Source organism: Pseudarthrobacter sp. SSS035, assembly GCF_023273875.1.
Taxonomy (GTDB): Bacteria; Actinomycetota; Actinomycetes; order Actinomycetales; family Micrococcaceae; genus Arthrobacter.
The window spans coordinates 1150799-1262986 of record NZ_CP096882.1 but is presented as its reverse complement, the minus strand read 5'-3'; the positions used below and the strand labels follow the sequence as shown (position 1 = coordinate 1262986).

The 112188-nt window shown below is 66.0% G+C and carries 104 protein-coding genes and 2 pseudogenes (2 of these 106 only partly in view); 38 read left to right on the top strand and 68 right to left on the bottom strand.

Translation table 11 applies throughout. The features are described 5' to 3' along the window. Positions 1 to 1066, top strand: partial view of an IS110 family transposase gene (locus tag MUN23_RS05680; protein WP_248758872.1) — the 3' portion only. It extends 5 nt beyond the left edge of the window; the window shows 1066 of its 1071 coding nt (coding positions 6-1071); the start codon falls outside the window, past its left edge; its stop codon occupies positions 1064 to 1066. Between the two features lie 60 nt (positions 1067 to 1126). Here MUN23_RS05680 and MUN23_RS05675 read toward each other — a convergent pair. The 5 genes and pseudogenes from MUN23_RS05675 to MUN23_RS05655 form a co-directional block, all read right to left on the bottom strand. After that, a pseudogene (locus tag MUN23_RS05675) lies at positions 1127 to 1653 on the bottom strand (GNAT family N-acetyltransferase). Positions 1654 to 1675: 22 nt separating this feature from the next. Then, the gene (locus tag MUN23_RS05670; RefSeq protein WP_058930149.1) at positions 1676 to 2677 is read right to left on the bottom strand and encodes a sugar phosphate isomerase/epimerase; all 1002 of its coding nucleotides are present in this window, start codon (positions 2675 to 2677) and stop codon (positions 1676 to 1678) included. A gap of 1 nt (position 2678) precedes the next feature. Next, positions 2679 to 3848: a Gfo/Idh/MocA family protein gene (locus MUN23_RS05665; protein WP_248762927.1), complete on the bottom strand. Its 1170-nt coding sequence runs from the start codon at positions 3846 to 3848 to the stop codon at positions 2679 to 2681. Positions 3849 to 3853: 5 nt separating this feature from the next. Further along, positions 3854 to 4981, bottom strand: a complete 1128-nt coding sequence (locus MUN23_RS05660) for a Gfo/Idh/MocA family protein (protein WP_248762925.1) — start codon at positions 4979 to 4981, stop codon at positions 3854 to 3856. Continuing rightward, a complete protein-coding gene (locus tag MUN23_RS05655; protein WP_248762923.1) occupies positions 4978 to 5736 on the bottom strand; it encodes a sugar phosphate isomerase/epimerase in 759 nt (252 codons plus the stop codon). The genes MUN23_RS05660 and MUN23_RS05655 overlap by 4 nt, the downstream gene beginning before the upstream one ends. Positions 5737 to 5910: 174 nt before the next feature. Here MUN23_RS05655 and MUN23_RS05650 point away from each other — a divergent pair, with 174 nt between their 5' ends. After that, positions 5911 to 7122, top strand: coding sequence for an ROK family transcriptional regulator (locus tag MUN23_RS05650; protein ID WP_248762922.1), 1212 nt, complete (start codon positions 5911 to 5913; stop codon positions 7120 to 7122). Between the two features lie 14 nt (positions 7123 to 7136). Here MUN23_RS05650 and MUN23_RS05645 read toward each other — a convergent pair whose 3' ends face one another. Further along, positions 7137 to 8099 (bottom strand): D-2-hydroxyacid dehydrogenase family protein, encoded by a 963-nt coding sequence (locus MUN23_RS05645; RefSeq protein ID WP_248764001.1) that lies wholly within the window; start codon positions 8097 to 8099, stop codon positions 7137 to 7139. Between the two features lie 169 nt (positions 8100 to 8268). On the opposite strand from MUN23_RS05645, the gene MUN23_RS05640 reads away from it, so the two are divergent. Continuing rightward, entirely contained in the window at positions 8269 to 9465 is a 1197-nt protein-coding gene (locus tag MUN23_RS05640) for a CynX/NimT family MFS transporter (protein ID WP_248762920.1), read from the top strand. A gap of 234 nt (positions 9466 to 9699) precedes the next feature. Here the strand turns inward: MUN23_RS05640 and aceB are convergent, their stop codons facing one another. Next, entirely contained in the window at positions 9700 to 11352 is a 1653-nt protein-coding gene (gene aceB / locus MUN23_RS05635) for a malate synthase A (protein ID WP_248762918.1), read from the bottom strand. A 92-nt stretch (positions 11353 to 11444) separates the two neighbouring features. Further along, positions 11445 to 12761 carry an isocitrate lyase gene (aceA, locus tag MUN23_RS05630; RefSeq protein WP_248762916.1) on the bottom strand — a complete coding sequence of 439 codons (1317 nt, stop codon included), beginning with the start codon at positions 12759 to 12761 and terminating at the stop codon, positions 11445 to 11447. Positions 12762 to 12915: 154 nt separating this feature from the next. Between aceA and MUN23_RS05625 the strand changes: the two genes are divergently transcribed. Beyond that, complete coding sequence (locus MUN23_RS05625; protein WP_248762914.1) at positions 12916 to 14430, top strand: XRE family transcriptional regulator; 1515 nt, start codon at positions 12916 to 12918, stop codon at positions 14428 to 14430. A gap of 159 nt (positions 14431 to 14589) precedes the next feature. On the opposite strand, the gene MUN23_RS05620 is transcribed toward MUN23_RS05625, so the two are convergent. Genes MUN23_RS05620 through MUN23_RS05610 form a run of 3 tightly spaced genes read right to left on the bottom strand, consistent with a single transcriptional unit; the run spans position 14590 to position 17766 of the window. After that, on the bottom strand, positions 14590 to 15582 hold the full coding sequence (locus tag MUN23_RS05620; RefSeq protein ID WP_248764000.1) for a TAXI family TRAP transporter solute-binding subunit: 993 nt from the start codon (positions 15580 to 15582) through the stop codon (positions 14590 to 14592). Positions 15583 to 15616: 34 nt separating this feature from the next. Then, positions 15617 to 17101 carry a HAMP domain-containing sensor histidine kinase gene (locus tag MUN23_RS05615; RefSeq protein ID WP_248762912.1) on the bottom strand — a complete coding sequence of 495 codons (1485 nt, stop codon included), beginning with the start codon at positions 17099 to 17101 and terminating at the stop codon, positions 15617 to 15619. After that, positions 17098 to 17766, bottom strand: a complete 669-nt coding sequence (locus MUN23_RS05610; RefSeq protein WP_248762910.1) for a response regulator transcription factor — start codon at positions 17764 to 17766, stop codon at positions 17098 to 17100. Before MUN23_RS05610 ends, MUN23_RS05615 begins: the two co-directional genes overlap by 4 nt. A gap of 253 nt (positions 17767 to 18019) precedes the next feature. Here MUN23_RS05610 and MUN23_RS05605 point away from each other — a divergent pair. Further along, positions 18020 to 19411: pseudogene (locus MUN23_RS05605) on the top strand (MFS transporter). A gap of 269 nt (positions 19412 to 19680) precedes the next feature. After that, positions 19681 to 20979 (top strand): serpin family protein, encoded by a 1299-nt coding sequence (locus tag MUN23_RS05600; RefSeq protein ID WP_248762908.1) that lies wholly within the window; start codon positions 19681 to 19683, stop codon positions 20977 to 20979. Positions 20980 to 21005: 26 nt separating this feature from the next. Here MUN23_RS05600 and MUN23_RS05595 read toward each other — a convergent pair whose 3' ends face one another. After that, positions 21006 to 21323, bottom strand: a complete 318-nt coding sequence (locus MUN23_RS05595) for a hypothetical protein (RefSeq protein ID WP_248762906.1) — start codon at positions 21321 to 21323, stop codon at positions 21006 to 21008. A gap of 99 nt (positions 21324 to 21422) precedes the next feature. On the opposite strand from MUN23_RS05595, the gene MUN23_RS05590 reads away from it, so the two are divergent. Continuing rightward, on the top strand, positions 21423 to 22046 hold the full coding sequence (locus MUN23_RS05590; protein WP_248762904.1) for a TetR/AcrR family transcriptional regulator: 624 nt from the start codon (positions 21423 to 21425) through the stop codon (positions 22044 to 22046). Here MUN23_RS05590 and MUN23_RS05585 read toward each other — a convergent pair. Further along, positions 22043 to 22939, bottom strand: a complete 897-nt coding sequence (locus MUN23_RS05585; RefSeq protein WP_248762902.1) for a hydroxymethylpyrimidine/phosphomethylpyrimidine kinase — start codon at positions 22937 to 22939, stop codon at positions 22043 to 22045. The genes MUN23_RS05590 and MUN23_RS05585 overlap by 4 nt on opposite strands. Positions 22940 to 23077: 138 nt before the next feature. On the opposite strand from MUN23_RS05585, the gene MUN23_RS05580 reads away from it, so the two are divergent. After that, a complete protein-coding gene (locus MUN23_RS05580) occupies positions 23078 to 23794 on the top strand; it encodes a queuosine precursor transporter (RefSeq protein WP_248762900.1) in 717 nt (238 codons plus the stop codon). Between the two features lie 144 nt (positions 23795 to 23938). On the opposite strand, the gene tgt is transcribed toward MUN23_RS05580, so the two are convergent. The 5 genes from tgt to MUN23_RS05555 form a co-directional block, all read right to left on the bottom strand. Further along, the gene (tgt, locus tag MUN23_RS05575) at positions 23939 to 25285 is read right to left on the bottom strand and encodes a tRNA guanosine(34) transglycosylase Tgt (RefSeq protein WP_248762898.1); all 1347 of its coding nucleotides are present in this window, start codon (positions 25283 to 25285) and stop codon (positions 23939 to 23941) included. 33 nt (positions 25286 to 25318) lie between these two features. Next, positions 25319 to 26044 carry an SRPBCC domain-containing protein gene (locus MUN23_RS05570; RefSeq protein WP_248762896.1) on the bottom strand — a complete coding sequence of 242 codons (726 nt, stop codon included), beginning with the start codon at positions 26042 to 26044 and terminating at the stop codon, positions 25319 to 25321. 61 nt (positions 26045 to 26105) lie between these two features. After that, entirely contained in the window at positions 26106 to 27158 is a 1053-nt protein-coding gene (locus MUN23_RS05565) for a DUF6707 family protein (protein ID WP_248762894.1), read from the bottom strand. Positions 27159 to 27244: 86 nt separating this feature from the next. Then, entirely contained in the window at positions 27245 to 27784 is a 540-nt protein-coding gene (locus tag MUN23_RS05560) for an NUDIX hydrolase family protein (RefSeq protein ID WP_056349560.1), read from the bottom strand. A gap of 148 nt (positions 27785 to 27932) precedes the next feature. Beyond that, entirely contained in the window at positions 27933 to 28697 is a 765-nt protein-coding gene (locus MUN23_RS05555; protein WP_248762892.1) for a VOC family protein, read from the bottom strand. Positions 28698 to 28774: 77 nt separating this feature from the next. Here MUN23_RS05555 and MUN23_RS05550 point away from each other — a divergent pair, with 77 nt between their 5' ends. Then, the gene (locus tag MUN23_RS05550) at positions 28775 to 29374 is read left to right on the top strand and encodes a YdeI family protein (protein ID WP_248762890.1); all 600 of its coding nucleotides are present in this window, start codon (positions 28775 to 28777) and stop codon (positions 29372 to 29374) included. An 80-nt stretch (positions 29375 to 29454) separates the two neighbouring features. Here MUN23_RS05550 and MUN23_RS05545 read toward each other — a convergent pair whose 3' ends face one another. The 4 genes from MUN23_RS05545 to MUN23_RS05530 form a co-directional block, all read right to left on the bottom strand. Then, positions 29455 to 30621: an ABC transporter ATP-binding protein gene (locus MUN23_RS05545; RefSeq protein ID WP_248762889.1), complete on the bottom strand. Its 1167-nt coding sequence runs from the start codon at positions 30619 to 30621 to the stop codon at positions 29455 to 29457. Next, complete coding sequence (locus MUN23_RS05540) at positions 30618 to 32210, bottom strand: iron ABC transporter permease (protein ID WP_248762887.1); 1593 nt, start codon at positions 32208 to 32210, stop codon at positions 30618 to 30620. The genes MUN23_RS05545 and MUN23_RS05540 overlap by 4 nt, the downstream gene beginning before the upstream one ends. 4 nt (positions 32211 to 32214) lie before the next feature. Next, positions 32215 to 33273, bottom strand: coding sequence for an iron ABC transporter substrate-binding protein (locus tag MUN23_RS05535; protein WP_248762885.1), 1059 nt, complete (start codon positions 33271 to 33273; stop codon positions 32215 to 32217). Between the two features lie 168 nt (positions 33274 to 33441). Further along, on the bottom strand, positions 33442 to 34605 hold the full coding sequence (locus MUN23_RS05530; RefSeq protein WP_248762883.1) for a glycoside hydrolase family 76 protein: 1164 nt from the start codon (positions 34603 to 34605) through the stop codon (positions 33442 to 33444). A 103-nt stretch (positions 34606 to 34708) separates the two neighbouring features. Here MUN23_RS05530 and MUN23_RS05525 point away from each other — a divergent pair, with 103 nt between their 5' ends. Beyond that, positions 34709 to 35530 carry an SDR family NAD(P)-dependent oxidoreductase gene (locus tag MUN23_RS05525; protein WP_248762881.1) on the top strand — a complete coding sequence of 274 codons (822 nt, stop codon included), beginning with the start codon at positions 34709 to 34711 and terminating at the stop codon, positions 35528 to 35530. Continuing rightward, the gene (locus tag MUN23_RS05520; protein ID WP_248762875.1) at positions 35527 to 36732 is read left to right on the top strand and encodes an acyl-CoA dehydrogenase family protein; all 1206 of its coding nucleotides are present in this window, start codon (positions 35527 to 35529) and stop codon (positions 36730 to 36732) included. The genes MUN23_RS05525 and MUN23_RS05520 overlap by 4 nt, the downstream gene beginning before the upstream one ends. 80 nt (positions 36733 to 36812) lie before the next feature. Here MUN23_RS05520 and MUN23_RS05515 read toward each other — a convergent pair whose 3' ends face one another. Next, complete coding sequence (locus MUN23_RS05515) at positions 36813 to 37637, bottom strand: DUF1684 domain-containing protein (RefSeq protein WP_248762873.1); 825 nt, start codon at positions 37635 to 37637, stop codon at positions 36813 to 36815. A gap of 126 nt (positions 37638 to 37763) precedes the next feature. Here MUN23_RS05515 and MUN23_RS05510 point away from each other — a divergent pair, with 126 nt between their 5' ends. Beyond that, entirely contained in the window at positions 37764 to 38444 is a 681-nt protein-coding gene (locus MUN23_RS05510) for an NADPH-dependent F420 reductase (RefSeq protein ID WP_248762871.1), read from the top strand. A gap of 152 nt (positions 38445 to 38596) precedes the next feature. Continuing rightward, positions 38597 to 41419, top strand: coding sequence for a phosphoenolpyruvate carboxylase (gene ppc / locus MUN23_RS05505; RefSeq protein ID WP_248762869.1), 2823 nt, complete (start codon positions 38597 to 38599; stop codon positions 41417 to 41419). A gap of 22 nt (positions 41420 to 41441) precedes the next feature. Here the strand turns inward: ppc and MUN23_RS05500 are convergent, their stop codons facing one another. Genes MUN23_RS05500 through MUN23_RS05490 form a run of 3 tightly spaced genes read right to left on the bottom strand, consistent with a single transcriptional unit; the run spans position 41442 to position 44458 of the window. Then, on the bottom strand, positions 41442 to 42185 hold the full coding sequence (locus MUN23_RS05500) for an ABC transporter ATP-binding protein (protein ID WP_248762868.1): 744 nt from the start codon (positions 42183 to 42185) through the stop codon (positions 41442 to 41444). Continuing rightward, positions 42178 to 43314 carry an iron ABC transporter permease gene (locus MUN23_RS05495; RefSeq protein WP_248762866.1) on the bottom strand — a complete coding sequence of 379 codons (1137 nt, stop codon included), beginning with the start codon at positions 43312 to 43314 and terminating at the stop codon, positions 42178 to 42180. Before MUN23_RS05495 ends, MUN23_RS05500 begins: the two co-directional genes overlap by 8 nt. After that, positions 43304 to 44458 carry an ABC transporter substrate-binding protein gene (locus MUN23_RS05490; RefSeq protein ID WP_248762860.1) on the bottom strand — a complete coding sequence of 385 codons (1155 nt, stop codon included), beginning with the start codon at positions 44456 to 44458 and terminating at the stop codon, positions 43304 to 43306. Before MUN23_RS05490 ends, MUN23_RS05495 begins: the two co-directional genes overlap by 11 nt. A gap of 152 nt (positions 44459 to 44610) precedes the next feature. Here MUN23_RS05490 and MUN23_RS05485 point away from each other — a divergent pair, with 152 nt between their 5' ends. Further along, a complete protein-coding gene (locus tag MUN23_RS05485; RefSeq protein ID WP_248762858.1) occupies positions 44611 to 45384 on the top strand; it encodes a DUF6390 family protein in 774 nt (257 codons plus the stop codon). A gap of 49 nt (positions 45385 to 45433) precedes the next feature. On the opposite strand, the gene MUN23_RS05480 is transcribed toward MUN23_RS05485, so the two are convergent. The 11 genes from MUN23_RS05480 to MUN23_RS05435 form a co-directional block, all read right to left on the bottom strand. Continuing rightward, positions 45434 to 45697 carry a HypC/HybG/HupF family hydrogenase formation chaperone gene (locus MUN23_RS05480; RefSeq protein ID WP_248762856.1) on the bottom strand — a complete coding sequence of 88 codons (264 nt, stop codon included), beginning with the start codon at positions 45695 to 45697 and terminating at the stop codon, positions 45434 to 45436. A gap of 12 nt (positions 45698 to 45709) precedes the next feature. Then, positions 45710 to 46210: a hydrogenase maturation protease gene (locus tag MUN23_RS05475; protein WP_248762854.1), complete on the bottom strand. Its 501-nt coding sequence runs from the start codon at positions 46208 to 46210 to the stop codon at positions 45710 to 45712. A 7-nt stretch (positions 46211 to 46217) separates the two neighbouring features. After that, entirely contained in the window at positions 46218 to 46337 is a 120-nt protein-coding gene (locus MUN23_RS23595) for a hypothetical protein (RefSeq protein WP_371875982.1), read from the bottom strand. Continuing rightward, positions 46334 to 47755 carry a hypothetical protein gene (locus MUN23_RS05470; protein WP_248762853.1) on the bottom strand — a complete coding sequence of 474 codons (1422 nt, stop codon included), beginning with the start codon at positions 47753 to 47755 and terminating at the stop codon, positions 46334 to 46336. Before MUN23_RS05470 ends, MUN23_RS23595 begins: the two co-directional genes overlap by 4 nt. Beyond that, positions 47752 to 48495: a DUF6084 family protein gene (locus MUN23_RS05465; protein WP_248762851.1), complete on the bottom strand. Its 744-nt coding sequence runs from the start codon at positions 48493 to 48495 to the stop codon at positions 47752 to 47754. The genes MUN23_RS05470 and MUN23_RS05465 overlap by 4 nt, the downstream gene beginning before the upstream one ends. Next, positions 48492 to 49163, bottom strand: a complete 672-nt coding sequence (locus MUN23_RS05460) for a DUF5947 family protein (RefSeq protein ID WP_248762849.1) — start codon at positions 49161 to 49163, stop codon at positions 48492 to 48494. Before MUN23_RS05460 ends, MUN23_RS05465 begins: the two co-directional genes overlap by 4 nt. 1 nt (position 49164) lies before the next feature. After that, entirely contained in the window at positions 49165 to 50097 is a 933-nt protein-coding gene (locus MUN23_RS05455; RefSeq protein ID WP_248762847.1) for a NifU family protein, read from the bottom strand. 6 nt (positions 50098 to 50103) lie between these two features. Then, positions 50104 to 51897 (bottom strand): nickel-dependent hydrogenase large subunit, encoded by a 1794-nt coding sequence (locus MUN23_RS05450; RefSeq protein WP_248762845.1) that lies wholly within the window; start codon positions 51895 to 51897, stop codon positions 50104 to 50106. Positions 51898 to 51924: 27 nt separating this feature from the next. Further along, on the bottom strand, positions 51925 to 52983 hold the full coding sequence (locus MUN23_RS05445) for a hydrogenase expression protein HypE (RefSeq protein WP_248762843.1): 1059 nt from the start codon (positions 52981 to 52983) through the stop codon (positions 51925 to 51927). Positions 52984 to 53014: 31 nt separating this feature from the next. Further along, positions 53015 to 53839 (bottom strand): hydrogenase nickel incorporation protein HypB, encoded by an 825-nt coding sequence (gene hypB, locus MUN23_RS05440; protein ID WP_305886580.1) that lies wholly within the window; start codon positions 53837 to 53839, stop codon positions 53015 to 53017. A gap of 106 nt (positions 53840 to 53945) precedes the next feature. Next, the gene (locus tag MUN23_RS05435; protein WP_248762839.1) at positions 53946 to 54275 is read right to left on the bottom strand and encodes a hydrogenase maturation nickel metallochaperone HypA; all 330 of its coding nucleotides are present in this window, start codon (positions 54273 to 54275) and stop codon (positions 53946 to 53948) included. A gap of 138 nt (positions 54276 to 54413) precedes the next feature. Here MUN23_RS05435 and MUN23_RS05430 point away from each other — a divergent pair, with 138 nt between their 5' ends. Next, entirely contained in the window at positions 54414 to 55595 is a 1182-nt protein-coding gene (locus tag MUN23_RS05430) for a HoxN/HupN/NixA family nickel/cobalt transporter (protein ID WP_248762838.1), read from the top strand. Positions 55596 to 55665: 70 nt separating this feature from the next. Then, on the top strand, positions 55666 to 55971 hold the full coding sequence (locus MUN23_RS05425; RefSeq protein ID WP_058930109.1) for a hypothetical protein: 306 nt from the start codon (positions 55666 to 55668) through the stop codon (positions 55969 to 55971). A gap of 16 nt (positions 55972 to 55987) precedes the next feature. Here MUN23_RS05425 and MUN23_RS05420 read toward each other — a convergent pair whose 3' ends face one another. The 3 genes from MUN23_RS05420 to MUN23_RS05410 all read right to left on the bottom strand — a co-directional run bounded on the left by MUN23_RS05420 (position 55988) and on the right by MUN23_RS05410 (position 58132). Further along, on the bottom strand, positions 55988 to 56605 hold the full coding sequence (locus MUN23_RS05420; RefSeq protein WP_248762836.1) for a DedA family protein: 618 nt from the start codon (positions 56603 to 56605) through the stop codon (positions 55988 to 55990). A gap of 88 nt (positions 56606 to 56693) precedes the next feature. After that, positions 56694 to 57371, bottom strand: coding sequence for a hypothetical protein (locus tag MUN23_RS05415; RefSeq protein WP_248762834.1), 678 nt, complete (start codon positions 57369 to 57371; stop codon positions 56694 to 56696). 47 nt (positions 57372 to 57418) lie between these two features. Then, a complete protein-coding gene (locus tag MUN23_RS05410; protein ID WP_248762832.1) occupies positions 57419 to 58132 on the bottom strand; it encodes a BTAD domain-containing putative transcriptional regulator in 714 nt (237 codons plus the stop codon). 98 nt (positions 58133 to 58230) lie between these two features. On the opposite strand from MUN23_RS05410, the gene MUN23_RS05405 reads away from it, so the two are divergent. Continuing rightward, positions 58231 to 58437 carry a hypothetical protein gene (locus MUN23_RS05405; RefSeq protein ID WP_248762830.1) on the top strand — a complete coding sequence of 69 codons (207 nt, stop codon included), beginning with the start codon at positions 58231 to 58233 and terminating at the stop codon, positions 58435 to 58437. Positions 58438 to 58467: 30 nt separating this feature from the next. Continuing rightward, on the top strand, positions 58468 to 59001 hold the full coding sequence (locus MUN23_RS05400; protein WP_248762822.1) for an O-acetyl-ADP-ribose deacetylase: 534 nt from the start codon (positions 58468 to 58470) through the stop codon (positions 58999 to 59001). On the opposite strand, the gene MUN23_RS05395 is transcribed toward MUN23_RS05400, so the two are convergent. Further along, positions 58986 to 59993, bottom strand: a complete 1008-nt coding sequence (locus MUN23_RS05395) for an RluA family pseudouridine synthase (RefSeq protein WP_248763999.1) — start codon at positions 59991 to 59993, stop codon at positions 58986 to 58988. The two genes, MUN23_RS05400 and MUN23_RS05395, sit on opposite strands and share 16 nt — an antisense overlap. Positions 59994 to 60161: 168 nt before the next feature. Between MUN23_RS05395 and MUN23_RS05390 the strand changes: the two genes are divergently transcribed. Both MUN23_RS05390 and MUN23_RS05385 read left to right on the top strand, forming a co-directional pair. Then, positions 60162 to 60812 (top strand): helix-turn-helix domain-containing protein, encoded by a 651-nt coding sequence (locus MUN23_RS05390; RefSeq protein ID WP_248762821.1) that lies wholly within the window; start codon positions 60162 to 60164, stop codon positions 60810 to 60812. Further along, entirely contained in the window at positions 60805 to 61497 is a 693-nt protein-coding gene (locus tag MUN23_RS05385; protein WP_248762819.1) for an SRPBCC domain-containing protein, read from the top strand. The genes MUN23_RS05390 and MUN23_RS05385 overlap by 8 nt, the downstream gene beginning before the upstream one ends. 148 nt (positions 61498 to 61645) lie before the next feature. Here the strand turns inward: MUN23_RS05385 and MUN23_RS05380 are convergent, their stop codons facing one another. After that, positions 61646 to 62221, bottom strand: coding sequence for a TetR-like C-terminal domain-containing protein (locus MUN23_RS05380; protein ID WP_248762813.1), 576 nt, complete (start codon positions 62219 to 62221; stop codon positions 61646 to 61648). A gap of 79 nt (positions 62222 to 62300) precedes the next feature. Here MUN23_RS05380 and MUN23_RS05375 point away from each other — a divergent pair, with 79 nt between their 5' ends. Then, the gene (locus MUN23_RS05375) at positions 62301 to 62804 is read left to right on the top strand and encodes a DUF4188 domain-containing protein (protein WP_248762811.1); all 504 of its coding nucleotides are present in this window, start codon (positions 62301 to 62303) and stop codon (positions 62802 to 62804) included. Between the two features lie 18 nt (positions 62805 to 62822). Here MUN23_RS05375 and MUN23_RS05370 read toward each other — a convergent pair whose 3' ends face one another. Then, the gene (locus MUN23_RS05370) at positions 62823 to 64358 is read right to left on the bottom strand and encodes a PLP-dependent aminotransferase family protein (protein WP_248762809.1); all 1536 of its coding nucleotides are present in this window, start codon (positions 64356 to 64358) and stop codon (positions 62823 to 62825) included. Between the two features lie 61 nt (positions 64359 to 64419). Between MUN23_RS05370 and MUN23_RS05365 the strand changes: the two genes are divergently transcribed. After that, positions 64420 to 65136, top strand: coding sequence for a YitT family protein (locus MUN23_RS05365; RefSeq protein WP_248762808.1), 717 nt, complete (start codon positions 64420 to 64422; stop codon positions 65134 to 65136). Between the two features lie 40 nt (positions 65137 to 65176). Here MUN23_RS05365 and MUN23_RS05360 read toward each other — a convergent pair whose 3' ends face one another. The 3 genes from MUN23_RS05360 to MUN23_RS05350 all read right to left on the bottom strand — a co-directional run bounded on the left by MUN23_RS05360 (position 65177) and on the right by MUN23_RS05350 (position 72766). Next, the gene (locus tag MUN23_RS05360) at positions 65177 to 66022 is read right to left on the bottom strand and encodes an Fpg/Nei family DNA glycosylase (protein ID WP_248762802.1); all 846 of its coding nucleotides are present in this window, start codon (positions 66020 to 66022) and stop codon (positions 65177 to 65179) included. Continuing rightward, on the bottom strand, positions 66015 to 71141 hold the full coding sequence (locus tag MUN23_RS05355; protein WP_248762800.1) for a DNA glycosylase AlkZ-like family protein: 5127 nt from the start codon (positions 71139 to 71141) through the stop codon (positions 66015 to 66017). Before MUN23_RS05355 ends, MUN23_RS05360 begins: the two co-directional genes overlap by 8 nt. Positions 71142 to 71206: 65 nt before the next feature. After that, positions 71207 to 72766 carry an FAD-dependent oxidoreductase gene (locus tag MUN23_RS05350; protein WP_248762791.1) on the bottom strand — a complete coding sequence of 520 codons (1560 nt, stop codon included), beginning with the start codon at positions 72764 to 72766 and terminating at the stop codon, positions 71207 to 71209. A gap of 183 nt (positions 72767 to 72949) precedes the next feature. On the opposite strand from MUN23_RS05350, the gene MUN23_RS05345 reads away from it, so the two are divergent. The 5 genes from MUN23_RS05345 to MUN23_RS05325 all read left to right on the top strand — a co-directional run bounded on the left by MUN23_RS05345 (position 72950) and on the right by MUN23_RS05325 (position 79197). Then, complete coding sequence (locus tag MUN23_RS05345; RefSeq protein ID WP_248762789.1) at positions 72950 to 73960, top strand: LacI family DNA-binding transcriptional regulator; 1011 nt, start codon at positions 72950 to 72952, stop codon at positions 73958 to 73960. Further along, positions 73957 to 74931, top strand: coding sequence for a sugar ABC transporter permease (locus tag MUN23_RS05340; RefSeq protein WP_248762781.1), 975 nt, complete (start codon positions 73957 to 73959; stop codon positions 74929 to 74931). The genes MUN23_RS05345 and MUN23_RS05340 overlap by 4 nt, the downstream gene beginning before the upstream one ends. A 7-nt stretch (positions 74932 to 74938) precedes the next feature. Continuing rightward, a complete protein-coding gene (locus MUN23_RS05335) occupies positions 74939 to 75898 on the top strand; it encodes a carbohydrate ABC transporter permease (RefSeq protein WP_248762779.1) in 960 nt (319 codons plus the stop codon). A gap of 86 nt (positions 75899 to 75984) precedes the next feature. After that, positions 75985 to 77592 carry an ABC transporter substrate-binding protein gene (locus tag MUN23_RS05330; RefSeq protein WP_248762777.1) on the top strand — a complete coding sequence of 536 codons (1608 nt, stop codon included), beginning with the start codon at positions 75985 to 75987 and terminating at the stop codon, positions 77590 to 77592. A gap of 99 nt (positions 77593 to 77691) precedes the next feature. Beyond that, positions 77692 to 79197, top strand: coding sequence for a glycoside hydrolase family 32 protein (locus MUN23_RS05325; RefSeq protein ID WP_248762775.1), 1506 nt, complete (start codon positions 77692 to 77694; stop codon positions 79195 to 79197). Between the two features lie 102 nt (positions 79198 to 79299). Here MUN23_RS05325 and MUN23_RS05320 read toward each other — a convergent pair whose 3' ends face one another. The 6 genes from MUN23_RS05320 to MUN23_RS05295 all read right to left on the bottom strand — a co-directional run bounded on the left by MUN23_RS05320 (position 79300) and on the right by MUN23_RS05295 (position 84398). Next, a complete protein-coding gene (locus MUN23_RS05320; protein ID WP_248762773.1) occupies positions 79300 to 79923 on the bottom strand; it encodes a DUF4232 domain-containing protein in 624 nt (207 codons plus the stop codon). A 104-nt stretch (positions 79924 to 80027) separates the two neighbouring features. Further along, positions 80028 to 80774, bottom strand: a complete 747-nt coding sequence (locus tag MUN23_RS05315) for a YcnI family protein (RefSeq protein ID WP_248762765.1) — start codon at positions 80772 to 80774, stop codon at positions 80028 to 80030. An 87-nt stretch (positions 80775 to 80861) separates the two neighbouring features. Then, positions 80862 to 81485, bottom strand: a complete 624-nt coding sequence (locus MUN23_RS05310; RefSeq protein ID WP_248762764.1) for a hypothetical protein — start codon at positions 81483 to 81485, stop codon at positions 80862 to 80864. A gap of 75 nt (positions 81486 to 81560) precedes the next feature. After that, a complete protein-coding gene (locus MUN23_RS05305; protein WP_248762762.1) occupies positions 81561 to 82907 on the bottom strand; it encodes a hypothetical protein in 1347 nt (448 codons plus the stop codon). Between the two features lie 70 nt (positions 82908 to 82977). After that, positions 82978 to 84054: a nitronate monooxygenase family protein gene (locus MUN23_RS05300; RefSeq protein WP_248762761.1), complete on the bottom strand. Its 1077-nt coding sequence runs from the start codon at positions 84052 to 84054 to the stop codon at positions 82978 to 82980. Positions 84055 to 84188: 134 nt separating this feature from the next. Then, the gene (locus MUN23_RS05295) at positions 84189 to 84398 is read right to left on the bottom strand and encodes a hypothetical protein (RefSeq protein ID WP_058930086.1); all 210 of its coding nucleotides are present in this window, start codon (positions 84396 to 84398) and stop codon (positions 84189 to 84191) included. Between the two features lie 209 nt (positions 84399 to 84607). On the opposite strand from MUN23_RS05295, the gene MUN23_RS05290 reads away from it, so the two are divergent. Continuing rightward, on the top strand, positions 84608 to 84949 hold the full coding sequence (locus MUN23_RS05290) for a hypothetical protein (RefSeq protein ID WP_248763998.1): 342 nt from the start codon (positions 84608 to 84610) through the stop codon (positions 84947 to 84949). 100 nt (positions 84950 to 85049) lie between these two features. On the opposite strand, the gene MUN23_RS05285 is transcribed toward MUN23_RS05290, so the two are convergent. The 8 genes from MUN23_RS05285 to MUN23_RS05250 form a co-directional block, all read right to left on the bottom strand. Next, the gene (locus tag MUN23_RS05285; RefSeq protein ID WP_248762759.1) at positions 85050 to 85268 is read right to left on the bottom strand and encodes a hypothetical protein; all 219 of its coding nucleotides are present in this window, start codon (positions 85266 to 85268) and stop codon (positions 85050 to 85052) included. Positions 85269 to 85445: 177 nt separating this feature from the next. Next, entirely contained in the window at positions 85446 to 87170 is a 1725-nt protein-coding gene (locus MUN23_RS05280; RefSeq protein WP_248762757.1) for an amidase, read from the bottom strand. Further along, positions 87167 to 88240 (bottom strand): agmatine/peptidylarginine deiminase, encoded by a 1074-nt coding sequence (locus tag MUN23_RS05275; protein WP_248762755.1) that lies wholly within the window; start codon positions 88238 to 88240, stop codon positions 87167 to 87169. Before MUN23_RS05275 ends, MUN23_RS05280 begins: the two co-directional genes overlap by 4 nt. 53 nt (positions 88241 to 88293) lie before the next feature. Further along, a complete protein-coding gene (locus MUN23_RS05270; protein ID WP_248762753.1) occupies positions 88294 to 89934 on the bottom strand; it encodes an amidohydrolase in 1641 nt (546 codons plus the stop codon). A gap of 38 nt (positions 89935 to 89972) precedes the next feature. Further along, entirely contained in the window at positions 89973 to 91214 is a 1242-nt protein-coding gene (locus MUN23_RS05265) for an MFS transporter (RefSeq protein WP_248762751.1), read from the bottom strand. Between the two features lie 117 nt (positions 91215 to 91331). After that, entirely contained in the window at positions 91332 to 91940 is a 609-nt protein-coding gene (locus tag MUN23_RS05260; RefSeq protein ID WP_248762749.1) for a TetR/AcrR family transcriptional regulator, read from the bottom strand. A gap of 285 nt (positions 91941 to 92225) precedes the next feature. After that, positions 92226 to 93008 carry a glucosamine-6-phosphate deaminase gene (gene nagB / locus MUN23_RS05255; RefSeq protein ID WP_248762747.1) on the bottom strand — a complete coding sequence of 261 codons (783 nt, stop codon included), beginning with the start codon at positions 93006 to 93008 and terminating at the stop codon, positions 92226 to 92228. Positions 93009 to 93100: 92 nt separating this feature from the next. Beyond that, complete coding sequence (locus tag MUN23_RS05250) at positions 93101 to 94045, bottom strand: ROK family protein (protein ID WP_248762745.1); 945 nt, start codon at positions 94043 to 94045, stop codon at positions 93101 to 93103. A gap of 276 nt (positions 94046 to 94321) precedes the next feature. Here MUN23_RS05250 and MUN23_RS05245 point away from each other — a divergent pair, with 276 nt between their 5' ends. From MUN23_RS05245 to MUN23_RS05210, 8 genes are all read left to right on the top strand, one after another. Then, positions 94322 to 95113, top strand: a complete 792-nt coding sequence (locus tag MUN23_RS05245) for a sugar phosphate isomerase/epimerase (protein ID WP_248762743.1) — start codon at positions 94322 to 94324, stop codon at positions 95111 to 95113. Positions 95114 to 95217: 104 nt separating this feature from the next. Then, a complete protein-coding gene (locus MUN23_RS05240) occupies positions 95218 to 96303 on the top strand; it encodes a substrate-binding domain-containing protein (RefSeq protein ID WP_248762740.1) in 1086 nt (361 codons plus the stop codon). Positions 96304 to 96442: 139 nt separating this feature from the next. Continuing rightward, a complete protein-coding gene (locus MUN23_RS05235; RefSeq protein WP_248762725.1) occupies positions 96443 to 97756 on the top strand; it encodes a sugar ABC transporter substrate-binding protein in 1314 nt (437 codons plus the stop codon). Positions 97757 to 97810: 54 nt separating this feature from the next. Next, a complete protein-coding gene (locus tag MUN23_RS05230; RefSeq protein WP_248762723.1) occupies positions 97811 to 98743 on the top strand; it encodes a carbohydrate ABC transporter permease in 933 nt (310 codons plus the stop codon). After that, on the top strand, positions 98740 to 99666 hold the full coding sequence (locus tag MUN23_RS05225; protein WP_248762715.1) for a carbohydrate ABC transporter permease: 927 nt from the start codon (positions 98740 to 98742) through the stop codon (positions 99664 to 99666). Before MUN23_RS05230 ends, MUN23_RS05225 begins: the two co-directional genes overlap by 4 nt. Beyond that, on the top strand, positions 99663 to 100676 hold the full coding sequence (locus MUN23_RS05220; RefSeq protein ID WP_248762713.1) for a hydroxyacid dehydrogenase: 1014 nt from the start codon (positions 99663 to 99665) through the stop codon (positions 100674 to 100676). Before MUN23_RS05225 ends, MUN23_RS05220 begins: the two co-directional genes overlap by 4 nt. A 137-nt stretch (positions 100677 to 100813) precedes the next feature. Beyond that, entirely contained in the window at positions 100814 to 102841 is a 2028-nt protein-coding gene (locus MUN23_RS05215) for a PQQ-binding-like beta-propeller repeat protein (RefSeq protein WP_248762711.1), read from the top strand. Between the two features lie 110 nt (positions 102842 to 102951). Continuing rightward, the gene (locus tag MUN23_RS05210; protein ID WP_248762698.1) at positions 102952 to 103731 is read left to right on the top strand and encodes a type 1 glutamine amidotransferase domain-containing protein; all 780 of its coding nucleotides are present in this window, start codon (positions 102952 to 102954) and stop codon (positions 103729 to 103731) included. A gap of 565 nt (positions 103732 to 104296) precedes the next feature. On the opposite strand, the gene MUN23_RS05205 is transcribed toward MUN23_RS05210, so the two are convergent. The 8 genes from MUN23_RS05205 to MUN23_RS05170 all read right to left on the bottom strand — a co-directional run bounded on the left by MUN23_RS05205 (position 104297) and on the right by MUN23_RS05170 (position 110280). Next, entirely contained in the window at positions 104297 to 104596 is a 300-nt protein-coding gene (locus tag MUN23_RS05205; RefSeq protein ID WP_248762690.1) for a hypothetical protein, read from the bottom strand. Continuing rightward, the gene (locus tag MUN23_RS05200; RefSeq protein ID WP_248762684.1) at positions 104593 to 105933 is read right to left on the bottom strand and encodes a phage major capsid protein; all 1341 of its coding nucleotides are present in this window, start codon (positions 105931 to 105933) and stop codon (positions 104593 to 104595) included. The genes MUN23_RS05205 and MUN23_RS05200 overlap by 4 nt, the downstream gene beginning before the upstream one ends. Before the next feature lie 150 nt (positions 105934 to 106083). After that, positions 106084 to 106434 (bottom strand): hypothetical protein, encoded by a 351-nt coding sequence (locus MUN23_RS05195; protein ID WP_248762682.1) that lies wholly within the window; start codon positions 106432 to 106434, stop codon positions 106084 to 106086. A gap of 2 nt (positions 106435 to 106436) precedes the next feature. Further along, on the bottom strand, positions 106437 to 107027 hold the full coding sequence (locus MUN23_RS05190) for a hypothetical protein (protein ID WP_248762680.1): 591 nt from the start codon (positions 107025 to 107027) through the stop codon (positions 106437 to 106439). A 187-nt stretch (positions 107028 to 107214) separates the two neighbouring features. Continuing rightward, positions 107215 to 107445: a hypothetical protein gene (locus MUN23_RS05185; protein WP_248762679.1), complete on the bottom strand. Its 231-nt coding sequence runs from the start codon at positions 107443 to 107445 to the stop codon at positions 107215 to 107217. Between the two features lie 1215 nt (positions 107446 to 108660). After that, the gene (locus tag MUN23_RS05180; protein ID WP_248762677.1) at positions 108661 to 109596 is read right to left on the bottom strand and encodes a tyrosine-type recombinase/integrase; all 936 of its coding nucleotides are present in this window, start codon (positions 109594 to 109596) and stop codon (positions 108661 to 108663) included. After that, positions 109593 to 109961, bottom strand: coding sequence for a hypothetical protein (locus MUN23_RS05175; protein WP_248762631.1), 369 nt, complete (start codon positions 109959 to 109961; stop codon positions 109593 to 109595). Before MUN23_RS05175 ends, MUN23_RS05180 begins: the two co-directional genes overlap by 4 nt. Positions 109962 to 110076: 115 nt before the next feature. Next, the gene (locus MUN23_RS05170; protein ID WP_248762610.1) at positions 110077 to 110280 is read right to left on the bottom strand and encodes an AlpA family transcriptional regulator; all 204 of its coding nucleotides are present in this window, start codon (positions 110278 to 110280) and stop codon (positions 110077 to 110079) included. A 112-nt stretch (positions 110281 to 110392) separates the two neighbouring features. On the opposite strand from MUN23_RS05170, the gene MUN23_RS05165 reads away from it, so the two are divergent. Further along, positions 110393 to 111097, top strand: a complete 705-nt coding sequence (locus tag MUN23_RS05165; RefSeq protein WP_248762598.1) for a helix-turn-helix domain-containing protein — start codon at positions 110393 to 110395, stop codon at positions 111095 to 111097. Next, positions 111084 to 112188 carry the 5' portion of a tyrosine-type recombinase/integrase gene (locus MUN23_RS05160; RefSeq protein ID WP_248762592.1) on the top strand. Its footprint extends 29 nt past the window's final position, so the window shows 1105 of its 1134 coding nt (coding positions 1-1105); the start codon lies at positions 111084 to 111086; its stop codon lies beyond the right edge, outside the window. Before MUN23_RS05165 ends, MUN23_RS05160 begins: the two co-directional genes overlap by 14 nt.

Genomic DNA, 112188 nt, shown 5'->3' with positions numbered 1-112188 from the left:
TATCGTTGCTCATTCCCGCCCTTTTGTCGTCGGCGTCGATACGCACGCCAAGAACCATGTCTACGCCATCATCACCGGCAACACCGGTGAGCTGACCGCCACCCGGGACTTCCCCACCACCGGGGCCGGCATTACCCGCGCAATCGCCTGGGTCGCGCGCCGCACCGGCGCTGATCTGGCGACCTTGTGGGTGATCGAGGGTGCTGCTTCCTACGGCGCTCTGCTGGCCGGTTCCGTCGGCGCCGCCGGCTACACGGTCGCCGAAGCCGCACGCATGGATGCCCGAGCCCATCACGGGGTCGGCAAATCAGATCCGCTCGACGCGCACCGGATCGCCGCAGCCGTCCTGCCCCTGGATGAGCAGCAACTGCGCCAGCCACGGCTGAACGAAGGAGTCCGAGCTGCCCTGCGGATCCTGGTCACCGCACGGGAATCCATGACCACCGACCGTACCCGGGGCGTGAACGCGTTGACCGCCCTGCTCCGGGTCAACGACCTTGGCCTGGATGCGCGCAAACCCTTGACCGGAACCCAGATCACCGAAGCCTCCCGCTGGCGGGCCCGGGAAGAACCGCTGGCTCAGTCCGTTGCCCGCGCCGAAGCAGTCCGGCTGGCCAAACACATCACCGAACTCGACGCGGACATCAAAACCAACAACGACCAAATCACCGGACTGGTCGAAATCAGCGAAGCCGCACCCCTCCTCAAGGAGACCGGGATCGGTCCCGTCACGGCCGCCATCTGCCTGAGCGTCTGGTCCCACCGGGGACGCGTCCATTCCGAGGCCGCCTTCGCGTCCCTGGCCGGAGCCAGCCCTATCCACGCCTCGTCAGGGAACACCGTCCGGCACAGACTCAACCGCGGCGGCGACAGAACCCTGAACAAAGCCCTGCACATCATCGCCCTGAGCCGGATGACCTTCGAGCCCGCCACCATCGACTACGTCCAGAAACGCCAAGCCGAAGGACGAACAAAAAAGGAGATCCGCCGGTGCCTGAAACGCTATCTCGCCCGACGGATCTACCGAATACTCAACGCCGCAAACCCAGACCCCGGCCACGCTTGACAACCATAGAAGGATCCCTTCGCGCTGGGTGTGGGCGGTGGGTGTGTCGCGTTGGGTGTGTCAGACGGCGCGTTCGAGGACGAAGTCGTGCTCCACGGTGGTTCCCAGCCGGAAGGACTTGCTGCCCACTTTGTGGAAGCCGGACTTTTCGTAGAACCGGATGGCCCGGGCGTTCTGGCTGTTGACCCCCAGCCATACTCCGGCCGCGCCCGCTTCTGCCGCCGCCTGGAGGCTGGCGTGCATCAGTTCGCCGGCCGCGCCCAGGCCGTGGTGTTCGGGGTGGACGTAGCATTTGCTGAGCTCCATGGAGGGCAGGACTTTCAGCGCCGCCGCGACATCCGGATCCTCTGCGGGCCGGTTCACCAGCAGGCTGTAGCCGCGGAGCGCCCCGTCCGCGTCAATGACCAGGATGGTGACATCGGGATCCGCCAGGTACTCCCGGAAGTGCCGTTCGCTGAGCGTGTTGGCCACGTGCGCGGCAATGTCCTCCGGTGACGACGACGGCGGGCACGCGGGAAGGTGACGGCCGCCAGGTCGGCGAGCGGGCCGGCGTCGTCCGTTGTTGCCTTTCGAGTCGTGTGGGTCATGCAGGGATTCTACGTGCGCTTCCTAGGGCTTCGTGCTGAAGGCGGCGTCGAAGCTGGTCTGGGAGGCGGGGAAGTCGAACTTCTTCAGCGCTGCCAGGGCTTCGGGCGCGCCGTGGAGCCGGTCCATGCCGGCGTCTTCCCATTCGACCGAGATGGGCCCGGTGTAGCCGATCGCGGTGAGGGCGCGGAAAGAGGATTCCCAGGGGACGTCGCCGCGGCCGGCGGAGACGAAGTCCCACCCACGCCGGGGGTCGCCCCAGGGCAGGTGGGAGCCCATGACAGTATTCCGGCCGGTGGGGCGGAGCTTCGTGTCCTTGCAGTCCACGTGATAGATCCGGTCCTTGAAGTCCCAGATGAACGAGACGGGGTCGATGCCCTGCCACATGAAGTGGGACGGGTCCCAGTTCAGGCCGAACGCCTTCCGGTGGCCGATCGCTTCGAGGGTGCGGACGGTGGTCCAGTAGTCGTAGGCGATCTCGGAGGGGTGGACCTCGTGGGCGAACCGGACACCGCATTCGTCGAAGACGTCCAGGATGGGGTTCCAGCGGTCCGCGAAGTCCTGGTAGCCGGCCTCGATCACGGCGGCGGGGACGGGCGGGAACATGGCCACGTACTGCCAGATGGAAGAGCCGGTGAAGCCGACGACGGTGTCCACGCCGAGTGCCTTGGCCAGGCGGGCGGTGTGCTTCATTTCCTCGGCGGCGCGTTGGCGGACGCCCTCGGGATCCCCGTCGCCCCAGACCTTCGCGCCCACGATCGCTTCGTGGCGGAAGTCGATGGGGTCATCGCACACGGCCTGGCCCTTCAGGTGGTTGGAGATGGCCCAGACCTTCAGGTTGTACTTCTCCAGCACGGCGAGTTTGGACTCGACGTACCCGGGTTCGTCCCAGCGCCAGGCGTCCAGATGGTCGCCGGAGACGGCGATTTCCAGGCCGTCGTAACCCCAGCCGGAGGCCAGGCGTGCGACTTCCTCGAACGGGAGGTCGGCCCACTGGCCGGTGAACAGGGTATAGGGGCGGGGCATGTCAGGCTCCTTCGGAAGCGGTGGTGCGGGCCAGCGGGATAGTGGAGCTTTTCGCTGCGGCGGACTCTTCGATGGCGTTCAGGATCCGCTGCACCTCAAGGCCGTCCTCGAACGACGGCGACGGCGGTGTTCCGTCTTGGATGGCAAGCAGGAAGTCGCAGATTTCGTGGGTGAACGTGTGCTCCCAGCCGATGATGTGGCCTTGCGGCCACCACGCTCCGAGGTACGGGTGCTCGGGTTCGTTCACCAGGATCCGCCGGAAGCCCTGCTCGCGGACGGGCACGGTGGCGTCCAGGAACCGGAGTTCGTTGAGGTTTTCCAGATCGAAGCTGATGGCGCCCTTGTCGCCATAGACCTCCAGCTTCAGGGAGTTCTTCTGGCCGGTGGCCACCCGGGAGACCTCCACTGAGGCGATCGCGCCGGAGGCGAGGGACAGCGTGGCCCAGGCGGCGTCGTCGACCGTTACGTCCTCCAAGCCGTCCACGCCGGGGCGGCGATCCACGAAGGTGTGCAGGCGGCCGGAAACCTCGGTGACCCGGTCCCCGAGCAGGAACAGGACCTGGTCGATGGCGTGGGAGGCGATATCCCCGAGTGCCCCGGAACCGGCGGTTTCCTTGTTCAGCCGCCAGCTCATGGGCGCCGTTTCGTCCGCCAGCCAGTCCTGCAAATAGGCGGCCCGGACCTGCCGGACAGTGCCCACCCGGCCCTCGGCGATGAGCTCCTTCGCCAGGGCCAACGCGGGCACCCGCCGGTAGTTGAAGCCGATCATCGACTGCACGCCCTGGACCCGGGCTGCCCGGGCGGCCGCTGCCATGGTCTCGGCTTCGGCAAGGGTGTTGGCGAGGGGCTTTTCCACCAGGACATGCTTGCCTGCCTCGAGCGCCGCGATGGCGATCTCGGCGTGCATCCAGCCCGGCGCGCAGATGTCCACGATGTCGATGTCATCGCGGTCCAGGACGGCCCGCCAGTCCGTCGCGGTCTCGGCCCAGCCGTACTTGGCGGCGGCTTCCTCCACTCCGGCGGCGTCCCGGCCCACGAGGACTTTCTGGTCGAAGGCCGGGACGTCGAAGAAGCTGGCCACGTTGCGCCAGGCGTTGGAGTGGGCTTTGCCCATAAACGCGTAGCCGATCATCGCGACGCCGAGCGGGCGCTTCGCAGGTGAGGTCATCATCGTTCCTAGAGCGTTGCGGTTTCCGGGGCCCAGTCCTCGGGGAGGGCAGGGGACGCGGGAGCGGAGCTTTCAACGTCAACAAACGTGCCGGTTTCCATGGACTCGGTAATCGAGACCATGGTGTCCAGGACGTGGTAGGCCAGGTTGCCGGTGGCGCGGTGGGGGACGCCTGCACGGATGGACCTGGCCATGTCCAGGACGCCCATGCCGCGGCCGCGGCCGCTGGCGGGGCCGGTTGCCGGGACCGTGGTCCAGTCCTCGTCCCCGGCGCGCCAGAGCCGGATGTCGCCGTCGAAATTATTGGGGTCCGGCAGGGACAGCGTGGCCTCGGTGCCGGTGATTTCAACGAATCCCATGTGAACGCGCGGGGACTCAAAGGAGAAGACGCTGTGCGAGGATGCTCCGCTTTCGAACTGGGCCATGGCGCTCACATGCGTGGGCACCTCCACGGTGAACTCCTCGCCGGCCTTGGGCCCGGAGCCGATGACGCGGAGGTCCCTGGACCTGGATCCGACGGCGGCGACCTTGCGGACGGAGCCGAACGTCTGGACCAACAGGGTGAGGTAATACGGGCCCATGTCGAAGAGCGGCCCGGCCCCGGCCTGGAACAGGAACGCCGGGTTGGGGTGCCAGGATTCCGGGCCGGGGGTCTGGAACGTGGTCATTGCCGTCAGCGGGGTGCCGATGTCGCCGCGTTCGATCAGCCGGCGTGCGGTCTGCAGGCCGGCGCCGAGGAAGGTGTCGGGGGCGCAGCCGAGGCGGATGCCGGCGGCGTCGGCGGTTTTGAGCAGGCCGAGCCCGGAGGCGCGGTCCAGGGAGAAGGGCTTCTCGGTCCAGACATGCTTGCCGGCATTGACGGCGGCGGTGGCCACCTCAACGTGCGCCGCGGGGATGGTCAGGTTCACGATGATTTCGACGTCGGGATGGTTCAGTGCCGCGTCCACGCCGCCCCACTCCGCGATGCCGTATTCCTTGGCCCGGGCCTCGGCGGCCTCTTCAAAGAGGTCGGCGACTACGAGGACTTTCAGGTCCGGGAAGCCTGTGAGGTTGTCCAGGTATTCCTTGGAAATGTTGCCGGCGCCGATGACGGCGACTCCCACCGGACCGCGGCGGGTCGATGCTGCGTGGCTCATGCGCGTGCTCCGGCCGTGCCGGTGCCCTGGGCGGCGGTGAGATAGGCGAGGCTCTCGGCGATGCCTACGAAGATGTCTCCGGCGTAGTCATCGAATTCCACCACGCCCACCTCGAGGGACCTGGCGGCGGCGATGACGTCCAGTACGGCGACCTTGCCTTGGCCTGCGGGGAGCTGCGCCTTGGTATCGGTGTTCAGCGGTCCGTCCTTGATGTGGATGAACTTGACGCGGTCGCCGAGGCGCTCCAGCACAGCCACCGGGTCCTGGCCGCCCACGGCAACCCAGTACGTGTCCACTTCGAGGACAACTTCGGGATCAAGGAGGTCAGCGAAATACTCCAGGGCGGTGGGGCCCTCGATGGTGGACTCCAGCTCCCAAGCATGGTTGTGGTAGCCCACCCGGATGCCGTATCCGGCGCCCTTCCTGGCTGCATCGTTGAGGCCGGCGGCGGTGGCCTGGATGTCTTCGGCGGACTGCCAGCGTTCGGCCGGGATGAAGGGGTCGATGACGGTGGTGATGCCCAGCTCTTTGGCCGCAGCGAAAATTTCGTCCTGATCCTGGCTCAGCAGCGGTGCGTGCCCGGACGGAGCCGTCAGGCCGTTCTCCCGCAGTGCAGCCCCGAGCTCCTTGGCCGTGGCTACGAAGTTGTACGGCTCGACCTTCGTGAAGCCGATCTCCGCGACCTTGCGGATGGTGCCGGGAAGGTCCGCCTGGATCTGGTCCCGGAGTGTGTAGAGCTGGATCGAGTAGTTCATTGGTTCTCCTGATTGCAGACGAATCCACGTTGATTGGGTGCTGCGGTGCTGAGGGCGATGCCACTGCCACTAAAGCTAGAATGACTTTTGCCGATCGTCAAGCAAAAGTTGCGCGGAAGCCGATATTCTTTGTTCCGCGTGACAGGCAGAAGTTACATGTGTTATTCATAATCCATGAGCCTCAGCCCCGGAACCGAGCACACCGCCCCAGACCACGGCGTGAGCCTGGCGCGCGCCGGCGATCTCTTCCAGCTCCTCCGGGACGGCCAGGCGCGGACACGGGCAGAGCTGGCCCTGACCACCGGACTGGCACGTTCAACTGTCGCCGCGCGCATCGACGCCCTGATCGCCTCCGGCCTGGTGGGCGCAGCAGGTGAAGCGAACTCCAGCGGCGGCAGGCCGCCGTCGCGCTTTGCCTTCAACCCGGCGGCACGCGCCGTTCTGGCCGTCGACGTCGGCGCCACCCACGTGATTGTTGCCGTCACCGATCTCAGCGGCCGGGTCCTGGCGGAGCGGCGGCTGGCCCAGGATGTGGCCGCCGGCCCGGAGGCGGTGCTCGGCCGGGTGATCAAGGAGGGACGGGCGTTGCTTGAGCAGGCCGGGCGAGATCCGCGCGATCTTGCCGGCATCGGGATCGGCCTGCCGGGGCCCGTGGAGCACGCCACCGGAAAGCCCGTCAAGCCGCCCATCATGCCGGGGTGGGACGGGTTCGACGTCGTCCCTTACGTCCAGCGCTCGCTGCCGGTACCCGTGCTGGTGGACAACGACGTGAACATTATGGCGCTGGGGGAGCGGTCGGCGCACTGGGCGGACCACGGGAATTTCCTGTTCATCAAGGTTGCCACCGGCATCGGATCCGGGATCATCAGCAACGGTGAACTGCAGCGCGGAGCCAACGGAACGGCTGGCGATCTGGGCCACGTCCGCGTGCCGCGCGGCGATAACGTGCTGTGTCGCTGCGGAAACCATGGCTGCCTGGAGGCCCTCGCGTCCGGACCGGCCCTGGCCGCAGAACTGGAGCGGCAAGGTGTTCCTGCGCGCAAGGGCAGTGATGTGCTGCGGCTGGTCGGCGAGGGCAACCCGCAGGCTATACACGCCCTGCGCCAGGCCGGCCGGGATGTGGGCGATGTGCTGGCCACTGTGGTCAACCTGCTGAACCCGTCCGTCATTGTCATCGGCGGGAGCCTGGGCCAGGCCGGGGAGCACCTGATGGCCGGCGTCCGCGAAGTGGTCTACCGGCGGTCCTTGCCGCTGGCAACCAGCCACCTGCGGATCGCCCTTTCCGTGGCCGGGGACCAGGCGGCGATTCTGGGAGCCAGCCAGATGGTCACGCAGTATGTGTTGTCGCCTGCAGCCATTGAGGCGACGCTCCAGGCGGCCGGTTAGCCGCTCGGCCGCGATCACTCTGCCGTGATCACGCGGACCGGCGTTCCCTCCAGCCAGGCCTTGACGTCCTCGAACGCGCCACCGTAGAACTGCCGGTAGCTCTCGGCCGTCACGTAGCCGAGGTGCGGGGACAGGACAGTGTTGGGGGCGCTGAGCAGCGGGTGGCCCGCGGGAAGTGGTTCCTGGTCAAAAACGTCCAGGGCCGCGCCGCGGATCCAGCCCTCGTTCAAAGCCCGTACCAGGGAATCCTGGTTCACCAGCGGACCCCGGGACGTGTTCACCAGGATGCCTTCCGGCCCCAGGAGCCGCAGTTCCTGCTCACCCACGATGTCCTCGGAACGGGGAGACAGCCGCAGGTGGAGGGACACGACGTCGGAATTCTCGAAAAGGTCCTCCTTGCTGACCTTCTGAACGCCTGCCTCGGCGGCGGCCTCATCGGTGAGATTCTGGCTCCAGGCGAGCACTTCCATGCCGAAAGCCCGCCCGTAGGCCGCGATCCGCCGCCCGATCTTGCCCAGACCCACGACGCCCAGAGTCTTGCCGGAAAGCTCCATCCCCACCGAGGACTGCCATGTGCCCGCGCGCAGCGAGTTCTCCTCGGCCGGGAGGTTGCGGGCGATCGCGAGCAGCAAAGCCCAGGTCAGCTCGGGCGCGGCCGTGGGGGACCCGGGCGTGCCGCACACGGTGATGCCGAGTTCCGTTGCTGCGGCCACGTCGATGGAGGCATTGGCCATGCCCGTGGTCACCAGCAGCTTCAGCCCCGGGAGACGTTCCAGCACGGTGCGGGGGAACGGGGTCCGCTCACGCATCGCTATGACGATCTGGTAGCCGGCAAGCGCCGCGGCCAGTGCGTCCTCGGACTGGAAGGGCTCGCGGAAGACGGACGTTGTAACGCCGACCTGTTCCAGGGCGGCCCAGTCGGCGAAACCGTGCGCCACGTCCTGGTAGTCGTCGAGGATGGCAAGCCGTTGCTGCATGTCTGTTCCTTCGTCCGAGGTGAGCGGCTTTTGTACCCGCACGTTGGTGCCCGCCGGTGTGAGCTTCATCGTATGCCAGGGCGCCATGACGTGGCCTGTGGCGTCCGGGGCAATACGCCGTGATAGCAATGGAAGTGATGAAATCCTATTTAGTCACCGCCGAATCCTCATGAGCGGACAGTTCCTGGCCAAAGTTCCCAAGGGCTGGATCCTCCTGGCCTGCATCGGACTGCTGGCGCTGAACCTGCGTGGGCCCTTCGTTGCCGTTGCCCCGGTGGTTGACCTGATGCAGGCCGACCTCGGATTTACCCCCGTGATGTTGGGCCTGCTGACGAGCATCCCGGTGCTGTGCTTCGCGCTCGCCGCGTCGCTGGCGTCACTGACCACGAGGAAACTCGGCGCGGAGTTCGCCGTTTCGCTGACTATCCTTGGCGTCCTGGCTGGCGTGATTGTGCGCTCGGCGGGCGGCCCGGGACCGGTGGTGGTGGGCACGGTGATGATCGGCCTGGCCATCACGGTGGGCAACATCGCGGTGCCGTTGATTATCCGCCGCGACTTCTCCCCGATGCGCCAAGGGACCGCCATGGGTGTGTACACGGCGGCTCTAAACATCGGATCATTCCTGACATCGATGGTCATGGCGCCCCTGGCCGAGCTGGCCGGTTGGCGGGTGGCCCTGGCCGCCGTGGGCATTCTGGCCGTGATTGCCATCGTTTTCTGGACCCTCGCCGTGGGCGCCCGCACCGCGTTTGTGCCCTCCCGCACCCTGGTGGCCGGCGGGCAGGAACACCCGGCCGTCAAGGGTTCCGGCTGGATTACCGCCGGGCTCACCGCAGGCTTCGCCGGGCAGGCGTTTTCCTACTACGCGGTGACGGCCTGGCTGCCGAGCTACCTCAACGACGAACTCGGCATGTCCGCCGCAGCCGCCGGGGCAGGTTCATCGCTGTTCCAGATCTTCGCCATTGTTGGCGGCCTGGGAGTGCCGTTCGCGGCCAAATATTTCAGTACGACGACGACGGCAGTCACCATTGGCGTGCTGTGGACGGCCGTGCCGGCCGGGCTGCTGCTGGCGCCGGAACTGTGGTGGCTGTGGTCCACGTTCGGCGGCATCGCGCAGGGCGGCGGGATCACGCTGATCTTCATCGCCATCATCAAACTGGCCCGGGACCAGGTGTCCGCGGGCCGGATGTCCGCCACGGTCCAAGGATTGGGGTATTGCTTCGGTGCGGTGGCCCCGCCGCTGGTGGGGTTTGTTCACGACACCTCGGGCTCCTGGACCCCGGCGCTGCTGGTGATCCTGGGCTCGGTGCTGATGTTCTTCGTCTGCACAACCCTGGCCGTGCGGCTGGTGCCGAAAGGACGCTGACGCGTCCCGCCGTCGTACGTTCTCCCCCTCCACCCGCAGGCACCCCCCAAACAAACACCAGCGCGAACCGGCAGCTTAATACCCTCAAACCTTTGGTTTGGGTCATCAGCTGCCGGTTCGCGCTGTCTCGCTGGTGTTCCGTCGCCGGGCCGGCGCCCCGGATCTCGGGGGTGCCTGTTGCGAAGGGCGTGCCTGCCCGGCGGACGGAAATCTATTCAGTAGCCTGCTGCAGCCTTAGGCCGCGGCGAGCTCCTCTTTGGTTGCCTTTTCGCGGGCCTCGGTGAGGTAGCGGGCGTAGGCGGGGAGGGTCAGGAAGGACGGGAAGTCCTGGCTGAGGGTGACTTCCTCGAAGATGTCGCGCGAGTCTTCGAAGCGGTCGCCGTCGAAGCGTTCCAGGCGGGCGAACTCTTCGTCGAGCAGTTCCTCGATCCACTGGTGGGTGATGATTTCACCGCGGTCGGTGATGGCGGACGCGAACATCCACTGCCAGATCTGGGAGCGGGAGATTTCCGCGGTGGCGGCGTCTTCCATGAGGTTGTGGATGGCAACGGCGCCGTTCCCCCGGAGCCAGGACTCGATGTAGCGGATGCCTACCTCGATGTTGTTCCGGATGCCCTGCTCCGTGATGGTGCCTTCGGTGGCGGCCACGTTGATGAGTGCGCGGTCGTCTGGGATGACGTCCTCGCGGAGCTTCTCGAGCTGGTTCGGACGGTCACCGAGGGTGGCATCGAACACTTCGCGGCACACCGGGACGAGGTCCGGGTGGGCCACCCAGGAGCCGTCGAAGCCATCGTTAGCCTCGCGGGTCTTGTCGGCACGCACCTTCTCGAACGCGTTCGTGTTGGCAGCCTCGTCCTTGCGGTTGGGGACGGCGGCGGCCATTCCGCCGATGGCCATGGCGCCGCGCTTGTGGCAGGCACGGACCAACTGTTCGGTGTAGGCGCGCATGAACGGCTGCGTCATGGTCACCTGGGCGCGGTCCGGCAGGACAAACCGGGGGCCGCGGGTACGGAAGTTCTTGATCAGGGAGAAGATGTAGTCCCAGCGGCCGGCGTTCAGGCCTGAGGCGTGATCACGCAGTTCGTAGAGGATCTCCTCCATTTCGAACGCCGCGGTGATGGTCTCGATCAGCACGGTGGCGCGGATGGTGCCCTGCGGGATGCCCAACAGGTCCTGGGCGAGGATGAAGATGTCATTCCACAGCCGTGCCTCGAGGTGGTTCTCGATCTTGGGCAGGTAGAAGTACGGTCCCTTGCCCTGGGCCAGGAGGCGCCGGGCGTTGTGGAAGAAGTACAGGCCGAAGTCCACGATGCCGCCGGCCACGGGGGCGCCGTCGATGATCATGTGCTTCTCGGGCAGGTGCCAACCGCGGGGGCGTACCACGATGGTGGGCAGCTCACCGGCCGGGCGGAGCTTGTATTCCTTGCCCTCGGGCGAGGTGAAATCGATGCGGCGTTCCAGCGCGTCGGTGAGGTTCAGCTGGCCCTTGATGACGTTCCGCCACGTGGGGGTGGAGGAGTCCTCCATGTCAGCGAGCCACACCTTCGCGCCGGAGTTCAGCGCGTTGATGGTCATTTTCTTGTCCACCGGTCCGGTGATCTCCACCCTGCGGTCCTCCAGGCCCGGGGCCGGGGGAGCGACGCGCCACGACGGGTCGTTGCGGATGTCCTCGGTTTCGCGGAGGAACCTGGGGTCCTGGCCGCCGGCGATGTCCGCCCGGCGGGTCCGGCGTGCCTGCAGCAGTTCCTGCCGGCGCTCAGCCGTGGCCCGGTGCAGCTTGGCGACAAACTCCAGTGCATCCGGAGTAAGAACCTCGTCCTGCCGGCAAATGGGCTGCGCGGTCAGTGTGATCCCGTTGATGGTGAAGCTGTCAGTGAAGGTGTTCATTTCAGTCTCCTGGTGCAGGGCCCAACTGGGTAGCAGTAAGTGTCGTTTTGAGCCTCCAAAACGACACTTAGTGCTACTTACTTGGGGAAAATTTAGTGGAACTGGCCTTCTTCGGTGGATCCCACCAGTGCCAGGGTCGATGCGTTCGGGTTGAGCGCAGTTGCAATGTCGTCGAAGTAGCCGGTGCCGACTTCGCGCTGGTGCTTGGTCGCGGTGTAGCCGCGGGACTCGGAGGCGAATTCCTTCTCCTGCAGCTCGACGTAGGCGCTCATGCCTTCACGGGCGTAACCGTGGGCGAGATCGAACATCGAGTAGTTCAGGGCGTGGAAGCCGGCCAGGGTGATGAACTGGAACGTAAAGCCCATGGCGCCGAGTTCACGCTGGAACTTGGCGATGGTGGCGTCGTCCAGGTGCTTGCGCCAGTTGAACGAGGGCGAGCAGTTGTAGGAGAGCATCTGGTCCGGGAAGTCGGCCTTGACCGCTTCGGCGAACTTGCGGGCAAGCTCCAGGTCCGGGGTGCCCGTCTCCATCCAGATGAGGTCGGAGTACGGGGCGTAGGCCTTGGCACGGGCGATGCAGGGTTCGATGCCGTTGCGGACCTTGTAGAAACCTTCCGGGGTGCGTTCGCCGGTGACGAATTCCTGGTCGCGGGGATCGACGTCGGAGGTGATCAGGGTGGCTGCCTCGGCGTCGGTGCGGGCGATGACCACCGAGGGGGTGCCGGCGACGTCGGCGGCCAGGCGGGCGGCGTTCAGTGTGCGGACGTGCTGCCGGGTGGGGATGAGGACCTTGCCGCCGAGGTGGCCGCACTTCTTCTCCGAGGCGAGCTGGTCTTCCCAGTGCACGCCTGACGCGCCGGCCTGGATCATGGATTTCATGAGCTCGTAGGCGTTCAGCGGGCCGCCGAAGCCGGCCTCGGCGTCGGCAACGATCGGGACCATCCAGTCCTCAACGGTCTGGATGCCTTCGGAGAATTCGATCTGGTCCGCACGCAGGAGGGCGTTGTTGATGCGGCGCACCACGGTCGGAACCGAGTTGGCCGGGTAGAGGGACTGGTCCGGGTAGGTGTGGCCGGAGTTGTTGGCGTCGGCGGCGACCTGCCAGCCCGAGAGGTAGATGGCGCGGAGGCCGGCCTTGACCTGCTGCACGGCCTGGTTGCCGGTCAGGGCGCCCAGGGCGTTGGTGTACCCGCCGGTCTTGTGCTCTTCGGTGAGCTGCTTCCACAGTTTCTCGGATCCGCGTCGGGCCAGCGTGTGCTCTTCGGAGACACGGCCGCGGAGCTTGACGACGTCCGTTGCCTTGTAGTCACGGGTCACACCTTCCCAGCGGGGGTTGGCGGCCCACTCAAGCTCCAGGGCGGCGGCCTGCTCTTCGGGCGTCTGCTGGGTGGGCTCAAATGCTGCAGTCATCGTTGTCTCCTTGATTGAGCTCCGGGTGCTTAATCCGCCGGCCGGAGCTGCTTCCTTGCAACTCCGGCCGGCTACCCCGGTGCGGTGTTTCTTTCCGTGATTACTACTTTTCAGCACTTCGCAACACTTCTCTAGGGGAAAAGTGTGGAAAGAAATGCACTTCTTCGCGTATCCTCAAGAAATGACGCCTGGAAGCTGGAACCGCGAAGTCGCCCTACCGCCGTCGTCCGCCGCCTCTCCGGAACTGGACGTCATCAGCCTGGGCCGCCGCGTGCGGCATCTGCGCAAGCAGGCCGGGTACACACTCGATGACCTGGGCGCCGCCGTCGGGACCGCCCCCAGCCAGTTGAGCCTGATCGAAAACGGCAAGCGGGAGCCCAAACTTTCCCTGCTGCAGGGGCTGGCCACGGCCCTGAACGTGAGCATCGACCAGTTGCTTGGCTCCGAGCCGCAGAGCCGCCGCGCGGCCCTGGAAATTGAGCTGGAACGCTACCAGCGCGGGCCCCTGTACGAGTCCCTTAATCTGCCCAAAATCCGCATCAGCTCGCGGCTTCCGGTCGATGTGTTGGAGGCGCAGGTGGGGCTGCTGCACGAGCTTGAACGCAAGCTTAACGAGCAGGTGGCGACGCCGGAGGAAGCCCGCCGCGCGAACGGTGAGCTGCGTGCCATGATGCGTGAGCGCGGCAACTACTTCCCGGAGTATGAGGCCGAGGCCCAGAAGGTCCTGGGACTGGTGGGTTACACGGCCGGGCCGCTGAGCCAGCACGTCATCGCCGACATCGCCGAGAAGCTCGGATTCACCCTCCATCACGTGAGCGACCTGCCGCATTCCACCCGTTCAGTGACGGATTTGAAGAATCACAGAATTTACCTGACGCAGAGCCAGCGGCAGGACCACGACCCCCGCTCGGTGCTGTTGCAGGCGCTGGGGCACTACGTCCTGGGGCACGAGACGCCGAAGAACTACGGCGACTTCCTCGGCCAGCGGGTGGCCACGAACTACTTCGCGGCCGCGCTCCTGCTGCCCGAGCAGGCCACCGTGGACTTCCTGCAGAAGGCCAAGGCTGCCAAGGAAATCGCGGTTGAGGACATCCGTGACGCCTTTGCCGTCTCCTACGAGACCGCCGCGCACCGCTTCACCAACCTGGCCACGAAGCACCTGGGCATCACTACCCATTTCCAGAAGACCCACAAGAGCGGCATCATCTACAAGGCCTACGAGAACGACGGCGTGACGTTCCCGATGGACCATACAGGCGCCATTGAAGGCCAGCCGTCGTGCAAGGCCTGGACCTCGCGGGCGGTGTTTGATGTGCCGGACAAGTTCAGCGCGTACAGCCAGTACACGGATACTCCGTCCGGCACGTATTGGTGCACGGCCCGGACGGAGCGATCGGCCAGCGGCGAGTTCTCCCTGAGCATCGGGGTGCCGTACCAGCACGTGAAATGGTTCCGCGGCCGGGAAACCACGGCGCGCGAAAAGTCCACGTGCCCCGACCCGAACTGCTGCAAGCGGCCCCCGGCAGCACTGGCCTCCGAGTGGGCCGGAAACGCCTGGCCGGCGGCTCGCGCTAACACGCACCTGCTGGCCGCGATGCCGCCCGGCGCGTTCCCCGGCGTGGACGAGACCGAGGTCTACTCGTTCCTGGCTGCGCACTCGGGGAGCTGACCCGTAGGCGTCACGCAGAACGTTCCCCGCCATAGAGCTGAGGGCTTTAAATCCTCGGAAATCCGCGAAAAGCAGTCACGTGCCGTGGACCAGGCCTGCCAAAAGCCTGCTGTCCGTGAAGCGGCAGGGGCCACGGGGACGCCAGCGCAGCCAGCGCACTTACCCGTGGAGCTCCCGGTACGCCGCGACGGCGCCGGGGTGCAGGGGCAAACCCGCGGTGTTGATCAAGGATTCCGGGCTCAGAAACTGGACCCCCAGGCTGGAGCGCGGGATCAGTTCCTCGGCATGGCCCACCAGCAGTTCGACGGTCCGCTTGACGGTTCGGTCATCAAGATCGCTCCGGCACAGCAGCAGGTTCGCCACGCCCACGGTCCACACGGCCGGAATGCCCGCGTAGGCGCCCGCCGGGATCAGCACCCGGTCGTAGAAGACGCCGTATTTGGCCCGCAGGGCCGGCAGCAGCGGCGACAGATCCAGGAAACCCAGCCCGACGTCGTCGTTCGCGGCGGCAATGGCCGCGGTAGGCACGCCACCTGACCAGAACAGCGCGTCCACCGTTCCGTCCCGCAGTGCCGCGAGGCCCTCGTTGAGGCCGAGGTTCAGCACCGTGACGCCGCCGGCGGTGCCCGCAGTGCTGCTCAGTCCGGCAGCCTCGAGCAGCCGCGGAGTGGTCAGCGACGTCCCTGAGCCGGGCTCGCCGACAGCCACGGTGCGGCCAGCAAGCCCGCCGATGTCCCGGATTTCGCTGTTGTGCCGGATGACGCAGTGGACGTAGTTCTCGTACACCTTTCCGACGGCGGAAAGTCCGACGGCGGGCCGCTCACCCGCCGCTGTGCTCTGGGCAGCTGAATCCGCGAGCGCGACGGCGAATGTGGCTTTGCCGGTCCGCAGATGTTCGAGGTTGTCCAGGCTGCCGCCGGTAGTCAGGGCCGTGGCTTGGCCGGCCACGCCGTGACGTTGGAGGGACGCCGCCAGCAGCTCGGCGAACTCAAGGTAGAAGCCTCCGGGCTCGCCGCCCGCCACAGTGACGGTGCCCGGACGGTCCGTGGGCGTGCATGCACTCAGGGCCGGCAGAAGCAGTCCGGACAACCCGGCCGCGACGCCGGCCTTGAGGACGGTCCGCCGCGGGGGAAGAGGGGGACTCGTGGGCAGGGTCCGCGCTCCGGTCAGGCGCCCCCCGGTCAGGTCAGCCACGCGGAGCCGCCTGCCCCGGCCCGGCCTGCCCGGGCCCGGCCTGCTCCGGCCCGGCAAAAAGTCCTGGCACATCCGCGGCGCGAGGAAACTCGAGGCGCGCGATCAGGCCATGCGGCGAGGCCTCGGCAAGCACCAGCCGGCCACCGTTGGCGGCTGCCAGCTTGTCCACGATGGTCATGCCCAGCCCGGTGCCGCGGATCGTCCGGTGCGCCGGGGACCGCCAGAAACGGCTGATGGCCGCTGTCCGTTCGTCCGCGGACAGCCCCGGGCCGTCGTCGGACACCTCGATGGCCACCATGCCTTGGCGAATGCGGGCAGCTACCGAGATGTGGGCGCCGGGAGCGTACTTGATGGCGTTGTTGACGAGTTCGCCCACCATCTGGGCCAGTTCCGCGGCGTTGCACGCGATGTGCACGGCGGGTGCCGGTGGGCTTTCCAGCATGATCGATGCTCCGCTGCGCTGGGCGGCAGGGCCGGCCCGTTCGGCTTCTTCCTGCAGGATCGGGTAGGGATCAACGGGAGCTTGAACGTCACGCGTCGGGGTTCCAAGCGGACCCCGGGCGGAGTCCTCGGAGGCCCGGTGCTCGGCGGCTGCCAACCGAAGTACCCCGTCCAGAATCTCCTCCACACGTTCGAGCTCGGCCAGCACCCCTGCCGCGGCGTCGTGCTCCCGGGCGGTCTTCAGCTCCAGCTGCAGCAAATCGATCCTGAGCCGCAGCGCCCCCACCGGATTGCGCAGTTCGTGCGACGTGTCAGCTATCAGTTGCCGCTGGGAGTCGAGGCTGCTGCTGACTGTCTGCGCCATGGTGGTGAATGAACGGCTCAGTTCCCGAAGTTCCGGCGGCCCGGCCTCGGGAAGCTGACCGGTCCGGCCTGTTGCCTCAAGCTCCGTGACGGCGGCGTTCAGCCGATGTACGGGGCGCAGCACCCACTCGGTCACGCGGGCCGCACCAAGCAGGAGCACCGCAGCCAGGACCGCGGCTGCCAATGCGACGATGAGCCACCGCTCCCGAAGTTTCTGCCGGGCCGCGTCCAGGTTGACCTCGAGGACCGCCTCGCCCAGGACCTGGCTGGCGCTGCCGAAGGACCGGGAGATCACCTCGGACGAGGGCCCGAACGGCTGCAGCGGAGTGAGCGTGGTGTCGTTGAGGTTCAGGCTCGCCCTGGCCACCGCGTCCCGGACGTCAGGCCGGTCCTCGCTCAGGCCGCCGGAGCGCAGGGTTCCCTGCTGAAGACGGATCAGGATTCCCTCCCCGTAGAGTTCGGAATACCGGTCCATCTCGGTCTGCAATTGAGCGGTTTCGCCTGCGGAAGCTGCGTCGAACGCCACTTGTGCCAGGCGGTTGAGCGACGCGGCACGGTTGATCTGGAGTTCCTGGGTCACTTCCCGCCCGGCCGAGGTCAGGATGGCGTTGGAGGCGATGATGACCATGAGTACCGCCAGGACACTCAGGATGCCCAGGACGCGCAGTTTCACGCCGGGTCCGCCTCGACCCGGTAGCCGACGCCGCGGACGTTGATGATGAAGCCCGGCAACTGGAGTTTTGCCCGCAGCCCTGTCAGGTGCACGTCAAGGGACCGGGACGAGGCCACGAAGGCGTCGCCCCACAGCGCGTCCAGGATCTGTTCGCGGGTGACCACGGAGCCGGCGTGGCTGGCCAACAGTGCCAGCAGGTCAAACTCGGTGGCCGTCAGCGGCAGCACTTCGGAGCGGAGGGCCGCCACGCGCCGCTCCAGGTCGATCTCAAGATCACCCAGCACCACACTCTGCTGCCGTGTGCCGCGATAGCGGCCGGCACGCCGCGTGACGGCTTCGATGCGGGCAAGAAGTTCCACAAGCTTCACAGGTTTGACGAGGTAGTCGTCAGCTCCGGACCGCAGGCCGAGCACCACGCTGCGTTCGTCGTCGCGCGCGGTGAGAATCAGGATGGGCACCGGCGTGACCTGGCGCAGTTTCCGCAGTAACTCCAGCCCGTCCATATCGGGAAGGCCGAGGTCCAGCAGGATCACTTCGAACTTCCGGTGGACCAGCAGGGCGTCTGCTCCGCGGGCAACCCGGGTGGGGTTGTGCCCCGCGGTCGCGACGGCGGCGGCGAGGGCGGACGCCATGGCGTCGTCGTCCTCGACGATGAGCAACTCCATGGTCTGGTTCCCTTATTCGCTGAGCGGGCAACGCAATCTGCCCGCCTTGGAGATTACCCCGTCTCCCGCCGAAACCTAAGGAAGTGTTAGGAAATGCCCTCCCACGTTGGATGTGCCTTGCATCACGCATAACTTGGATGAGGCCCTCGGCGTTTGAGGGGGACCGTCAACGTCGAGGAGGAACCATGGGCAACGTAGCCATGGACAGCATAAAAGCAAGCCAGGAATCGCCGCAGTCCGGGGAGGTTCAACGATGAGCGCCCAGCACACAGTCCAGAGCGAGGCCGCACAGACCCGCCGGGCCGTGAGCAACATCCTCAAGGGTTCAGCGGGCAACCTCGTGGAGTGGTAGGACCTCTACGTTTACACAGTCTTCGCGGCGTACTTCCAGTCGCACTTCTTCAATTCCCAAGACGACCTGCAGGCCGGGCTCGAGGCCATGGCCGTCTTCTCGACGTCGTTCCTGATGCGTCCGGTGGGCGCCTGGTTCTTCGGCCGCTATGCCGACCGCAAGGGCCGAAAGGCGGCCCTGACGCTCAGCGTGACGATCATGTCCGCCGGTTCCTTCGCCATCGCCATCCTGCCGACGACCCAGCAGATAGGCGTCTGGGCGCTGATTCTGCTGATCCTTGTGCGGTTGGTCCAGGGCTTCTCCGTGGGCGGCGAATACGGCACCAGCGCCACCTACATGTCCGAGGCCGCCACATCCAAACGCCGTGGCTTCTTCTCAAGCTTCCAGTACGTCACGCTGATCGGCGGCCAGATGCTGGCCCTGCTGGTGCTCGTCATCCTGCAGAACACCATGGACAAGGGCGCCTTGACTGAGTGGGGCTGGCGCATCCCCTTCGCGATCGGCGGCGTCGCCGCGCTCGTGGTCCTGTGGCTGCGGCGCTCGATGGAAGAAACCGTGTCCGCCGAGCAGGTCGAGGCCGCCAAGGTTCCGGCCGTGGCCGGCGTTGCCCAACCCGGCACCATGAGGTTGCTGTTCACCCAGCACTGGAAGCCGTTGCTGATCTGCATCGGCGTCACCCTCGGCGGCACCGTGGCGTTCTATACGTACACCAACTTCATTCTGAAGTTCATGAACGATACCTCCGGGATCGCCAAGACCGACACCTCCGTGATCAACTTCTGGGCGCTGTTCATCTTCATGCTGCTCCAGCCGGTCTACGGGATCATCTCGGACAAGGTCGGGCGCCGGCCGCTGCTGCTTTGGTTCGGCATCACGGGTGTGTTGTTCACCTGGCCGCTGCTATCCACCCTGTCCAACACGAAGGACCCGTTCACGGCGTTCCTGCTGATGCTGGGTGGCCTGCTGATCGTCGGCGGCTACACCTCGATCAACGCCCTCGTGAAGGCCGAGCTGTTCCCGGCCTCCATCCGCGCCCTCGGCGTCGGCCTGGGCTACGCGATCGCGAACTCGCTCTTCGGCGGCACGGTCCCGCTGCTCGGCGCCGCGTTCCAGAAGGCCGAGCGCGTGGACCTGTTCTTCACCTACGTCACGGTTGCCATCGCTATTTCGCTGCTGGTCTACATCTTCGCCCTGAAGAACAAGAAGACCACCCACCTGGACCGCGAACAGGGCGACGCCTGGAACCGCCCGGCCAAGGACGACGACAAGGACAAGGACCTCATCAACGCCTAGCGCTGTCGGCAGCTCCAGTGAGCGTACGACGGCGGGTGGCCGCCCGCCGTCGTACGCCCACCGCACCGCCCCCGCGCCCCGGACGCTCTCTCACTTTCTTGTGGAAAGTGAGAGGGAGCGTCCGGGGTTTTCTTGCGTTAGGTGAGAGAGCGTTTGGATGAGACCAAAATGAGTGCAAAGCGTGACCGTTCAGGCATCGTTTCGCGCCGCCGTCGCTGGTTCACTGGGAGCAGGCGGATTCCCGCCCTTGTGTGCCGGGGGAGGCGACAGTGGTGTTTCGTTTTCAGCGGGCGGTGGCCTTGGGTGCGGTGCTGGGACTGGCAGCATGTGCGGCCCCGGCCCCTGCGCCTCCGGAGCTCCTGACAGCCGACGGCGTCGAGCGCGTTTCGGTGGACCGCGCGGCGTATGACGCCGAACTGCGCTCCTTCCGGGCTTCCGCTTTCGGGCTCGGCGAGGCCCTGCTGGCGGACGGCGGCGACGGCGCCAACGGGAACGTCGTGTCCTCGCCCGGGAGCCTGCTGATTGCCCTCGCGATGCTTCGCTCCGGCGCGTCGGGCGAGACCGCGGCGGAGATGGACAGCGTCCTGGGACTCCCCGCAGAGAATCGCGACGAGGCCATGAACGCGGTCCTCAGTTCGCTGGGGAAGTTCGACGGCGACCCCGGCGCAGTGGATGAGGACAACCCGCCGCGGAAACCGGTCATGCACGCCGCCAACGGTCTGTTTGTGGACAAGGGTGTGCCCACCGGCGAGTCCTTCCTGGACACTCTTGCCCGGCACTACGGAACCGGTGTGTATCCCGTGGACTTCAGCGATGAGGGTGCAACGAAGCCCGCCATCGATGCGTGGGTCAACAGGAACACAGGCGGCCGGATCAAGGAGGCCCCCGCAGAGTACGACCGCCGGAACACCTTCAGCCTCCTCAACTCCCTGTATTTTGCCTCCGCCTGGAGCGCACCGTTTGACCCGAATGCCACCTCGGACCTGCCGTTCACCACAGCCGCCGGTGAGGAAATCGACACGCCTTCCATGCATAACGAGCTCAAGATGAAGTACGCGGAAGGCGCAGGTTGGCAGGGCGTGGACCTGCCCTACGCCGACGGTTTTGTTATGCGGGTGGTCCTGCCGGCGGCCGGAGCCGACGCCGGTTCGCGGCCAGCCTCCACGGCCTTCGGTGCAGCCACGCTAGCGGAAATCGCGGACGCCTTCGACACCGCAGCGCTGGAGACAGTGCAGGTCCAGCTGCCCCGCTGGGACCACAAGAGCAGTTTCGACCTGCGGAAGGTGTTTGAGTCACTGGGGCTCCAGAAGATGCTCGACACCACGGAGGACTTCAATAACATCCAGCCCGAGATGATGATCACCCAGGCCGCGCAGGCCGCCAACATCACGGTGGCCGAAAAGGGCACGATTGCCGCCGCGGTGACCCAGATCAACGGCATGGCGACCAGCGCTCCGCCACCGCCCGAGCGGGTCATTAGCTTCGACCGGCCGTTCCACTACCAGATCGTGCATGTGGAATCGGGCCTGCCGCTGTTTATGGGGAAGGTCGCCGACCCGCGCTCGTGACCGTGGGTTCCCCGGGCTGAGCCTAACTACCTGGTCTTGCAGGAATTGCGGCGGCGCAGCAGGGCGCCGTAGCCGGCAAAAAGGCGCGGCAGTACGAGGTAGACGGCAACCGGAACCACCACGAGTGTCAGGACTAGGGCACGGAGCACCAGGTGCCAGCCCTCGGTCAGGGGTGCCACCACCATCATGCCCACGGCCACCAGCGGAAAGATGGCCAGCCACGTGATGACGGCGCGGACGTGGATGGACGGCGCCTGCGGCACCGGTCCGTGAGAAGTGACCGGAGTCTGAATAGGGGTGGCTGGCGCGGGAGCAGTTGTTGTGGGGCTGAGGGTGTTGTTCATGTGCTAACTCCAACTAGTTAGTTGCTTTTGATAAAAGCGAGATTAGTACGGGCTCCACAAAACTGCAACTACTTAGTTGGAAACGGGTAGAATCGGCGTATGGCCTGGAATACTGAGCGCACGAAAGCACTGCTGCTGACTGCCGCCACGGAGGAGTTCAGTGAGAAGGGCCTTGCCGGGGCCCGGGTGGACCGCATTGCGGCCGCAGCGGGTGTGAACAAGGAACGCATCTACCAGTACTTCGGCAAGAAGGATGAGCTGTTCGACGCCGTCCTGGCCGCTGAACTGGTGCGGGTGATGTCCGAGGTCCCCATCGAAGGTTATGGCGCGGCGTCCATCGGGGATTACGCCGGAAGGCTTTTTGACCGTCACACGAACGACGGCGCCTTGGCCCGGCTCCTGTTCTGGGAAGGCCTGGAGCGCGGGAGAAACACCGTGGACCGGGCAGCACGCGCGGACCACTGCGCCGCGAAAGTGGACCAGATCCAGAAGGTTCTGCCCGGAATCCACCGCACCGATGCCGCCGACCTGGTCCTCACCATCGTGACCCTGTGCGACGGCTGGACGGTGCTGCCCCAGATCGACGCACTTTTGGCGGGCTCTGCTCCGGACCGCGCGGACCGCCGTCGGGCCTTCATCGTGCGGACGGCGACTCTGGTAGCCGACGACTTGCTTGCAGAGGCCCGGCTGGAAAAGGCGCGGCGGGAAGGCGTCAGAAGCTAACGCGGGCCACCCTGCCAGAGGGCGTCGAACGGCGCGCCGGAGGCCACGCGGTTGCGGATGCCCGCGGTGACAAAGTCCTTGGCGGCCCGGGCAGCCCCCAGTGGCGTGGCGCCCTTGGCCAGCTCGGCCGTTACCGCCGCGGCGAGGGAGCAGCCGGCACCGGACACGGCCACCTCGCCCACCTTGGGAGCGCTGAGGACTTCGAGGGTCTCGCCGTCGTAGTAAACGTCGACGGCGTCCGGGCCTGCCAGCCGCACGCCGCCCTTGGCGAGAACCGCGGCGCCGCTGAGCTCGTGGATGCGGACTGCTGCGGCTTTCAGGGATTCGAGGTCGGTGATCGCCAGGCCGGACAGTGATTCGGCTTCGAAGTGGTTGGGGGTGACAAATGTGGCCAGCGGCAGGATCTGCGCCTTCAGGGCCTGGTCCGTGTCCAGTGCGTGGCCCGGCTCTTGGCCTTTGCAGATCAGCACCGGATCCAGCACGACATTGCGGAACCGGCCCGTTTCCAGTGCTGCCGCAACTGTGCTGATGGTGGCGGGGCTGCCCAGCATGCCGATCTTTACGGTGTCCAGGACCGGCCGGCCCGGCGTCAGGGAATCGGCCGACGCGCCGCCGGCGGTGACGTCTGACGCCGGACCGTAGGCCGCCGTCGTGGCTTCCAACTGGTCCGCAATGACCTGCTGGTCCATCGGCACAAAGCGGTGGTTCCAGTTGTCGCTCGGGTCGAAGGACACAATGCAGGTCAGGTTGGCGATGCCAAACACGCCCAGCTCCTGGAACGTCTTCAGGTCGGCCTGGGCCCCGGCGCCACCCGTGGCTTCGGATCCCGCGATGGTCAGGACGACGGCGGGAGCGGACACGGGGGACTGGAGGGCAGCTGAAGCTAAAGTCATGGCACTATCCTGCCATCCGGCGTCGGGCCCTATTGTTCAGTGGGAGAATGTCGTGACAGTGCTAATACAGCCGGCGTCCCGCACAACTTTCGTTGCGCGAACCGTACGCCGAGCGAACCACTACGAATGGAATCCCCCATGCCTTCCCCCTCAGGCCCTGACGCCCAGCCCATCGCCGACTCCGCCCGGACGGCGCCGAAATTCGCATCAATCGGTTCGCCGTACTTCGGCATCATGCTGGCGTTTATGGCCGTGGTGCTGATCCTGTCCAACATCGGGGCGTCCAAGGGCGTCGCGATCGGTCCGATCATCACGGACGGCGGGTTTTTCCTGTTCCCGCTCGCCTACATCCTGGGCGACGTCATCAGCGAGGTCTACGGTTTCAAGGTGGCGCGCAAGGCCATTTTCACCACCTTCGCACTGTCCGTCTTCGCCTCTGTTTGCTACTGGGTGATCATCGCCCTGCCCGGCTTTGATGACGAGTTCGGCACGTCCAAGCAGGCCGCCCTTGAGGGGGCCCTTGGTCCGGTGCCGCAGATTGTGCTCGCCTCGCTGTTGGCATTCCTGGCCGGCCAGACCATTAACTCGTGGATCCTGGTGAAGATGAAGGCCCGCTCCGGGGAGAAGTCCCTCTGGGCGCGGCTGATGGGTTCCTCCGGCGCCGGCGAGTTCGTGGACACCCTGATTTTCTGCAGCATCGCCGCCTCCGTCATCGGCATCACGGACTTCGGCACGTTCCTGAACTACGTGGTGGTGGGCTTTGTTTACAAGACGCTGGTGGAGTTCCTGTTTGTGCCGGTGACGTCCCTCGTGATCGGCTGGATCAAGAAGCGCGAACCGAGCTACGGGGTCTGAGCGGCCATCCCCGGGCCGCCATTTCGACGGTTCCCTGCGCAGACGATGTTCGCAGTCATCGAGTGGGCAGGGAACCCTCGAAACGGCGCGGAGGACGACGGCGGGACGCAGGGAAGGCGAGCGGGCAGCGAGCCGGGCCGGCGCTTAGCGGTAGTACTGCGCCAGGGTCTCGGCCTTGAACTCGAAGAAACGGCCAGACTCGATGGCCAGCCGGGCATCGTCCACCATCTTCACTACGAAGCGCTCGTTGTGGATGGAGATTAGGGTGGCCGAGACCATCTCCTTGGCCTTGAACAGGTGGTGGATGTAGGCCCGCGAGTAGTTGGCGCAGGCGTAGCAGTCGCAGCCGTCCTGGAGCGGGCCGAAGTCGCGCTTGTACTTGGCGCCGGAGAGGTTGAAGCGGCCGGCTGGCGTGTAGAACGCGGAGTTGCGGGCAACGCGGGTGGGGGACACACAGTCGAAGGTATCCGCGCCGTTCTCGATCGCGGTGAAGATATCGTCCGGCTCGGAGATGCCCAGCAGGTGCCGCGGCTTGTCCTCCGGCAGCTCCTCGTTGCACCAGCGCACAATCGTGCCCAGGTTTTCCTTCTCCAGCGCCCCGCCGATGCCGTAGCCGTCGAAGTCCATGGCGCCAAGGTCCCGGCAGGCTTTCCGGCGCAGGTCCTCATACTGGGCACCCTGGATCACGCCAAAGAGGGCCTGGTACGGCTTCCCCACTCGGGACGTGGTCAGCCGGAAATGCTCCTCCAGGCAGCGCAGGGCCCACAGCCGCGTGCGCTCGAGCGATTCCTCCTGGTAGCCGCGGGAGTTCTGCAGCGTGGTCAGCTCGTCGAACGCGAACGTGATGTCCGCGCCGATCTGGTGCTGGACCTGCATCGAAATTTCGGGGGAGAACCGGTGGCGGTCGCCGTTGAGATGCGATTTGAACCAGACACCGTCGTCGTCAATATGCGCCAGGCGTTCCTTGCCCGGAGCCACGGCGTCGTCCGGTCCGGAGGTGTCCACCGACTTCATGTCGATGACCTTCTTGAACCCGGACCCCAGGCTCATCACCTGGAACCCGCCGGAATCCGTGAACGTCGGCCCGGACCAGTTCATAAACGCGCCCAGCCCGCCGGCCTCGTCCAGGATGTCCGCCCCGGGCTGGAGGTATAGGTGGTAGGCGTTGGCCAGGAGCGCCTGCGCACCGAGGTCCGCCATGGATTCCGGCAGGACGGACTTCACCGTGGCCTTGGTCCCGACGGCGATGAACGCCGGGGTGCGGATCTCGCCATGCGGAGTGGTGATGGTCCCCGTGCGGCCCAGGAATTCGCCGCCGTTGGCAGCTGCCTGCGCAGCCGACGGCGCACAGCTGTCAGCAAACCGGGTGCCAACGGTGAAGGAGAACTGCGACTGGTCGGCTGCAGCGGCGGAGCCGGCCGCCGGTGCGACGGGATCAGCTGTGGCGGCCGAAACGGAGACGGATGGCGCGGGGGCGGGGTTGGCTGGCACGGTTCCAGTGTGCCAGCAAACGCCGCCGATCCCTCAGTGGGCCGCTTCCGATGTGGGGTAGTTCTCAGCCCGCCAACTGTCCCAGAGCGAATGGATGGAGTCCTTTTTGTGGGCACCCAGATCGAACGTCGAGGCGATCGCCATGGCGCCGCCGTGGGGCCTCACACCTTCAATGACTGGCTGGTCCGCCACGATCAGCAGGCCGTCGCCGTGCTCTGCATAGCTGTGGACGGTGAGCCCTACCTGGTGGTTGCTGCGGAACCAGACCTTCCCGGTGATCTCCTCCCCTGTGGACAGCTTCAGCCCGTACGTCTCACCCGGCGCAGGCACGTCCGACAAGCCCAGCTTTTCGATGGCGGAAGCCGGCTCGTTGGGAAATTCGAAGAACAACGTGTGCCGCTTGCCGTGCGGGTGGTGTTCCAGCGCGAAGCGGAGTTGCTGCAGGAACGTCAGCCAGCCCTGGGTGATGTCCTCGTCCCAGGCCGCCCACTCGGAGTTGTGGTCCAGGGCTGCCCGCGTGACACTGACCAGCGTCCCGGCGGACACCGGTTTCAAGTCGAAAACGTCGCCGCCGTTGGTGGTCAGGCTGGTGTGGTCCGGGGCTTCAACGACGTTGCTGCTGAAGTAGATCCCGTCAATCTCATCCGCCAGTTCGTCAGCCTCCCAGCCGTGCCACTGGGCAACTTTGGCCGGTTCACGCAGCATGGTCCAGACCTGCGGCGCATCAGCATTTATCACCACGCTCAGATTGTTCGTCATAGCCCGAATCTACAACCCCGGCGCAGCCCCGGGTAGGGGGCAATTCCCCCACCCCGACGGCTTAGGCCCGGACGGCCTCGAGTTCGTTGCTGATCCGGCGCTGGAGTTCGCCGACGCCGATCGTCTCGGACCCGCCGTGTGCGCGCAGGAACAGCAGGGATTCGAGGCGCAGCAGCCGCCACTCCCGCTCGGCCTCGTGGTTGGAGTTGTCGATCGAGCGGAAGATCTCTTTGTCGTACAGGTTGGGTTCGTTCAGCGAACGCTGGCGCACCTTGGCGTTCATCCGCGCCTTGAACGGGTCCGTTTCCTGGTTTTCCGGCAAACGCAGCAGCTTTTCATAGACGTCGGCGCGCTCCTCCTGCCGGTCCTGGCGGCAGATGAAGCTGGACAACGCCAGCGACGCCTCCACGGACGCCCAGCGGCCCGGGTTGCCGTCGAACGGGAGGACGTTGAGCAGGTCCGCCACGGTGAGCGCCCCGTCCGGATCCTTGAGCGTGATGAACAGCTCGTGGGCGAGGTCGCTGAGGTCCTTGAGGCAGCTGCCGGACTTGAAGTTGATGCCCTTGGCCAGCTTGTCCGCCAGCAGCAGCACCCCAACGGCGTCCGGGTGGGCTTCCGCGGCAGCCTCCACCACCGCTTCGGGTGTGCCCTGCGGCGCCGGAATCAGCGCCAGTTCTTCCGCGGACGGGCCGCTCACCGCGGGCGGGATGGCCGGCGGGGGAGGTACGACGACGGCGGGAGCCGCCGGGGCTGCCCCCGCTTCGCCGGTGTGCTGGGGTTGTTCGGCAGGGGGTTGCGCCGCGACCGTAAGCTGCGTGACGGCGTCGGGCGTTGTGTCCTGAACGGGGGTGTCCTGAACTGTGGTGTCCGGAACCGTGATGACCCGGACTGTTGTGTCCAGGATCTTTACGGTGGAGCCGGCTGCGATGCGGAGGGTGCCGCCGCCGGTGAGGTTTGCCAGGACCACCGCAGGGGTCCCGAAATCATCCGGTTCAAACTCCACGTGCTGGATTTCGGCGGTGCGTTCACCGTCGGGGAGGAGGAGCTGATCGCCGGTGGTCAGAGATCCAGCCTGCTGTTCGCTGTAGTGCCTGGCGGCTGGGGTTTCGGTCATGGGAGTCCTTAAGTTCTCTTGCGGTCCGCCCTACAGTCTACAAAGCGGGGCCCCGGAAGTCGGGGACGCCGGGGAACCCGCGGGCGTCAGTGACCCACGCCCGCAAAGGCCAGCGCCTGGCGGACCAGGGCGCCGCGGCCGCCGCTGAATTCGAGCTGGACGTCGGGGCTTAGCACTTCCGCCGGGGTCATCCAGGTCAGTTCCAGGGCGTCCTGGCGGGGTTCGCATTCGCCGGTCACGGGAATGACATACGCCAGGGACACGGCGTGTTGGCGGTCATCGGTGAAGCCGGTCTGGGACGGGGCCGGGAAGTACTCGGCCACCGTGAAGGGGACCGGGCTGATGGGGAGCTGCGGAAAGGCGAGCGGCCCCAGGTCCTTTTCCATATGGCGCAGGAGTGCGGCGCGGATGGTCTCGCGGTAGATCACGCGGCCCGATACCAGCGACCGGATCATGTTCCCGTCCTCGTCGGCCTGGAGCAGCGTGCCGACCTCGTTCACAAAACCCAGCGGATCCAGCCTCACCGGCACGGCCTCCACATAGATCATGGGGAGCCTCCCGCGGGCCTCAAAGAGGTCTTCTTCGGAGAGCCAGCCGGGATTGGGGTCAGGAGTGCGAACGTTCATGGTTAAGTTCTACCCCATCGGACGGCTGAGGACCGCTGGGAGGTGAGCTATCAGCGTAAAGCCTCGTCCAAAGCGCCGGAATCTCACCCCTCGGCCGGCCCATATTCGGGCCAGTTCACGCCCGGACCGGGCTCGCCTTAAGAGCGGATCACGGCGCGGCGCGGCGCTGTGAGATCCACAGGGTGGGCGGGACATGCGGTGCTGCGGTGTCTTCCGGGGCGGGGCTTGCGGCTCCTGAGGCGGCGTCGGGGTTGGCCACGTGCAGGGTCCGGCCGAAGGCTTCCTCGGTTTCGCTGACGTCCAGCCCGGCGGCGGTGAGCCGGTCGCGCAAGGCGCCCAGATCGCCGTCGTACTCAAATCCCAGGCCGGACCGCGGCGGCCCCGATGCCGGCCGCACCATCAGCACCCCGCCGTTCTTGGCGGTAAAGTCGGCGGTTTCGTCGGCGTCCGGGACGGGGCGGAACCTGGCGCCGATGTCCTGCAGCGTCACGGCGGCGGCGCCGGGATCCTCCGTAAACCAGACCCCGACGACGGTCAGCGCCGGATCAGCGTCAGCCGCGTTCGCCTCCCGGGCGCCTTTGTCCGCCAGGAAGCTGAAGCCGTCCCGGCCGGTGATGCGGCACGACTCGCCGTGGTCGGCGGCGATGAGCTCGGCGACCGTGTTCCCGGATTCCTCCGCGGCCAGGGCGGTGCGCCGGGCGAATTCCGCCAGATCGCCCACCTCCACGCCCAAGGCAGTGGTGCCGTCGTCCGTGGCGCCGGCGTCGGCCACATGCAGGGCCAGCCGGCCGGAACCGGCGTCGAACTCCCGCCACGGGCCGTCATCGACGGTCTTGGCCAGGCCCAGGGCAGTCAGGAGCTGTTCCCAACTGTCCGGCAGGGAGGTGAAATGGACGGGTCTGACACGCAGCATTGGTTCCTCCTCGAAACCAGGACAGGTCGGCTACCGCCATCATGCCACTTCCTGCAGAAGGCGGGCAGAATAGTGCCATGGCCATCGAACTCGAGGAACTGCTGGTAGCGGACGCGGCGGAGTGGCGGCTATGGCTGGAACAGCACCATGCCACGAGCCCCGGCGTGTGGCTGGTGCTGCATAAGAAGGGCGGCAACACCACTGAACTGGACTACGAAGCCGCGCTGCAGGAGGCGCTGTGCTTTGGCTGGATCGACGGGCAGGGCAAACGGCGCGACGACGACAGCTCCTTCCAGCGGATGACCCGCCGCGGCCCGAAGAGCGTCTGGTCGGCGCGGAATGTGGACCGCATCGGGAAGCTCGAGTCTGCCGGCCGGATGACTGCAGCCGGCCGCGCGGCGGTCGACGCCGCCAAGGCGGACGGGCGCTGGGAAGCGGCCTATGTGGGGCAGGCGACGGCGGAAGTCCCGCCGGATCTGGCCGCCGCCATCGCTGCCGTCCCCGCTGCCCAGGCCATGTTCGACGTCCTTACCTCCGTGAACCGGTATGCCCTGATTTACCGGACGAATTCCGTGAAGCAGGCGTCCACGAGGGAACGGAAAATCGCCGGCTTTGTGGAGATGCTGGCCCGGGGCGAGGCACCGTATCCGCAGAAGAAGAAGCCCGCCGGAGGCTAATAGGGTCGGATTTCGACAGGCTCAATCACCGGGAACTGCCGGCGGATTTCGACGGGCTCAATCACCGGTGCGGGACGGGCTCAATCACAGGCGGGGTCCACCGGGAAGGCGACGGCTTCGCCCACCACCCGCAGGCAGAGTTCCATGCCCGGCCGGGCAATGGAGGCGTTCCAGTGGCGGATGGTGATGACTTCGCCGCCGCCGGGGTAGCGGTGGTCGGTGCGGTCGGCCAGTTCTGGTGGCACAGAGAGTTTGAGGCGCACGGTGGTTTCCGGCCCGAAGTAGTCGGTGTCCACCACCACGCCGCGGATGGGGCCATCCTCGGCAATGCGGATCTGTTCCGGACGCAGCATCAGCTGGACCCGGCCCTGGGCAGGCGGGCGGCGCACCGGAATTCCGCCCAGTGAGCACGTGGCCAGCGAGCCTTCCATCCAGGCGTCCAGGATGACGGCGTCGCCCAGGAATTCCGCTGTGGCGCGGTCGGCGGGGCGGGTGTAAACCACAAACGGGTTGCCGATCTGGGCCAGCTTGCCGCCGCGCATCACGGCCACCTGGTCCGCGAAGGACAGGGCCTCGGCCTGGTCGTGGGTGACCAGGATGGTGGTGACGCCGGCTTTGTTGAGAACCTTGGCCACGGCCCTCCGGGTGGCCACGCGCAGGCCAGCGTCCAAGGCGGAAAAGGGCTCGTCCAGCAGCATCAGTTCAGGCTCGCGGGCCAGGGCGCGGGCCAGGGCCACACGTTGCTGTTGACCGCCGGAGAGCTGGTGTGGCCGCCGCTTGGCCATGGCGGCGTCCAGCGAGACCATGTCCAGCAGCTCGCTGATCCGGCCCGCCGCCCCGCGGCGGCCACCCGCCAGCTTGGCCGTGTCCAGGCCGAACGCGATGTTCTGGCCCACCGTCAGATGCGGGAAAAGCGCCCCGTCCTGGGCCACGTACCCCACCTGGCGCCTGTGCGCAGGCAACCATACGCCGTCGCCCGCCACCTTGGTGCCGTTGAGCGAGATGCTGCCGGTGGCTGGGTGTTCAAAGCCCGCGATCAGCCGCAGCAGGGTGGTTTTGCCCGAGCCGGAGGGCCCCACAATGGCGGTGGTGCCCCCCTTGGCCACGGACAGGTTGACGCCTCTGAGGACGGCCTGGGACGCAAAGTTCTTGGTGACGTCTGCAATCTGCAGGTGGCTGTTGGTGGAGGGAGCCACGGACGGCGCGATCCGCGGTTCCGGAAGCCTGGAGGGGGATTGTTCGGTCACTGTCCGGCCACTTTCTTGGACTGCTGGAAGAGAAGATAAGTCATGGGTGCAGAGAGCAGGATCATCAGCAAGGCGTAGGGGGCGGCGCCGGCGTAGTCGATCTCGCTGCTCTTGCTCCAGAACTCGGTGGCAAGCGTGCGGGTCCCGTTCGGGGAGAGCAGGAGCGTGGCGGTGAGCTCGTTGGCTATGGCCAGGAACACCAGGGCCGCGCCACCCGCCGCCGCCGGAGCGGTCAGCCGCAGCGTGACGCGGATGAAGGCCAGCAACGGCGGTTTGCCCAGGGACTGTGCAGCTTCGTCGAGTTCCTTGGGGGCTTGGGACAGGCCGGCGCGGAGGGTGACCAGCGCCCGCGGCAGGAACAGCAGGACGTAGGCGGCCACCAGGACTCCGGCTGTTTGATAGACACCGGGGACCAGCCGGATGCTGACGGTGACGAACGCGAGGCCCACCACAATCCCGGGCAGGGAACTGGTGACGTAGTTGGAGAGTTCCAGGGACTTGCTGAACCAGCTGGGGTGCCGCACGGCAAGGAATGCCATGGGGAATGCGACGGCGGTTGTCACCACCGCGCCGGCCAGGCCGTAGCCGAGCGTGGTCAGGAGGGCCGGAGCGAACTCGTCAGCCGCCCAGATTGCAGAACCGCCCGCGACGATCCAGCGCAGGACGAAGAACACCGGCAACCCGAAGGCCAGTCCCGTCAGGACCAGCAGGGACAGCTGCGCCGGGACCTGGTACGCGTGCAGCGGCAGGCGCAGGGCCCTGGCCTGGGCGCCGGATCCAACGCGGGCATAGCGGGCCGTGCCCCGGCCGCGGACCTCCACCACCAGCAGGATCAGACAGAAAAACACCAGAACACTGGCCAGCATGTTGCCGGCGGTGCCGTTGAACGTGGACTGGTACTGGACCATGATCGCGGTGGTGAACGTGTCGAACCGGATCATCGCGAACGCACCGTATTCAGCGAGCAGGTGCAGGGACACCAGGAGGGCGCCGCCGGTCATGGCGACCCTGAGCTGGGGGAGAACAACCCGGAAAAAGACCCGCCAGTTGCCGAGGCCCAGTGAGGCAGCCGACTGTTCGATGGCAGGGTCCAGGCGGCCGAGGGTTGCCGCGGCGGGGATGTACACCAGCGGGAAATACGAAAGCGTGGCGATGAGGACCCCGGAGCCCAGCCCGGCCAGGGACGGGACCGCCGAGACCCACGCGTAACTGTTCACAAACGCGGGGATGGCCAGCGGTGCCGCCAGCAGCACTGCCCAGATTTTGTGGCCGCGGAGTTTGGTCCGCTCCACCAGCCAAGCACCGCCCACGCCCAGGACGAGGCTCAGCGGAACAGTGAACACCACCAGCAGCACGGTGTTGAGCAGGAGCTCGCCCACCCGCGGCCGGAAGATCAGTTCGACGGCGGCGTCCCACCCGGTTGTCGCCGTCATGTACACGACGTAGCCCAGGGGTACCAGGGAAAACAAGGCGATCAGCACTGCCAGGATGGACACCGCAGGAACGCCGAAAGGCGGGCGGGGGCTGGTGCCCCGGCCCGCCGTCGTCGTGCCCCCCGCTGCCGGGGGAGCCGATAGATCAGTGGTCACTGAATTACAGGAGTCCTGCCTTGGTCATCAGCTCGCTGACCGTCGTGGAGTTCAGCTTGGCCGGGTCAACGGTGGGCGCCTGGAGTTCCTTGAGCGGAACCAGCTTGTCGTTGGCCGGGACGTCGGAAGCTATGGCGTATTCGAAGGAGGTGCCGTCCTTGAGGACTTCCTGACCCTGCTTGCCGGTGATGAACTTCAGGAAGGCCTGCGCATCTGCTGCCTTCTTGGAGGACTTCAGCACGCCACCGCCGGATACGGAGACAAACGCGCCCGGATCCTGGTTCTTGAAGTAGTGGCTGGCCACGTTCTTGGAGTTCTCGCCGGTCTTGGCCTGGTCGCCGTAGTAGTAGTAGTGGTAGATCAGCGCGGCGTCGATTTCACCGGCGTTGACTGCCTTCATGGCGGTGCTGTTGCCTTTGTAAGCCTTGAAGTTTTCCTTCATGCCCTTGAGCCATTCCTCGGTAGCTGCCTCGCCCTTGAGCTCGAGCAGCGCGGCGACGATGGCCTGGAAGTCGGCACCGGACGGCGATGCAGCCCACTTGCCCTTCCACTCCGGCGTGGCCAGGTCCAGCATGGACTTGGGCAGCTTGTCTTCGCTGATCTTGTTCTTGTCGTACACCAAGACGGTGGAGCGGGCGGCGATGCCCGTCCACTTGTTGGTGCTCGGGCGGAACTCGGCCGGAACCTGCTCGACGGTGGCCTTGTCGACGTCGGCAAACAGGCCGGCGTTCTCAACCTGCGCCATTGCAGGGGAGTTTTCGGTGAGGAAAACGTCAGCCGGGGAGGCTGCGCCTTCCTGGACGATCTGGTTGGACAGTTCGGTGTCCGATCCCTGGCGCATGGTGACCTTGATGCCGGTCTCCTTGGTGAAGGCCTCGATCCATTCTTTGGTCAGGCTCTCGTGCTGCGCGTTGTAGACCGTGATGCCATCGCCGGAAACCTGGCCGTCTGCGGACGGGGAGACGGTGGCTGCAGGGGACGTGCTGCCGCCACAGGCGGTCAGTCCGAGGGCTGCGGTGGCGGCGAGTGCGATGCCGGCCAGGGCGCTGTTGCGGATCTTCATCGGGGCTACTTTCTGGGAAAAAGTCTGGCGGACCGTCGGTCCCGGCGAGCCCGGAGTTAGGGTTGGCTCACTCGTGAAACTGTAGGTTAGCCAAACCTAAGACACCAAGCGGCACGGCCCTTAAGTGATCAGGATCACATGCATTACGGAACTGTTGCGTGCCCTAATTCATTCGTGGCTTTTGTGGATGGCCGCTGCGGCCTCCAGCGCCATCCAGGCCTGCAGCTGGGTGGAAAGTTCGACGGCGGCACCTGGCGGGTAGGTTGTGTCCGCCGGTTGTGCCGCGTGGATGGAGAACAGGACGCTCTCAGCCGTGGCTGATGCCGCTCCGCGGCCGGCCGGCCGGCGGCCCGCCCAGAAGGCTTCGGCAGTAGCTGTCACGAGCTCCTTCGCGGTGTTCCGGGCGGACTCCGGGAGCCGGGCATCGACGGCCGCGAGTGCCAGGTACCGGCAGAGAATCCCGGTGAAGAGTCCGCCGTCGCCCGTTCCATCGCAGCGGAGGATGCGCTGCCCCGGTACGGTGAGCCGGTTGGCGACCGCGTCCACCAGTGCCGCGGCCCTGGCGAAGTTGGCGTCGCCGCCGAGCTCCAGGAAGGCTCCCAGTACGGGGCCTTGGTTGTAGGTGTAGAGGGTGTTCTCCACCATCAATTCGCCGGCCGGGCTGAGCCGCGCCCCGTCAACATAGAGGCCCCGGGCCTCGTCAAACAGCACGGCATTGAGCCAGTCCACCAACCGCTGCGCCTTGGCTTGCTGGCCTGTCCGGGCGTAGTAGAGCGCCACGGGGGCGGTGGCCGGCGTGTTCTTGAAGTCGCGGTTTTTGCTCCAGAAGGTCCCGCCGCCCAGGTCATCGGTGGAGGCGGAATCGAACTGCAGGGTCAGCGTCTTGCGGACTCTGGCGTTGCGGCGGTGTCCGGGTTTGCGCGTCTCCTCGGCAAGGCTTTGCAGGCGGTGCGTCGCAAGCGCCAGCCAGGCCATGTCGTCGTAGTAGTTGTTGACGAGGGTGAAGGCGTTGCGCAGCCGGATGCCCGTGACCAGCCTGGACGCGAGCCTGCCGGCGCTGGGGTGGTGCGGGCTGTTGAACCTTGCGGCGGGGGTGGCTCCGTTGCCCAGTTCGCGGCGTCCGGCATCCACCAGGCAGTCCACGTAGTGCGCCTGCCACCAGTAGTGCCACGGGTGGAGGAGGTTCTTCACGTGGTGTGACGGCCATTGCACGGCGGCCAGGTGTGTTCCCGGCAGGAACAGCAGCCGCCGGCCGAAGAGTCCGGTGACGGAGCGGGCTGCCACGTTGGCCCGGTCCTGCCAGTGGGCAGGTTCTGCATCCGGCATGGTCATCCGTTCAGCCTAGTGGGTGCGGCCCGCAGGATTTTCAGTTAACATGCACTAACTAATGTTCCGCGCCGGTCTTATGGTGTTGGGGCCGCATCAAGGAGGATGTATGGACGTCTTGGGTACTGTCGCGCTGATTACGGGTGGGGCTTCCGGGCTGGGCGCTGCCACAGCGAAGCGCCTGTTCGACGCCGGCGCCTCGGTGGTGCTGATCGACCTGCCGTCCTCTGCCGGGGAGGCCTACGCCGCCGAGCTCAACGCCTCGGCGCTGAACGCCGCCGGCGGTTCGGGCGGCGGGTCGGGGGCACAAGCGGCCTTTGTCCCCGCAGACGTCACCAACGAAGCTGAGGTGCAGGCCGCCGTCGACACCGCTGTGGCGCTGGGACCCCTGCGCATTGTTGTGAACTGCGCCGGCGTCGCCACCCCGGGCAAGGTCCTGGGCCGGGACGGCGTCCTTCCGCTGGACACGTTCAACCGCGTCATACAGGTCAACCTCATCGGGACTTTCAACGTGCTGCGCCTGGCCGCCGCGGCCATGGTTGCCACCGAACCGGTCAGCACTGAGTTGGGCGGCCCCGAGCGCGGCGTCATTATCAACACCGCCTCCGTGGCAGCTTTCGACGGGCAGATCGGCCAGCCCGCCTACGCCGCTTCCAAGGGCGCCGTCGCCGCCATGACGCTGCCGCTGGCTCGTGAGCTGGCCCGCTCCTTGGTGCGGGTGGTGACCATCGCCCCGGGCATCTTCGAAACACCCATGATGGCAACCCTCCCGCAGGACGCGCAGGATTCGCTGGGCCGGCAGGTCCCGCACCCGTCGCGCCTTGGCCGGCCCGCCGAATACGCCAGTCTGGTGGCCCACATCGTGGAAAATGCGATGATCAACGGCGAAACCATCCGGCTCGACGGTGCCATCCGAATGGGGCCGAAATGACGGAGTTGCCCACCGCCGATTTTTTCGCGTTCGAGTCCCTCCTCAGCTCGAAGGAGCGGGCCAAACTGGCCGAGCTGCGGGAGTTCCTGGCCACGGAGATCGCCCCCTACGCGTCGGACTGGTGGAACAAGGCGGAGTTCCCGGCGCACATCCTGCCCAAGCTCGCCGCGCTGGAGCTGAGCACGCCGGCGCAGCGCGGCTACAGCAACCTCTTCGCCGGACTGGTCATCGCAGAGATGACGCGCGTGGACACCTCGATCGCCACATTTTTCCTGGTCCACCACGACCTTTTTGTGGAGTCGCTCTACGGTTTCGGTTCGGCCGGCCAGAAAGAGCGGCTGCTTGCGGACGCCTCAAGCCTGCGCATCACGGGCGCCTTCGCGCTCACCGAACCCGGCCACGGTTCCGACGTTGCCGGCGGGATGGAAACGAGTGCCCGGCGCATCTCCAGCGCAACGGGAGAGCCCGACGACGACGGCGACGCGTGGGTGCTCAACGGCGCCAAGCGCTGGATCGGGAACGGGACGTTCTGCGACTACATGCTCGTCTGGGCCAAGGACGAGGCCGTGGCTGCCAACGGGCAGGGCACGGTCCGAGGGTTCATCGTTGATGCTTCCTTGCCGGGCGTGAGCCGGAGCCGGATCGAGAACAAGATTGCGCTCCGGACCGTGCAGAACGCGGACATTGTGCTTAAGGATGTCCAGGTCGCCGAGGCCGACCGATTCGCCGGCATCAGCAGTTTCGAGGACACCAACCAGCTCCTGCGCGGCTCGCGGATCATGGTGGGGTGGCAGGCGGTTGGGCAGCAGCTGGCGGCGTTCGACGTCGCCCGGCAGTACGCCGTCGAACGCCACCAGTTCGGCCGGCCGCTGGCGAAATTCCAGCTCATCCAGCAGCAGCTGGTCACCATGCTGGGCAACGCCGTAGCCAGCATGGCCATGATGGCGCGCATTGCCCAGCTGCAGGACGACGGCGTGGCGGACATGCCGCAGGTGGCCCTCGCCAAGTCCTACACCAGCGCCCGGATGCGCGAGACAGTGGCGCTGGGCCGGTCCCTCCTGGGCGGCAACGGCATCGTGACCGACTACAGGATGGCCAAGATCTTCGCCGACGCCGAGGCCATCTACACCTACGAGGGCTCGTTCGAAATCAACACGCTCATTGTGGGCCGGGCGGTCACCGGCGTCTCCGCGATCGTCTGACCCCGGCCCCGCAGGCAGCGCGAACTGGCAGGTAATACCCTCAAAACGCGACTTTGAGGGTATTACTTGCCAGTTCGCGCTCAGTCGGTGAGCATCGGGTCCTTCTCGCCGGCTTCGATCCGGTAGTCCATGCTGTTGTTCTTCACGGGCATAGGGCAGGTCCCGAACGGGGAGAAGGCGCTGGGGTAGTTGATGGCGCGGTTGAAGTCCAGAACCACGGAGCCATCCGGCCTGGGCCGTGCCGTGGAAACCTTCCGCCAGTCGTCAGTCGAGTCGCCATTGGTCTCGTCGTGGAACGTGACGGTGAGCGCGCCGAGCTTCTCCTCCTCCGCCTGCAGGTGGAACTCGTGGTCGATGCCCGGCAGCCGGAAAACGACCTCGCCCACCGAATAATGGACGCCGTCCACCAACGGATTGGCCGTTCCGATCGGGACGGCCACCGGTTCCGGATACGCCTCGTAGGCGGCCTCAATCACGAGGTCCGGGTTGTAATCGAAGGTCGGCACGCCGTCGAACTCCGTCAGCACCGGCGAGCCGGAATCGCGGGTCCGGATGGCGTACCGGTCCGCGCGCATGGCGAGTTCCACCACTACCTGCTGCCCGTCCGCGCCGCCGAACTGCACCCACATCAGGGATTCCTCGTTGGCGAGGGCGGCGGTAATGGTCCCGTCAACGGGCTCGCCCGTTTCCACCAGCGTCAGGCCGTCCTGCGCCGCAGCGGTGAGCGCCGCCGTCGTGCCGTCCGTTGACCAGAGGCCGGGGGCGAGGTCGACGGCCGTGGGTCGGGATTCCAGCCACTGGAAGGAGGTGAGCGTCAGCCAGCCGTGGCGGGTGGCGAGGGCCTTGTTCCGGTTCGTGCGGAAACGCTGCCAGCGTTCCAGCTGCGCGGTTGCGGTGGTGTCCATGTGTCCATTCCACCACGGACCTCGCGCCGCGTTGCTGCAGCAGACCTTGTCTTGCAGGCGGCGGAGAGTAACGTCGGAGGCGACGGAACCTCGTTCCGGACTCCCACGGCTGACCTTGGAGGAACCATGAAAATCGCGGTCCTGGGCACGGGTTTCGCAGGCCGGACCCTCGCGGGCGCGTTGTCCGCGCTGGGACACGACGTGGTGGTGGGCACCCGCGACCCGGGAGGGACTCTCGCCCGCAGCGCGCCGGACGCCATGGGCACGCCACCTTTCAGCGAATGGCACGTAGCCAACCAGCACATAGCCCTGGAAACGTTTGCGGAGGCCGCAGCCGGGGCGGAACTGGTACTCAATGCAACGAACGGAGCGGGCGCACTCAGCGCCCTCGGTGCCGCGGGTTCGGCCAACCTGTCGGGGAAAGTTGTGGTGGACGTTTCCAACCCGCTCGACTTCTCCCAGGGCATGCCGCCGGTCCTGAACCCGGTCAACACGGACAGCAATGCCGAACGGATCCAGCACGCGTTCCCGGAGGCGCGGGTGGTCAAAACCCTCAACACCATGAACGCCGGGCTGATGGTTGACCCCGGACGGCTGAGCGGCGGGGACCACTCGGTGTTTGTCTCCGGCGACGACGCCGGTGCCAAGAACACCGTGACGGCGCTCCTGCAGGAGCTGGGCCACCGCGATATTATTGACCTCGGAGACATCACCACCGCCCGCGGAGCGGAGATGATGCTCCCGGTGTGGCTGCGCCTGTGGTCGGTGTTGGGGACTCCGGATTTCAATTTCAAGATCGTCCGCTGAAGTCCAGCGCGGCAGGGGCGGCGACCGGCGCAATATCTGAGACGGATTCCGCCTTCGCCATCCCGTGCAGGTAGCATCGATAGCTAGTAACGTGGCTCACAGTATCCAGCGCAGTGTACGAGCCAAGTCCGAACCCTCGAAAGACAGTTTCCATGGCTAACACTGCAATGAACTCCTCAACCGACCTTGCCTCTGAACTGAGGGCCGACGTCCGGCGCGTCTCCACGCTGCTGGGTGAGTCCCTGGTCCGCCAGCACGGCCCCGAACTCCTTGCCCTGGTGGAGCAGGTCCGCCTCCTCACCAAGGAGTCCAAGGAAGCCGCACGCGGCGGTGCCGATGCCACCGGACCATGGAGCGCGCACGACGTCGTCGAACAGGTCCGCGAACTGCTCGGCTCCCTGCCGATCGAGCAGGCCACCGACCTGGTGCGTGCGTTCGCGTTCTACTTCCACCTTGCCAACGCGGCCGAGCAGGTCCATCGGGTCCGCGGCCTGCGGACCCGGCAGGAGAAGGACGGGTGGCTGGCCAAGGCCGTCACCGAAATCGCCGCTAAGGCGGGGCCCGAAGTCCTGCAGGAAGTGGTCAACGGGCTGGACGTCCGCCCCATCTTCACCGCCCACCCCACCGAAGCCTCGCGCCGTTCCGTGCTGGACAAGATCCGCAAGCTCTCCGATGTCCTGGCCGAGCCCACGAAAGAAGGCACCACCGCGCGCCGCCGCCAGGACCGCCAGCTTTCGGAGGTCATCGACCAGATGTGGCAGACCGACGAACTGCGCCAGGTACGCCCCACCCCTGTGGACGAGGCCCGCAACGCGATCTACTACCTCGGCGGCATCCTGACGGACGCCATGCCCGAGATGCTCTCGGATTTCTCGGAACTGCTCGGCGAGCACGGGGTCAGCCTTTCGTCCCAGGACGCACCCATCCGGTTTGGGTCCTGGATCGGCGGCGACCGGGACGGCAATCCCAACGTCACTGCGGCGGTCACCCGGGAAATTCTGCAGATCCAGAACCAGCACGCCGTCCGCATCAGCATCGCGATGATGGACGAGCTGATCTCCATCCTGTCCAACTCCACCGCCTTGTCCGGCGCGGACCAGACCCTGCTGGACTCCATCGACGCGGACCTGAAGAAGCTGCCGGGCCTGGACCGGCGTGTCCTGGAGCTCAACGCCCAGGAGCCGTACCGCCTGAAGCTCACGTGCATCAAGGCCAAGCTCATCAACACGGGCAAGCGGGTTGCCGCGGACTCCACCCATGAGCACGGCCGTGACTACAGCTCCACCGAGGAACTCCTCAACGACCTCGAACTGCTGGAGCTGTCCCTCCGCAACCACTCCGCGTCGCTCGCTGCCGACGGCGCCCTGGCCCGTGTCCGCCGCGCCGTCGCGTCCTTCGGCCTGCACCTGGCCACCCTGGACATCCGTGAGCACGCCGACCACCACCACGACGCCGTTGGCCAGCTGATGGACCGGCTGGGCGGCCCCGGCATCCGCTATGCCGAACTGAGCCGCGAGGAACGCTTCGAGGTGCTCGGCTTGGAGCTCGCCTCACGCCGGCCGCTGTCCGGTCACCCGATTAAGCTCGACGGCGTCGCTGACGGCACGTACGACGTCTTCCGTGAGATCCGCCGTGCCCTGCGCACGTACGGTCCGGACGTCATCGAGACCTACATCATTTCCATGACCCGCGGCGCGGACGACGTCCTGGCCGCGGCCGTGCTGGCCCGCGAGGCAGGCCTGATCAACCTGTTCGGCGACGCCCCCTACGCCAAGATCGGGTTCGCGCCCTTGCTGGAGACCGTGGAGGAACTGCGTGCCTCGGCGGAGATCGTGGACCAGCTGCTGTCTGTTCCGTCCTACCGCGACTTGGTCCGGTTGCGCGGCGACGTCCAGGAAATCATGCTGGGCTACTCGGACTCCAACAAGGAATCCGGCGTGATGACAAGCCAGTGGGAGATCCACAAGACCCAGCGCAACCTGCGCGACGTTGCGGCCAAGCATGGCGTCCGTGTCCGGTTGTTCCACGGCCGCGGCGGTTCCGTGGGCCGCGGCGGCGGACCCACCTACGACGCCATCATGGCCCAGCCCAACGGCGTGCTGGAAGGCGAGATTAAGTTCACTGAGCAGGGCGAGGTCATCTCGGACAAGTACTCGCTGCCGGAGCTGGCCCGGGAAAACCTGGAGCTGTCCCTCGCGGCAGTGCTCCAGGGCTCGGCCCTGCACAGGGATCCGCGCACGTCGGACGACCAGCGCGAACGGTACGGGCACGTTATGGAAATCATCTCCGACGGCGCCTTCGACCGGTACCGGAATCTGATCGACCATCCTGACCTGCCCGCGTACTTCCTGGCCTCCACACCGGTGGAGCAGTTGGGCTCGCTGAACATCGGCTCACGCCCGTCCAAACGCCCGGATTCCGGGGCGGGGCTTGGCGGCCTGCGTGCCATCCCCTGGGTGTTCGGCTGGACCCAGTCCCGGCAGATCGTCCCGGGCTGGTTCGGTGTGGGCTCGGGCCTGAAGGCTGCCCGCGAGGCCGGAAACTCCGCGCAGCTGGTGGAGATGATGGAGAACTGGCACTTCTTCCGGTCGGTCATCTCCAACGTGGAGATGACGCTGGCCAAGACGGACATGGACATCGCCGGGTACTACGTGGCCACCCTGGTTCCCGAGGACCTGCACCACATTTTCCGGGCCATCCGTGAAGAGTACGAACTCACGGTCACCGAGATCCAGAACCTGACGGGCGAGAACGTGCTCCTGGACGCGCAGCCGACGCTCAAGCGGTCGCTGGAGATCCGGGACCAGTACCTGGACCCCATCAGCTACCTGCAGGTGGAGTTGCTTCGCCGCGTGCGGGCTGCCCAGAACGCCGAAAGCGGGAGCATCAGCGGAGCCGAGATCGACGAACGCCTCCAGCGGGCCATGCTGATCACGGTCAACGGGGTGGCGGCCGGCCTGCGCAACACGGGCTAACCCCACCCCCTCGGACGCTCACTCACTCGCCGCCGTAGTGCACTACTACGCTCCGGCGGGTGTTGCGGCCGTCGGCGTATGCCATTGTGCTGACGCCCACGCCGTACAGAGCAGTGAGTTCCTTCTCGCTCAGGAGCTGCAAAGCATCACCGGTCCGCGGTCCGCTGGCAGTGAGCAGAACGGCCCGGTCGGCAAGATACAGGGCGTGGTCCGGATGGTGCGTGCTAAGGAGCACCGCCATGCCGTCCGTCATGAGTTCGCGCAGCAGCCGCAGGACGCGGACCTGGTTCTTCAGGTCCAGGCCGGTGGCGGGCTCGTCCAGCACCAGGACGGGGCAGCCGGCGGCGATGGCACGGGCGATCAGGACAAGCTGTTGCTCGCCGCCGCTGAGGGTGGGGAAGAACCTGCTGCTGAGGCCGGCGATGCCCACCCTGTCCATGGCCTCCAGGGAAGCAGCCCGGTCCGCGGCGCCGGGCGACCGGAAGAGACCGATCTGCCGGGCTCGTCCCATCAGCACCATATCGAGGGCCCGGTAGGCGAAGGTACTGCCATGGGCCTGCGGGACGTAGCCGGCCCTGGCCGCCCGGGTGACGCTTCCCTCCACGGGGTTCAGCAGCCCGGCGGCGCAGCGCACCAGCGTGGTCTTGCCGCTGCCGTTGGGACCCAGGACTGCGGTGGCGGTTCCCGGCAGGACCTGGAAGCTGACGTCCCGGAAGACCCAGCCCGCCCGGCCGTAGCCGAAGCCCACACCGTTGAGCTCAAGCACTTTCCCAGATCCTGTCCCGGTTCCGGCGCAGCAGCACAAAAAACACGGGCGCGCCGATCAGCGCCGTCAGCACACCGAGCGGGATCTCGCCCGCCGTCGCGGTGCGTGCCACGGTGTCCACGAGCATGATGTACGCGCCGCCCAGGAGGAAGGACACCGGCAGCAGGACCCGATGGTCCGGTCCCACCCACATCCTTGCCAGGTGCGGGACCACCAGGCCCACCCAGCTGACTGCTCCGCTGACGGCAACCGCCCCGGCCACGATCAGTGCCACCGAAACGAGGACCACCCACCGCAGCGGCCGCGGCCGGATCCCCAGCGCGGCGGCGTCGTCGTCGCCCAGCGAGAGCACGTTGATGCGCCACCGCAATGCCAGGAGCACCAAGGCGCCCCCGACCACGGGAATCAGCGCCACTCCCACCTTGGCGAAGGTGGCGGTGGCTACGCTCCCCAGAAGCCAGAACACGATGGCCGGCAACGTGGTGTTGGGATCCGCGATGTAGGTGACCAGGGCTACCAGCGCGGAGAAGAACGATCCCGTGACCACGCCGCCCAGCACGATCATCAGCAGGGGAGTCCCGCCGCGCCCCGAGGTGATGAGGAACAGCATGGCCAGGGCAACCAGTCCGAAAGTGAAGGAACTGGTGATCAGCGCGAACGTCCCCAGCCCCAGGAGTATGGCCAGCGAGCCGCCGAAGGATGCGCCCGCGGAAACACCGATGATGTCCGGGCTGACCAGCGGATTGTGGAAGATGGCCTGCAGCGCGGCGCCGCCGATCGCCAGTCCGCCGCCCACCAGCAGCGCCAGCAGCACGCGCGGCAACCTGACCAGGAGCACCACATTCTCCTCCGTGGCGGTGGCCTCGGAGGGGATCGGGACAACTTGCCCCACCAGGATCTGCACCACGTGCCAGAGCGGAACGTTGTAGCGGCCCACGGCCAGGGCCACCAAGGTCACGGCGACCAGGAACATGGTGCTGATGGCGATGGGCTTCAGGGCCGATGGTCCAGGCGGCCCGTCCCGCGCACGGTCCCGGTCGTCGTAAGACCCGGCGGATTCGGTGTCCGGCTCTCCGGGCGCACGGGCGCGGCTGGCCTCAAGCCGTTCGTCGCTGGCGTCATGCAGCATTGAACTGCCGGTAGTGGTCAGAGTCGGCGTTGGCCGCAGTCCACAGGACCTTGTCCAGTTCCGCCGCCGTCGGCTTGTGGCTGTACAGGAAATCGAAGTACTCGGTGACTTTGTTCCGGAGAAGGGAGCGCTGCTGCGGGAAGGCGATGTCGCTGAGCCAGTGCCACATCAGCGGTGATTCCTGCCCGGGGGGATCCCACCGGTATCCACCCAGCGGCACCTTGTACACGCGCCGGTTCTTTACCGCGGACACGGTCTGCCAGACGGGGTCGGAGTAGAGATCCTGGGGCATAGCGGCGTCGAAATTTCCCAGCAGGATGATCTCGGGATCCCACCGCAGCACCTGCTCCACGTCCAGGCCCACCATCCCCGAGCCCTGCAGCGGGTCAGGCCCGGTGGCGGGATTTGTGCCGCCCACAAGCTTGATGTAGAAATCGTTGTAGCTATTGGCGGCAGCCACCTTCAGGCCGCCGGTGAACCGGTTGAAGTACAGGATGCTGGGCCCGGCGGAATTGCGGCCGGCCGCCAGCTTCTTGACGGCGGCAAGTTCCAGGTCGCTGCGGGTCTTGATATCCGCGGCGCGTTCGGGCTTCCCCAGCATCGCGGCGAACATGGCCACCCACGCATCTACGTCCTCCTGCTTGCCGTTGTTGGTCAGCCCGATGACGTTCAGGCCGGCCTTTTCCAGCGGGTCGATGAGCTGGGCGTCGGACCACTGGATCACCACGTCCGGGTCCAGGGCCCGCACGCTCTCCACGTTGGCCGTGAAGTCCTGGGTGGCGATCTCGTGCGGCAGCTCCAGGGCCTTGGGAAAGATGGTGCCCATGATGCCGTCGCGCATGGCCACCCAAGAGGCGTTGTGCATGGCGGCGAGATGGTCAGCCGTGCGGTCCACCGCCACCAGCAGAGACGCCGCCGGCATGGGGATGGTCACCACCCGGGTCACGGGCCGGGCGAAGGTAAGGGTTTTGCCGCGCTGATCGGTGATGCTGATCGCGCCGCTGCCACCGTTCCCGCCGTTCGTTGCAGGGCCCGACGACGGCGGGGAACCAGCGGTGCCGGCGCATCCGGCCAGCAGGGCGGCAGAGCCTCCCGCCACCAGAAGTTGAAGGGCAGCGCGGCGGTTCAGATCAGTGGTTGCCATGGTGCGTGACCCCTGCTTTCGGTTGGCGCAGCGTCCGTACGTGGGCGGAGGCTGCCGATGGATTCTTGTGGTTCCGCGGCCGCTAACCCACTCTTGTCCGGGGCCGACTGCGGTGCTACGTTCAAAAGACCTGCGGAGAAGGTGGCCACGCCATGGTTGTCGATGGTGCCCAGTTGTTTGTCCGGTACGCGTACCCGCCCAATTCCCGAGGCAGTTGCGGCCCTCCCGACAGTGACGCCCTCCTGCACTACGGCCAGTCCGGAGTCACGGACCAAGGCCTGCGGGAACTCGCGAAGGGCTTTGCCGGCGCCTTTCCCTACCTGGAACTGATTGCCGGTTCCCACGGCATCCACGATCCGCTCGACGCCCGCGTGGTGGAGGCGTACTGGGTGGGCAACAGCCTCCTGGACACCGTGGGCATCAGCACCATGGGCAACTCGATGGAAGACCGGTTCCGGGCACGCACCGGCCGGCAGTTTCCGCACCTCGTGGAAGGCGTCCTCGCCGGCGGCGTCCCGCACCACAGCTTCCACGTCTTCGAAATCTATCCCTGGCTGGGCCTGCTGCGAGATGACCGCCGGTATGCCACCGCACTGAACGTCCTGGACCGCTGCCGGATCCGGTGGGGTGAGGTCCTCGCCATCACCGGGGACGAAGCCGTGGTGAAATCGCGGCCCCTGACCTGGGATGGCATATCCCTGGCGGTGGGGGAGCCCGTGGTGGAGACCGCCAAGTATGCCGTGAACGGAACCGGCTTCATTGCCGGGCTGGCGGCCGGTGACGTGGTTTCGCTCCACTGGGACTGGGTCTGTGACCGGCTGACACCCCACCAGCTGCAGCAACTCAAGCTCTTCACCGGCAGGCACCTCAAGATCGCCAACAGCGGCGTGGAGCATCGCGGCGCCGCCATCGCCCTCGAACGCTAAGTCGCCTTCGAACGATAAAGAGCGGCGCTCTGGACGCCGGCCCATCCGCCTAACCGCCTTGGCTGTCGTCGCCGGGTTGCCGTGGCTGGCCCATCAGTTCCAGGCCGCTCATGGCCCGTTCGGCGCCCGCAGGATCCACCCGCTCGAGCGCGAAGCCCATGTGGATCAGGACCCAGCTGCCCGGAGGCAGTGGTCCTTCGTCCAGGAGTCCGATGTTGATCTTGCGCTGTACGCCGGCCACGTCCACCAGGGCCAGCTGGTCGCCGTAGCCGTCGATCGGGCCGATGACCTGGCCGGGGATTCCGAGGCACATGGTTGGTCCGCCTTAGGTCTGCTTGGGGGGCTGCTGGGAGGTGTGCTGGGTGAGGAGATCGACGACGGCGACCATCGCCGCCGGGACGGCGGCGGACACGGACGGTGTCAGGCCGATGCCCTCGGTGACGTCGGCCGGAACGCAGCCCACCACGTAGGTCACGGGGACTTCGCCGCCCAGCGATCGGAGCTTCCCCAGGACGGCTGCAGGGTCCATGCCGTGCGGGTCCAGGGCGGCGCCGGCGTCGAGATCCTCGCTGCGGATCCGGAGCACGCGGAGGTTGCCGGGGGCCCCGTCTTGCTCGGTCCGCTCGGGCGGGACGGCATCCACGAGGATCAGCAGGTCCACTCCGGTCAGGAGGTCGTACGCCAGGTGCATGCCGCGGATGCCGTAGTCAGCCACCTCGACGCCGGGCGGCAGTCCCCCCTCCGACGCCAGCCGGCGGGCGACTTCCGGGCCGAAGCCGTCGTCGCGCATGAACATGTTGCCCACGCCGGCCACCAGCACAGTCATTCCGGGCTCACATGCGCCGCGCTTTTAGGTAGCGCTGGACATCCGGGACCGAGCGGATCCCCACGTACACGGCGCCGAGTGCCAACGCCGCCAGCAACGCTACGGTGGCCATTCCTATGATTCTCATGGCGGGCTTTCCTTTCCATCCTGCCCCAGGGGTTCGAGCTCTTCCGGTGAGTAATAGAAGGACCGGCCGTAGCCCTCGTGGAGGTCCGCGGCGGGGTCCTGGTCGAGGACCAGGCCCACATGGGTGCTGCCGTCAACATCGAAGTGGACGTTGGTGACGCGTCCCGTCTGCCCCGCGAAGAACAGGTCCTGGGCATCGGCGCGCCGGCTTGGATTCACCCTGACCCTGCTGCCCCGGGCCACCGGAACCCCGTTGATCAGGACGGCATCCAGGTGCGGCTGGACCAGGGCTTCGGCTTCGGGTGTCCACCACGCGGCTTCCTCTCCGGGGCGTCCGGATTGGAGTTCCCCAACGCGGGGGACCTCGTCCAACGCGGCATCCAATTCAGCCCCGTCCATGGCACGCGGGTTGCGCAGGATGCCGTGCAGCTGCTGCAGCTCCGCCGGGGACATGGCCTCGCACCGGTCGATGATGGCTGCGGCCCGTGGATCCGTGGCGCGGGCTTCGGCCTTCTCCTCCTCGGTGAGGGTCAGCACGCGCAGTGTGAGGATCTCGTCGATTTCGGTGGAGTCGTACAGCGCCACCGAACTTTCCTGGGCCACCGCCGGATGGTCGTAGAGGATGATCGGGGATACCAGCAGCACGTCCGACTGCCCGTCCGGACCGGCCAGGACGGGCCAGCACCGGTGCTGCGTGCAGGTGGCCGCAGCGGCCTGGGCGCTCGGTGGCGGCTCAAGCAGGGAAACAAAGTCCGCGTCTTGGAGGCTCAGCAGCAGGTGCGTGCCGATGAAGGATTCCGCGATGGCGTGCTGTCTGGTCCAGCTATCCGTCCAGCCATTCGCAGCCCCATTGGCGGCCCCGACGCGCAGCCTGACCAGTGGCCCGCCGGCAGGCGAAGCTGCCAGCCTCACCTCACCCTGCAGCGGACGACGACGGCGGACCAGTCTCCCAGCCAGCCGCCCCGAGGCGTCACGGAGTTCCTCGATGTCCTCGCCGCCGGGCACCTCCACGGGCAGAACGGTCCCAGGCTCGCTGAGCCCTGCGACGGGGAACGGTCCCAGCGTGACTTCCCGTTCGGCTGCCTCGTCCCAGCTCAGCCAGCGGGAGGCGCCGACCGTAAGTTCATCAACCGCCGTGAACCCGCCGTCGTCGTCCATTTTCTCGGCGGACCGGCTCTGGAGCTGCAGGAAGCGCAGATGGATTTCGATGGCGGCGTGCTGGCCCGGGGTGAGCAGGCAGTCCGCGAACATATCCGGTTCCTCGCCGGTGCCGGCCGCGGCAGCGCCTGGCGGGCCGAGGATGCCGAACTGCCAGCGGGCCTGGTTCTTCTGCGAGGACGCGCGGTACGGGTAGAGCAGGTAGCCCTCGTAAAGGACGGCATCGGCCACGGCGCGGGCCAGGCTCAGGCTCATGTTCATGGCAGAGCGTCTCCTGACAGGGCTGGCTGGGACGCCGCTGCCCGGGCTGCCGCCGCCGGGACTGCCGCCGCCGGGACTGCCGCTGCCCGGGATACCGCGGCGGGGGACACAGCTGCGGCGTCCGCCAGCAGGCTCTCCACCGTGGCGTCCCACGACGTCAGGCCGCGGGCCGCCTTGTAGTGCGACAGGGCGGCCAGTACGTCCCGGTCCAGGCGGAGCCAACCGGTGTTGGGGAAGTACTGGTCCATCAGCCGGCGCCAGGCGTCCACGGGAAGCCGGTACGGAGCTTCGAGGTCCCAGGGCACCTGTTCCACGCCGAAGCCGGCCTCGCCCCGGGTAAAGACCGTGCCGGAGAACAGCAGCTCCAGCGGGACAATTCCGTCACGCAGGGACTGCAGGTATTTGGCCGCGGACACGTCGAAATCAAAGGTGCAGGGCAGCGGCAGCCGCACCTCGGTTTCCCCGGTGAAGCCCTGGACCATGGTGCTGCATTGCAGCCAGAGGAAGGACTTCAGCGTGGTGGGCCACCGCCTGCGCTCGCCGAAGAGGTCCAGCAGGCCGGCCTCTTCACCAGGCGAGTAGCCGCGGCGCTGGGGCAGGATCCGGACCTGGCAGCGCAGGGCGATCGCGTGCACAGCGGCGCCGGTGGACTCGGTCACCCGCAAGGTCGCCGTGAGCTGGGGTGCCGCCGCGTACGGTTCGGGCTGGATGTCCAGGACCTCGAACGCCAGCGCAATCACTGCGGGCCTCCGGACGCTGACTTGCGCGTGGTTTCGTGGACCGGCTTGCTGCGGCCGCTGACCTTGTCGAAGAACGCGGTGAGCTGGTTGCGGGCCTCCTGGCCGCCGTCGAACCCCCGCCACAGCCGCCGCAGGTGGCCTACCAGTTCATAGCAGGCGTCCACGGGGACCAAGTGGCAATCGGCCTCGGGACGGTCGTTGCCTGGTCCACGGATCAGGAGCGCCTCGGTGTCCGGAGCTGCAAGGGACAGGGCGGGATTCTGCACCATAACGGCATCCCACGCGTCCAGGGGCAGCTCGGATTCGGTGGCGCCGGCGGGGCCGGGATAAAACGCAACCGTCCGCTCCATCCTGGAACTGCGGAAGAAGAATGCCAGTCCCACGGGTATCTCCAGCTCGTCCCATTGGCCGGGGCCAAGCTCAAAATCGGGGAAGGACAGGTACCGGTCCGGCACCGAGCGGTACCGGAGGTGGGCGTTGCTGTCCGTGAAAAGCAGGTAGCACGGCCGGCACGTGCACATCATGGCGTGGCTGTCCAGGTCCACCACGTGCTGGTGTTCGGCCGCGATGGGCTCCCCGCACATTTCGCAGCGCTCGCCGGCGGGCGCCGCCGGCCGTGCGGCGGCGATCCGGCGCAGCAGCGCAACGGGCAGGCCGGGCCCCTCCACGTCAGCCGCCCTTTCCGGCCGCAACCGGCACGGCCACGGACATCACGCCGCTCCGCACGAGCAGCGGGAGCGGGTCCAGGTGCAGGCTCCGGTCTTCAAGGCAGGAGCCGGCCTGGCGGACGTCGAAGTGTGCGCGGCACGTGGGGCAGCGGAGCAGACCGCCGCCGGTGGGGGCGGCGAGGGCGCGCTGCAGGGCGGCGCCCGCCATGGACCCGTCGCAGCGCGGGCAGTGGTCCCGGTAGGCGTAGACGTCCTGCCCGGTCCGGCAGGCCAGCAGCGAATAGCCGCCCACCTGGAACCCGGCCACCTCGCCGGGTTCCAGGTCGGCCACGCCGGGGACCGGCTCCCAAGACCCTTCCGGCTGGTCTCTGCTGTCCAGCCGGACCAGCAGGGAGTCCAGGGGGATGAAGGCAGGGGTGGCGGCGTGCTTTTCCGCTTCCACCACTTCGATGGCCGTCACCTCCGGGGCCGCTGTTTCAATCGCCTCTTCGACGGCGAACTTCAAGGTGACGGACGACGACGGGCAGCCCTGGCAGGTGCCGAGGAGCTTCAACCGCACCACGCCCTCCGGGCTGATGCCCAGCAGTTCCACGTCCCCGCCGTGGGAGCCCAGGTACGGCCGGACGCTGTCCAGGGCGCCGGCCACCCTCGTCTCCATCGACTCGGGATGCAGGCCGTGGATGATCAGCAGACCGGACACCAGCTCGTCGGAGGCGAGCGCCGCCAGCGTCCCGTCGTCGAGCTTTCCCTGCTCATCGAGGATTTCCAGGATGCGTTCCAGCCCCGAGCCGTACATGTCGGTGACCTGGCGTACCAGGTCTTCGGCACGGCCGCGGGCCACCGCCCCGCCGGCGCCGAGGGCGTCGAGGAGCGTGCCGATCCGTTCGCCGGGCTGCAGTTCGCCGGTCTGCAGCGGCCGGTCCGCGCCGGGCATGGCAGGTTACTCGCCGGTTAGGGTCTGGGTGGGTGAGTGCAGCATTTCCAGGGTCTGGCCGTTGCCCAGATACATGTGGACACCGCACGGCAGGCACGGGTCGAAGCTCCGGACAGTCCGCATGATGTCGATCCCCTTGAAGTGCTCGCGGTCGTTCTCTTCGAAGATCGGCTGGCCCTGCACCGCATCCTCGTAGGGGCCGGGGGTCCCGGACGAGTCTGTGGGGCTGGCGTTCCAGGGTGTCGGAGGGTACGGGTGGTAGTTGGCGATCTTGCCGTCCCGGATCACCATGTGGTGCGACAGGACGCCGCGGACCGCTTCGGTGAAGCCGCAGCCGATGGCCTCGTCCGGAACGGTGAACGACTCCCAGGTCTTGGTCCGGCCGGCCCGGATTTCCTCCAGCGCCTTCTCGGCGAAGTGCAGCGCCGCCGCAGCCGCATAGGCCTGGAAGTACGTACGGGCGCGGTTGCGTTCCAGGGTGTTGCTCCACTGCGGGATGTTCCATTCAAAGGAAACAGGACCTTTGAGGGCGGTCTTGGGGAGGTTGATCTGGACGCTCTTGCCGGTTGCCTTGATGTAGCCGATGTCCACCAGCCCGGCCAGTGACGTGGCCCAGAGCCGCGCCAGCGGGCCGCCGCCGGTGTCCAGCGCCAGGTTGTTCTCGCCGTCGAACCAGCGCGGGGACATCACCCAGCTGTACTTCTCCTTCAGGTCCCTCTTCTGCGGCCGCGGATTGGTGTGCTGGTTCCAGGGATGGCGGCGGTCCACCGGGTTGCCCAGCGGATCGCGGGTCACAAACATCTCCTGGTCTTCCCAGTCCTCGTAGTAGGAGGAACCCAGCATGATCCGGATGCCCAGGTTGATGCGGACCAGGTCCGTGGTGACGAGCTTGCCGTCCACCACCACGCCCGGGGTGACGAACATCTTCCGGCCCCACTGGGTCATGTCCTTGTACTCGAAGTTGCAGTAGTCAGGGTCCTGGAGGGAACCCCAGCAGCCAAGCAGGGTCCGGCGCAGGCCTACCTGTTCGTAGCCAGGGAGCGCCTCGTAGAAGAAATCGAAGAGGTCGTCATGCATCGGCACGACCTTCTTCATGAACTCCACGTACCGCATGAGCCGGGTGATGTAGTCCGTCATGAGCTGGATGGTAGCCACGGTCCCCACGCCGCCGGGGTAGAGCGTGGACGGGTGCACGTGGCGGCCTTCCATCAGGCAGAACATCTCGCGGGTGGCCCGGCTGACCTGCAGGGCCTCGCGGTAGAACTCGCCAGTGAACGGATTCAGCGAGCGCATGATGTCCGCGATGGTTCGGTAGCCGTGGTCGCCTTCATGCGGGGCCCGGGTATTTTCTGCCTTGGCCAGGACGCCGGGGTTGGTCTCGGAGACCATCCTTTCGCAGTAGTCCACGCCCACCAGGTTTTCCTGGAAGATGTTGTGATCAAACATGTACTCGGCGGCCTCGCCCAGGTTGACGATCCATTCGCCCAGGTTCGGTGGCTTCACGCCGTAGGCCATGTTCTGCGTGTAGCAGGAACAGGTGGCGTGGTTGTCGCCGCAGATTCCGCAGATGCGGCTGGTGATGAAGTGGGCGTCCCGCGGGTCCTTGCCCTTCATAAAGATGGAGTATCCGCGGAAGATCGAGGACGTGCTCTTGCACTCCACCACCTGGTTGTTCGCAAAATCGATTTTGGTATAGATGCCCAGGCTGCCCACAATCCTGGTGATGGGATCCCAGGCCATCTCCACCAGGTTGCTGTTGTCCGTCCCGCTCCCGGACGGCATAGGAATCGTTGAAGTCATGTTCTTCACCTGTCTGGAAAGAGGGGATTACCACGTGCGCCGTGCGCCGGTCAGCAGTTCGGTGCCGGGCCGGCGCCACTTGGGCTCCTGGTCCAGCGTGTGGGTCGTGATGCCGCGCAGCGCCCTGATGGCGGCGCCGTAAGGGCGGATGGTGCTGGTTGAGAGCTTGCCGCCGGGTGGCTCGTCCATAAACGGCATGAACTTGTCCGGGAAGCCCGGCATGGTGCAGCCGATGCAGATGCCGCCAACGTTGGGGCAGCCGCCGATCCCGTTCATCCAGCCGCGCTTGGGCACGTTGCACTTGACCACCGGGCCCCAGCATCCGAGCTTGACGATGCACTTGGGGGAGCCGTACTCGGTGGCGAAGTCTCCCTGCTCGTAATAGCCTGCCCGGTCACAGCCTTCATGGACCGTCTTGCCGAACAGCCAGGTGGGCCGCAGCGCATCATCCAGCGGGATCATCGGGGCCTGTCCGGTGGCCTGGTACAGCAGGTAGGTCATGGTTTCGGAGAGGTTGTCCGGCTGGATGGGGCACCCGGGCACGCAGACGATCGGAATGCCGGCCTTGGACTTCCAGTCATAGCCCAGGTAGTCGGGGACGCCCATGGCGCCGGTGGGGTTTCCCGCCATTGCATGGATGCCGCCGTACGTTGCGCACGTGCCTGCGGCGATGATGGCCGTGGCCTTGGGTGCCAGCCGGTCCAGCCACTCGCTTGTGGTGATCGGCTGGCCGGTAGCCAGATCGTTGCCGAAGCCGCACCAGTAGCCGCCGGGATCATGGAGTTTCTCGTTGGGGATGGAGCCCTCCACCACGAGTACGAACGGCTCCAGCTCGCCGCGGTCCGCCTTGCGGAACCACTCGAGGAAGTCGTCCGCGCCTTCCTGGGGGCCGCATTCGAAATCGATCAGGGGCCAGTGCATGGCAATGCGGGGCAGGCCGGGCAGGGCACCGAGCGCGATCTCCTCCACGCTGGGCTGGGTAGCCGCTGTCAGGGCGACGGAATCGCCGTCGCAGCTCAGCCCTGCGTTGATCCAGAGCACGTGAATCAGGGTTTCTTCGGCCCTGAGGGAAGTTTCGGTAGGCATCGGTGCCTCTTTCCGCGGCCCGTGAGGGGGCTCAGTGTGCGTCTGTCAGGGACTCTTCGAGAGGCCCTGCCAAAGACCCTGCGCGGGTCTCTGTCCGGGAGGGGCGGCCGTCCAGCCAGTCATACCAGGCGGCAAGGCCGTCGCCGGTAGTGGCCGAGAGGACCAGGAATTGCGCGTGGGCATTCAGGCGACGGATGCGGCGAACGCAGGCGTCGACGTCGAACTCGACGTAGGGGAGCAGGTCCGACTTGTTGATGATCACCAGGTCAGCTGCCATGAACATGTGCGGGTATTTCTGCGGTTTGTCATCACCTTCCGTTACTGAGACAACTACTACTTTCGCTGCTTCGCCCAGATCAAACAGGGCCGGGCAGACGAGGTTTCCCACGTTCTCGATAAAAACGGTGGAACCCATCTGGGGATCGAGCGCGTCGAGTCCGCGGCGGAGCATATCGGCGTCCAGGTGGCAGCCCGCTCCCGTATTGATCTGCACCACGGGCCGGCCGGCTTTGCGGATGCGTTCGGCGTCGAGGGAGGTTTCCTGGTCCCCCTCGATGACGCCGGCCTGCAGCCGGTCTCCCAATTCCGTGAGTGTCCGCACCAGGAGCGTGGTCTTCCCGGCGCCGGGGGAGCTCATCATGTTCAGCGCCCGGACCTTCCGTCCGGCGAGCCAGCCGCGGTTACGTTCGGCGAGGAGGTCGTTCTTGGCCAGCAGGTTCTGCTCCAGGGGGATGAGTTCCGGCCCGTGCATCTGACCGTCGGTGCGGGGCTGGGCGTGGTCATGCGGGTGGGAGTGCGTGTGGTCGTGGGAATGGTCGTGGTCATGGCTGTGCGTGTGCCCGTCATGCGTGTGCACGTGTCCAGGTTCGTGGGAATGCTCATACGCTTGTGCACCCGGCACCTCAAGGGAGTACACCCGGGGGGTGGCGTCCTCGCCGCAGCCGCACGTTGCGCACATTTCGCTACGCCACTTCCACCGAAACGAGGTTGAGTTCCCGCCCGCTGAGCACTGCGACGTCGGCGCTGCCGCAGGGACACAGCAGGAAAATATCGGTCATCGCGAAGTCGGCACCGCACTCGCGGCAATGCCCACGGGCCTGCGGCTCGTCGATCTGCAGCCTCGCCCCTGCCAGGGTGGTGCCCGCTGAAACCACGTCAAAACAGAAACGGAGGGCGTCCGGAAGCACACCTGACAGCGGCCCTATCCGAAGGTTGACGCCCGTGACTGCCTGGCCGCCGGTCCTGTCCAAAACCGCGTTAATGAGGCTTTGTGCGATCGAGAGTTCGTGCATGGGTACTGCCCCCTCCCTGCCAAGATAGGCTCGTCGAGGCCATAAATCAACCTAATATTTGACAGCTGCGAAGTCATCGGGTAGAGGCGTATAGTCATCCCAGTATTCTGCAATGACGCGGAAGCCGGAGGCTCAACAATGCAGCAACCGGAAGCTGGAGGCAACACGCCGATGCAGCCCAGGACCGGACGGTTCGGGAACGCGCTGACCGGCCGGGAACGGGCATCGATCGGTGGAATGGCGGCCGTTGTGTTGCTCCTGCATGCCGTGGGCTGGGGCGTGCTGCTGGCTGTTGTGGCAGCGGAAAACCTTCCGGCAGGCTCCTCCGGCGTTTTCGGAGTTGGCCTCGGCGTTGCCGCCTATACTCTGGGTCTCCGCCACGCGTTCGATGCGGACCACATCGCCGCCATCGACAACACCACCCGGAAACTCGCAGGCGACGGACACTCTCGCGGCGGGCAGCCAGGCAGTCCGCAGCCAGGCAACCGGCACCGGCCCATGACCGTGGGCTTCTGGTTCTCCCTGGGCCACTCGAGCATTGTCTTTGGCCTGTGCGCTTTGCTGGCGGCTGGAATCCGGAGCATGTCGGACCAGGGCGGGGTGGTTTCGGGCGAAACCGAGGCGGGCCTGCAGATCTTCGGGACGGCAGTCTCGGGCGTTTTTCTGTACCTCATCGGCGTCCTGAACCTGGTCATCCTCCTGGAGGTGCTCCGGTCGGCGCGGCGGCTGCGGTCCAGCCAGGACAACGGCGCCGGACTGGAAAACCAGCCGGCCGCCGGTGGCCTGATGACCCGGCTCTTCGGCCGGCTGACCGGACTGATCACCAAGCCCTGGCAGATGTATGGCGTGGGACTGCTGTTCGGGTTGGGGTTCGACACTGCGACGGAGGTGAGCCTGCTGATCCTGGCCGCGGGTGCCGCCGCTTCGGCGCTTCCCTGGTACGCGATCCTCACGCTGCCGGTCCTCTTCGCGGCGGGCATGAGCCTGCTGGACTCGCTCGATGGCTGCTTTATGACGTTCGCCTACCGCTGGGCGCTTTCCAGGCCGGTCCGCAGGATCTACTACAACGTAGTGGTGACCGGACTGTCCGTCGCCGTTGCGCTGGGCGTCGGCTCCGTGCAGCTGATTTCCCTCCTGGTGGACAGCGCGGGGATCCGGTCCGGGCCGCTGGCTGTGATCGGCGGACTCGACCTGGCCGCCGTCGGATACACCACGGTGGCGCTGTTCATCTTCACCTGGCTCCTTGCCCTGGGCGTGTGGCGGTTCGGCCATATCGAAGAGCGCTGGTCCATGCCCGTCCCGGAGGGCGGCCCCGAGTAACTGGACCGGCAGCGGGACCAGCCTGATTGGACTATCCGGGCAAGCGGACGGCCGGGATAAGGTTGACGGCATGCCTTCGTTCCAGACCCGCCTGAAAATCACCGGACTGAAGCCTGGGAACCCGCCGGAAGCCGTGATGGCCGCAGCGGTCGAGGCGTTGGAGACCCGTCACCATGTGGAATCAAACCAGATCGAACTTGCCGCCGGCGTCCCCCAACTGAACCTCCGCTTCCTCGTGGAGGCGACCGAATACAGCGGTGAGAACCAGCAGGCGCGCGAATCGGCAGCGATGATGCGCGACGCCGTCGAACGCGTTGCACTCACCGGCTCACTGACGGTGCTCCGCCGCAACCGCGGCCGCTGGGCGCCCGTTTAAGCTCAGTCGTCCTGGCTCACTCGCCGGGGGCGGGCTCGTCCACCGGTGAGCGGGTGCCGCGCCGGCGGGTGACAATGACGCCGACGGCGGCCCCGATCACCAGGCCCAGCAACACGCCGATCAGCGAACTCGCCCAAAACGGCAGGTTGGTTGCCGATCCCGTGAAGTAGCCCAGGCCCACCAGCCAGCTGGCCCAGAGGACTGCGCCGAGGCCGGCGCACAGGCTGAAACCCCGTGCCGAAACGTCGGCGATGCCCGAGGCCGCCGACGTCGCCAGCCGCCCGCCGGGGATGAAGCGGGCGCCGATGATGGTTCCGTAGGTGGAGGAGCGGCCGGCCTTGGCTATGGCCGCGTGGATGCCCGTATGGACCTTGCGGCCCCAGCGCCAGCGGTCCAGGACATGGCTCAGCCGGCGTTTGAAGAGCTGGAACACCACCATGTCGCCGACCCAGGACGCCACTGCGGACAGTGCCCCCACAAGGAAGACGTTGGCCCGGCCGTCGGCCGAGAGGGCGCCGCCGGTAATCACCACCATCTCTGAGGGGATGGGCGGGAAGATGGCATCGCCGAGGACCACGGGGATGATCCAGAAGTAGATCGCCGCCCCCCAGCTGTCGGCGTTGCCAAAGTCCATGGCCACAAAGTACCGCACTTTTGCGCGGCAGCACGGCCTGAGCCGGCCGGCGGCACGGACTTGCCAGGCATTAGGTTCAGCGAGTGCCTCAGTACCCGGTGCCGATGTTCCGACGGCGTGGACCTGGGGCTCCGCCGGGAACTTCCCTGGGGACGTGGCTGAGGTGCCGGGCCGCGAGGAAATACCAGTACGGCCAGGCGACCCACGCTGTGGCGCCAAAGGCCAGTCCCGCCCCGCCGATGCCCCAGCGGATCCAGGCAGGCGCCTGTTCCACCGCGGTCAGCGCCGCCAGGGGCAACGCCACCACCAAGGCGCCGCCAATGAACTGTCCCAGCCTCCCGAGATCCCGGGGAAAGCTGCCCCTCTTGAGCAGTGCCCGGTTGGCCAGCAGGAACCAGCCGGCCTGGACCACCATGGCCCCCACCGAGATGCCAGTGGACACCGTGAAATCGAGCTTCTTCGCGACCAGGAGGAACGAGCTTGCTGATCCTGCGCCGCTGGCCGCGATCACCAGCCATTTGGCGGCCTCGGAGCCGGGTGTGCGGCGCAGGCGCCGGTGAACCTGGACGATCACCGGGATGATCACCAACTGGAAGACGCCGCCGGTGGCATCGTTGATGGTGCCGAAGACGTAGGGTCCGTTCTTTGGCACCTCAATGGCGTACATGGCTCCCAGGGTTGCCACGCCTACCACGCCCAGGCCCCCGGCCGCGTAGGCGAACTTGGCCGCCGTGCGGTCGCCGGGGATTTCGATGAGGGTATCCATGATGATTCCTCGCTCAGTGCAGATGCTCGAGCAGTGCAGATGCTCGCTCAGTGCGGATGGAACGCCGAGACAAGCTCGCTCAACTGGCTTGAGGGCAGGACACCGAGTTCGCCCTCCAGCCGGCTGGCAAACATCGTGTAGGCGCGGACCGCGGCGGCCCGGTTACCGGCGGCCAGGTGGGCCTGGACCAGCAGCAGATGGGCCGATTCCCTCAGTGGTTCGATGCTTGCCGCGGACAACGCCGCGATGACAGCTCCGCCGGGTTCGCCGGCCGCCAGATGCTGCCGGGCCATGAGTTCCAGCGCGCTGAGGCGCAACTGCCGCAGCCGCTCCTGTTCGAAGACCACCCAGTCGTCGTACCAGCCGGGAAGCAGGTCGGCGCGGCTCAAGTCGTCCAGGTAGCTGTCAGGAATCCGGGCTTCAGGCTGCGACTGCAGCGTGGCGACGTGGTGCTGCAATGCCGTGACATCGACCCTGACCCCCTCGTGAAGCTCCAGCGTGTCCGCGCCGGTCAGGAGAAGGTGCGGGAAGGCGTGGGAGATGCACCAGACGGTGGTGCGCAGGTTCCCGGCAGCCTGCGTTTCGCTGCTTTTGGGCCACAGCAGGCCAGCCAGGAAACTCCGGTGCCTGCAGCCAAGGAGTCTCACACACGCGATGAGCCGCTGTTCCCGGCTGGCCACCGTCACGGTATTGCTGCCGCGGCGCAACCGCCAGGCCCCCAGCAGGCTTAAATGCCAATCCTGTGCGAGAGCCACCGTCATGCCTATCCCCTTCAAGCGACCGGACAACACGCGATACCCCAGATAACCATCGTGGCACTGGGGCGCATCAAGTCAAGCCAATTTAGAAAGAGGGGTTTTTGGGTTATATACCGGGAATAGGTCCACATGCCCGTCAGCTTCATACCAGGACCCGGACCCACTTCGAGACGCTGACAAGGGAAGTCCTCGACGTTCCCTATGACAAGTCCCTCGTCTCCGGCGGACCGCTCAACTACCAGGCGCTGCTGCCGGCCACACGCGAGGCCTGGTTGCGTGCCTCGGCTGCGGTGATGCGGGGCCTATGAGCCGCACCGCGTAGGTGGGAAACTGGCGGCATGCGGATCACCATCCTCCAAGGCGACATCACCACCCGCACGGTTGACGCGATCGTGAACGCGGCTAACTCCTCCCTTCTGGGCGGCGGAGGCGTCGACGGGGCCATCCACAGGGCTGCCGGGCCGGAACTGCTGGCCGCCTGCCGCGAACTGCGCGAAACGGACCTGCCGCACGGGCTGGCGCCCGGAGCCGCCGTCGCCACTCCTGGATTCCGGCTGCCGGCACGCTGGGTCATCCATACTGTTGGGCCCAACCGGCACGTGGGGCAGACCAACCCGGCGCTGCTGGTCTCCTGCTTCAGCGAAAGCCTGCGGCTGGCGGACTCGCTGGGCGCGGCTTCCATCGCCTTCCCGGCGGTGGGCGGGGGAGTGTACGGCTGGCACGGGCGCCAGGTGGCGGAGGCCGCGTACGACGCCGTCACAGGGTTTGGTGCCTCACATCCGTCCATCGCGCTCGAGTTGGCGGAGTTTGTGCTGTTCGGCCCCGAGATGGAGCAGGCCTTCAAGGCGGTGTTCGATCAGCGCAAGGTTTGAGTAGCCTCGCTGAGGTGGAGCCCGCTGCGGTATTCCACGGGCTTTTTGCTGATGGGGTCCACAAAACGGATGCCGCGGGCCAGGAGCTGGAGCGGTTTGGAGTAGTCGTCCGGCGCCTTGTTCAGCAGGTCCGGATAAAACGAGTCATTCACGATGCCCAGGCCCAGCGAGGCCATGTGGACCCGGAGCTGGTGCGTTTTTCCGGAGTGCGGCTCCAGCCGGTACCGCGCCAGGCGGGCTGGGTGGGTTTCGGCTGCGGTGCCAGCGGCGGGGATGCCAGGCGCGCGGGTGCCGGCGGCACCTGCTGAAGTGCCGCCGTCGAACGTTTCCAGCCGTTCGATCCGGGTCTCCGCGTTCGGCTCGCCCTCGATCACTTCGGCCAGCAGGTAGCTGCGCGACTTGGTCATCCGGTTCCGGACCACCACGGGGAAGTCGACGGCGGGGCGTCCGGCGGCGGGCTCCGCGGCGGACACACACTCGTATTCCTTCTGCACCTGCCGCTTCTCGAACAGCACCTGGTAATTTCCGCGGGTTTCCGGGTTTGTGGACAGCAGCAGCACTCCCGCGGTCATCCGGTCCAGGCGGTGCATGGGGATCAGGTCCGGCAGGTTGAGCTGGTTCCGGAGCCGGACCAGGGCCGATTCCTGGATGTAGGTGCCGCCGGGGGTGGTGGGCAGGAAGTGCGGTTTGTCCACCACGAGGAGGTGGTCGTCCTGGTGCAGGATGCTGATTTCCACGGGGATGCGGGTCTCCGGCGGCAGTGAGCGGTAGTACCAGATGAAGGTGTGGTCCTCGAGCCTGGTGGCCCTGTCCAGGGCGACGCCGCCCTCGCCGACGATCTCGCCGGCGTCGAACCTGTCCTCGATGCCCTGCGGATCGATGTGGCCCCAGCGGTGCATCATGTAGTCCATGGCGGTGGTCCACGGCCCCTCGTCCGGGAGGCGCAGGCGGGTGGCGTTGACGCCTTCGCGCACGGGGAGGGGGGATTGCATCACCGGTCCATTCTACCCGCGCCCATTTAGACGGTTCCCTGCGCAGACGATGGTTCGAATCATCGTCTGCGCAGGGAACCATCGAATCGGAGCACGGATCCGGCGATCTCGGCACCGACGGAAAAAAAGTTCTTGACAATAAAAGTTGTCGGTTGGCATGATGGAAGCATGTTGGACATCGAAGTGATCGAGGACCCGGCCGCGGCGGAAGCGTCGTTGGACCCGATCCGGACGCGCATCCTCCGGGAGCTCGCGGAGCCAGGGTCGGCCACGCAGCTTGCCGCCAAGGTGGGCCTGCCGCGGCAGAAGGTTAACTACCACCTCAAAGCCCTTGAGCGGCACGGGCTGGTGGAACTCGTGGAGGAGCGGCGCAAGGGGAATGTCACCGAGCGCGTCCTCCAGGCGACGGCGGCTTCGTACCTGATTTCGCCCGTGGCCCTCGCATCGGTGGCACCGGATCCGCACCGGTTCTCCGACCGGTTCTCGGCCTTCTGGCTGCTGGCGCTCGCCGGGCGGATGGTCCAGGAAGTGGGCAAGCTGATCGCTGGCGCGGCCGCCGCCAGGCAGAAGCTGGCAACGTTCGCGATCGACGGCGAGATTACTTTCCGGACGGCCGCGGACCGGGCCGCGTTTGCCGAGGAACTCGGCGTCGCCGTAACCCGCCTGGTGGACAAATATCACGACGGCGGCAGCTCATCCGCGACGCCGGGCGGCACTTCCGCGGGTGGCGGACGGAAGCACCGGCTCGTCGTCGCTCTTCACCCCGTTCTCAAAACCCCCATCAAACCCCTCTCAGCGAAGGAGCAGGACAATGACTGACAACCGCGAATTTGAGATCGTGTACGACACCGAACTGCCCGGTACGCCCGAGCGTGCCTGGGAAGCCGTGACAAGTGGAACGCCGGCGTGGATGTTCCCCACGGACCAGTGGCCGGACGTCAAGACCGTGCAGGAGCATCCCACGCATCTCGTATCCCGGATGGACGGCCCGGATGGCTGGTTCAACCAGCTGGAGCACATCCTGGAACCGCTCGAAGGCGGCCGCGCCCGGCTGCACTATGTCCACAGCGGGATCTTCGCCGACAACTGGGACGAGCAGTACGACGGCGCCAGCAAGCACACGGCGTTCTATCTGCACACGCTGGGCCAGTACCTGCAGCACTTCGACGGCAAGCCGGTGGTGTTTACGGACATCCAGTCTCCGGTGGCGTCGCAGACCCCGGACGGGTTCGACCGCCTGAAGAAGGCTCTGGGCGTGGACTCCGCTGCGCAAGGTTCCGCTGTTGAGCTGGAGCTCGACGGCGTGGGGCGGCTGTCCGGGGAAGTGGACTTCTCCAACGAGCACTTCCTGGGCCTGCGGACGTCGGATGCGATGTACCGGTTCTTCGGCCGCAACGCATTCGGCGCGCCGGTGGGGATGACTGTGCACGACTTCAGCGGCAGCGGTGACTCATCAGCCACCGCCGAGGCCTGGGGCGGCTTCCTCGAAAAGGTCTACGCGTAAGGGCTCCTGAGCCCGGCACCCGAATATCGACTCGCACATTATCTGGCGCACCGGGAAATCCACCTGCGTCAGATAATTTGCGCGTCGCGGGCGGATCGGCGCGTCGGGAAAGTCCGCACGGGCGCGCACAAAGCGGCGTCAGGTCGCGTCAGGCGGCCCAGCCGCGGGCGACGGCGTCGAGGGCGGCGCTGTAGGCCGCGGCCCAGTCTGCATCCGGCGGCCCCACCTGGGCCAGTTCCAGGCTCACGAGGCCGTGGACCTGGCCCCAGATTGCGACGGCGACCATCTCCACGGGTGCCTGCAGTACAGTGCCCGCGGACTGGGCGGAGGCCACTGCTTCCATCAGGGGCTCCATGGCATCGGCGGCAGCGTCGGGGCTTGGCTGGCAATCGACGTAGGCGGCCAGCGCGCCGCCGAACATCAGCCGGTAGAGCGCCCGATGCTCCAGCGCCCAGGTCCGGTAGGCCACGCCGAGTCCCTGCAGGCCGCCCGGGGCCGCAGTCACCTGTGAGTCGCGGAAGGACCAAAACCCGTCGTCCACGACGGCCGTCAAGAGCTGGGATTTTCCGCCGAATAGCGAGTAGACGGCCGTAGTGGACGTTCCGGCGGCCGCTGCCACGTCCCGCAGATTCACGCGTGCGGGACCGTCGCGGTCCACCAGGTCAGCCGTGACGGCCAGCAGGTCCTGCCTGAGGGAATCGTTATGCACTACGGGTCTTGCCATGGAGTCCATTGTTTCATAACCTTGTTTCGTAACCGTGTTATGAAACAAGGTTATGAAACCGCGAACCGAAGGAGTTCCCATGGCGCAGAAGGTATTTCCGGGCCGGTATACCGCTGACCCGGGCCGCGAATCGGTGACGGTCTTCCTGATCGGCATGCGGGCGAACCGATGGTGGAAGGTCGGGACCGTCGGCAAGGTGGCTGCCGCCATGCCGCGGATGCTCCAGCACCTGGCCGCCGACCCCGCGGCAGGAATGCTCGGCTGTGAGCAGTGGTTCGGGCGCACCACCATCCTGCTCAGCTACTGGGAGAGCCCCGAGCACCTGCGGAAGTTCGCCGCGGACCGGGAGTCCCCGCACCTGGAACCGTGGCGACGATTCATGAAGGAACTCTCTGGGACCGGCGACGTCGGCGTCTGGCATGAGACGTACCAGGTGCCGGCCGGCGGGATCGAGGTTGTCTACAACGGGATGCCGGAGTTTGGGCTGGCCAAGGCGACGGCGCACGTCCCGGTCGGGGCCGGGACCAATACGGCCAAGCAGCGGATGGGCCGGGCCGCAGGCCGCGGTGCCAGCGGCACCTGATCCCGAAAGCCCGGCGCGTCACGCAATAGCCAAGGCCGGCGCGTTCTTCAGGGTCCGGCGGAGCTGCGGGGCGGCGTCGAGCCGGTCCTGGGCTGAGCGCAGGGCCAGGACGGCGGTCTCCAGCTGGTCCGGCGGCAGGGTGAAAGGCACCCGGAGGTAGCGTTCGAACGCGCCGCCGATGCCAAACCGCGGCCCGGCGGCCAGCCGGATGCCAAAATCCGGAGCGATGACCGTCAGTGCAGTGCTGACCGGTGCGGGCAGCCTGCACCAGACGGACAGACCGCCGGCCGGGCGTCCCGTTTCCCATTCCGGGAGGTGTCCGGCAAGGAGCTCCAGAAGTGCGGTGCGGTTGTCCCGGAGGGCGCTGAGCCGTGCGGGGAGCGGCTCGTCGAGGGCGCGGACCAAGTGGGCCGCCGCCAGCTGTTCCATAAGCGGTCCGCCCAGATCCAGGGACGTCCGTGCCGCCGCAAAGCGCTGGATCATGGCTTCGGAGGCGCGGATCCAGCCTGTCCGAAGTCCGGCCCAGTGGGATTTGCTGAGCGAGCCGATGGTGACCACTGCGGGACTGAAGGCTGCCACGGGACTGGTTTCGACGCCGTCGAGGTTCAGCGCGCGGAGGGTCTCGTCCACCACCAGGACCGTCCCCGCAACCGCGGCCGCCCGGACCAGTTGGCGGCGCTGGACATCGGGCATCAGCTGCCCGGTTGGGTTGTGGAAGTCCGGCACGACGTACGCCATCCTGGGACGCTGCTGTGTCATGGCGGCCTGCAGGGCGTGCATGTCCCACGCCAGGGAGGGACCGCCGTCGGCCCTGTCAGTGCCGGCGCCGTGGGCTGCGGTGAACGCCACCGGAATGGCCCGGCACCCGGCCGCGCGGATCGCATCCAGGGCATTTGGGTAGCTGGGGTGTTCCACCAGCACCCTGTCCTGCCGGCCAACCAAGGCGCGGATGATGATGTTCAGGGCGTGCTGCGCGCCCGATGTCACCAGGATCTGTTCGGCGGTGGTCGGCACGCCGGCCGCCGTATAACGCGCCGCCACCGTCTCGCGCAGGGGGAGCAGACCCATGGCGTCGTAGCCGAATCCCGGCAGCAGGGCGGGAAGTTCGGTGAGGGCTGCGGCGAACGCGCGATGCACCACCTCGCCGCAGGCGGGCAGCGACGCGTAGGCGAGGTCGATCAGACCCTCCGGTGCCGCGAGTCCGGGAGACGTTGTGCCGGGCGTCCGCCCCGCGGTTGTAAGGCCCGGGTCCGTGAGCACCGTGGTACCCAACGCCGTCAGGCGCGGAATCCGGGTCCGGCCCCTGCTGCCCTGCCCGCTGCTGAGGAAACCCTGCTCGCGGAGGTGGCCGTAGGCGGCTGTCACGGTGGTGCGGCTGACGCCCAGCGCCTCAGACAGTGCCCGCTCGCTGGGCAGGGCCGTGTCCAGGGCCACTCGGCCGTCCAGGACCAGGAGGCGGACGACGTCGGCCAGCTCGCGGTACGCGGGCGCGACGCCGAGGTTCCACTCGCCCAGGAGACGGGCCAGCGCGGGCGGGTTCAGCGAAGGGGACATGAAGCCAGTATCTCAGACTGGCTATGTAATTCAATGCCAGTTATCTGTCAGAGTGGTCGTTATGTTGACTCGCAGACTACTCCAGCTCTTTACCGGCCTCGCCATGTACGGCATCTCCCTGGCCATGTTCATCCGTGCCGGACTTGGACTGGATCCGTGGGATGTTTTCCATCAGGGAGTTTCCGGCCGGACGGGACTGAGCATCGGGGTGGTGGTCATCATTGTGAGTTTCCTGGTGCTGCTCCTCTGGATCCCGCTCCGGCAGTGGCCAGGGTTCGGCACGCTCTGCAACGCCGTGCTGGTGGGCGTCTTCGCGGACATCGGCCTGGCCTTGATCCCCGCGTTCTCGCATCTGGGCGGCCAGATCGGCATGCTCGCAGGCGCCGTGCTGCTGAACGGCATCGCGTCCGCCTGCTACATCGGCGCACGGTTCGGTCCGGGTGCCAGGGACGGGCTGATGACCGGACTGGCTCGGCGCACAGGCTGGTCCGTGCGGATCTCGCGCACCCTGATCGAAGTGGTGGTGCTGGGAGTGGGCTGGCTGCTGGGCGGTTCCGTGGGCGTGGGCACGGTGGTCTACGCCCTCGCCATCGGGCCGCTGGTGCAGCTGCTGCTCCCGCGGTTCATGGTGCCCGCAGCGCTTCCAGCCGAACCTGCAGTCCTTGAGCCGAATGCCGTTAAGTTGGACGCCGGTGAGTTCGATGCCGCCGAGTTGGACGCTGCAGGGTCAGACACCGGCGAGCCGGTCGCCGTCGAACGCGTGGCCAGGACTCCCTAGGACGCCCTAGGACCGCCTGGGACTTCTCAGGACACGACGCCTAGGGCAGCATTGGCTGGCACTGGGGGCAGAAGTAGATGTCCCGTTCCTCTTCGCCGTTGGGTTTGCCCAGCGCGCCGCGGCGGATGGGGGTCCGGCATTTCAGGCACGGCTGGTGTTCCCGCCGGTAAACCCAGTAGCCCGGACGGCCCGCCATCCGCCCGACGGGCATGCCTCGCGGATTAAGGATGGTCACCCGGCGTCCCGGGCCCAGGTTGGCTTCCAGCAGCTGCTTGGCATCCGTCATCAGGGTCCTGAGGTCGTGGACAGCTGAGACCGGTGTCGCCGGATGCACACCGGACAGGAAGCAGGCCTCGCAGCGGTAGATGTTGCCGATGCCCGCCAGGTTGCGCTGGTCCAGCAGGGCGACGCCGATGGGCACGTCGGGTGCCGCACGGATCCGCTGCTCCGCTTCGGCCGGGTCCCAGTCCGGACCCAGCAGGTCCGGACCCAGGTGGCCGACGATGGTGTCCTCGTCCGCGGTGCGGACCACTTCCACGATGCCCAGGGAGAATCCGACGGCGTCCGCTGCCGCCGTGCGCAGAACGCACCGGGCGGTGAATCCAGGCTTCCGCCAGCGCCCTCCGGGCGGATAGACCTGCCAGGTGCCTTCCATCTTCAGGTGCGAATGGATGGTGAGTTTCCGCTCCTCCGGTCCATTCCCGTCCGGTCCCAGCACGCGCATCAGGAGGTGCTTGCCGCGGGGGACCACCTCCTCCACGGTCCAGCCGGCCAGGTTGAGCGTGGCGAACCTCGGCACGCGGAAGTCCGAGGCGGTGAGCGTCTGCCCAGCCAAGGCCTTGTGCAGTTCGGCGGCCGCCCGCCAGACGGAGTCGCCCTCAGGCACGGATCCTCAGACCCTTGGGCGTTGAGTATGCCCCGGCGGCGGTGAGTGCGGCCGCCACCGGGGTGTCCAGGATGCCGTGGCCGTTGACCTTCTCCATGATGAGCTTGTCCACCGCTCCCCGGGTGACCACACCTACCAAGGCCGCGCCGGCGGCGGACAGCACGGCCGCGTCCTCGCTGAAGGCCAGCAGCGTTTTCCCGCCCCGTTCCACGTAGAGGACCAGGGCGCCGTCCACCAAGACCACCAGCGCCCCGGCTTTCCGTCCAGGTCGGTGGCCCGTTCCTGCCTCCACGTCGAGGGCAGGCCAGGACAAAGCAGCCCCATAGGGGTTGGCGGGATCCGTGGCTGCAAGGGCCAGTGCCATTGGCTCGGGCTTGGCCAGCTGGGTGTCCTCGGAATAGGAGCGCAGCCGGTCCACGGTTGCGGGGACAGCGAACTGGGCGGCCCCGAGGTGCTCGATGAAGTATCCGCGGCGGCAGCGTCCGGCCTCTTCCAGCCGGGCCAGCACCTTGTACATCAGGCCGAACCCGCCCAGGATCTGCTCCGCCATGACGGATCCCCGGGTCACCACGCCATACCGGTCCAGCAACAGTTCAGCCGTGGCGCGGGCGTGGATGGTGGCGTCCAGCTCGGGCGAGGGCAGGGCAGACCAACGCCCCGCGGCCAGCGGGGGAGTTGCCGCAGTGCCCGACAATGAGCCGTACCGTCCGCCGCCCAGCGCAGGGGAGCCCAGTCCAGGGGAGCCCAGCCCGGGCGATCCCAGGAGGCCGGTGCCGTGCGAGCGGCCGAGCCTGCTCAGCCTGGGGGCGCGGGCGCGGGGTGAACGCGCTACTTGGCGGTGCGCCGTGTGGCCGCCGGCGATGAGGGCGCGGACCGGGGCGAAGGTGTCGCCGGTGATGCGGCCCGCCCACGCCAGATCCCACAGCGCGGACACCACTTCCTGGTCGCTGGGCACCGCGTCCATGCCGCCTGCCACGTCCTTCAGTTGGCGGAAGAAGTAGCCGCCGCCGTTGTTCCTCAGGTGGTCGAGCAGGCGTTGCTGCGCGTCTCCGGGTTCGTATTCGACGGCGGGATTCAGCGTCAGTTCGGCGGAATCGGCCAGGTGGAGGCTGACCCAGCCGTCGTTTCCAGGCAACGCTCCGGCCCCGGACCAGAGGAGCTCGCCGGCGGCCATAAGCTCGTCGAGCATGGCGGGCTGGTAGTTCGAAACCCTGCTGGCCAGGACCAGCGGCTCCCACGCCGAAGCCGGTACCGGCACGCCGGAAAGCTGGTCGATCGCGGTGACAATGCCGTCCAGTCCCCGCAGGGACGGCTGCCCGCGCCCGGCGCCCGGCGTGCGGACATTCTGCCAGGCCGGCAGGAAGCGCCCATAGGCGGCGGCGTCCACCGGTTCCACTTCGGCGCGCAGTGCTGCGAGCGAACGACGCCGGAGCTTGCGGAGCACTTCGGCATCGCACCATTCGCTGGTGGTGGGGGCGGGAAGATGCGTCTGCGTGGGCTCTGTCGGGAGCGGCCGACCCGTTTGGACATCCTCAACTGGTGTTTCGTCCGATGGCCCATAGCGGGCAGCCTGTTCCGCTGGAGCGGCGTGCGGCCGGAACTCGCCTTCCACCACCCGGCCGTCCGCGGCGAGCCGTTTCAGCGCGGTGCCCACCACGGCGACGCCGAGCCCCAACCGGGCTGCCGCTTCCGCCGACGTGAAGGGTCCGTGCGTGCGCGCGTACCGGGAAACCAGGTCGCCCAGGGGGTCTGCCACCGGTTCGATGAAGGCAAGGGGAACGCCCATGGGAAGCGGAACGCCGATGGCATCACGAAGCCGGGCGGCATCCTCGACTGCGGCGTAGCGCTCGGCACCGCCGATGTTGACTCTGATGGCCCGGTTGGCCCGCAGCAGTGCGCTCAGGTGCGTCGTGGCCAGCGGAGTGTCGGCATGTGGGGTTTCGACAGGCTCAACCACCGGGGTTTCGGTGGGCTGCGGGGTTTCGGCAGGCTCAACCGCCGGCAGCGGCTCCAGCACCGGCGCAGCCTCCAGGCGGGCGGCGACCTCTTCCGGGGTCAGCGGACCCAGCAACCTGAGCAGGTCGGCGACGCCTTCCATGCCCCGGGCCCGGCGGTCCGGCGCAACGCGCTGGAGTTCAAGCTCGGTGGCCTCGATGACCTTCGCGTCCAGCAGTTCACGGAGCTCAACGCGGCCGAGCAGCTCGTTCAGGAGCGTCGAGTCCAGGGCCAGGGCTGCGGCCCGGCGTTCGGCCAGGGGCGAGTCCCCTTCATACAGGAACTGGGCCACGTACCCGAACAGCAGGGACTTGGCGAACGGCGACGGCTGCTGCGTGGTGGTCTGCACGATCCTGAGTTCGCGGCGTTCCACCGAGGCCGCAATGTCCTTCAGGGCCGGGAGATCGTACACGTCCTGCAGGCATTCACGGACGGTTTCCAGCACGATGGGGAACGTGGGGTATTTCCGGGCGACGTCGAGCAGCTGCGCCGACCGCTGGCGCTGTTGCCAGAGCGGCTGCCGCTTGCCGGGGGTTTGCCGGGGAAGCAGCAGGGCACGCGCGGCACACTCCCGAAAACGCGAGGCGAACAGCGCGCTCCCGCCCACCTCGGCGGTGACAATCTGTTCCAGCTCGTCGGGATCAAACAGGAACAGCTCGGCGCCGGGCGGCTCGTCCTCCATCATGGGGACCCGCAGCACGATGCCGTCGTCCGCCGCCATGGCCGACCCGTCCAGGCCGTACCGCTGATGAAGGCGCTGCCCGACGGCGAGTGCCCAGGGAGCGTGCACCGGCATCCCGAACGGGCTGTGCAGGATCACTCGCCAATCGCCCAGTTCGTCGTGGAAGCGCTCCACCACCAGCGTGGTGTCGCAGGGGACAACATCGGTGGCGAGCTTCTGTTCACTGAGGTACTGGATCAGGTTGTTGGCGGCGAATTCATCCAGCCCGCTGGCCTTGCAGCGTTCGGTGGCAGGGCCGACGTCGGACGCGGACAGTTCACGCACGAAGGCGCCCAGCGCGCGGCCCAGGTCAACGGGCCGACCCAGTGAATCCCCCTTCCAGAAGGGGAGTTTGCCCGGCTGGCCGAAGGCGGGGGAGACCAGGACGCGGTCGTGGGTGATGTCCTCGATTTTCCAGCTGGTGGCGCCCAGCGCAAAAATGTCGCCCACCCGGGACTCGTAGACCATTTCCTCGTCCAGTTCGCCCACGCGGCGGCCGCCTTTTGCCGGTGACGCGGCAGGTTTGCCGTCCGCTCCCGGCGCACCGGAGCCTTCCACCTCGGTGCCGATGATGTACACACCGAAGAGGCCGCGGTCCGGGATGGTTCCGCCGGACGTCACGGCAAGCCGCTGGGCGCCGGGCCTGCCTTCGATGGTGCCGGCGTTCCGGTCCCAGATGATCCGGGGCCGCAGTTCCGCGAATTCGTCCGACGGGTACCGGCCGGCCAACAGGTCAAGGGTGGCCTCGTAGGCGGACCGGGGGAGGGACGCGAACGGGGCGGACCGGCGGACGGTGGCGAACCATTCCTCCACATCGATGCTGCCCAGGGCGGTGGCCGCGACGGTCTGCTGGGCCAGGATGTCCAGCGGATTGGCCGGGACAAAAAGCCGCTCGATCTTTCCTTCGAGCATCCGCTCCACGGTGATGGCCGTGTGCACCAGATCTGCCCGGTGCTTGGGAAACAGCACTCCCTGCGAAATTTCCCCCACCTGGTGGCCGGCGCGGCCCACACGTTGGAGCCCGCTGGCCACCGACGGCGGTGATTCCACCTGCACCACGAGGTCCACGGCGCCCATGTCGATGCCGAGTTCCAGGGACGAAGTGGCCACGACGCAGCGCAGCCGGCCGGACTTGAGATCGTCCTCAATCAGTGCCCGTTGGTCCTTGGAAACGGAGCCGTGGTGGGCGCGGGCCAACAAAGGATCGGCTCCCGCCGTGCTGCCGGCCTGCGCCATCATGTGGGCCGGAGTCGCCGTGGAAGCGGGGACACCCGGGGTGCCTGATTCAACAGCATCCGAGTCAGGTGGGTCCCAGCCACCACCGACCGCGATCAGTTGCCGTTCGGCGTAGATCTCGTTGAGCCGCGCCGTGAGCCGTTCAGCCAGCCGACGGGAGTTGGCGAAGACGATGGTGGACTGGTTGGCCAGCACCAGGTCAACGATCTTTTCCTCCACATGGGGCCAGATCGAGGCCTGGGGCTGCAGGCCTGATGCCGGACCGGAGTCAAAGGCGCCGGCGGCGCCCGGGAGGTCGGACATGTCCTCCACCGGGACGGATACGGTGAGGTCCCAGTTTTTCCGTGACGGCGGGGCCACTATTTCCACCGGCGCAGCACCGGCCAGGAACTGGGCCACCAACTCGCGGGGCTCCACCGTTGCGGAGAGCCCGATCCGCTGGGCGGGCTTGGGAAGCAGTGCATCCAGCCGTTCCAGCGAGACCGCCAGGTGCGCGCCACGTTTGGTTCCGGCGACGGCGTGGACCTCGTCAACGATGATGGTGTCCACCTCGGTGAGGGTCTCGCGCGCCCTGGAGGTGAGCATCAGGAACAGCGATTCCGGCGTGGTGATGAGGATGTCCGGCGGGTTGCTGAGCAGCGCGCGACGGTCCGCCGTCGTGGTGTCACCGGACCGGACCCCCACGGTGATCAGGGGCGCTGGAAGTCCCAGCCGCTTGGCAGTCTGGGTGATTCCGATCAGCGGCGAGCGGAGGTTGCGTTCCACATCCACGCCGAGGGCCTTAAGCGGCGAGATGTACAGGACGCGGGTCCTGCGTTTGGGCGGGCGGGGGCGTCGTCCTTTGGCCTGCCCTTTCACCCCCCCTTTGACCGATATAGCATCCACGCCCGGCAATACAGCGTCACCCAGTTCCGGATCAGGGGCCGGCGCCTCAACGAGCAAACGATCCAGGGCCCAGAGGAACGCCGCGAGCGTCTTGCCCGATCCGGTGGGCGCCACCACCAGTGCATGCGAGCCGGACGAGATCGCGTTCCAGGCGCCGGTCTGGGCAGGGGTGGGCTCCGCAAATGCACCCAGGAACCAGTCCCGGGTGGGCCGGCTGAAACGGCCCATGGGAGTGCCAGGAAGGGCGTCCGGCTCCGCTCCCGGCGGTTGCTGCTCCTGCATTCCTCCATCATGCCCTACCCCACCGACAGTATTGCCGGCACCGCTGGAGGCGCGGATCAACCCTGCTAGAGCCTCGGAAGATCCCTGGTGGCGGGTCCTTCGAGGAGCTTGCCGTCGCGGCTGAAGCGCGAGCCGTGGAGCGGGCAGTCCCAGGTCAGTTCGCTGTCGTTCCAGTGGACGATCCCGCCCAGATGCGTGCAGACCGCGGAGAGCCTGCACGTGGTGCCGTCCACTGTGGAGACCGCCGCGGGCCGCGCGCCATCGCGGTAGACCCTGCCGCCGTCGTCGGCCGGTACGGGACCTCCGGTGGGTGGGCCTGTCGGCACCCCGTTTTCGGCAGGCTCAACCACCGGCCTGCCAATCACCGACTTGCCAACCGCCAGCTTCCCCCAGTCGGTGGCCAGCCGCGCAGCCACTCCCGCGTTGACGGCGACGGCGGTCATTGCCCCGCCCGGAGACGTCACGCGGTGATGGATCGTGTTGGCCCAGCGGAGGTGGCCGCCGAGGATGTCCGCGGAGATGCCCAGGGCGGCGGCCACCGCGTTGGTCATGCCCCACTTGTTGTATCCGGTGCCGAAGAAGATGTGGCCCCGGCCCCGTGGCAGTTTGCCAAAGAAGGGCATGAGGTTGGTGGCCTGGTAGTCCTGGGCCGACCACGTGTGGGTGGTTACCGCACCCGGGAAGTGTCCGGTAGCCCAGTCCAAGAGGCCCGACAGATGGGATTTCTCCGATCCGGTCCGCCCCACCTGATGCCCGTGCCCGCCCACCAACAGGAAGTGACGGCCGTCAGCCGCATAATCCCGCAAGGAGTGGGTGGGTTCCTCGGCCGAGAGGTACATTCCGGGCGGCGCGGTGACTCCGGCAGGCAGCTCCAGGGCCGCGGCGTAGGAGCGCAGGGGCTTGAGTTTTGTGAAGTAGAGCCCGCGGTCCAGGATGGGGATTCCGGTGGCGAGAACAACGTTGTTGGCGGTGACTGTGCCCTGGTCCGTGTGGACAGTCAGCGGCCCGCTTCCGGAGACATTTCGCAGCCGGGTCCCGCCCACCACGCTCCCGCCGCGGGCCCGAACGTCCTTCAGCAGCGTGTCCAGGACGTCCATCGGGTTGATTTGGGCCTGATTGGTCAGGAGCAGGGCGCCTTGGATGGGGAAGGGGAGGCGTGCATCGCGGACGTACTCGACGTCCAGGCCGGCGGTGGTCGCTGCGCCGAGTTCCTCAAGCAGCCGCTCGGTCCCTTGGGCGGTGGTGGCGTACGTGTAGGCATCCCGGCGCTGATACGGCACGTGGTGTTCGTCGAGATAGCGGAGCAGCCACGACTGCCCCTCCCGGTTGGCTTCTACATAGGCCCCAACCTGCTTCTGCGCATACTGCCTGGCCAGGGCAGCCAGGACGGTCCCCTGCAGCAGACTCACTTTCGCCGTTGTGTTTCCGGTGGTCACGGCCCCGGGAAACCGGGCCTCCAGGACGAGGACCCGCTGCCCCGACCGCGCGAGCAATAGCGCGGTGACCAGCCCCGTCAGCCCGGCTCCTGCCACCACGGTGTCGTAGCTGTTGCCTGCTTCGAATGGGTCAGTCTCGAACGCGTCAGTACTGAAGGATTGCCCGCGGTCCAACCAGAGCGACGTCATGGAAGCCAAGTGTACTTATCATGACGTGTCGGGCCCAGAGCCCGCGCTGGGGATGCGGGCACACTGTTGACGCCGGATGTGAGGCAGGATACAGTTTACGAAGTTATACGAATAACCCACGAAAGCAACTGGCCCGAGGAGGTGCCCATTATGGCTGGATCGCGGCCAAAGTCAGGACCGACAATGCACGACGTCGCTGCTGCTGCCGGTGTTTCACAGGCCACCGTGTCGCTGGTGCTGAATTCAGCCTCCGGGTCGCGTTTCTCCGAGGAGACGCGCAAGCGCGTTCGGGACGCCGTGAATCGGCTGGGCTACCGCACCAACGCCCACGCCAAAGTCCTTCGAGAGGGCGTGGCCGGCATGATCGGTTTCATCGGAGATTCCGTGGCCACCACTCCTTTTGCGGGCGCCATCATCGAAGGCGCGCAGCAGCGGGCCTGGGAGGACGGACTCCTCCTGCTCTCGGTAAACACCGGTGGTGATAGGGAGCTCGAGGCCGCGTCTTTGGACACCATGCTCTCCTATAAGGTCGCCGGCGTGGTCTACGCCGCCATGTACCACCGCTGGCTGGAGGTTCCTGAGGCCCTGGCGGGCGTCAGGTCCGTGGTGCTGAATTCTCAGGACCGGGCCGGCCTCGTCCCGAGTGTCGCCCCGGACGAGGTCAAAGGCGGCTACGCGGCCACCAGTCGATTGCTCGAGGCGGGCCACGCCCGGGTGGGGATGATCAATATCGAAACCCTTGAAAGCGGACTTCCTGCCGCCGTCGGCCGCTACGAGGGCTACTGCGCGGCACTTGAGGAAGCGGGGCTGGACGTTGATCCGTCGCTGGTCCGCTTCGGTACAGGCGGTGAGGAGGACGGCTACAAGTACACGCTGGAGCTGATGACCTCCGGCAACCCGCCCACCGCAATTTTCTGCGCGAACGACCGCGGCGCCTGGGGTGCTTACCAAGCAGTCTCGGACCTGCGCCTCTCGATCCCCGGGGACGTCTCGATCGTGGGGTTTGATAATCAGGCGACTCTGGCGCCGTTTCTTCGCCCGGGATTGACCACTTTCGAATTGCCGTTCGTCGCCATGGGCCGGCGCGCGGTTGAGCTGATCCTCCAGGACGCGGAACCCGATGGCCGGGTCGAGCTCATGGACTGCCCCCTGATTGAACGGAATTCAGTGACTCATCCTAAGGAGATGCCATGAGCCGCACCATCCCGGCCCGACGCGGGCGTCCTGCTGCGGCGCCGTTGCCGCAGCGGAAAATTTCTCTTTCGCTCCGCATGAAGAGAATTTCCCGCGCCTGGCAGTTATACGTATTACTAGCCCCGGCGATCATCTACGTTCTGGTCTTCAAGTACTGGCCGATGTACGGCGTTCAGATCGCTTTCAAGAACTACAACCCGGTGGACGGGTTTACGGACAGCCCCTGGGTGGGCCTGACCCACTTCATCAGGTTTGTGAACTCTTACCAGTTCGGCCAGGTGGTCGGTAACACCTTGTGGATCGCCGTCCTAGGCCTGCTGCTGGCCTTCCCCATTCCGATCATCCTGGCGTTGCTGGTCAACCAGCTCCAGAGCGAGAGGTTCAAGAAGTTCACGCAGACGGTGCTGTATTCGCCCGCATTCATCTCCACCGTGGTGGTGGTGGGCATCATGTTCGTAGTTCTGTCCCCGAGGTCGGGGCTGGTGAACAACGCCATCCAGCTGGGCGGCGGTGAGCCGATCTTCTTCATGGGTTCGGCGGATTGGTTCCGTCCTATCTATGTGATCTCGGATGTCTGGCAGAACGCCGGCTTCTCGATGATCGTGTACCTGGCGGCCCTGGCGGCCATCGACCCGGCGCTCCACGATGCGGCCAAGGTCGACGGTGCCTCGAAGCTGCAGCGCATCCGGCACATCGACCTGCCGGGCATCATGCCGGTGGTGACCATCCTGTTCATCCTGGCTATCGGCAACCTGCTCAACGTCGGTTTCGAGAAGGCGCTGCTGATGCAGACGCCGCTGAACCTCTCAAGCTCGGAGATCATCCAGACCTACGTCTACCACGCGGGCCTGCAGCAGGCGCAGTTCAGCTACTCGGCCGCCATCGGCCTGTTCAACTCCCTCCTCAACCTGGCACTGCTGCTCGTCTTCAACACGATTGCGCGCCGGGCCAACCAAGCGACCCTGTGGTGATGCCGAAATGTCCCTGACAACCAACCCCCGCACAACCGTGAACCCGAACCGGCCCCTCAGCCAGGTCCTCCCCAAGCCGTCGCTGCGCGACAAATACGGCGACCGTGCCTTCAACATCGCCGCCACCACTGTCCTGTTGCTGTCCATTCTGGCCGTGGTCTATCCGCTGTACTTCATCGTCATCGCTTCCATCAGCGACCCGAATGCCGTGTACGAAGGTAAGGTCTGGCTGTTTCCTTCCGGGGTGACTACAGAGGGTTACGAACGGATCTTCGCCGACAGCCGCATCTGGAATGGCCTGGGCAACACCGTCATCTACACCGTGCTCGGCACCGCCGTGAGCGTCAGCACCATCCTGTGCGGCGCCTACGCACTGTCCCGCAAGGACATGCCCGGCCGGAAGATCCTGATGCTCCTGTTCGTGATCACCATGTTCTTCGACGGCGGACTCATCACCAAGTACCTGGTGGTCCGCGACCTGGGCATGCTGGACACCGTCTGGGCAGTGGTCCTTCCCGGCGCGGTGGGCGTGTGGAACCTGATCATCGCCAGGTCCTTCTTTGAACACACCATCCCCAACGAGTTGCGCGAAGCCGCGCAGATGGACGGGGCAACCGACTTCAAATTCTTCTTCAAAATGGTGCTCCCACTGTCCAAACCGCTGATCATGCTCATGATCATGGTCCACGTCGTGGCTCAGTGGAACTCGTTCTTTGACGCACTGATCTTCCTCAACGACGACTCCAAATACCCGCTGCAGCTCGTCCTGCGCAACATCCTCATCCAGTCAGACGTCTCCTCCACCGGAACCACCGGCGGAGACATCGAATCCTATGCCGCCGCGCAAAGGATCGCAGAGCTCACCAAGTACGCCATGATCGTCGTCTCGAGCCTGCCCCTCATGATTGCCCTGCCATTCATGCAGAAGCACTTCACTAAGGGCGCCATGATCGGCGCCGTCAAATAGCTCCTTCCCGTATGGAGACCGCCCGGGCAATCGCCGTCGGACGGCACCATCCCCACCTCAGTAACCCCCTCAGAATAGGAATGACCATGGCATTCAGCCGCAAATTCACCGCCCTCGGCGCCGTCCTGGCCGGAACATTGATGTTCACCGCCTGCTCCGGCGGCGGCTCAGGCACCACGGAGATCAAAGACGCCTCCGCGGACTTCGGCTTCCAGGAAACAGGCTTCCCGATCGTCAGCAAGCAGCTCGACCTGACCTTCTCTGGCACCAAGGCGGCTCTCGCACCGGACTACAACACCATGACCGTGGTCAAGGAATGGGAAAAAGCCACCAACGTCCACATCAACTGGGAGAACCTGCCCGAAACGGTCTTCCAGGAAAAGAAGAACCTCATCCTGGCCAGCGGTGACCTGCCCGACGCGTTCTTCAACACCGGCCTGACCGACGCCGAGATCGCCACCTACTCCGCCAGTGGCACGCTCATCCCGCTCGAGGGTCTGATCGAGAAGAACGCCCCGAACCTCTCCAAGATGCTCTCGGAACGACCTGACATCAAGGCAGCCATCACCTCGTCGGACGGGCACATCTACTCCCTGCCGTCGGTGGAGGAGCTCGGCCTGGTCCAGTTCCCCAACGAACTGGCCATCAACACTTCCTGGCTGAAGAAGCTCAACATCCCGATGCCGAAAACCATCGATGAGTTCCACGATGCACTGCTGGCCTTCAAGACCCAGGACGCCTCCGGGACCGGCAAAACTATCCCGCTGAGCTTCATGCCCGGCTCCTGGTGCGGGGACATCGTTGACCTGATCGCCGCCCTCGGCGGAGTGCCGGACAACATGGACCACCGCATCGTCCAGGACGACAAAGTCATCTTCACCCCCACCCAGGACGGCTACAAAAAAGCCATCCAGACCCTGCACGAGTGGTACCGGGAAGGCCTGATCGACCCCGAATCCTTCTCCCAGGATGACAAGGCGTACCTGGCCAAGGGCAAAGCCGCCACGGAAAACCTCGGCTCATTCGTCTGGTGGGAAGTCCCCGAAATGGTCGGCGCTGACCGCGCCAACAACTACGCCCTGGTCCCGGTCCTGGAAGGCGTGAACGGCAAACGGATCGCCAGCCAGTCCAACAACCAGGAAATCGCCCGCGGCGCCTTCGCCATCACCCGGGCCAACAAATATCCGGCCGCGACCATGCGCTGGGCCGACAACCTCTATGACCCCATCCAGTCCGCCCAGGCCAACTGGGGACCCATCGGTGAAACCCTGCAAAAGGACGCCAGCGGACTGCTGACGCAGATCCCGGCCCCGGCCGGGACCAGCGAAGGCGAACGCCGCCAAAAGGTCGCCCCGGGCGGCCCGAAGGCCAACACCGCCGAGAACTTCACCACCGTCGTCGCGCCAGAACCACGCGCCGCCGAACGCCAGAAGACCGTCAACGAACTCTACAAGCCCTTCGCCGGCAACGACGGCTACCCGCCGGTCGCCCTCTCCAACGAAGAACTGCAGCAGATCAGCACCATCCAGACGGACATCACCTCCCTGGTGAAGCAGAACATGGCCAAGTGGATCGTCTCCGGCGGCATCGAGCAGGAATGGGACGGCTACGTCTCCCAGCTCAAAAATGTCGGCGTCGACAAAATGATTGAGGTCTACCAGCAGGCCTACGACCGCTACAAGAGCAACTCCTAGCTCCGACAAACCGGGTGGGCCGGCGCAAACCGGCCCACCCGCCCACGAAACCCTTTACAGGGGCTCCCCAGACTTGCAAAGAAACGAGACCTGACCTTCATGACTGCCGCGACCGCCACGACAGCCGACACTTTCCGGCCGGCCCTGCATTACACGGCCCGGAACACCTGGCTAAATGACCCCAACGGCCTGATTTTTCATGAAGGCGTCTACCACCTCTATTACCAGAACAACCCGCTGGACAACGTGTGGGGAAACATGTCCTGGGGACACGCCACCTCCCCGGACCTGGTTACCTGGACCGAACACCCCGTCGCCATCTCCTGTGATGAGGAAGAGGACATCTTCTCCGGCAGTATCGTCTTCGACCGGGACAACACCAGCGGATTCGGCACCGACTCGGCTCCACCGTTGGTCGCGGTCTACACCAGCGCCTTCAAACCCGGCTCCGCACATGAGGGCGTCCAGGCCCAGTCCCTCGCCTACAGCCGCGACGGCTACACGTGGAGCAAACACACCGCCAACCCCGTCCTGAACCGCGGATCAGCTGAGTTCCGCGACCCCAAAGTCATAAGGTATGACGGCGGCGCCGGCAGTTACTGGGTCATGGTCGCCGTCGAAGCCACGGACTTCCATGTGGTGCTCTACAAGTCCGAGGACCTGAAGAGCTGGGAGTTGCTGAGCACGTTCGGCCCGGCCAACGCCACCGGAGGTGTCTGGGAGTGCCCCGACCTGTTCCCCCTCCCGGTCGATGGCGACCCGGAGAACCTTCAGTGGGTCCTCACCGTCAACCTCAACCCGGGCGGACCCAACAACGGCTCCGCCGGGCAGTACTTCGTCGGAGAATTCGACGGGACCGCGTTCACTTCGGCCACCACCGTGACCGAAGGCGTCCAGGACCCGGACCGGCTGGGCGAGTACCAGTGGCTGGACTGGGGCCGGGACTACTACGCCGCGGTCTCTTTCAGCGACGTCCCCGATAACCGGCGCCTCATGATCGCCTGGATGAACAATTGGGAATACGCCAACCAGATCCCCACCTCGCCCTGGCGCAGCCCCATGACGCTGGGCCGCGAAGTATCCCTCCGCACCTTTGACGGAAAGGTGCGACTGATTCAAGAGGCCACCGGAGATTTCGCCTCAATTTCCGACCCGGCCCGGGCGTTCAGCCTCGCGCACACGGAAATCGCTGAGGGTACACACATCCTGGACGGTGCAGCGGGCAGCGTCCAACGCATAGATATCACCCTGACGCCCGGAAGCGCCACGGAATTCGGGCTTGTGGTCCGCGGCGACGGCGACGAGGGAACCCGCATCGGCGTCAGGCCCGTTGAAGGCACCCTCGTTGTTGACCGGCGCGATTCCGGACAGTCAGGTTTCCACGAAGCTTTCGCCTCCATCGACACCGCCCCTATCCGCGGGATCGAAGGCTCCTACAAGCTCACCATCTTCGTGGACCGCTGCTCCGTTGAGGTCTTCGCCCAGGACGGCCAGGTCACCATGACCGAACTGATCTTCCCGGCACCCACCAGTACCGACCTCGCGCTCTATTCCATCGGTGGCACGGCCACGGTCACCAACCTGGACGTCATTCATTACGCCTGAACCGGCACCCCAACCGAACAAAGACATCACTGCACTGGAGCTCCGGACCCATGTGCAGCCGGCGAATTAGCCCGGGCAGAGGACCGAATCCTTCCCGCCTTTTCAAGCGGGCTGGAACGCCCCGACGCTCAGGAGCGTGATGTTCGCGTTGCTGCACGCGCTGGTGGGCTGCGGCAGGAACAACGACGCCGTGTCTTCCGGCGGGTAGATGCGGTAACCGGCCGCGTCCGTCAGTGTGCAGTCGCTGTAGTTCGCGGCCTGGGTGTAGCGGAGAACGGCGGTTCCGGTCTGGCCCGGCGCCAGCAGTACGTCCGCTACGGGGGTGGTTTCGTCGCGGGTCGCGGCCGCACCAATCGGTGCACCGTCGGCGTTGGCGGTCAGCGATACCCCCGGGTAGCCCTTGAGCAGGCAGGGCGCCGTGCCCGTATTCGTGAGGTTCAGCTTCATGTAGACGCTGCCCGCCGCGCCGCCGCCGGACGCATCGGTAGCCGCCGACAGTGTGGCCGCTTTGCAGAGCGCGGGACCGGCCGGAGTGGTGGCAGACGACGACGGCGAGTGGGACGCGCCCGGAGACGCCGGCGTGGTGGACGGGCTGGCGGAGTTAGTCCCCGGCGTCGTCGTCCCCTGCGTCTGCGGCTGGCTCGGTCCGCAGGCGGTGAGCATCAGTGCCGCCGCCGCGACCGCCGTCGTAAAAACAAACACCCGTGACATCCGCTGAAAGCTCATGCCATAACAGTTGCGGCCTGTGTGGCTGGAGTCAACGATGCCACGGGCAGGCAGGCCGATTTGATGCCCGGATTGTGATCATCCGGGCATCAAATCCCGCGATGTTACGCGGCGGAGTCCTGCCGGCGCTTTGAGCCGCTGCGCGCGAAGGCCACCCCGCCCAGGGCGAGGCCGCCGAGGCCGGCGGCAAGCCCCGCCCAGCTGCGGGCGTCCGCACCGCTGTCAGTCACGGCGGCTGCCTGCTCGGTGGCCGGGGTTTCGGTGGTGTGCGCCGCGGAAGCAGCGCCGTGGCCGTCCGCGCTGGCCGGCTCGGTGATGGTGATGGACGGCGCCGGCGCCTTCAGGGAATGCGGGTCCTGGCCGTCCTTGGCGATCTCCGACCAGTCAGTCTGCCCCGTTTCGCACGACTGCAGCGTGGGGAAGTAGAGCGTGGAGCCTGCCGCGTCGGGCAGCTTGACCGACAGCACCAGGGCATCGCGCAGGTCGTGCTCGAGGGGTGCCTTGGCGGTGTAGACGATCTGGCTGGTGCGTTTGGTGATGGAGGTGCCGTCGGCCAGTTTCTTGGGCTCGGCGAGCTGCTCCGTCACCCTTTCCACGCTCCAGTTGGGGTTCACTGTGGGCTGGGCGTCGGTGAGTTCGGCCGGCAGGGTGATGGTCACCTTGGTGGTGCCGGACTCCTCGCAGCCGTGCGGGATACCGAAGGTCAGCAGGGCATACGAGTTGGCGTCAGTCTTGTCCGGCTTGACGCCGACGTGGGCGGACGCCCCTGCTGCTGCGGTCAGGATCAGGACGGCTGCGCCGCCGGTGGCTGCCGCTGCGGTGAGGGTGCGGCGAAGGAAGGTGGTGGTCATGGGGTTGCCTTTCGGACGCACGCCGGATGGGGCGTGCGGAAGTACGGGATGGGGCCCGCGGCCTGCGGAAGTGCGGTGCGGGCGGAGTCAGGAAAGCACGACGGCGGAAGGCGGGCCGCGTCGGCTGTGTTGCCTGAGGTTCCGCCAGGGGCGGAGGGGGAGAACCGCCGGTGGGCCGGGCACCGCGCGCGGCGTGCCGGCGTCGGGCGTTACTGCTTCGGGGAGCCGGACAAGGGGCCTCAGCCACGCGGCCAGTGCCCATAGCGCGGCCTCACCCCTGGCCAGCAGGAGGGCGCACGCGCCGGTGGCGAGTGCGTGGGTCAGGAGCATCAGGAAGCCAGCGGATCCGGGATCGTGGACGTGTCCGGTGGCCACGAAGACAGGCGCGGCAGCGCCGGCGCGGTGGGCGTTATGGAGCCCGGAGGCAGCCGTGCCCACAGCCGTTCCCGCCGAACTGAAGACCGTGAAGGCTTCGTGCAGGATGAACTGTCCGGCCCCGAGGACGCCGAGCATGGCCGGAAAATTGAGCCGCAGCCTCGTGGCCGTGGTGGCTGCCAGGACTGTCAGTGCGAGCACGGCCAGCAGGATGCCTGGGGCGGGAAGGTCGCCGCCGCCGGCCACGTGGGCGCCTGCGGCAAGTGTCAGGATTCCCGCGGACAGGGAGGCGGCGCGAAGGAAATGGAAGGGTGGCCGGGCGTGGTTGGTGCGCACGGATCCTCCTTATTTCGGTCGCCGGTGACGGGCTTCAGTCGCGTTCTTCCAGTGTTCTTCGGCGACGTTCAGATTCTACCGGCCTTTGGGCGGGCCACCGGTGTGTGACGGGCGGTGCAGCGCGATCACGTTCGACGGAGATTCTGTCGTTTCGGATGGCTCGGCTGGCAACTTCAAGAAACCCATGGCCAGGTCGAGGCACTGGATGGCGACCGGGGGAACGCGGTAATCGGTCGCCGCCTCCACCAATCCGAGTTCGGCGAGAAGGGTCAGCTTCTGCTGTGCCTGCAGGGCCGCGAACGACGCGTAGATCTCTTCGAGGCCCGTTTCTTCGAGTTCCGTGTCTTCAAGTTCTACGTCCTGAAGCAAGGCGCCCTCAAGGTCCGGCGACGCCATCCGTTCGAGTTCCGCCACGGGCATCGGTTCATCCGTGGTGCCATAGGTGAGGACGGCCAGCAGTGTCCCGGCTACCGCTTCCTGGTCCCACACCTGGTCCTCGTCGGTGAGCACCCCGACCAAAAGGACCACCGACAGCATCCGGCGGATGTCCAGCCGTTCCTCGATCCTCGTGCTGTTCCAGGCGGCCACTTCCGGGCCGGGAACGGCTTTGGTGGATCCGAGCCTGATCAGGTTTGCCCCCACCAGGGCTGACCAGATCTCGCGGAGCACCGGTACGTCGTGCATGGTTCCGACTTCCAGCAACGTTTTTGGCCGGCTCTCGGCAGTTTCCAGATCGAAAAGTGGGAGGGTCCGACTCGCGGCCCGCTTTCCACGGGCATGTACTCCTACGGCTGCGGCTGCCGGCTCGATGTCCTTGAGCCGCAAAGCACCCGTGCTGGTGATTTCCTTGCCGGTTCCGATCCAGTCCAGAAGGGAGGTGGCATGCTGGATCAGCGGCATGGCATTGAACGCAGCCTCCTGGTGCTCGTCGCTGAGGTCAGGTACCTGGATAGCCGGCAATTGCGGGACAGCCGCGGCGATACCGTTTCCCAGCGCTGCATGGAGTTCCTCGAAGTCGGCGTCCGTGCCGCTCCATCGGCCGGTCCCTTTCAGGAAATGGATGTACGAGTGAAGGGCGAAATAGATGTCGTCGAAGGCCTCATCCATGTCCTCGGGGTCCAACGACGCCGCGATTGCTCCGGCCGCCTGCTCCACGCCTTCACTGTCGATAGCGGTGGCCGAACTCGAACCGTTGTTGGCGTGCTGCGCCCTGAGGAACAGTTTGACCAGTTCGAGGCACTCGAAGGCATCGGCCGGGTCCGGAGCTTCCGCCGCGTTCCATTGAATGAAGTCAACAGCCATTGAGTCAATTGCCCGATGGTTCAGGACCAGCTGCAGCGGCATCTTGGGGGCCGGGGGAACAGCCTTGAGGTGCCGCCGGTCCTTGTTCCTGCTCTTGGATTTTCCGGTCTTCTTGGTCAAGGATTGCCTCCGGTGTCAACGGGCGATGGTCCCACATTCGATGGCTGGGATAACCGCGGATGTATCGAGCTTACAAAGCCGGACTGCCGGCGAGCAGTTCCGCCAGGACATCAGCGGCGGAGTCATGCCGGATCAGCGGTGTGGCCTGCCCCGCCCACAGCGACATAAGCTCCGTGTTTCCCAGGGCGGCTGCCTGTGGGCGGAAGCGGCCGGTGAGCCAGTTCTGGACAGGGAAAGGAGCTGTGTTCCGTTCTGACAGTTCCGCGATGATGCGGTTGGGGATGCCGCGTGCAAGCCGTCCGCTGAGGGCCCTCGTCAGTACTGTTTCTTGCGCGGCCGGACTGTGGAGGATGGCCCGGTATGCAGGCACGGCCGCGGATTCGCGGGTGGCCAGGAACGCCGAGCCCACCTGGACCGCGTCGGCGCCGAGGGCTCGTGCAGCAGCGTAGCCGCGGCGGTCCGCAATGCCGCCGGCGGCGATGACCGGAATGCCCACTGCGTCAACCACCTGCGGAACCAGTGCAAAGGTTCCGATCAGGGACTCCTCCGCGGGCTTCAGGAACGAGACCCGATGGCCGCCGGATTCCATGCCGCTGGCAACCACGGCATCCACGCCGCCTGCTTCCAGGGCAACGGCTTCCCCGACCGTGGTGGCGGTTCCCACCACCACGATTCCACGCCGGTGCGCCTCCTCCACCAGTTCCGGCGCGGGCACACCGAACACAAAGCTGACGACGGCGGGACCCGCCTCCAGGGTTGCCTCCACCTGCTCGTCGTAGTCGGGCAGGTAACGGTCCGGCATTAGCGGAACCGGCAGGCCCAGTTCGTCAAAGTACGGCTTCAGGGTCCCGACGTAGTGGTCGAAATCCGGCTGGGGGAGCGACGTGGTTTCGTCGCCGGTGGGAATCCAGAGGTTGAGGGCGAACGGCTTCGCCGTTGCCTTCTTGAGCTCGGCAGCTGTGCTCCGAATGGCGTCAGCACCGTAACCGTAGAGGCCATAGGAACCCAGCCCGCCGCCGTCGCTCACGGCGGCTGCCAGCTCCACGGAAGAGACGCCACCGAAGGGGCCCAGCACCACCGGAACGTCCGTGCCGAACAGTTTGGTGATGCGGTTTAAGCTGGCTGAGGTGCTGTTCTCGAGAGTCATGCGGTGGCTCCTGGCAGATCGACGTCGGCTTCAGGACCAGTCTCGCAGGGCTGGTGTCCGCTGCCCAACCTGTGGCTGGGTTCAGTCCGTTTCCGGGCCTGAGCAGTAATGGCAGTCGTCGGGGCAGGTGTCGGTCACGGCTGGCTCCAGGTGAGTTCGAAGCCGTCGCTGACATGGAAGAGCCTGCGGCCGCCCACCGGCGTCCTGACCCAGACGGTCTCGCCGTCCGTTGTCCTGTTGTCCACGGCGCCGGCGTACTCGGTGTGGCCGTTCCGGGTCAGCAGAACGGTGTCGCCCACTTGGACGTCGTCCCATTGGCCGGGGGCATTAACGCGATTCGTCATCGAAGTCACGGTTCTTCCTTTAAGGATCGGGTGCCGGGCAGGTGTGCCGGGTCCACTTCATACAACCCGAAGGGCCCTGGTCTGCTCAATGGAGGATGTGCCACTCTTGCTGCGGCCGTTTGTGCAGGCATCCAGTAGGGCCATGTACCGCGGCATGGGGCCGGGCTAGACTGCTGGCGTAAGTGGCCAACTACCTCAGGGAGCACATGATGAACTACTCAGGGACTGGCAACGAGAAAGCGATTCCGGCCAGTGAACTTAACAGGACCCACGTGGGCCAGACCGTCAGTTTTGAGCCAGACGAATTCACGCTGGTGTTCGGAAAAATCGCGGCCATTGCGCGCAAGGAAGGCGGCGTGACCATCGCCCTGCAGGGTGTCGAAGGAAGCGGCGGCCTGCAGTCCAATTACAGCCTTCCGGGCAGTCAACACGTTTACCTTCAGCCGGACATGCTGACGAATACCGAATCCACCATCAAGGATCTCTTCGGCAAGGTCCAGGAAAACCTGCGCGGCGGCCACAAGGGAGATGACAGGACGGACAAGCTTTAGTACTACAGTCCCGTTTGTTTTCTTCTTGCCGGCGTTCTATTTAGCCGGACTTCCGACCTAACCTGAGGCGAGACCCGGTACAGCCACAGGATAAGAGGGCTCACTTCCACGCCATTCTTTCGCGCGTGGTGCCGTAGGGGACATCCTGGTCCAGGCTGACGGTGAAAGTGTGCGGGCCGCTCCGCGTGACCATGAGGCCGTATCGTCGGGCCATTGCCTGGGGCCTGAGGATTCGCACGGCGTCGTCCAGTGTGCTTTCCATCGATGCCCTTTCGCGGATGGTCAGGGTGATCGAATCAAGGGTCCACGTGTTTGTCATGGTCCGTCCTTTACATGGGTATGTCGGAGAGGGCGACGGGAGATGAGGACTGATGCCGCAACGCACAGGACGGCACCTGCCGCCCGAGTCGCCAGGATCATGACCTGCCGGTGAGCGTCGGCCAGCGGACCCGGCAACCAGGCATCAGGGGCGTTGGCCTCTTCTTGCGGCTACAGGTCACCCGCCCAGCGGCGGTGTGCGCACGGGTGCGGTACGGCGGTCTCCGGTGGCCTCGACGGCGGCTGCCAGGTGCAGGAGCGCAGTATCGTCGTAGGCCCGGCCAGCGATAGTGACCCCGACGGGCATGCCAGTGTCGGCCATGGTGCCCATCGGCACGGTCACGGTCGGTATGCCGAGGTGCCGGGGCACGAGGTTGCCGTTGGCCACCCACACGCCGTTGCGCCAGGCAACGGTGGCGGATGCCTCATTCACGTCAGCGTCCGCCGGGCCGACGTCGGCGACGGCCGGGAAGACGACGGCGTCCAGGCCGCGCTCGTCCATCCATTCCTCGAGGTCCACGCGGCGGGTCTCCTCGAGCCCCCTCAGGCCGTCGGCCAAGTGCGGAATGCCCTCCAGAGGCGGGACGCCCTCTTCGCGCGCTCGGTCGGCGTACTGGGCGAGGTCGAAATCCAGTTCGCTGTAGCGGTCAGGCAGTGCTCCCGCGGGCTGCGGGAAGATCCGGGACCCGTCGGCGTCGGCGAGCCTGTGCAGGGCCGGATCGCCGTTGGCCTTGAGGAAGTCGTCCCAGGCCCACATCGACAGGTCCCACAGCTCACGCTCCAGGTACTCGGCGCTGACCAGGCCGCGGGTGGCGACGGTGGGGGCACCGGGGCGGTCGCCCTCGTAGTTGGTCACGACGGGGAAATCTACCTCGACCACCTCGGCGCCGGCGGCCTCCAGGTCTCTGCGTGTGGCATCCCAGAGGGCGAGGACTGAGGCGCGCGTCTGGATGCGTTGGCCCGTTGGCCCGCCTATGCCGGGGGAGTCGCCCGTGCCGGCGTGGGAGTCGGCGTTGATGTACATACGTGGAACTCCGAGCCGGGTGCCGGCCAAGACCTGCATGGCGGCCTTGGCGTCCGGTACTTCGAGGGTTCGATAGGAGCCGGGGCGCAGGCTCAATGCCGCCGGGATCTTGACCCATGGCTGCATGCGCCAGAAGTCGCCGCGGGTTTCTGTGTCGTCGGTGACGACTACGTCGAGTACCTCGAGGAGATCGGCCATGCTGCGCGTATGCGGGACAACGACGTCCATCGTCGGCACCAGCGGCCAGTTACCGCGCACGGAGATGATCCCGCGTGAGGGAGTGTAGGCGCAGAGTGCGTTATTGGAGGCGGGGGCCCGGCCCGAGGACCAGGTCTCTTCGTCGAGCCCGAATGCGGCGAAGCTCGCCGCCGTCGCTGTCCCGGATCCGTTGGAGGAACCTGACCCGAAGGCAGCGGTGAGGTAGTCCGCGTTGTAGGGGCTTTCGGCCCTGCCGTACACGCCGCGCTGCATGCCGCCGTTTGCCATCGGGGGCATGTTGGTGAGGCCGATGAGCACCGCCCCGGCGGCGCGGAGTCGTTCGATCGTGAAGGCGTCGCGCTGGGCGATGAGATGCTCGAACGCGGGGGATCCGGCCGCCACGGTGAGGCCTCTGACTTGGAAGCTGTCCTTGGCGGTGTAGGGGATGCCATCCAGTGGTCCCAGCGTTTCGCCCCGGGCGCGCCGCTGGTCGGAGGCGGCGGCCTCGGCGGCGGCATCGGGGTTCATTACGACGAGGGCGTTCAGACAGATGCCGCCCCGGTCGTAGGCGGCGATCCGGTCGAGGTAGAGGTGGACCAGTTCTTCACTCGTCACGCGGCCGGACTCAAGTGCGGCCCGGAGTTCGGAGATCGTTGCCTCGACGACGTTGAAGGTGCTCATCGCCAGGCCTCCCCGTCCGTTGCTGTCCGGTGGGGAGCGGGCTGCTGCTGCGTGATGCAGTGGATGCCCCCGCCGAAGGCGAAGATGTCCCGGGCGTCAACGAGTTCAATCCGCCGGCCGGGGTAAGCCTGCGCCAGGATCCCGGCGGCGATTACGTCGTTCGGGTCGTTGAACGCGCACAGGACCACCACATCGTTGGCGACGTAGTGGTTGATGTAGGACCAGTCGACGAAGCCGTCGCCGGCGTCGAGGACGGTGGGGGCGGGGACGTCGACGATGCGGAGGCGGCGCCCGGCTGCGTCGACGGCCTGCTCAAGAGCCGCACGGATCTGCCGGCAGACGTCGAAGTCGGGATGGCGCGGGTCATCCTGCCGGTGCACCAGGACCGTGCCCGGACCCGCGAACGCGGCGACAATGTCCACGTGGCCGCGGGTGCCGAACGCGTCATAGTCGCGACTCAGCCCGCGCGGCAGCCAGATCGCGGTGGTGGTGCCGAGTCGGGCGTGGATCTCTGCCTCCACCTCGGCCTTGGTCGCCCCAGGGTTGCGGCCGGGGTCCAGTTGCACGGTCTCGGTCAGCAGTACGGTGCCCTCGCCGTCGACATGGAAGCCACCCCCCTCGTTGACGAGGGTGCTGGACCGCAGGCCGGCGCCGGCCTCGGAGGCGACGAACCCGCCGAGGTGCTGGTCGTTTTCCCAGGCTGCCCAATCCTGGGCGCCCCAGCCGTTGAACACCCAGTCCACGGCCCCCACGGCGCCGTCGGGTCCGTGGATGAAGGTGGGCCCGGAGTCGCGCAGCCATGCGTCGTCCAGCGGCGCCTCCACGACCGTGATCCCCTCGCCCAGCGCGGCGCGGGCCGCTTCGGCGTCGGCGGGGTCCGACACCATGGTCACGGGTTCGTGGCGGGCAATGGTCCGGGCGACGGCCGTCCATGCGCGCCGGGCCCGCTCCAGGGTGTCGCTGCCGGCGGCGCCGAAGGTGTCGTTGGGCGTCGGGAAGGCCATCCAGGTCCTGTCGTGGGGGTACCACTCGGCGGGCATTACCGTGTCCGTTGCGGCGGCAGGATTCATGGCGGGGCAGTTCTTTCGTTTCGTGGGGGATAGGGAGGCGGGCGGAAACGTCGTCATGGTGCGACCGCCGCGACGGCGGCGTCGAAGGCGACGTGCCCGCCCACAACGGTCAGGCGCGTCCGGTTCGTCAGCAGTTGCTCGGCTTCGGAGAGGAAGGGGTCGGTGTCCAGGACGGTGAAGTCGGCGAGGTGGCCGGCGATGATGCGGCCCTCGCTGTCTTCGGCACGGCAGGAGTAGGCGGCGTCGCGGGTTGCGTGGCAAAGGGCGTCGGCCAGGTCAAGGGCATAGTCCGGCCGGTTTGGTGGCAGTGAGGGGTCCAGGGCGGACTTCCGGGTGGTGGCGACGTACATGTTGGGCAAAGGCTCGTGCGGCGCGGTGGGCGCGTCCGTGCTCAGGGCCAGGGTTGCTCCGGCTGCGAGGAATTCGGTCCAGGGGTAGGCCCGCTCGACGCGGTCGTCGCCCAGCACGGACTTCCAGTTGTCCTGGATCGCCGGGTCGGCATGGACCGGTTGCATGGAGGCCACCACACCAAGGTCAGCCAGCCGCAGCACGTTGGCCCTGGTGACGGTCTCGAGGTGTTCGATGCGGTGCCGGCGGTCCTTCGGGCCGTTGATCCGGTGCGCCTCTTCGAGGGCGTCCAGGGCGATGTCGGACGCTTCGTCGCCGATGGCGTGCAGGGCGATCTGCATCCCGGCGGCGTCGGCGGCGACCACCACCGGGATCAGGGACTCCCGGTCCCAGATGGGTTCGCACCGGCTGCCGTCGGCGTAGGGCTCCTTCATGGCCGCGGTGCAGCTGTCGATGACGCCGTCGATGACGATCTTGATTCCGCAGATTCGCAGCCATGGGCCGGAGAGCTCGGCCACCAGGCCGGCCGCCGTGGCGACCTGGGCGAGGTTGTCTTTCTTGGTGGCCCGGCGGGTGACGAGCCAGTGGCCCTTCACACGCAGGGGCAGGGAGCCGCCGCGGCGGCGCAGGGCACGCCGGAAGGCGTCCACGTCGTCTTGCTGGACGGCCATGTCCACGGCGCCGGTGACACCGACGGCAAGGTAGTGCTCGAATGCGGACTCGAGGTGGGCGTCGCGGTCGGCGTCGCTGGCGGCGCGGGCGAGGGTGGGCCAGACGATCTGCTGCGCCGCGGTTTCGTAAAGCATCCCGTCGGCAGCCCCGGTGTCCGGGTCCCTGCCTATGCGACCACCGATCGGGTCCGGCGTCGCGTCGTCAATGCCCAGTTCGACCAGGGCCGCGCTGTTGACCCACACCGAATGCAGGTCGTTGGCGTCAAGGTAGACGGGACGGTCGGACACGGCTTCGTCGAGCATCTGTCGGGTCGGGGCCTCACCTGCGAGTGCACTGTAAAGCCAACCAGCGCCGAGGATCCGAGGAGACTTCGAGTTCTCCGCGGCCGCCTCCCGCAGACGCCGCTGGATGTCGGAAAGGTCCGAGGCGTCGCGCAGGGCGACCCTTTGCAGGGCCTGTCCCATCATCAGGAGGTGCGTGTGGGCGTCGACGAACCCGGGTAGGACGAAGCCCCCGGCCAGATCGACCTCCGCAGCATCGTTACCGGCGGCCCGGCGCGCTTCGGCCTCCGTCCCGACGTAGTGGAAGCGTGAGCCCTCGACGACGAAGGCGTCGGCGCCGGTGCCGTCGGCGGTAAAGATCGTGGCATTTGTGTAGAGAATGCGGTGTGTCATGGGAAGGCTTTCGGATGTTGGGAAACTGGCGGGGAGCATCAGACGATCGCTGTCTGGGGGAAGTCGGTCTCCGGCGCAGATCGGGGGGCCGAGTCGGTCTCGCCCCGGACGGAGACGCGGGCGATGACGAGGAAGGGAACCAGCAGGGCAAAGGTCATCCCGGCAAGGACCATGCCCATCCCGGCATAGCCGATCGCGGCCGACAGGGAGGTGCCGAAGACGGGGGCGAAGGAGGAGCCGATGAGGTAGACGCCGAGCAGCGGCGCCGACCACCGCCCCGATGCGTCCAGTGCGGCGGCGACAGCGATGATGTAGACGAACGCGGCCGCGTAAAGCGTATTCCAGGCGATGATGACCACCAGGTACCAGCCCGGGTCGGTCACCGCCCCGGCGAGAAGTTTAAGCAGGCCGCCGGCCACCAGGGCGACCGCAAGGGCGATGGTGCGTCCCAGGCGCCGCCCGAACAAGCTCACGACGGCTGTGGCGAGCAAACCCCCCAAGGTGGACAGGCTGAGCGCCAGTCCCATGCCGGTTTCATCGAGACCTGCCTGCTCAGCCCCCATGGTGCCCGCCACGGCCCACAGCGAGTCTTCGCTCAGCGCCCACAGGGCAAAGCAGATCAACAGCCCGACCCCGGCCGTTGTCGGAGTTCGCAAAGGCTTTTTGGCTGCGGCCGGCGATGACGCAGCAGAGGCGTATGTTGCCGGACGGTCCGGCAGCCACCCCGTTGTGAGCAGGGCCGCCAGGGCCAGGCCGGCTAGCAACCCGAATGCGCTGCCCATCCCGGCTCCAAGCGCCGGGATCGTGAACAGGACAACCGACACGATCGTGCGGTTAGTGAACCCGTTGATGCCCGAGGCGCGGTCCGGATTACGCAGGGCCCCCAAGGCCGCGCCACCGGCGGAGACAGCCCCGCCCGCACCCAAGCCGCCCAGCACGACTCCTGCGACGACCACCGGCACGGAGGGGACGAACGCGGCGGCTCCGAAGCCCAGAGCCGCAAGGGCAAGGCCGGCGCGGGCGACGACGTACCGCCCGCCGTGCGCGGACCAGCGAGAGGTCGCCAGGCAGGAGGCAGCGCAGGCAAGCAGGGAGGCCGTCATCAGGGTGCCCGCCTCAGTGACGGAAAATCCCAACTCCCCGGTCAGGGCAACGATCATGACCGGAACCAGGTTGGCGGTCATAAAACCCACCACGCTGATCCCAAAGACAGAGACGGCGCGCTTCGCCGTCAGCGGCACTCGGCCGGAACCCTCCGGCTCCACAGTGTTTTCAGACATGGCTACCTCCGGGGGATGGTCTGGATGTGAATGCCGTCACTAAATGAAAGGCATTCATTTAGTGTGACGCATGTCCCGGTCGGGCACAAGAGGTTAGTGAAAGGCTTTCACTAAACCTTATTTAATCGCCTGGGCATGTACGCCGGCGATGAGCAGTTCGACGCCGAACACGAAGGCCGCTTCGGCCCGCTCCTCCACGGAGCCGGAATTTGCGACCGCACGATGCAGCGCTGGGAATTGACCCTCGGGCGGGGACCAGACGACATCCGGGGCTGTCAGGTCGAGGGCCGCACCCAGGGCAAGGTAGTCAATCGTGGCAATCGCCGGGCCGATCTGGCCCTGGTCAAGGCCGGCACTCTCGAGCGTGACGGCAATTTCCTCGTAGAAGCCCACGACGCCGAGGTCCTGCACCGTTTGCGTGATCAGCAGGGGTACGAGCCGAGGGTGGGCGGCGAATCGGTCACGGTAGGCGCGCACGAGGGCGCGCAGGGCATCCGCCCAAGAGAGATTCTCAATCCGTGGCGGAACTTGGACGGCGAAAAGCCGGCCCCGCATCAGCTCAATGATGTGCTCACGGTTGTCGATGTGGTTATACAGGGCGGACTGGCTGACGCCGAGCCGGCGCGCCATCTTGGGGAAGCTGAAGTCCCCCGCCTCATCTACGAGCGTCATCGCCGCGGTGACGATCGCATCGACGGACAAAAGCGGTGATTGGGGGCGAGGCATCAGAGACTCCTTGGGTAGCGCAACTCCGTTGAATCTACTCAATAAGTCTCGAATGCATCTGTTCGGACTGGTCGAGACATCGAACAGCCGACGTGGTCCGCATTCATCAGGGTTGGACTCTGACCACTCGAGGGTAGCCCCCAACTGTAGTGGCCAGGTTGATCGGGCTCCTCCTGGCGTGGCAAGAAGACGTGGCAAGAACCAGGGAAGGAATCCTACTGTGTCAGCGATTCGGCCGCCGTCGAAGTGATCATCACGCATCTTCCGAACGTAATCTCGGCGCTTTCAGAGCCGTTGCCATGCCGGTTTGTTCTCGTAGGTGTACCGGTAATAGTCAGCAAGCGCGAGTTTCGACGCCGCCGACTCATCGAGAATGACCACGGTATTCGAGTGCAGTTGCAGGACGGAACCGGGGCACATGGCCGATATTGGCCCTTCCACGAGCCGGGCAATCGCATCGGCTTTCTGCTCTCCGGTAGCCATCAGGACAATACGTCGGGCTTCCATGATGGTGCCGATGCCTTGGGTGATGACGTGGTGAGGGACATCGTTCGGATCGCCAAAAAAGCGCGCATTGTCCCGCCGGGTCTTGGGAAGGAGAGTTTTCACCCGCGTCCGCGAACCTAAAGACGATCCTGGTTCATTGAAACCAATGTGGCCGTTCGATCCGACGCCGAGGACTTGGACGTCGATGCCGCCGGCGTCCGTGATCGCTCTCTCAAAGTCCGCAGCTTCTATCTCCAGATCGGGGGCGTTCCCGTTGGGCCCGCGCACTCCCGCTGGATCGATATCCACACGAGTGGTGAACTCCCTGTTGACCACCTCGCGGTAGGTTTCGGGGTGCTCTGCCGGCAGGCCGATATATTCATCCAGGCTGAAAGCGCGCACCTCGCGGAAGCTCAACTGTCCGTGACGGCTCCGACGCTCCAGCTCGTTATAGAGGGGGAGCGGGGATGAGCCGGTCGCCAGGCCCAGGACGGCCGCCGGCTTGCGTTGGATAGTTCGTTCGAATGAGTCTGCGGCGGTCCGGCCCACACCGTTAACATCGGGGCAAATGACAATTTCCATATTGATCTCCTGCTAGGTCTTCTGAGTTTCGAGGCGGATCCTCAAGAGGGGGATCCTTGGCGATGGTGGCCGGCACAGCGGGTCACAGCGGCTCACAGCCTCGCCAGTCCGCTGTCCAGGAGCTCCCGGGCGTTCAGCCCTGAGCCGACCAGTCCAGCATTCTGACCCAGTTCCGCCGGAACGATCCGCGGCCGCGGCTGGAAGGTCAGCAGCTGATCCACACGGGCGATAACCGGGGCAAAGAGTGCTTCCCGCGCCTCAGCCAGGCCGCCGCCAAGCACGACGGTCTCCGTGCCCAGGATGGCCACGCACTGGGCGATGTTGAAGGCAATGGCGTCCACTGCCTCCGACCAGATCCGCCCGGCTGCCGTATCCCCGTCCTGCGCCATCCTGAGCACACTTCGGGCGCCATCGGCGGCAGAGCCAGTGGCCTCGGTATAACGCCGGGCAATGGCCCCGGCCGCCCCGATGCATTCCAGTCTTTGCACTGAACCGTCCGACCCGGGGACCGGCGCGTGGCCTAGCTCTCCGGCATACGAGCCCCCGACCACCCGGCGGCCGTCGCTGAAGATGGCCCCGGATATTCCCGTGCCGATCACCATGACAATTGCGTCGCTGCACCCACGTGCTGCGCCGAGCCGAAACTCTGCCTCGCCGGCCATTTTGGCGTCGTGGCCCAATGCCACGGGCACTGCGAGCCGCTCACGCAAGCGATGAACGAACGGATAGTCCTGCCAGCCCAGATTGACGGATAGAACACCGGTACCGGTCTTCTCGTCCACAAGTCCGGGCACGCCCACGCCGATGGCCGCGATGTCAACATCCGGGTGTGTCTGTCGGTATTGCTCAGTCAGTTCCACAATCCGGTCCACCACGGCGTCTCCAGGCAATGCTGCGTCACGAGGGGTCCTAGTCCGCCGCACATCCCGCATCGGCGAGGACCCTGTTGCGATTGACCCATCAGGCAGGAGGCCTACCTTCATATCGGTCCCGCCGACATCGAAAGCCAGCACGGCGGAGCTCTCCTGCGGGTTCATGCCGGCTCCTGCTCGATGAAGCGGCCTGGAACAGTCCCGGCGGCCGTTCCTTCAACGATCATCAATACATCTCCTTTGTCTTTTGGCAGGCACGCTGCTGCCCGAACGCTGTAAAACGACGGCTCGGCGGCCAACTTTGGCGCGGCCTTGGCATGGAGCGAGATTCAGAGTGGCCCTTCACGGGGCAGCTTTCCTGCGTTCAAAGGATTGCATGGAAAGCGCATTCCCGCTAGTGTGAACAGCAACCCACCTCCTGAACAGACTGTGAGTACCCTCATGACCTTTGTCGCCGGTTCCGATCCGAGGAAGCAGCCGGCTACCCTCACCTCCGGCATCTGTTCGGTGACGCTTCGCTCCCACAGCATCGACGAGGTGATCGCGGTGGCCGCCGGGGCCGGGCTGTCCGGGATCGAGTGGGGCGCCGACGTCCACGTCGTCGACGCCGCCTCCGCGGACCATGCCCGGCAGGCTTGCGCCGCTGCCGGACTGAAGGTCCTCTCGCTGGGCTCGTATTACAGGGCAGGCGACTTCGGCGACTTCGACGACATTGTGTCACTGGCCGTCCGAGTGGGCGCACCGCGGGTGCGCATCTGGGCCGGCACGGTAGAACCGGACCAGGCGGATCAGCAGCTGTGGGAGGCGGTAGTGGCGGACACCCAGCGGATCGCGGCGTCAGCCGCGGAACACGGAATGCAGCTCGCCTTCGAATACCACGGGGGCACCCTCACCAGCACGCTCCAGGGCACCTTGGAGCTTCTCGATCGGGTAGACCGGCCCAATGTGGGAACCTACTGGCAGCCGGCCGTCGGGCTCAGCGAGCAAGACGCCCTGGCCTCGTTGCGCCAGGCGATTGGGCGCGTGGCCGGCGTGCACTGCTTCTCCTGGTGGCCCGGGACGGAGCGGCTCCCACTCGAGGGCCGCAAGCACCTTTGGCAGGCCGTGGCCGACGTCGTCCGGGAACACGGCCGGGATATGGACCTGATGCTTGAATTCGTCGAGGGGGACCTGCCGGAAAACGTCGTCCGTGACGCCGGCTTCCTGCACAGCATCGCAGCGAACGCCGGCTGAGGCGCCAAAGCAACACGCTTGCGGGTCTTGACTCCCCGCATTTTGTTCGTTTTAGTTCAAGTTGAATCATTTGAACAACTTGAACTCTATTGGGGAGCGCGGTCATGATGTCCAATAAGCGGAAAGAGCTGATCCTGAAGCAATTGGCCAGCAGCGGATCGCTGAATGTCACGGAATTCGCGGCCAAGGTCGGCATCACGGGAATGACGGTGCGGCGGGATCTGGCGGTGCTGGAAGCCGAAGGGCTGCTGAGCCGGGTACACGGCGGCGCCGTTCCGGCGGCCGCGCCCGCCCGGGCTGATCGCCGCGGCCGCAGCGTCGCCCGCCCGCCGCTGGCAACAATCGGGATGGTGGCGCCTTCTGCGGCATACTACTTCCCGGGAATCATCCGAGGGGCTGAGGCTGCGGCGCAGGAAATGGGAGTTCGCCTGGTCCTGGGCGTTTCGAAGTACTCGCCGACGGAGGAGTGCCTGCAAATCCAGCGGTTACTGGCGAGCGGTGTGGATGGACTCCTGGTCACACCCAGCCATGAATCGCTGGCCGGGACGCCCACACTTGACCTGCTGACCGCCGCGGACGTGCCCATCGTCGTCGTCGAACGCCTAATTGACGATGTCCTCGACTCCGGCAGGCTGGAATCGGTGCGCAGCGACCATGCGCGGGGGGCAGAGATCGCGGTCAACCACCTGCTGGCGCTCGGCCACCGCAACATTGCCTTGTGCGCCCGTGACAGCAGCCCCACAACTACGCCGATCGTCGAAGGCTACCGCCTCGCGCTGCAGAAGGCCGGACTGGCCCACGATGCCGGCAGGATACGCACCATCTCCCCGTCCCCGGATGACCCCGAGGCCCTCCGGGGGCAGATAGGCGCCATCCTGGACTGGTTCGCCGATGAGGGCGTGACGGCCGCCATCATCCACAACGACGAGGACGCCCTGACGTTCGCTGACTCGTGCACGGCACGAGGCATCCGCATCCCGGGGGACCTTGCGTTGGTGGCGTACGACGACGAGATCGCGTCCCTGGGGTCCGTGTCCCTTAGCGCTGTGGCTCCGCCGAAGTTCGACGTCGGGTACCAAGCGCTGCAAATGTGCCTGAACAGGATCGGTTCCCGGCGCGGAACCTCTCCTGCCCTGCAGAGGCTCAACCTGTCTCCCACATTGGTTGTTCGGGAATCTACCGCCGGCTAGTACCAGGGTCTCCCATTGGTTCAAATGTTCAATTCATGTTCATTTTGTTGTTTTAGCTTGATGCTGCGTGTTTCATTGAAATACACCATGTGGCGTTGACCACATCCCACCTTCGCATCGTGGATTTCAAGGGAGCATAATGAAGCGTCGCAATCTACTTATCGGGGCCGCCAGCCTGGCCACCAGCGCATTACTGCTGGCAGCCTGCGGAACGGGCCCCACCCCGTCCGCGGCCCCCACGCCCACCGAGGATCCCTCGGGCACCATTACCTTCTGGTCGGCACTGGCAGGCATGGACAAAGTGGCAGCCGCGTTCAACGCGAGCCAAAGCAAAATCAAGGTCACCTTCGAGACTATCCCCAACGCCGACAGCGGCGGTTACGCCAAGCTGTCCACGGCCATCACCGCAGGTAACGGCCCCGACGTCTCCACCATCGAGTACCCGCAGTTGCCGCAGTTCGTCAGCAACGGCCAGCTGCAGCCGCTGGATGGACTGATCGACAAATCCGCCACCGTGGATAAGCTTGGCGGCGAAATCCGGGGCATGGTCCAGTTCGGCGACAAGACCTATGGCCTGCCGTATGACGCGGCTCCCATGGTCATGTACTACCGCAAGGACATGCTGGCCAAGGCCGGCGTCGAAGTCCCCAAGACCTGGCAGGAATTCGAAGAGGCGGCACGGAAGCTCAAGTCGGTGGCACCTGACGCCTATCTGGCAAGCTTCAACCCCAACCAAGTACCGGCCACCGCCGCACTTGCCTGGCAGGCGGGGGCCAAATGGTTCGGCACGTCGGGCGACAGCTGGCAGGTCGGCGTGAACGATGACGCCACCAAGAAGGTGGCCGGCTACTGGCAGAAGCTGATCGACAACAAGCTCGTCAAGGTGACGCAGGCCTACAGCGATGAGTGGAGCCTTGACCTGGCGAACGGCACCGTCGTTGGTGTCGTCGGCGCGAACTGGAGCGCCACGGGCATCCAGAAGCGGACTGAAGCGAGCGGACAGAAGGGACAGTGGATCGCCGCCGAAATGCCGAACTGGGGCACACCGGCCGGCGCGTTCTACGGCGGCTCCAGCTTCAACGTCACCAAGAGCAGCAAGAACCCGGCAGCCGCTGCCAAGTTCATCGAGTTCCTCACCACAAACCAGGAAGCCATCAAGGCGCGCGGGAACACCGGCTCGGCCTTCCTGGCCTTCCCGGGCCTGACTCCCGTGGCACAGGCGGCCTACGACGCCAGTTACTTCGGCAACGATATCTACGCCGTCTTCGACAAGGCGTACAAGACAGTCAGCCCGGGCTGGCAGTGGGGCCCCAGCTGGGACCTGACCAACACGGCCCTCAAGGACGCGTACGGCAAGCTCAGCACCGGCGGCACCGTCCTGGAGGCAGTAAATACGGCCCAGACGGCAACGGTGGCCGGACTGAAGCAGAACGGTCTTTCCGTCAAAGAGTAGTTACACCCCCTGGGCTGCCTCTGCGGAGGCAGCCCAGTCAGTTAGGAGATCATCATGGCCTCTCAGGCCCTCACCATTGTTCCGCGCAGCAAGCGCAGTGCAGTCTCAGGAACCGGCGGCAGGACCGCAGCGCTCTTCCTGGTCCCGTTCTTTGGTGTCTTTGCCATCGCCATGGTGGCACCGGTCATCTACGCGATTGTGCTGAGCTTCTATGCACAGCAGAAGTCGGGCCTCGGTTTCGGTGAAGCCAAGACGGCCTTTGTTGGACTCGAGAACTACCTGCAGGTCCTGCAGTCGGAATCGTTCGTCAGCGGCATCGCCCGGCTTGGCTTGTACTGCCTGATCTACATTCCCTGCATGGTGGGCGGCGCGGTCATCTTTGCGCTCCTCCTGGATGCAACGGTCGCCCGGGCACGCAAGCTGTTCCAGCTGCTCGTCTTCCTTCCGCACGCCGTGCCCGGCGTCATCGCGGCCCTGATCTGGGCCTACCTCTACACTCCGGGCATCAGCCCGCTGGTACAGGCGCTCCAGGGCGGCGGTATCCAGATCAACTTCCTGGATGCACACATGGTCCTTCCGGCAATCGCCAATATCGGTGTGTGGGAATGGACCGGCTACAACGTCATCATCCTGTTCACCGCCCTGCAGGCCGTTCCACGGGAAATCCTGGAAGCGGCGCGGGTGGACGGTGCAGGCGAAATCCGGACGGCACTGAGCATCAAGTTCCCGCTCATCCTGCCGGCGCTGAGCGTGATCATGCTGTTCACCATCATCGGAACCCTGCAGCTCTTCACGGAGCCCTCCATCATCGCCAAGGCAACCCCGTCCATTACCAGTACCTGGGTACCCAACATGTGGGCCTATGACGCCGCCTTCATCAGACACAACCTGAACCAGGCCGCAGCCGCCTCGATCATCATTGCCGGGCTGGCAGCAATCCTGTCCCTGGTTGTCACCCGATTCAGTTCCAGGATGAACAAATCATGAGCACCAATACCCTGCCCCTCTCCCGGAAAAAGACGCCCAAGCGCGCCGGTACGAAACCCGCGCCGCGCCAGAATTTCACGGCACGCCAAGGCGGTTTCGCCAGCAAATTCACCGTCAACGGACTGCTGATCCTGGGCTCCCTCTACATGGTGGTTCCGGTCCTGTGGCTGCTCGTTGCGTCCACCAAGAACGCCGCAGACCTCTACGGCACCAGCGCCTACGCCTTGGGCAACTTTGCCCTCTTCGAAAACATCGCCGCAGTGGCAGCCCAGGACGGAGGAATGTTCTTCCGTTGGATGGGCAACTCCGTCCTGTATGCGGGCGTCGGCGCCGTCGTTGGCAGCCTCATCTCCGTCATGGCCGGCTATGCCTTTGACAAGTTCCAGTTCCGCGGCAAGGACTCGCTGTTCGGATTCGTGCTGGTTGGGGTCCTGATTCCCAACACGGCAACGGTGCTGCCCATGTATCTGCTGGCATCGGTGGTGGGCATGACCAACACCATCTGGGCCGTCCTGATCCCCGTCCTGTGCAACCCCTTCGGTGTGTACCTGGCCCGCGTCTATGCCGCTTCCTATGTCCCCATGGAGACGCTGGAGGCAGCGCGCGTGGACGGCGCCGGACCCATCCGCTCCTTCTTCTCCCTGGGCCTGCCCATGATGATGCCGGGCTACATCACCATTGCCCTGTTCCAGTTCGTTGGGGTATGGAACAACTTCATGCTTCCCCTGGTGATGCTCCAGGACCAGAAGCTGCTGCCGGTCAGCGTGGGCATCTCCATCTGGCAGGGCTACGCGGTCCCCCAGCCCGAGTTCGTCCCCCTGGTGATCACAGGTTCGCTGCTCTCCGTGATTCCGCTCCTGCTGGCGTTCATCATGCTGCAACGCTTCTGGAAGTCCGGACTGACCGCGGGAGCCGTCAAATGAGCCCCAAAATCCTGAACGTAGCACTTGCCATGGGCCCCGGCGTAGCCCCGAGGATCTTCTCCACCCAGCGCTTGGAATCCCTGAACCCTGACCTGCGGCTCCTGAGCCAGGAGCCCATGGAGGACTTCACGTCATCCCGTTCGTTGGGGCTGCTCGCCGAAACCGACATCCTCATCACCGGATGGGGCTGCCCCACCGTGGATGCCGCCGTTCTGGATGCCGCCCCACGGCTGCGCCACATCCTGCACGCCGGCGGGACCGTGAAGCACCATGTGGACAGTGAGTGCTGGACCCGGGGCGTCCAGGTCAGCACGGCAGCAGACGCCAACGCCATCCCGGTGGCTGAATACGCGCTGGCCATGATCCTGCTGGCCAACAAAAGGGTCCTGCAGATCGCGCGGACGCTGCACACCGAAAAGTCACCCATCGAGCCGGACCAACTGTTCCCTGACATGGGCAACTATGGCAAAAGGGTGGGCATCATCGGTGCGTCCAAAATAGGCAGGCACGTCATCCGCCTGCTCGAGCCGTACGACCTCGACGTCGTGGTGGCCGACCCCTACTTGACCCCGCAGGATGCCGCTGCCCTCGGAGTGCAGGTGGTGGGCCTGGCGGAACTGGTGGAAAGCAGCGACGTCGTGTCCCTGCACGCACCGTCGCTTCCCTCCACCCTGAACCTGATCAATGCCGACCTCATAGCGCGCCTCCGGACCGGGTCCACGTTCATCAACACCGCCCGCGGCGAGCTGGTGGACCAGGACGCACTCCTGGCGCGACTGGAACGGCACGAACTGTTTGCCATCCTGGACGTCACCACGCCCTGGGACCTGCCCGCGGACTCGGGCTTCTACACCAACCCCAACGTTCTGCTGACCCCTCACCTTGCCGGATCCCTCGGCAATGAACTGGAGCGGCTGGCCGCCACCGCCGTGGCCGAAGCCCACCGCGTTTCCCGGGGCGAGCCGCTGCGCTTCCCCGTCCAGGTCGAGGACCTGGCCTACACCGCCTGATCAAGCAGCCGGTCAGGGCACCCTGCGAAAGCAGAGCCCGACGGCGGCACCCGGCTTTTGAAACCGGCGCGGGTGCCGCCGTCGAACCCCCTGAATCCATCTCCTCCCTTCGTCCCCAACGAGTAAAAGGATGTTCAATGAAGAACCCACAGATCAGCAGGCGAGCCATCTTGCAGGCAGGCGGTGCGGCAGGTCTGGCCGCCGCGCTTGGCCTGCCAACGTCCGGACCGGCGGCCGCCGCGGATTTGTCCGCCCAGCGCAGCGGGCGCCACACCACCGAAATCATCGACCTGGGACCAGCGGTGGTCCAGTTCTCGCTGATGAGTTCGATCCTGGTCGGCGACATCGTCTACATCGGTTCCCGCAACCTCGATCCCGTCCGCATCGTCGCTTTCCACGTGCCCACGGGCAAGGTAGTCGGCGAGACCGTACTGGACACGGGTTACAGCATTCAGGCCCTGGCGGCCGATTCCACGGGCCGCTACCTGTACGCCGGTGTCCTCCAGAATGCCGTTGGCACCCTGCCGAACCTTTACCGCTGGGACCTGGCCACCCTGTCCACGAAGGCAACACCGATCGGCCGGATCGGTGACCGCGACGTCCGCGACCTCAGCGTGGCACCGAACGGCCGCGTGTACGCGGTGGGCGGCGGCAGTCCCACCAAGCCGGCGCTGTGGGAGTACAACCCCGCGACCGGCCAAGTCATCAGCCTGGGGATCCCCGATACAGGCGCCACGCTGGCGCGCGCGGTTGCGGCCACGGATACCACAGTGTTCTTTGGCGCCGGCAGCACGCTCGGCGGCGGCGGCAGCGCGGGGCGGGCGTGCCTCTGGGTGTACAGCCGCGCCACCCGAACCTTCGCGAACGTCACCCCCTCGGAGATGCTGGCCGATCCCAGCATCCGGGAACTGGCAATCCTGGGAGACAAACTCCTGGTCAGTTCCGCCGCGTCGACCCAACAGTCCAAGGTAGCTCTCCTTAGCCTGGACAACCTCGCCTCCTATTCCGTGGCGACGTCCATCGGCAAGACCGCCAAGAACTTCACGAGCATCGGCGACAAGGTCTACTTCGCCAACGAAACGGGCATCTGCGTGTACTCCGTGGCCTCCAATTCGGTCTCGCAGCTGACGCTCAACGGCCCGTCCCTCGGCGAAATCTGGGGCGTGGACGCCCGGAACAACAAGCTCCTGGCCACCTCGGGCTACGGCTTCGTGGCCGAGATCGACCCCGGCACGGGAAGCATGGCCGTCACCGACCTTGGCGAAGCCGGGGCCTCCGCCACTCCGCAGACGGTCATGGGCATTGCGGCAGGCGCGGGATTCGCCTACGCAGGCGGCAATGGCGTGATCGCCCGCCACTCGCTCGCCACCGGTGACGTGCTTAACCTGCAGTCCCAGGGCGAGGCCAAGGACGCCGTGATTGTGGACGGAGTCCTCTACACCGGCCAGTACAGCTCGCAGGGCATCTGGAAGTACGATCCGCGCAGCGGCCAGCCGATCCACCAGGCCGCCGATTTTCCCGGCGCGCAGAACCGGCCGCTCGACGTCTGCTGGGACGAGGTCAACAAGCTCATGCTGGTCGCCGCGCAGTCCGACACCGAGGGCGGCGGGTCCTTCTGGACCTACGATCCCACCAGCGGGGCGAAGCAGTGCTTCATCAACCCGATTGACAACCGCCAGCTCCTGCGCGCCGTGGCCACCCGCGACGGAGTGGCCTACCTCGGCGGCGGCCTCCCCACACTGGACGGTCCGGGAACCATCGTCGCCTTCGACCCGGTTGCCGGCAAGGAGCTCTGGAGGATCGAACCCGGGACGGGGGCGGGCATTTCCGCACTCGCCATCCAGGGGCGAAACCTGTACGGGCTAACCCGGAAGGGTGGCATCTTCGTCATCGACATCCCCACACGCACACTGGTGCACCAGGCCGACATCAGCTCCCTGTCCTATGGGTTCGGTGCCCTGGTAGCCAACCGCAGCGTGATCTACGGCGTCTCGGACACCAACGTGTTCCGTCTCGACCCCAAGACGTTCGAAGTAGCCACCGTGCTCGCGGACACCAAAGGCGGCTGGTACAGCGGATCCCACATCACCAACGATGAGAACGGCTACCTCTACACCATGCGCGGCCGCAACCTCGTTCGGATCGACGACCACCCGAGGCGCTGACGTGCTCGAATAAAGCCGATCGCTGACCCCAATGTCGACAGGCGTTGGGGTCAGCGGCATGCCCGAATTGGGCTGGGCGTAGGGTGGAAGTTAGACGGAAGGAGCACTTCATGAAGAAAATCCTCATGGTACTGACCAGCGTTTCCGAGATCGGCGATACCGGAGAGAAGACCGGATACAACGTGGCCGAGGCTGCACATCCCTGGAAGGTCTTCAAGGATTCCGGGCATTTCGTCGACTTCGCGTCCATCCAGGGCGGCCAGCCCCCGCGCGACAAGGTGGACTCAAAAGATCCCCTCCAGGTCGCCTTCGCGGAGGACGAGACCACGCGCGCCGGTCTCTACAACACTGCCCGCGTCGACGTGGTTGATCCCGACCAGTACGACGCCGTCTTCCTCGTGGGAGGCCACGGCACCATGTGGGACTTCCCGGACAGCGAAGGATTGCAGAACCTTGTAGCCAGCGTCTACAACGCCGGCGGCGTGGTGGGCGCTGTCTGTCACGGGCCGGCCGGACTGCTTAAGGTCGAGTTGGCCAACGGCTTTCGGCTGGTCGAGGGCAGGAAGGTTGCTGCATTCACGAACGACGAGGAGGTTGCCGCAGGGAAGGACAAGGTCATCCCGTTCTTTTTGGCAGACCGGCTTGAGGAACAGGGCGCCACCCATGTCTCCGCTGGTGTCTTTGAGGAAAAGGTCGTGGTCGACGACCGGCTGGTGACCGGCCAGAACCCAGCGTCAGCGGCCGGCGTGGCCAAGGAGATGGAGAAGCTCCTTGCAGAGGTCATCCACCAGGAAAAAGCCGAGGAGCAGCACGAGGCGGAGGCTCTGCGCGCCGAGAAGGACGCCGAGAAGAACGCCAGGAAGGCTGCTGCGGCAGGCACCGAGCACTAGCGCCCGCAGCGCACTGACACTGGCGGCCGCCTCGACGACGGGGCGGCCGCCAGTCGGCGTACGTGCCGGCGACCACATTGTCCAACGCATCGCGGGCCTGCTTCCGGTTCCGCGCTCGACGATGTACGGCAACCTCAACAAATCAAGGGGCCAAGTTTGGGGCAAAACAAACCCCTACTTCCCTTTGTTTAGAAGGGAAGCAGGGGCCTTGCCAATTGGCGGTGACGGTGGGATTTGAAACCTCTCCCGCGTCATTGCTGGCAAGGAAAACCGCTAGATTCCGGGGAATTTCATCACCTGAAATCACCTGTTTTCATGGCCGATGTGCCCAAAATGTGCCCACGATGTGCCCACGGCGAGCGCGGGTCGCTGCCATGGCCTCAACTTAATTCGCCCTTTTCGCTAAGTTCGGATGCAGCTGAGGCCCGGACTCCGTGGAGTCCGGGCCTTGCTGTCGGCGCTGGCGGGGTCACTGGGCGAAAGGACACCTATCCCGCCATCGTTCCGTCTGTCCTGCCGCTGCTATGAGCTGTTACGGCTGGCGGTGACGTTGACGCCTGGTCTGCTACGGCTTCGGATCCGCCTTCATTGCCACCTTGATTGAAGGGCGGGCGAACGTCACGGGTTCGGGCACTGGAGGGGCGTTCCTGCGCTGCTGGACGGCGAGCGCAAAGTCAGGCAGGGCCTCACCTGGCACATACGTGACTTCCAAGCCGGTGTCTGGGTGGACGGTGGTGAGGTAGTCGGTACAAATCCTGCTTTCGCTGGTTCTGGCCTGCCCGCCCTGGTGTACTGCCACCGCGCGTGCTTCGTCGCGGTCAAGCCCAAGGTCTTCGAGCTGCTCCTCGTTCACTGTGCGGCTCACGCGGCGCCCTGGATGGCCTTGTAGACGGCGAACGCTCCCGGCCGCGCCGGCTGCACGTCGCCGCGCCAGTGGGCGAAGATCGCAACCTGACCTGTTGCTGCCAAGAGTTCCGTGGCGACCTGGAGCGTCAGCCCCAGCCGCTGGCCGATCAGGAGGTTGTCCCATGCTCCTACGAAGAGGTCAGTGGCGCGGCTGGCCATGGTTCCCTGGGTGTAGCCGGACGGGATCTGGTTGCTGGCAAAGCGGGGGATGTCGGCCACGTCGGACGGCAGCTGGAGCGGCTGGCCGGTGGTGTCGGTGGCCTTGGCGTACTGTCTGGCGAGCTTGGTGCTCCAGATCAGGCCGGTTGGCGTTTCGTTCCCGTCGCGGACGGTGTAGATGGTGTCCAGCACTTCGCTCCAGTAGCTGCCGGCGGTCTGGATGGTGCCGTTGGTGGCAGCTCCCAGCACGTTGGCTGGCTTGGTGGCGTTCAGTGCAGCGAGTACGCCGCGGGGGTTCGGGGGCGTCGGCAGGTTGATAGAGCCAGCGCCGGCCACGATGCCGCCGTAAAGCGCAATGAGGTCGATTTTCTGGGCGATTTGCTGTGCCAGGGCATTCTCAATGAGAGCGCCGCCGTTGTCCGAGTCCTGCAACCATTCCATGGACACGTCTACGCGGGCCGAGAGTGTCTTGGAATCGAGCTGGACGTTATCAAATACCGGAGTGGAGTCGGCTATGGCGCTGGCTTCGGCACGGAAAGCAGCGGTGGGGTCACCGGTCAGTCTCCCGATATTTACGGTTTTCGCGAGCATCGGGACAATGGACGCGCCGGCCTGCATTACCGCGGAGTGGTTCCGTGCCAGGTCGATCATCTGGCCATTCCAGACCGTGGGGACCACCGCGGAGCCGCCGCCCGTGGTGGCCAGTGCGCGGAGCATATCGCCGCTGCCGCTGTACCGGTCAAGGGCCGCGGCTTCCGCGCCGGAGGCCCGTTCTGTGTTGCCCTGGATGGTTTCATGGTCCTCAAAACGCTGGCCGGAGCGGAGCGCGGCTGGGGCCCCGGTGTCAGTGCGGATCCACTGGCCTGAGCGGTCCTCGCTGCGAGCGCTGGTGCTGCCGGGGGCACCGGGGATGTTGCCGAGGGCGCTTGCCATGCTGGCGGCGTCGTCGTTGAAGGACCGGAGCCGTTCGACGTGGCTGCGGACGCTGTCCATGTCTGCAGCGAGGGTGTCGAATTCGGTGTTCTCGGCCGGCGTCAGCTCGCGCTTCTCGGATTCGGCACGGTCGATGATGGCGCGGGCCTTCGCTTCGGCCTGGTTACGGCGCTCGGTGAGCATTTCAATCATGGATCTGGTCAAGGAAATCAACTCCTGGGGAGGGGCGCCGACGGGGCGCTGAGAGACTGCAAGGGGGATTTGACGGTGCTACGTCGCCGCGCCTGGAGAAATGGCGCTTGAGCTGGTGCAGTTCGTGCTGCCAGCGGCGGTATGCGGTTATCAGTTCCTGCTTTACGGTGCGTTTCGCGCTGCCGCCCCAGCCGGGAGAGTTTCAGTTGGCCGTTCTGGGTCCGGTGCGTTTCGCGCTGCCGGCTTGTCCTGGCCTTCTGGAATGAGCGTAACAGGAGCCGCGGACATTTCGTGGGCGGAAACGCCTGTGAGCGATTCTGCGGGCCTGTCGGAGCGCTTGCGGGGCTCAGTCGTCCAGTGCTTGCGAACGAGCTCCAGCGAGTCAGCGGCCGCCGTCAGTGATGCTGCCTTGCTGCCGTCAGAATCCAGTCCGCCGTCCGTGAGGAAGCCGGAGACCTGGGCAATAGCGGCGAGCGCCATATCCAACTGGTGACGAGTAGGTGGTCTTCCCATGATTATTTGGCGCCTTTCGGGTTGATTGCGTTGTCGATGGCTTCGAGCGCTTTTTTTCTCGCTGCGAGCTGGCCGCGGTTGATGGGTTCCCACCAGTAGGGCTGCCCGAACTGAGTTGCATATGCGGTTTCCCTGCCGCTCTTTTTGAAGACCGGGTGTCGAATAATTTTCTTGTTCCACACTTTTTCGACGCCTTCAAAACCTTCTTTGTTGATTTTGTTTGCCCTGATACTGATGCCTGATCTCGTTGCGCCAGCCACCACACGAGTTTTCAGTGAGGCCTTGATCTGGGTGCGCATTCCCCGTGTCCGGCTGCGGCTTGCCGGCTCCGCTTGGTAGACGTTCACTGCCCGCAGATAGGCCTTCTTCTTCCCGCGGGCCTGGACCAACCGCACACGCTGACCTGACTTCACCGCCTTGCCCGGAAGAGGCGCGGAAAGGATACTCCGCTGGTCCTTGATGATGTCGTCGCCGACGCCGCGTAGATCCTTGCGGAGCTTCCGCTGGATGGACGGCCCGATGGCCTTTGCCTCCGCCATGACCTGGCGGAGGTTGGGTGACGTGATGGTGATTTCTACAGGGTCATTGGCCATTGTGGTGGTCCTTTCAGTGGTTTTTCGTGGCTGTAGGGTCGCCTACCCGGAGTTTGGTGTAGGTCCCACTTCCCCTAGATGTAGAGGGTTTCCCTACAAAAAAGGGCAATCTCAGAGTTTTCCAAGGGGGAGAAAAAATGGAAGATGCGCGGGTCGCCCGCTGGCCCGATTCCTAAAAAATCGGGCTCTAATTCTCGGCGGCGATGGCTTGCTGTCTCTCCTCGAGCCAGCGGGCCCCGTCGATGCCGCCATGGGTCAGGACTGCGGCGGCGAGGCCACAGGCCACGAGGGCCAGCGTTCTGGGACTGGTGGAGCCGGTGACCATCAGGAAGGCGTCAGAGTCCCTGGCTTCCATCAATGCCCTGGTCACGGCGAGCGCTTCCTGTTCGACTAGCCGGCTCTCTGCTGTGGTGCTCATGGTTCCTCCTGGTGTGTGGTGGGCCTACTGCCCAATGTCTCCCCGACCCGACCCGTCCCGGTAAATCCAGAACTGGCAGGCTGGCCTTCTGCGGAATCTGCTGGTATCTGCGGATAATCTGCTGGGCTGCCTGCCCAGTACTTCCCGACCCGACCCAAGACCCGACCCGGAAAGTCCAGACTTTCTGGGCATGTCCGCTGGCGGTCCTGCTGGGCTGCCTGCCCAGTACTTCCCGACCCGACCCAAGACCCGTCCCGACGAATCCAGATTTGGTGGGCAGGTGGTCTGCCGGAATCTGCCAGAATCAGGCAGATCGACTAACCGACTACCAACCCGTCCCGTCCCGACATGGCTAGGTCCGGGAGACCTCTGACCTAGGTCAGTCTTTGGTTTGGTGTTTGGTCTGGGGGCTGACCTGTTCTCTTAACCCAACAGATACCCTGCCCTGCCCTGCCTGGGCGCGTACCCGCACGCGCGCCCGCGGGGATACCTTTTTGCCCTGATATCAAGCCTGATTCCTGTGCCGGATCAGATTTGATTCTGGGCCTGATCTTTCTGCGGCTGCCTGCTGGTCCCGGATCAAGTCAGCGGCCGCTTATGCGGGCGACAAGTTCACGGGGACTCTGCGAGGGCGCTGTGGGCTTCGGTGGCAGTTGCCCTGGTGGGCCTCGCGCGCCGGCCCCGCGTGGTTGGCTGCCGTGGTCCGGTGTGCGGGCTCTGCGGATCTGGCCGGGTGTTGCTTCCGTTGCGCATGATGGGGCTGGAGCTGTCTGGCGGGGCAGCTCAACAGCAGGGAGAGCCTGCGGGCCGTTGGCCTTGGCAGTGTCTGGGACGGGTCGGCGGTTCGCTGGCCATATGGCCGCGATCAACGCCATGAGAACGTCTAGGAGTCTGTGCATTGTGTGGTTCCTCCTTTCTTCGCTTGAGGATGGATTGGCATAGGTGTTCTAGCTGGTGTGGCTGGGGTTCCGGCGAGCTTCGCGGCGAGCGCGGATCTCGGCCTTGAACTTGTCAGCCTCGGCTTTGTGGGCCGCGGCGTCGAGACGTGGTACATAACGGGCGTCTGTCGGAATTCCGACAGACCGGCCGGCGCTGCGCCTGGGGGCTGGGCCCACAGGGTTTGGCAGGCAGCCGGTGCAGAGTCCGGAGCTTGTCAGGTCCTCCGGGTCAGCGTCGCGGCCGCAACCACGGCACTCCTGAGTCTTACCCTCGAGGTCAGACATTCTGGGCTACCTTCCGTTTGCGGGATGGCATGGTCACAGTCGGCAGCATCTCGAGGCCGGCGCGTACCTGCTCGGGGTCGATGGTCAGATAGACGGTGGTGGTCTGCATGAGTGAATGGCGCATTCCTTCCTGGATGGTGAACGCGCTGACGCCGGCACGGTGCATCTCGGTGGCCGTCGCCGCCCTCAGCTGGTGGGGACGGTGCTTCAGACCCGCGCGCTTCATTGCCTCAGCAAGCAGGCCAGAGATTGAGTTGCCGGTGATGTGGCCCTCACCGGCCGGAAACATCCGGTTGGGTGTCCTGTTGGGGAACCAGAAAGCGTCCCTGGGCATCCTTGTTACGACATCCCACATCTGGGACGGGATAGGGATGTACGCCTCTTTCCTGCCCTTGCCAATCGTCCTGAGCGTGCGGGTATCCCAGTTGATATCTTCGCCGTGGATGGCGGCGATCTCTGAGACGCGCAATCCAAGGTAGTAGTGGGCGCACACCATGACCTGAGTCCTGAAGTAGATGCCAGAATCCAAGAGCTTCTGGATATCGGCCGCTGCGACAGGGTTCGGCTTCTGTTTCTGCGCCTTGACCTTCGGCAGCTTGGCAGCCGGGTTATCGAGGCGTAGGCCTTCATCCTGCATCCACGTGTAAAAGCCGTACAGCTGGGCCTTGCGGTGCACGCGCGTTGAGTTGGACCAGTCCTGGCCGGCCATCCAAAACACAATGTCGCGCCTTGTGCAGGTCATGAAATCAAGACCTTCACGACTCATCTTCCGAAAGAAGATCGAGTTCTCCTTGATAGTGCGGGCAGCGAGCCCGCGGGCCTCCCCCTCATAGCCAAAGAGCGTCATCACCTTCTCATTTCCCTCTAGGATTTCATCCGGCGTGGGCTCGTGGTGGTCCGGGACGACGGCGAGCGCGGGGCGGTTCATGGCTGGCCTACTTCCTGGAGTACTTCGCCCAAGAGACCGTGCAGCGTCGTGGCCGCGGGCACATCCAGACGGGCATAGGGCCGGCTGTCGATGTAGAACTCAAAGCCCTCCACTACGTTCCACGACGTCGTGACTCCCCAGGCATTATCTGGGCTGTAGCGGCTCGGGCCGCTGTAGGTTGTGGGCTGGTCACAAATGTTGCCGGCGGTGTGTTCCTCGGGGAAGCAGATCCCGCACGACGGGTCCGGCGTGAAGCCAGCCGGCGGCTCTGCTGTATCCGCTACCTGCGGCGCATTGAACAGCGCGTCAAACGCCGGGTCAGATAAGGGGAGGTCTTCGAGGTCCTGGGCGGTAGTGTGGTTCATAGCGATTCTTCCCTCTTCCAGGGGTTCGGATCTGCGAGCGCTTCCGGTCGGTTGTTTGGCGACGACACCGGGAGCGCTTTTCTTTTGTCTGCGGGCCGTTGGCCCTGGTCTGCGTCTAAGCACTTGCCAGCTCGTGGCCGGTCTGAGTGCGGGTCTGCGCGTCAAGCCATGCCTCCACGTCGCTGGCGCGGTAGCGGACGCCGCCGCCAAGCTTGATGAATTTGGGACCTACGCCCTTGTATCGCCACTGGGCAAGAGCTGAAACGGTCTTGTGCAGCTTCTGGGCCAACTCTGTGGACGTGAGCAGTTCGGATTCCATCTTTACTCCTTCGTGTGCTGAATCAACACTGCGCGAGCTGCGGTTTATGTCGATAGGACATTTCTAGCATCAATGCTATTTGTGCGCAAGCCGTGGGATGTAAAGTGATGGAATGACACTTGAAAACTGGGCGGCCGGCTACACCGCGCGGATTGTTGCCAACATCAAAGCCGAGCGCGAGGCGCAGAACCTGACGGCTAAGCAGCTATCTGAGGCTTGCGAGCGCGTGGGTAATCCACTCGGGCGCGACGTCATTGCCAACTTGGAGAGCGGACGCAGAAGCTCCCTTTCCGTTACTGAGCTCCTGACGTTTGCGGCTGCTTTGCAGCTCCCGGCCATTTCTCTGCTGTTTCCACCGGTCAAGGCAGGCTCAAAGCTCGAGGCCCTTCCGGGCGTCGAGCTGAGCAACTATGAGGCCATGCAGCAGTTTGATGGCATCGAACCGCGAAAAATCGAAGGAAGTCCGAACGAGGAAACGCTCAAGGCCCTACTGTTCCTCCGGACCATCCAGGATTCTGAAGCTGCCATCCTCGACTCTCTGGACGAGCAGGAGAGGTTAAGGTTTGACCTCCCCGACGATGCGTTCCTGAAAATCTATGGCAAGTCAAAGACTGCCCAGGACTCCGAGTTCAACGCCATTGTGCGGTACCACCTCGAGCATTCCCACGGCGTCCGGCAACGATTGGTCGAAATGACTCCTGAGGCGCAGCCGCCCATTCCAGAGCGGCTGTTGGGCCTCTATCTGACTCTGGAAGAGGGCATTCCGCCAAGGCACCCGCGCGCGAAAACATCGGTCCTGGCCAATGGCGACGATTGAGCCTTACGAGACGACGGCGGGCAAGCGGTATCAGGTCCGCTACCGGAAGCCGGACCGCAGCCAGACCAAGAAGCGCGGCTTTCGGACCAAACGGGACGCTGAATTGTTCCTGGCGAGCGTGGAGGTTTCCAAGGCCCGCGGGGAGTTCATCGACGCTACCGCCGCCAAGGCGCTGATAGGGCCACTGGGGGCCGCGTGGCTGGCTCGACAGACCCACCTAAAGCCGTCTGCCTACAGGCCGCTGGAATCCGCCTGGAGAATCCACGTGCTGCCGGCGTGGGGTAGCGTCGCCGTGGCTGATGTCCGGAAGACAGCAGTGCAGCAGTGGGTGTCCGAAATGTCACAGGGGGATGCTATGGCGACGCCGCCGCGGAAGCCCAAAGGGGCAACGCTGGTAATCCGTGCCTACGGGGTGCTGGCCGCCGTCCTGGATGACGCCGTGAGCGATCGGCGGACCCTCAGCAACCCCGCGCGGGGGGTGTCCCTGCCCCGGAAAGTGAAGAAACCGCACGTCTACCTCAGCCATGAGCAAGTGCACGCGCTGGCCGCTGCGAGCAAATACCCTGGCTTGGTCTTGGTGCTGTCCTACTGCGGCATCCGGTGGGGCGAGGCAACCGCGCTGAAGGTCAAGCACCTGGACATGCTGCGCCGCCGGCTGATGATCGAAGAGAACGCCGTCCAGGTGGGCTCCGTGATCCACGTCGGGACGCCTAAGAACCACAAAAAGCGCACGGTGCCCTTCCCGCGGTTCCTGGCGGAGCAGCTGGCGTGGCAATGCGAGGGCAAGGGGCGGGATGACCTGGTGTTCCCTGACGAGCACGGGCACTACCTGAGGCAGGCCCGCGTCCATGAGGACAATATGAGCTGGTTTGGCAGCGCCGTGAAGCGGACGGGCATTCCCCGGATCACGCCACACGACTTGCGGCACTCGGCGGCGAGCTTCGCCGTATCGGCTGGTGCGAACGTGAAGGTGGTACAAAAGATGCTCGGTCACAGCTCGGCGGCCATGACGCTGGACGTCTACGCGGATCTCTTTGACGGGGACCTGGACTCAGTTTCAGACGCTCTGGATCACGCCGTTTCTCTGGCAA

What these genes read in the sequence shown, in the direction of transcription:
- MUN23_RS05455 (WP_248762847.1), bottom strand. Translation starts at nt 50,097, where the DNA reads ATGCCCGGCGCGGACCGGCCGCTGCAGACCGGCGAACTGCAGCCCGGC.
- MUN23_RS05550 (WP_248762890.1), top strand. Translation starts at nt 28,775, where the DNA reads ATGGCCATCGAACTCGAGGAACTGCTGGTAGCGGACGCGGCGGAGTGG.
- MUN23_RS05510 (WP_248762871.1), top strand. Translation starts at nt 37,764, where the DNA reads ATGAAAATCGCGGTCCTGGGCACGGGTTTCGCAGGCCGGACCCTCGCG.
- MUN23_RS05650 (WP_248762922.1), top strand. Translation starts at nt 5,911, where the DNA reads ATGAGCCTCAGCCCCGGAACCGAGCACACCGCCCCAGACCACGGCGTG.
- MUN23_RS05445 (WP_248762843.1), bottom strand. Translation starts at nt 52,983, where the DNA reads ATGCCTACCGAAACTTCCCTCAGGGCCGAAGAAACCCTGATTCACGTG.
- MUN23_RS05590 (WP_248762904.1), top strand. Translation starts at nt 21,423, where the DNA reads ATGGCCTGGAATACTGAGCGCACGAAAGCACTGCTGCTGACTGCCGCC.
- MUN23_RS05450 (WP_248762845.1), bottom strand. Translation starts at nt 51,897, where the DNA reads ATGACTTCAACGATTCCTATGCCGTCCGGGAGCGGGACGGACAACAGC.
- MUN23_RS05625 (WP_248762914.1), top strand. Translation starts at nt 12,916, where the DNA reads ATGCACTTCTTCGCGTATCCTCAAGAAATGACGCCTGGAAGCTGGAAC.
- MUN23_RS05580 (WP_248762900.1), top strand. Translation starts at nt 23,078, where the DNA reads ATGCCTTCCCCCTCAGGCCCTGACGCCCAGCCCATCGCCGACTCCGCC.
- MUN23_RS05645 (WP_248764001.1), bottom strand. Translation starts at nt 8,099, where the DNA reads ATGCAGCAACGGCTTGCCATCCTCGACGACTACCAGGACGTGGCGCAC.
- MUN23_RS05610 (WP_248762910.1), bottom strand. Translation starts at nt 17,766, where the DNA reads ATGGAGTTGCTCATCGTCGAGGACGACGACGCCATGGCGTCCGCCCTC.
- MUN23_RS05470 (WP_248762853.1), bottom strand. Translation starts at nt 47,755, where the DNA reads ATGAACATGAGCCTGAGCCTGGCCCGCGCCGTGGCCGATGCCGTCCTT.
- MUN23_RS05320 (WP_248762773.1), bottom strand. Translation starts at nt 79,923, where the DNA reads ATGAGCTTTCAGCGGATGTCACGGGTGTTTGTTTTTACGACGGCGGTC.
- MUN23_RS05480 (WP_248762856.1), bottom strand. Translation starts at nt 45,697, where the DNA reads ATGTGCCTCGGAATCCCCGGCCAGGTCATCGGCCCGATCGACGGCTAC.
- MUN23_RS05340 (WP_248762781.1), top strand. Translation starts at nt 73,957, where the DNA reads ATGAGCCGCACCATCCCGGCCCGACGCGGGCGTCCTGCTGCGGCGCCG.
- MUN23_RS05425 (WP_058930109.1), top strand. Translation starts at nt 55,666, where the DNA reads ATGCCTTCGTTCCAGACCCGCCTGAAAATCACCGGACTGAAGCCTGGG.
- MUN23_RS05280 (WP_248762757.1), bottom strand. Translation starts at nt 87,170, where the DNA reads ATGAGCACCTTCAACGTCGTCGAGGCAACGATCTCCGAACTCCGGGCC.
- MUN23_RS05395 (WP_248763999.1), bottom strand. Translation starts at nt 59,993, where the DNA reads ATGCAATCCCCCCTCCCCGTGCGCGAAGGCGTCAACGCCACCCGCCTG.
- MUN23_RS05240 (WP_248762740.1), top strand. Translation starts at nt 95,218, where the DNA reads ATGATGTCCAATAAGCGGAAAGAGCTGATCCTGAAGCAATTGGCCAGC.
- MUN23_RS05560 (WP_056349560.1), bottom strand. Translation starts at nt 27,784, where the DNA reads ATGAACGTTCGCACTCCTGACCCCAATCCCGGCTGGCTCTCCGAAGAA.
- MUN23_RS05585 (WP_248762902.1), bottom strand. Translation starts at nt 22,939, where the DNA reads ATGACTTTAGCTTCAGCTGCCCTCCAGTCCCCCGTGTCCGCTCCCGCC.
- MUN23_RS05295 (WP_058930086.1), bottom strand. Translation starts at nt 84,398, where the DNA reads ATGACGAATCGCGTTAATGCCCCCGGCCAATGGGACGACGTCCAAGTG.
- MUN23_RS05350 (WP_248762791.1), bottom strand. Translation starts at nt 72,766, where the DNA reads ATGACGTCGCTCTGGTTGGACCGCGGGCAATCCTTCAGTACTGACGCG.
- MUN23_RS05370 (WP_248762809.1), bottom strand. Translation starts at nt 64,358, where the DNA reads ATGTCCCCTTCGCTGAACCCGCCCGCGCTGGCCCGTCTCCTGGGCGAG.
- MUN23_RS05230 (WP_248762723.1), top strand. Translation starts at nt 97,811, where the DNA reads ATGGCCTCTCAGGCCCTCACCATTGTTCCGCGCAGCAAGCGCAGTGCA.
- MUN23_RS05210 (WP_248762698.1), top strand. Translation starts at nt 102,952, where the DNA reads ATGAAGAAAATCCTCATGGTACTGACCAGCGTTTCCGAGATCGGCGAT.
- MUN23_RS05275 (WP_248762755.1), bottom strand. Translation starts at nt 88,240, where the DNA reads ATGAATCCTGCCGCCGCAACGGACACGGTAATGCCCGCCGAGTGGTAC.
- MUN23_RS05430 (WP_248762838.1), top strand. Translation starts at nt 54,414, where the DNA reads ATGCAGCAACCGGAAGCTGGAGGCAACACGCCGATGCAGCCCAGGACC.
- MUN23_RS05640 (WP_248762920.1), top strand. Translation starts at nt 8,269, where the DNA reads ATGAGCGGACAGTTCCTGGCCAAAGTTCCCAAGGGCTGGATCCTCCTG.
- MUN23_RS05530 (WP_248762883.1), bottom strand. Translation starts at nt 34,605, where the DNA reads ATGACCATGCCGGATGCAGAACCTGCCCACTGGCAGGACCGGGCCAAC.
- nagB (WP_248762747.1), bottom strand. Translation starts at nt 93,008, where the DNA reads ATGGAAATTGTCATTTGCCCCGATGTTAACGGTGTGGGCCGGACCGCC.
- MUN23_RS05260 (WP_248762749.1), bottom strand. Translation starts at nt 91,940, where the DNA reads ATGCCTCGCCCCCAATCACCGCTTTTGTCCGTCGATGCGATCGTCACC.
- MUN23_RS05595 (WP_248762906.1), bottom strand. Translation starts at nt 21,323, where the DNA reads ATGAACAACACCCTCAGCCCCACAACAACTGCTCCCGCGCCAGCCACC.
- MUN23_RS05520 (WP_248762875.1), top strand. Translation starts at nt 35,527, where the DNA reads ATGACGGAGTTGCCCACCGCCGATTTTTTCGCGTTCGAGTCCCTCCTC.
- MUN23_RS05380 (WP_248762813.1), bottom strand. Translation starts at nt 62,221, where the DNA reads ATGGCAAGACCCGTAGTGCATAACGATTCCCTCAGGCAGGACCTGCTG.
- ppc (WP_248762869.1), top strand. Translation starts at nt 38,597, where the DNA reads ATGGCTAACACTGCAATGAACTCCTCAACCGACCTTGCCTCTGAACTG.
- MUN23_RS05410 (WP_248762832.1), bottom strand. Translation starts at nt 58,132, where the DNA reads ATGACGGTGGCTCTCGCACAGGATTGGCATTTAAGCCTGCTGGGGGCC.
- MUN23_RS05515 (WP_248762873.1), bottom strand. Translation starts at nt 37,637, where the DNA reads ATGGACACCACCGCAACCGCGCAGCTGGAACGCTGGCAGCGTTTCCGC.
- aceA (WP_248762916.1), bottom strand. Translation starts at nt 12,761, where the DNA reads ATGACTGCAGCATTTGAGCCCACCCAGCAGACGCCCGAAGAGCAGGCC.
- MUN23_RS05180 (WP_248762677.1), bottom strand. Translation starts at nt 109,596, where the DNA reads ATGAACCGCCCCGCGCTCGCCGTCGTCCCGGACCACCACGAGCCCACG.
- MUN23_RS05245 (WP_248762743.1), top strand. Translation starts at nt 94,322, where the DNA reads ATGACCTTTGTCGCCGGTTCCGATCCGAGGAAGCAGCCGGCTACCCTC.
- MUN23_RS05435 (WP_248762839.1), bottom strand. Translation starts at nt 54,275, where the DNA reads ATGCACGAACTCTCGATCGCACAAAGCCTCATTAACGCGGTTTTGGAC.
- MUN23_RS05290 (WP_248763998.1), top strand. Translation starts at nt 84,608, where the DNA reads ATGAACTACTCAGGGACTGGCAACGAGAAAGCGATTCCGGCCAGTGAA.
- MUN23_RS23595 (WP_371875982.1), bottom strand. Translation starts at nt 46,337, where the DNA reads ATGAGAATCATAGGAATGGCCACCGTAGCGTTGCTGGCGGCGTTGGCA.
- MUN23_RS05495 (WP_248762866.1), bottom strand. Translation starts at nt 43,314, where the DNA reads ATGCTGCATGACGCCAGCGACGAACGGCTTGAGGCCAGCCGCGCCCGT.
- MUN23_RS05265 (WP_248762751.1), bottom strand. Translation starts at nt 91,214, where the DNA reads ATGTCTGAAAACACTGTGGAGCCGGAGGGTTCCGGCCGAGTGCCGCTG.
- MUN23_RS05270 (WP_248762753.1), bottom strand. Translation starts at nt 89,934, where the DNA reads ATGACACACCGCATTCTCTACACAAATGCCACGATCTTTACCGCCGAC.
- MUN23_RS05570 (WP_248762896.1), bottom strand. Translation starts at nt 26,044, where the DNA reads ATGACGAACAATCTGAGCGTGGTGATAAATGCTGATGCGCCGCAGGTC.
- MUN23_RS05420 (WP_248762836.1), bottom strand. Translation starts at nt 56,605, where the DNA reads ATGGACTTTGGCAACGCCGACAGCTGGGGGGCGGCGATCTACTTCTGG.
- MUN23_RS05315 (WP_248762765.1), bottom strand. Translation starts at nt 80,774, where the DNA reads ATGACCACCACCTTCCTTCGCCGCACCCTCACCGCAGCGGCAGCCACC.
- MUN23_RS05170 (WP_248762610.1), bottom strand. Translation starts at nt 110,280, where the DNA reads ATGGAATCCGAACTGCTCACGTCCACAGAGTTGGCCCAGAAGCTGCAC.
- MUN23_RS05345 (WP_248762789.1), top strand. Translation starts at nt 72,950, where the DNA reads ATGCACGACGTCGCTGCTGCTGCCGGTGTTTCACAGGCCACCGTGTCG.
- MUN23_RS05190 (WP_248762680.1), bottom strand. Translation starts at nt 107,027, where the DNA reads ATGGCCAATGACCCTGTAGAAATCACCATCACGTCACCCAACCTCCGC.
- MUN23_RS05185 (WP_248762679.1), bottom strand. Translation starts at nt 107,445, where the DNA reads ATGAGCACCACAGCAGAGAGCCGGCTAGTCGAACAGGAAGCGCTCGCC.
- MUN23_RS05285 (WP_248762759.1), bottom strand. Translation starts at nt 85,268, where the DNA reads ATGACAAACACGTGGACCCTTGATTCGATCACCCTGACCATCCGCGAA.
- MUN23_RS05325 (WP_248762775.1), top strand. Translation starts at nt 77,692, where the DNA reads ATGACTGCCGCGACCGCCACGACAGCCGACACTTTCCGGCCGGCCCTG.
- MUN23_RS05330 (WP_248762777.1), top strand. Translation starts at nt 75,985, where the DNA reads ATGGCATTCAGCCGCAAATTCACCGCCCTCGGCGCCGTCCTGGCCGGA.
- MUN23_RS05375 (WP_248762811.1), top strand. Translation starts at nt 62,301, where the DNA reads ATGGCGCAGAAGGTATTTCCGGGCCGGTATACCGCTGACCCGGGCCGC.
- MUN23_RS05655 (WP_248762923.1), bottom strand. Translation starts at nt 5,736, where the DNA reads ATGAACTACTCGATCCAGCTCTACACACTCCGGGACCAGATCCAGGCG.
- MUN23_RS05670 (WP_058930149.1), bottom strand. Translation starts at nt 2,677, where the DNA reads ATGCCCCGCCCCTATACCCTGTTCACCGGCCAGTGGGCCGACCTCCCG.
- MUN23_RS05235 (WP_248762725.1), top strand. Translation starts at nt 96,443, where the DNA reads ATGAAGCGTCGCAATCTACTTATCGGGGCCGCCAGCCTGGCCACCAGC.
- MUN23_RS05490 (WP_248762860.1), bottom strand. Translation starts at nt 44,458, where the DNA reads ATGGCAACCACTGATCTGAACCGCCGCGCTGCCCTTCAACTTCTGGTG.
- MUN23_RS05565 (WP_248762894.1), bottom strand. Translation starts at nt 27,158, where the DNA reads ATGACCGAAACCCCAGCCGCCAGGCACTACAGCGAACAGCAGGCTGGA.
- MUN23_RS05165 (WP_248762598.1), top strand. Translation starts at nt 110,393, where the DNA reads ATGACACTTGAAAACTGGGCGGCCGGCTACACCGCGCGGATTGTTGCC.
- MUN23_RS05400 (WP_248762822.1), top strand. Translation starts at nt 58,468, where the DNA reads ATGCGGATCACCATCCTCCAAGGCGACATCACCACCCGCACGGTTGAC.
- MUN23_RS05300 (WP_248762761.1), bottom strand. Translation starts at nt 84,054, where the DNA reads ATGACTCTCGAGAACAGCACCTCAGCCAGCTTAAACCGCATCACCAAA.
- MUN23_RS05385 (WP_248762819.1), top strand. Translation starts at nt 60,805, where the DNA reads ATGACTGACAACCGCGAATTTGAGATCGTGTACGACACCGAACTGCCC.
- MUN23_RS05555 (WP_248762892.1), bottom strand. Translation starts at nt 28,697, where the DNA reads ATGCTGCGTGTCAGACCCGTCCATTTCACCTCCCTGCCGGACAGTTGG.
- aceB (WP_248762918.1), bottom strand. Translation starts at nt 11,352, where the DNA reads ATGAACACCTTCACTGACAGCTTCACCATCAACGGGATCACACTGACC.
- MUN23_RS05195 (WP_248762682.1), bottom strand. Translation starts at nt 106,434, where the DNA reads ATGGGAAGACCACCTACTCGTCACCAGTTGGATATGGCGCTCGCCGCT.
- MUN23_RS05535 (WP_248762885.1), bottom strand. Translation starts at nt 33,273, where the DNA reads ATGAAGATCCGCAACAGCGCCCTGGCCGGCATCGCACTCGCCGCCACC.
- MUN23_RS05415 (WP_248762834.1), bottom strand. Translation starts at nt 57,371, where the DNA reads ATGGATACCCTCATCGAAATCCCCGGCGACCGCACGGCGGCCAAGTTC.
- MUN23_RS05365 (WP_248762808.1), top strand. Translation starts at nt 64,420, where the DNA reads ATGTTGACTCGCAGACTACTCCAGCTCTTTACCGGCCTCGCCATGTAC.
- MUN23_RS05250 (WP_248762745.1), bottom strand. Translation starts at nt 94,045, where the DNA reads ATGAACCCGCAGGAGAGCTCCGCCGTGCTGGCTTTCGATGTCGGCGGG.
- MUN23_RS05215 (WP_248762711.1), top strand. Translation starts at nt 100,814, where the DNA reads ATGAAGAACCCACAGATCAGCAGGCGAGCCATCTTGCAGGCAGGCGGT.
- MUN23_RS05335 (WP_248762779.1), top strand. Translation starts at nt 74,939, where the DNA reads ATGTCCCTGACAACCAACCCCCGCACAACCGTGAACCCGAACCGGCCC.
- MUN23_RS05660 (WP_248762925.1), bottom strand. Translation starts at nt 4,981, where the DNA reads ATGAGCCACGCAGCATCGACCCGCCGCGGTCCGGTGGGAGTCGCCGTC.
- MUN23_RS05355 (WP_248762800.1), bottom strand. Translation starts at nt 71,141, where the DNA reads ATGCAGGAGCAGCAACCGCCGGGAGCGGAGCCGGACGCCCTTCCTGGC.
- MUN23_RS05225 (WP_248762715.1), top strand. Translation starts at nt 98,740, where the DNA reads ATGAGCACCAATACCCTGCCCCTCTCCCGGAAAAAGACGCCCAAGCGC.
- MUN23_RS05475 (WP_248762854.1), bottom strand. Translation starts at nt 46,210, where the DNA reads ATGACTGTGCTGGTGGCCGGCGTGGGCAACATGTTCATGCGCGACGAC.
- MUN23_RS05220 (WP_248762713.1), top strand. Translation starts at nt 99,663, where the DNA reads ATGAGCCCCAAAATCCTGAACGTAGCACTTGCCATGGGCCCCGGCGTA.
- MUN23_RS05485 (WP_248762858.1), top strand. Translation starts at nt 44,611, where the DNA reads ATGGTTGTCGATGGTGCCCAGTTGTTTGTCCGGTACGCGTACCCGCCC.
- MUN23_RS05175 (WP_248762631.1), bottom strand. Translation starts at nt 109,961, where the DNA reads ATGAACCACACTACCGCCCAGGACCTCGAAGACCTCCCCTTATCTGAC.
- MUN23_RS05525 (WP_248762881.1), top strand. Translation starts at nt 34,709, where the DNA reads ATGGACGTCTTGGGTACTGTCGCGCTGATTACGGGTGGGGCTTCCGGG.
- MUN23_RS05390 (WP_248762821.1), top strand. Translation starts at nt 60,162, where the DNA reads ATGTTGGACATCGAAGTGATCGAGGACCCGGCCGCGGCGGAAGCGTCG.
- MUN23_RS05665 (WP_248762927.1), bottom strand. Translation starts at nt 3,848, where the DNA reads ATGATGACCTCACCTGCGAAGCGCCCGCTCGGCGTCGCGATGATCGGC.